This is a genomic window from Flavobacteriaceae bacterium HL-DH10 (genome assembly GCA_031826515.1).
In the GTDB taxonomy this organism is placed as follows: domain Bacteria; phylum Bacteroidota; class Bacteroidia; order Flavobacteriales; family Flavobacteriaceae; genus Thalassobellus; species Thalassobellus suaedae.
Map to the genome: position 1 here is coordinate 317,672 of CP134536.1, position 115,343 is coordinate 433,014.

Consider the following 115,343-nt stretch of genomic DNA (forward strand, 5'->3'; position numbering starts at 1 on the left):
TAGGTACTTTTATAAGTATCGCCTTTTTTGCAACAGCTATGAGATTATGTTATAAAACTGTAGCAGCTACTCAATTTACGCTTTATATGGCTATCTCAAATTCTGGTAGAGCTTATGGGTCTGGACTTGTTGGTACTTTAAAAGAAATTTTTAGTTGGGAACAGATTTTCATGTTAATTACTATTAGTCCATTAATAACCATATTAATAATTCAATTTATAAATTTTGTGAAACATAAAAATAAACTAGATAAGTTTAAAACATCAATATCATTAAAAATAAAAACTATTTAATCATGAAAAAATTAATAAAACTTTCAATTGCCCTGTCAATTCTTGTATTTACTTCTTGCAATAATAAAGTAGAAGAAAACATAAAAATGTACACTGAAACTTGGGATGAAATTATTAACTCAGGTAATCTAGAACTTATTAATGAAAATAATTTTACCGACGATGTTACATTAATTTATAGTCCAGATAACATTGTTGGTTTAGAGAGCTTCAAAGATTATTATTCCAATTTTGTGACTGGATTTTCAGATGTAGAATTCACCATGAAAAATGTTTTTGGACAAGATGATAATATTGTAAAACACTGGCATTACAAAGGAACTCATACTGGCGATTTTTTTGGTATTCCTGCTACTGGAAAAACTGTAAACATTGAAGGTGTTACACTTGTTAAAATGAATGCAGGCAAAATTGCTCAAGAACAAGATTTCATGGATAACATGCTGTTTTTACAACAATTAGGCATTATTTCTTCTCCTGAAAATATTGGTATTATTGACAATTTATATAAAGCTTTTGATGTTGGCGATATTCCTTCAGTTCTTGGTAGCTTAGATGCTAATGTAATCTGGAATGAAGCCGAAGGAAATGCTTATGCAGATGGCAACCCTTACATTGGACCCGATGCTGTTTTAAATGGTGTTTTTGCTCGTGTTGGTGGAGAATGGGATGGGTTTAAACTTGTTGATATTGAATTACACGATATGTCTAACAATCAAGTTCTAGCGACCCTACGCTACAATGGAACCTATAAAAAAACCAACAAGGCTATTGATGCACAAGTCGCACATCTTTGGACACTTAAAGATGGTAAAGTAATAGCTTTTCAACAATATGTAGATACGAAACAACTTAATGATGTAACAAAAAAGTAAAAGTATAAATGATAGAATTAAAATCTATCTAAATAGAATCTATAGATGTTTTAAGAGGATTGGTTATGATAATTATGACAACTATATAACTATTAATTTTTGGAGGCGATTGATATAATATGATTTTAACCAAAAAGGTATTTGATAATGCTAAACTTATAAATTATGGATACCCTTTATTTATTGTTTTTATCGTTTGAACAAGTGTCATAACGCTATTATATTTTCTTTGTAAAAAATACATGATTTATAAAGCAAATAATAAATACTAATGGTAGTTAAGTTACTTATAAAATAATATGACTCAAAAAGATGAAGGCTTAAAAAGAAGAATAGGTGTATTTGGCTTATCGGCAAATATTATAAATATTATAATTGGTGCTGGTATTTTTGCTCTACCTGCAATTATAGCAAGTAAAATGGGAGCTTCAAGTATTATAGCCTACATTTTTTGTGGTATTTTAATAGCACTCATTATGCTTTGTTTTGCAGAAGCTGGTAGCAAAGTAACAAACACAGGAGGTGCTTACACCTATATTGAAACTGCTTTTGGTGACTATGCAGGATTTATTGGTGGCATTTTCTCTACAGGAGCTATGTTATTTAGTGATGCTGCTGTATCTAACGCACTCATTAACTTAATAGCTTCTGCTTATCCAATTTTTGAAAATGAATATATTCGATTTTTATCGATATTTATCTTGTTTTTTGGATTGGTTTATATTAATGTAATCGGAATAAAACAAGGTATAGGCCTAGTAAAATTTAATACTGTCGCAAAATTAACACCTTTATTATTACTTATTATTGTTGGTTGGAAAGCTGTATCCATCAATAATTTACAAATAGACATAATACCTAGTATTAGTAGAATAGGAGAAACATCCCTTATTTTATTTTTCGCATTTATAGGAGGTGAAACAGGACTAATAGTTGGAGGTGAAGTCATAAATCCCAAGCGCACCATTCCTAAAGCTATTTTTATAAGTATAACGGCAGTAGTAATTATCTATATTTTAATTCAAACCATTTCTCAAGGGATTTTAGGAAGTAATCTACCCGATTTTAAAGCCTCTCCATTAGCCGAAACTGCTAAAGTCGTTTTTGGTCCATTCGGATTTGTTTTATTAATTGTTGGTGCCGCCATTTCCATGTTTGGAACCGTGAGTGGCTCTATACTTAATAGTCCTCGAGTACTATATGCACTTGCAAGAGATAAAGTTATACCAATAAAAGCTTTATCTAAAATCCATAAATCATTTGCTACACCTTATGTTTCAATTATTACCTATGCTAGTATTAGCTTTATTTTATCAGTAATTGGTAGTTTTGAAAAATTAGCAGTAATTGCAAGCAGCTCAATGTTAATACTTTATTTTGGCGTAGCGCTATCCGTTATAAAACTACGTAAATCACAAAAAACACAACCTGGTGAATTTAAAATCCCTGGTGGTCTCTTAGTTCCCGTAATTTCAATTGCTATTATACTATATTTTCTTTCTAACTTATCTATTCAAGAGATGACCGCTACTCTTGTTTTTATTGGAATACTATCGCTTATCTATATTTTAATTAAAATGATTAAAAAGAATGTACCCAATAATAGGAATAGCTGATAAAAAAAAGGTACTAGGTTTAATTCTATAAAATTAATTATTGTGTTTAATTTAAAATAATACTTCGATAACAATGATTTTTACAGAGTCTTTCCCTTAACGTAAATTGTAAAATGTTTTATCTTAGCACTTAAGTTAATGCAACCTCTAATTAATGAACATTTTTAAAATTATAATCATAATCATTTTTCTTTTTGGACCTAGCTTGAAAAGTGCTTCACAAGAATTTGGTTTTAAAGAAGTTCAACTTACCAATAGCGCTTCAGATAATAAATATGCTAGCTATAATAAAAGTGGCTCCTCTATAATTTTTGAATCCAATAGAGATGGGCATTGGCAAATTTACATGATGAGTAGTAAGGGCGAAAATGTTTCTAGACTAGTTAATAGCACCTATAATGATAGACGTCCTACTTGGCATCCTTATAAAAACATTATCTTATTTGAGTCTGATAGAACAGGGATTTTTGAACTATATAAACTAGAATTAGAATCACATAAAATTTCAAGAATTAACATCCCAGTTTATGGAAACAAAACTCGTGCTGAATATGCTCCAAATGGTGTTCAAATTCTTTTTAACCTAGAAGATGTAGCTGGTGATTTTGATGTCTACCTTGTATCTCATAAAGGTAAAAAACCAAAAAAAATAATTGACGATAAATTCAATAATATGTATCCTCATTTTTCTGGAAGAGGTGATAATATTTTGTATTATTCCAATAAAAATAATGAAGGCGATTCTGATGTTATATACACCTATAACATAATAACTAAAGAACGCTATAGACTTACTTATTTTAAAAATAATAGTAGCTACGGAAAATACTCAAACAATAGAAGACGAATTGTCTATTCTGCTTTAGTTGAAAGCGAAGCATCAGAAATTTACATCATGCAAAATGATGGTAGAAATAAAAAGAGAATTACTTTTAATGATGAAGAAGACATACAACCAAGTTGGTCTCCACATGATATTAATTTACTAATTTCAGGTGTCAGAAATGGGAATTATCAAATTTGTAAGATCCTTTTAAAAGAGCCCCTAGAAGAAGAAAACTAAATATTACACTACTCTCGAAGTGTCCCATTAAAAACACTCACTTTAGAATTAAATGGATTCCCAGACGCTCGTCGTAATAAAACCACTTGGCCGCAATGCCATAAAGCATCTGAAATGGGACCGTTTATAATATTCCAAAAAGGCACTTCAGTATCTTCAAGTTTAAACGACTTTTCTGCACTCCTTAAAACATCTGAAACCATTTTAAAATTGAGTAGTGTTTGTTTGCGTTTATCTTTAAAATTAAGTTCAGAAACATTAGTATCCTTATTGTTGCTTAACACACTATTTCTAATAAACTTAGACAAGCCATAAATGTGCTCAATTGTTTCTGCAGATGTTCTTCCTGATTCACTTGGTTTATATTCAAGATCTTCAATACGCAAACCTTCTGTTGCCCAATAATATCTAAAACCTAATCCATCAATCATTCTAGCTACAACACTATTAGCAGTGTAACTCTCTGTATATTTTGGTATTTCAAAATAAGGTAATTTTTCTTCCATAGCATTTTGAGCATTTAAACTTAAAATAAATAAAAACATTAGGGTATTGATAAGACTTCTCATGACACTCATTTAAAATTCCAACAAAAAACTATTCCTTGTTAAGCTGTTGCTTGTATAATTCGATATTTTCTTTAATATCGTCATCTAAATCTGGTTCTTGTATATCTGTGTATTGACTTAATGTATCGTAAATAGTTTTTGCAACCAAATAGCGCGCTGTTGGTTTATCATCAGCAGGTATAGTATACCATGGCGCATGAGGCTTTGAAGTTCTGTTTATAGCATCTTCATAACACGATTGATATGTATCCCAGAGCTTGCGTTCTTTTAAATCGTCAGGGGAGAATTTCCAATTTTTTTCTTGTTTTTCTAAACGACGAAGTAATCTGTACTTTTGTTCTTCTTTAGATAAATTTAAAAAGAATTTTAAGATTATTGTGCCACTTTCGGTAATGTGTTTTTCAAAATTATTTATTTGCTCAAAACGTGTATTCCAAAAAACTTCATTTATATCGTCAACAGAATTTACTGTTGGTATATTTTCACCCATTATATATCCAGGATGAACCCGAGTTACTAACACATTTTCATAGTGCGTTCTATTAAAAACGGCAAACTTTCCTCGTGAAGGTAATACGATATAATGTCGCCATAAATAATCATGTTTTAACTCTAACTCTGTTGGTACTTTAAAACTGTGTACTTCAACTCCTCTTGCGTTAAATTCTTTAAACACTTCGCGTATCAAACTATCTTTTCCTGAGGTATCCATACCTTGTAAGCAAATTAATACAGCATATTTATTATGCGCATACATGGTATCTTGCAATTTTCCTAACTTTTTCCTAACGCTTTTAAGTTCTTTTTTTGCTCCTTTAATAACAACTTTTGTCGCAGCATTTTTTAGGGTTATGTTTGAAGTTACTTTGTAAGTATCTGCTAATTTTTCTTTCATCTCTAAAGCTTCTTAGAATAATAATATTTTTATAAATATAAGTAAAACACTTAATTTCGACGAACTACACACTAATATATAATGTTTTTAATACTTTAGCCATTCCTATTTATGTTTTTTAAACCTCAAATTATTATGAAATACTACTACTTTTTTTTAATTTCAATAACATCTTTTACTATTAATGCGCAAACAAATTGTGATAATGCCAACTCATACCTTGTTAGTGCATATTCTCATGTTAAAGATGCTTATGATGCTAACAATATCAGCCACTTAAAATATTATGCTAACAGGTCGCTAGAGTCATTTAAGCTTTCTAAAAAAAACTTAAGTGATTGTAATTGCATAAAAGTATTAGAGCTTAGCAATAAAGCTATTGACTTATTAGCAAAAGTTGAAAGTGCTGAAACTTTTGAAGACGGTCGTTTTTATGTAAAACGCGCTAGAGATATAAGTAAAGAAAGTGTTATTGAAATTGATAAATGTTCTGCATCCACAACCATATATAATGACACTGATGAAAATGATGCACTTACTGATTTACAAAACGAACAACGAAAATTAAAACAACAACAAGAAGCTTTAAAACTTAAGGAAGCTGAGATAAAAAAGAAATTAGCAGCGCAAAGTGAAAAAGAATTAAAACTTAAAAAAGAGCAGCTTATCCTTTCTTATAAAAGTACAGTTGCTTTAAATATTAAAACATATAACGAAACTTTAAAAGCTTGTAATTGTAATTACAAAGCTATAAAAGCAGCAGATTCTTTAGAAGATTTAACTTTAGAAAATATGGATACTATACAAAAGCACTACATTAATGAATTAAAAGTACTTGCTTCAAATTATGTATCCCAACTTAATTCTTGCGACAATTAAAATATAGTTAAAATAATAAGCGTCATTCTAAATTTAGAATGACGCTTATTTATGTTATATTATTTCTAAATTTTATTTTGAAGCAAACAACTTAACATCTTGCTCACTAACTTCAGAGCCCCCTAAGATTATTAATCGTTCAATAACATTACGAAGTTCTCTAATATTACCTGTCCAATCATACTCTTGAAGCAATTTAATTGCCTTATCTGAAAACAACTTTTTCGCGGTTCCTTGTTCTGTTGCTATTTTTTCTGAAAAATGATTTACTAATAAAGGGATATCTTCTCTTCTCTCATTTAAAGCTGGCACTTTAACCAAAATTACGGCAAGTCTGTGATATAAATCCTCTCTAAATCTTCCTGCTTCAATTTCCTTTTTTAAATTCTTATTGGTTGCCGCAATAATACGTACATCTACTTTAATATCTTTATCGCTACCAACTCGCTGTATTCTACTTTCTTGTAATGCACGTAATACTTTTGCCTGTGCAGATAAACTCATGTCTCCTATTTCATCTAAAAAAATAGTACCGCCATTAGCTGCTTCAAATTTTCCTGCTCTATCCTTTGCTGCACTTGTAAAAGCGCCTTTTACATGACCGAATAATTCACTTTCTATTAATTCAGATGGAATAGCTGCACAATTAACCTCAATCATATTACCTTTTGCTCTGGCACTTTTTTCATGTAACCAATGTGCAACAAGCTCTTTTCCAGTTCCGTTAGGTCCTGTAATTAAAACACGTGCATCGGTTGGAGCCACCTTATCTATAATACTTTTTATTTGAGAAATGGCATCACTATTGCCAATCATCTCATATTTCTTACTTACTTTTTTCTTAAGAATTTTATTCTCTACAACTAATTCTTTCCTGTCTAAAGCATTACGAACGGTATTTAATAAACGGTTTAAATCTGGTGGTTTAGAAATATAATCAAAAGCTCCTAAACGCATAGTATTTACTGCTGTATCTAAATCGCCATGACCAGAAATCATAACCATTGGTATTTCTGGTTTTATTTTTTTTGTTGCTTCTAATACTTCAACACCATCCATTTTTGGCATTTTTATATCACAAAGTATTAAATCAAAATCTTCATTTTTTATTTTCTCCATACCAGATAAACCATCCTCTGCTTCATCTACTTGATAGGTATCATTTTCTTCTGAAAGGATTTTAACTAATACTCTTCTAATAGCAGCTTCGTCTTCTATGACTAATATTTTTTGCATATTTCTATTTTTTTATAATGTGTATATCACGTTGCGGAAACGGTATACTTACATTGTTTTCTCTGAATAATTTATCTATTTCAAAACGAATTTCACTTTTAGGAAAACGAACATTAAAACTATCATTTATAGTAAATACAATTTTAAAATTTAACGAGCTTTCTCCAAAATCTGTAAACAACACCGCTGGTTCTGGATATTTTAAAACATCTTTTTGTTTAGTTGCAGCTTGAAGTAACAATTTTTTTACCAATTGTACGTCGCTACCGTAAGCAACTCCCACATCGACACTTTCTCTGGTAGTGGTTCCATTTTGAGTCCAATTATAAAGACTATTAGTAAGATATAAATGATTCGGAATTATTAACACTTTATTATCTACAGTAGTTGCTCTCGTTGTTCTAAGTTTAATTTCTTCTACACGACCTACTTTCCCTTCTAACTCAATAATATCTCCAACATGTACCGTCTGATCTATTAATATAAAAATACCTGAAATAATATCTTGAAATAATGTTTGAAGTGCTAAACCAATTCCAATTAACAACGCTGCTGATGCTGCAAAAACAGCTGTTACATTAATCCCAATAGAATCAAATACAATAAGTACAACAATTATGTAAATTAACCATCTTGCAAAAGAAAAGACTGTATTAAATTTCGCCTTATCTGTTACTGGCATATTTCTAGTTATTAGCTTTTTTACCCATCTTAAAAGGTATGTTGTTGCTATAATTACAACTAAAACTAATAAAACATATTTTACTTTAAGCTCTATATCATGTACATCTTCTCCTGTTCCATAGGTGTAATCTATAATCTTAAATTCAAGAAACCCTGTAATCTTTTCCCAAATTGAACTATTAGTTATAACCTCCCCTACTTGCTCCACTTCTTTTTCAATTTTATGTGTTACTTTACTTTGCATACTAATACTTTATCCATTTTACAATTTCCTTATAACTTGGTTTTTTACCATACATTAAAATACCAACTCGGTAAATTTTTGCAGCAAACCAAACTGTAAACATAAATGTACCAATTAATATCAAAAATGATATTAACTGTTGCCACAAAGGTACACCAAACGGAATACGCATTAGCATAACCACAGGAGATGTTAGTGGTATAAACGAAAATACGGTAGAAACGGTACCATGCGGATCTTCAATAACTGTAAATATACCAATATAAACAGCCAACATGAGCGGCATTATAATTGGCAGCATAAATTGTTGTGTATCAGTTTCATTATCTACAGCAGCACCAATAGCAGCATAAAATGAGCTATATAAAAGATATCCTCCTATAAAAAATAAAATGAATGCTAAAATAAGATTAACAAGTGGTAAGTTATAAAAAGCTGTCATTATATTTTGAATTTCCGTATTTAACTCAGGATTCTCCATAACTTGTTGCATCATTTCTTGTTGAGGTGTTTGCATTTGCCCCATATCAATTCCAAAAAACAGTGATACAATCGTCAATAAAACACCTCCTAAAATTAACCAAATAACAAACTGTGTAAGTCCAGCTAACGAGGTTCCTATAATTTTACCAAGCATTAATTGTACTGGTTTTACTGAAGATATAATAACTTCTATAATTCTACTTGTTTTCTCTTCAATAACGCTACGCATTATCATATTGCCGTAAATAATGATAAACATAAAAAGCAAATAGCCTGCTGCAATACCAAAAGCTAGTTTTACAAAACTATCAACTTTAGATGTTTCTTCGCCTTCAAAGCTTTCTTGAGTAACATTTACATGCACCTTGGACGCATTTATAACTTCTAGATTAATTCCCTGATCTTGTAACTTAATATTAGTCAATTTACTTTCAAGCTTACTTTCAATATTTGAAATTATAGAAAGTGATGGTGATTCTTCAGAAAAAAACTTTATATGCGTTGAAACATCGTCAATTTCTACCAATTTATCAACATGTAATAACCCATAGGCTGATGTTTCTTTAGTAAGTGTTATAGCATCTTCTAAAGACATATTTTCTAAAACATTATAGGTTGTATTATCTGAATTTTCAAAAACATCATGTAAAAAACCAGACTCATCTAGAATTGTAATAGTCCTAATTTTATCATTATTCAATTGTGATAAATAAGTAACAACAGATATAAGAGCAATCATAATAATTGGACTTAAAAAAGTCATTACTATAAAAGCTTTATTTTTAACCTTTGTTAAATATTCTCGCTTTATAATTAATGGTAAATGATTCATAAAATAAATAATTTTTCAAAAACAACTATCCTCAAGCTTTATGCCTTTAAGGTTTTAAGTGGTTTCTTTTTGAACTTTAGTTAATACAATCCAAAATTCAGTATTTTTAGATTCCCGCTTTTGCGAGAATGATAATTTTAACGGAACCACGAGACTATGTCCCGAGGCATTCTTTTCAATTAATTATTCTTTACAGTTTGAATAAAAATATCGTTGACACTTGGAATGAGTTCTACAAAATGAGACACCTCGCCTTTAGATGTTAAATAGTTTAATAAATCGTTTGGTGTATGACTACCAGACAACTTAATGTTTAGTTTTAATTCGTTGTCTAAAGTTTTAAAATTAGCTGGATTTACCTCAAACTTTTCAGATAATTCATGTTTTAAAATACCGCTATCTCTAGTTTTTATACCAACTTCAAACGTATTAATTTTATATTGGCGTTTTATATCAATTAACTTACCTTCAATAAGTTTGTTAGATTTATTGATTAATGCAATATCATCACATAACTCTTCCACAGATTCCATTCTATGAGTTGAAAAAACAATAGTCGCTCCATTATCTCTTAAACGTAAAATTTCATCTTTAATTAAATTAGCATTTATAGGGTCGAAGCCCGAAAATGGTTCGTCAAAAATCAATAACTTTGGTTGATGCAATACGGTAACAATAAATTGAATTTTTTGAGCCATCCCTTTTGACAGTTCTTGAATTTTCTTGTTCCACCAATCTCCAATTTCTAAACGTTCAAACCAGTATTTTAAACGCGCTCTTGCTTCAGTTTTACTAAGCCCTTTTAATTGCGCTAAATACAAAGCTTGCTCGCCAACCTTCATTGATTTATACAAACCACGCTCTTCTGGCAAATAACCAATATCTCTTATATGTGCATCGTTAAGTAATTCACCGTCTAAAAGTACAGCTCCAGAATCTGGCATTGTTATTTGATTAACTATACGTATCAATGTTGTCTTACCCGCACCATTAGGTCCTAACAACCCAAATATACTACCTTTAGGAACTGATATTGATATATTATTAAGTGCTGTAAAGTCTCCAAATTTTTTAGAAACTTCTTTAACTTCTAATAAGTTACTCATTAGTTTTCTTATTGACTTGTTATCGGTAAATATATTAAATGTTAACCGAGGTATTTAATGCTTTTTTTAATAATTTATTTTTATAAAAACAGATTCTCGATATAAAACAAAACCCACCCTTAAAAAAAATTAAGGATGGGAAAAAAATTGCTATGAAAAAGAAAAATTATCACTAAAATAAATTAGTGATACATCAAATATAGTTTTTTTTTCGTTATTATTCATAAAATAAATAGAGAACTTATTTCATATGTGTAAAAAAAAATCCGCTAAATTGCGGATTCCTTTTTTTACTGAGACAGCTCCTTATTAAGAAAACATATCCTTTACTTTCTCAAAGAAAGATTTATCAGAACTTTCTGGTTTCGGATCAAAATGTTCGTCATCTTTCATCGTTTCAAAAAATTCTTTTTGTTGTTTATTTAACGTTTTTGGAGTCCATACATTTACATGCACTAAAAGATCGCCTTTACCATAACCGTTAATACTTGGAATTCCTTTTCCGCGTAAGCGCAAAATCTTACCAGATTGCACACCTGCTTCTACTTTTATACGTACTTTACCCGTTACGGTATCTATTTCTTTTGAAGTACCTAAAACAGCATCTGGATAACTTACATACAAATCGTAATGCAGATTATCACCTTCACGTTGTAATTTTTCATGTTCTACTTCTTCAATAGCCACTAATAAATCACCAGAAATGCCATTTCCAGGAGCCTCGTTTCCTTTACCAGAAACTTTAAGTTGCATCCCATCTACAACACCTGCTGGTATTTTTATAGATACTGTTTCTTCGGCTACTTTTAAACCTTGTGCATCTGCATCTGCAGGTTTTTTATCAATAGTTTGTCCTGCACCACCACACACATTACAAGGCGCTGATGTTTGCATTCTACCTAAAATAGTATTAGCTATACGCGTTACTTGTCCGCTACCATGACAAGTAGAACATGTTTTATAAGTAGTACCTGGAGCTTGAACTTTACGTTTAACTTTTATTTTCTTTTCTACACCATTAGCAATTTCTTCTAATGTTAATTTTACGCGAATACGAAGGTTACTTCCTTTAACACGACGTTGACCTCCGCCACCGCCAAAACCTGAGAAACCGCCGCCGCCAAAGCCGCCACCAAAAATATCTCCAAACTGACTGAATATGTCATCCATATTCATGCCACCACCGCCAAAGCCGCCGCCATTTTCGAACGCTTGATGTCCAAACTGGTCGTAACGAGCTTTCTTATCGCCATCACTTAAAACCTCATAGGCTTCAGCTGCTTCTTTAAATTTAGACTCGGCTTCTTTATTGTCCGGATTTTTATCAGGATGAAATTCTATCGCTTTTTTACGGTATGCTTTTTTTATTTCGGCTGTCGTAGCCCCTTTACTCACTCCTAATATTTCGTAATAATCTCTTTTAGCCATATTCCTGTCCTAAATCCTTTCCAATGGAAAGGACTTTTTTAAATTTATATTTAATTATTGCCCAATAACTACTTTAGGAAAACGAATTACTTTATCGCCCAGTTTATATCCTTTTTCAACAACATCGATAATTTTCCCTTTCATATCATCAGTAGGTGCAGGAATTTGTGTTATTGCTTCGTGATCGTCTGCATTAAATGCTTCTCCTTTTTCTACAGCAATCACTTTAAGTCCTTTTTGCTCTAAAGTGCTTACTAATTTATTGTAAATCAACAACACACCTTTTCGTAAAGCTTCGGCTTCTTTACCTTCATCAATATGATTTAAGGCACGTTCAAAATCGTCAAGAATTGGTAATAATGTTTTCATGACATCTTCACTCGCTGTCGAAAATAATTCAATACGTTCTCTAGAAGTACGCTTTTTATAATTTTCAAATTCAGCAAATAATCGTAAAAACTTATCCTTTTCTTGTTGAACCTCTGCTTGTAATTTCTCTTCTACAGTTTGATCTTCAACAACCTGTTCTTCAACATCTACAGTTTCTGTTTGTGTATTTTCAACCGCTTCTTGCTCTTTATCTTTTTTATCTTTTTTGGACATTGTAAATTTAAATTTTGTGCAATTCTAAAATTAATTGGCAAAAGTACTGCCATTCTTGTTAAAATGCCATAATGTCACGAAATAATTTTTTGTTTTTTTTATGCTAACAAATAACTAATTTCACAACTTAAACATTAAAAAATTATTATGAAAAAAAGTATTACTGCTATTTTTGCATTAGTTACATTATCAGTAACCTTAATGGCTTGTAAAAATAAAGCCAAAGAGGCAGAAACAAAAGACGCTGAAACTATTGCTATTACTAAAATTGCTTCGGAGAAATTCAATGTAAACACTTCAGAATCTACTATTGCTTGGAAAGGATTTAAGCCTACTGGCTCGCATACTGGAACTATTGCTATTAAAAACGGTATTTTAAACATCATCGAGGGTGAAATTAATAGTGGAACGTTTTTAATAGACATGAACTCTATTAAAGATGCAGATGCTAGTGCTAAATTAGAAGGTCATTTAAAAAGTGCTGACTTTTTTGATGTTGAAAAATATCCAACTGCTACTTTTGAAATTACTAGTATTAAAGATGTAGATGGTAAAACCATGCTTTCGGGGAACTTAACTCTTAAAGATGTAAAAAATAATGTAACATTCCCAGTAAGTATTACTAATGAAAATAACACTGTTACTCTAACAAGTGAAAGCTTTGTTATTGATAGAACAAAATGGAATGTACAATACGGGTCGAAGTCTATTTTTGATAATTTAGGAGATAAATTTATTAATGATGATATTGAATTACAAGTTACTGTAAAGGCTAGCAAGTCTTAATCAATAAAACTCAGATTATATTAAAGCCACTTTGTGAGAACAGGGTGGTTTTTTGTTTTAAATTTAATTAAACAACACCTGAATTAACCTCCAATTAATTCAAAATATAAGAAAATCAATATGCCTTGTCGCAGCTCCGACTCGCTTGTCAAAAAAATTAGGAGAATTTATAAAATATTATTTGTGTAGAAATTTTAATTGTAAACTATTTAAAGCTGGAATGCAACAACAAATCCTTCAAAGCAGGTTCTAAATGATGATATTTAAAATTAAATCCTTTATCTTCTATTTTTTTAGAACTGACGCGCTGGCTTTCAAACAATAACACGTGCATTTCGCCCAAAATAAATTGCATGAAAAATTTAGGAATATTAGGCAAAAACAAAGGCTTTTTTAAAACTTTTGCTATAGTTTTTGTTAACTCCTTATTACTAACAGGGTTTGGAGCTACACCATTATAAATGCCATTTAAGTTGTTTTGTAAAACAAATAAAAACATATGAGCCAAATCCTGAATATGGATCCATGATTGCCATTGCTTACCACTACCCAAAGCAGCCCCTAATCCAAATTTAATAGGTTTAACAATTTCTTGCAAAGCACCACCTTTATTTGACAATACTAAACCAATTCTAATTTTAGAAACCATAATGTTCAATTTAGAAAAAGCATCAACTTCCTGCTCCCAAACTTTAACAACACGACTTAAAAAAGAGGTTTCTACTATTTTAAAAGATTCATCATAATAATTAATTAAAGAATCTGGATACCCTCCAATAGCACTGGCTGAAATAATTTGCTTAATAGTATGAGATTCTCCTTTTAAGGCATTAACTAACAACTGAGTAGTTTCTTTTCTACTATTTAAAATTTTCTTTTTATGGATTGGTGTCCAACGTTTCGAAACCGTTGCCCCAACTAAATGAATAATAGCATCTACATTTTTAAAACAACCATCATCAATCTCTTGCAATTTTGGATCCCAATAAAAACCTTGGTAGTTTTCTGTTTGTTGAATTTTAGATTTACTGGTTGTTAAGTAATTAACTGCAATACCCTTTTTATGAAATAGTTTCACAATTTCCTGTCCTATAAGCCCCGTTGCTCCAGTTATTAAAACGCGCATTTTCTTTTTATTTTAAAGTTACAAAATGATAATGTAGTTTACTAACTATTTGTATTAGGTTTAACATAACAGTTATATTGTAAAATTAAAAATGCTAATTATGAAGCTTATTGAAAAAAAGTAATGTTATTTAGTAGTATCTACTATTTGGCCAACAAAAATTAAAGCCTTTTCGTAGCCCGAAGCATTTCACGCTTTCCTGGAGGACCAGGTAAACGTTCTACTTCAAAACCCACGGCTTGCATAGCACGACGTACGCTTCCTTTTGCAGAATAAGTTACTAAAACACCATGAAATTTTAAAGCATCATACATTTTTTTAAAAATGGCTTCTGTCCACAATTCTGGTTGTACGCGTGCTCCAAAAGCATCAAAATAAATAATGTTGTATGTATCTACTTCTTCAATTTCGTTGAAAAATTTATGCTGTTTTAATAAAGAAAAATTAGGTGTTATTATATTCCGCTCATTCCAAGAAACTTCATGAAGCTTTTTAAATAATACGTCTTTTTCTGTCGCTTGTAATTCTTTAGGATAATTTAACTGATTAATTTCTTCCATTAAAACAGGATAGCCTTCAACACCACAATAACCAATATTTAGTTTTAATTTTTCGGCTTCTAATAGAGTTATAAACGTATTTAAACCTGTGCCAAACCCTATTTCTAAAATAGATATAGATGGATGAGATTCTGAAATAATTTCAGAATGACAAAAATGATGCAAACCATGTTTTATAAAAACATGACAAGCTTCCTGAATGGCTCCGTGTTTAGAATGATATTGCTCATCCCATTCTGGTAAATGAATGGTTGATGAACCATCTCCTGTTATTACAATTTCTCTTTCCAAATTATTGTTTTAATAAAACACCATCTGCTTCAAAAGCATACGTTCTTTTAGGTTTTCTTATTGAATCTATAGCTTGTTTTGTTTTTCCCGCATCTTCAGCATAATGCCGTTGCTCATCAACAGAAACTTCTTCTACAAAAGCTTTTCCATTTACAATAACCTCTTGACCTGCGATGTCTTTTGGCATAAAAAACCCGTAGTCTTTAAACTTTACCATCACCTCATTTCCATCTTCTAAATTTAATCGCATCCAACAGCCTTTTGTTTGACAAACACTATTTACTTTAGCTATCATTTTAGAATTTATACTATCGCCAACAGCCATCGTTTTATAATGAGATGCCATAGAAGTAGTTGTCTTTGCATCGTCCGCAATAATTTTATTTCCGAATGATTTATATGGTATCTCTTCAGTTATATTAGTCATTTTTGATGGTTCTTCTTTTTTGTTTTTGCAAGCATTTAGCATTAAAGCACAAAAAATCACAAAGAGAATCGACTTCATTGTATAAATATTTTAATTTTAAACTATTTGTGTAAATATACCATTTTTTAAAAACGTTTTTACTTAAATTTGTAGCACAAAATAACGAGACATGAGTGCAATAATCAAGGACATAGAGATTATAAAATCTAAAACTACTAAAATTAACGAGGTTGATTTTAATGATTTGAAATTTGGAAATACGTTTTCAGACCACATGTTAGTATGTGACTTTAAAGACGGTAAATGGCAAGCACCAAAAGTGGTTCCTTACCAACCGATTACTTTAGACCCTTCTGCTAAGATTTTCCATTACGGACAATCTGTTTTTGAAGGTATGAAAGCTTATAAAGATGTTGATGAGAATGTCTTTTTATTTCGTCCGTTAGAAAACTTTAAGCGTTTAAATATATCTTCAAAGCGTTTGGCAATTCCTGAATTACCAGAAAGCTATTTTATGGAAGGTTTAAAAACATTGCTAGAAGTTGATAAAGATTGGATTCCTAAAAATGAAGGTAGCTCTTTATATATAAGACCTTTTATCTTTGCTTCGGGAAACGGATTTCATGCATCACCTGCTGATGAGTATAAATTTATAATTTGTACGGCTCCATCTGGCGCATATTTCTCTGGAAAAGTTAAAGTTTTAATTGAGCAAACATATTCACGTTCGGCAAATGGTGGTGTTGGTTTTGCTAAAGCTGGCGGTAACTATGCAGGACAATTTTACCCTACACAATTAGCTGTTGCAAAAGGATATCAGCAAGTTATCTGGACAGATGATAACACGCATGAATATATTGAAGAAGCGGGTGCTATGAATATTTTCGTTCGCATAAACGACACCCTTATTACAGGACCTACAAGTGATAGAATCTTAGATGGTATTACACGTAAAAGTATTATTGAAATAGCTAAAGCTGAAGGTATTCCTGTAGAAGTTAGAAAAATAACCGTTAGTGAAGTGGTAGAAGCTGCTAAAAATGGTAGTCTAAAAGAAATGTTTGGAGCAGGAACTGCTGCCGTTATTTCTCCAATTTCTGGTTTTGGTTATAACGATACGGATTATGATTTACCAGAATTAGAGGATACATTTGCTAGCTTTTTAAAGAAGACCATAACAGATATACAAACTAATAAAAGTGAAGATCCTTATGGATGGCGCGTTAAATTAGATTAACTCATTTATAAAACAAAAAAAGAGAAGCTATTAAGGCTTCTCTTTTTTTATTTATTCAATATAGCATCTATATTGGGTTTAAAATAATTAGGTCCTTTTAATACTTTTCCATCTTCTCTATAAATAGGTTGACCATCGTCACCTAATTTACTCATATTACTGCGTTGTATTTCTTCAAAAACTTCTTCTATTTTATGTTGCATACCATGCTCTATGATGGTACCGCATAAAATATAAAGCATATCCCCAAGAGCATCAGCTACTTCAACTAAGTCGTTATTATTAGCAGCCTCTAGGTATTCTTCATTTTCTTCTTTCATCAAATTAAATCGCAACGTGTTTTTGTCTTGACCTAAATCTGCCATTGGATTTTCCTTGTGACCAATTTTAAATGCGGTATGAAATGCTTTTACAGCTTCTATTTTATTTTTCATTAACAATACAATTTTGTTATTTCCTTGAAGAAGGAAATCTGTTTTTATTAAATTTGCATAAAAATAACTATATGTTTAGTAAAGGTCAAATCATTTTCGGTGTTTTATTTTTTATTGTCTTCGCTATTATAATTGGCTTTACTTACCGAAAGGATTTAAAACTACATAAAAAGTTTTATAAAGGTAGTTATTGGGTACTTTTAGCTTTTATTAGTTTTATAGGACTTATAGTGGCAATCAAGTTTTTATTTAAATAGCTCTCCATAATAACACTCTTGTTTTAAAATCTTAGAACCACAATTAAACACCTAAGAAAACGTTGTATAAATAAAAAGTAGAAATCTACGCAACCTTTTTACAATTATTGCATCTATTTAATAACTAAACTAAACGAAATGAATACTCTCTTAATTATATCCGTTCTCTTGGTTATTAATATTTTATTATTAATTTTTAGTGTAAATAAAAAAACAGAACCTTGATTAAGATTCTGCTTTTTTAAATAAGTCTTTATACTTTCTTTTAATTAACCTCTGGTAAGAAATTATAATTTTTACTGTAATCTAACATTTGTCCTGAAAATGTTTCAGGCTGATTCACTTTTACAGCAATAATTTCTGCTGCTTCATTTTTATCAGCTACTAAAATTGGATTTACAAAACCACTATAAGGTGCCGATGTAAATTGCTTATTTCGTTCTAAAACTTCTGCATGAATTTTTTGATCTACTTTTACACCATAGCCTTCTACTAAAGCTTCTACTGCTGCATAATCACCCTCAGATTTGATACGCTGTGCTTCACGTAATAATTGTCCGAAAAGCTCATGAAGTTTAGCATAATCATTAATATTGAAATATGTTTTTCCATTTCGTGTTATTTTTTCTATCACATTATCTTTTTGTCCTTTTTCAAAAGCCCAAGCAGAAATCCATTGTCTGTTACGCATGTGTGCTTCTTCAACATCATCGCCCAAATTCAACCTAATTAATTGCGTCATAAGTCCGTTTCTTATATAACCATTATAAGCAGTTTTTCCAACAGATTCCCAATTATCAACTAACCCTAAATCTTGAAGTTTAGAATCGTACAAATAATATAAAGCAACCAAATCTGCACGCCCTTCTTCTAAAGTAGAAGCATAATTTTTTAAGGTTACTTTAGTTTCTGCAACACCTGGATTTAATTGTCCAGAAGCATGACCAATAACTTCATGTAAAGCAGTATGTAACTTACCTGCTAAACGACCATATTTTTCATCTAACTCAAATTCTTCATCATCATTTACATACTCTTTTAAACGACCAGAATTACGAGCATTACTATATGCATTAGTAATGTTTCCTAATGACACCGATTTACTTCCTACAGCTGCACGAATCCAGTTTGCATTCGGCAAATTCACACCTATTGGTGTACTTGGAGACGAATCACCCGCTTCACCCGCAACATTTACGACTTTATATGTGACACCTACAACATTTTTCTTTTTGTGCGCCTCCATTAATGTCGATTTATCTTCAAACCATTGTGCATTATCTGACACAACTTTCATTTTTTGAGACATATCAAAATCGTTTATTTGAACTATGCTTTCATAAGATCCTCTATAACCTAGCGGATCGTTATAAACTTCAATAAAACTATTGATATAATCTATATTTCCAGCAGTTGCCCTTGTCCATGCTACATTATAGTCATCCCAAGTTTGTAAATCACCTGTTTTATAATAATCTATTAATAAACCAAGAGCATTAGCTTGCGCTTCATTTTCGGCAACACCTTTAGCTAATTCTAACCATTTAATAATTTCATCAATTGCAGTACCATAAAGCCCTCCAGATTTATAAACACGCTCTTTTAAAACACCGTTCTCTTTTATTAATTGAGAGTTTAACCCAAATGACAATGGTTTTTTTGGATTAGGAGACACCTTAGTTTTATAAAAACTTACAACATCGGCATTGGTAACATTAGGTCCATAAAAATTAACCGCAGAACGTGCTACATTATCAATACCTTTTGCTTGATTTACTTTTTTTGTATCTTCCTCGTTGAAAATAACATCAAAAGCTTCTCCTTCTAAAACAGTATGAGTATCGGCAAGTAACTGCTTTAAGTAATCTGAAGAAAATTCAGGTTTAATTTTATCATTAGAATAATGATGATGGATTCCATTACTAAACCATACACGCTTTAAATAAATTTCAAATGCCTTCCAATCTGTTAATGTTCTATCACCTGTATAATTTGTATAAATAGATTCTAGAGCTTTTCTTATTTTAAGATTATGACGGTAATTTTGATCCCACATAATATCTCTACCAGACAAACCTGCTTGTGTTAAATAATATACTAATGTTTGCTCTTTTAAGCTTAATTTTTCCCAATCTGGAATTTGATATCTTAATACTTTAATATCGGCAAATTGCTCAACATTATAATTGAATGCTGATTTTTCTTTAGTAATTTCTAATTCAGTTTGCTTTTCTTTTTTATCGTTTCCACAGGATAACAAAAAGGTTGTTAATAATACTACACCTAATACTGATTTTAGTTTCATAATGAAATGATATTTTAAATTATCGCGTAAAAATAAGAACAATTACTATAATTTAATTGTTATTTTTACAAAAATTAACGGTTTTTGTTAAATATTATTACACTTAATTTAACTCAATGTAATTACCTAATAATCAACTTTAAAAATCATTATCTTTGATTAGATTACAATTCACGAAAAATAAAATAAATGAAAGCTTTTAAGTATATCTTATTCCTATTACTCATAGCTATTATTGGTACATCTATATATATTGCTGTACAACCAAACTCATTTATAGTAACAAGAACCCGTACTATAAAAGCGCCTGTTTCTGTTATTTATAATAATGTGGTTGATTTAAAAAACTGGGGATCTTGGTCTCCTTGGATTGAAAAAGACCCCACTACCATTATTACACTAAGCGAGCAAACCAAAGGTGTAAATGGCACCTATAGCTGGACAAATAAAGAAGGAACTGGCTCTATAAAAACTACTGAAATTACTGCCAACAAATCGATAAAACAAAACATGCAGTTTGCAGAATTCCCTGCTTCTGAAATAGCTTGGAATTTCACTCCCAATACCGATGGCACAACTACTGTTACTTGGAATATAAGCAGTGAAAATTTACCATTTGGTTTTAAAGCGTATACTGCTTTTTTTGGTAGTATGGAAGAACACGTTGGTTCTGATTTTGAACGTGGTTTAGAAAAACTAGACCGTGTTATTATTAATAGTATGAAAGTCTATAGCATTAAAATAGATGGAATTACAGAATATGGTGGTGGATTTTTCATATATAAATCAACGTCTGTTGCAGCATCAAATATTAGTAAAATTATGACAAAACAATATGCAGATATTTTAAGTTATATGGCTAAGAATAATATTGTTGCAAATGGAAATCCTTTTACTATTTACAATGAAATTAATCCTGAAAACGGAAATGTAATTATGAGTAACGCCATACCAGTAATGAATAAAATTGATTTTACTAACTTTACTGAAAACAATGATATATTATGTGGATACACTCCTAAAACAAAAGTACTTAAAGCTACTTTAAAAGGAAATTACTCCAACCTTCCTGAAGCATGGAAAACAACAATGAACCATATCTCTCAAAACAATTTAATTCAATCTGATTTAAAACCTTTTGAAATTTATACTAACAATCCTGAAAACGTACCTAATCCAGCAAATTGGATAACTGAAATTTATATTCCGCTGAAAGATTAAATTTTTAATGAAACAACTCTTACTCATTTTTTTAGGAGGTTGGTTTGGTAGCGTAATAGCTTTTTTTACTTGAAATTTCAACTAAATTCGTTTAACATTAGATATAAAATATTAAAACGATTTCGAATCAAGTGGTTTTAAAACATTACATGAAACATCAAAGAAAAACATTAATTTTAAAAGCGATTAATAAACTCCCAGATAAATTGGGCTATCTTATTTATCATTTTTTACAGAAAAAATCATTTAAATCAATAGAATTAAATATTATTTCAAATAAAAATAGCATAGAAAAAATTAAATCTATTTTAACAAAAAAAAATATTGAGATTAAAAATAAAAATATAATTGAGATTGGATCTGGCTGGCTCCCTATTATGCCTTTTTTATTTAAATTAGAATTAAAAATTTCAAAAATTTCAACTTATGATATTAATAAACATTATAGTAATAAAAGGGTTAAATTAACATGTCAATATTTTAAAAATTTAAAATTTAAAACTCATAAATGTTTAAATATAAAATTACCTGATTTTATCGATTATTACCCAAGAACTAATATCATTAATACTAATATTGGAAATAATTTCAACCTAATTTATTCTCGTTTTGTACTTGAACATGTCACTCCTAATGACATATTAGAAATGCATAAAAAATTCTATTCAGAATCCAGAGATGATATAAAGATAATTCACTTAATATCTCCTTCTGATCATAGAGCTTACTCGGATAATTCTTTATCTATTTATGATTTTCTTCAATATTCTGATAATGATTGGAATAAAATCCAAACTAAATTTGATTATCATAATAGACTTAGACTCCCTGAATATCTTGATATTTTTAACAAAACAGGGTTTACAGTAAGCTACATAGAATATGATACAGCTGAATTTAATTCTGAAAAATATAAAAAATATAAAAAATTAAGAATTCATTCTGATTATAATAAGTTCAGTGAAAAGGAAATACTTGCAGGTTCAATAGTTGTTCTTTTAGAGAAAGAAATATCCTGTATCAAAAGCTAAAGTTAAAAAGGGTTATATTGCTTACTCAAAAGTAAATATATTCACTAAGTCACAAAATCTTGTTAATTTAGCTTTGTGAAACCAAAAGAAAAAAAAGCTTTAACTTCTCACGTGTTCTATAATCTTGACGGTATCCACACCTCACTAATCGTTACCAAAACCGTTAAACAAACAATATTTTATGCCCCTAGTAATTCATCTGCTCCATCCAATAAACCTATCAATTCTTCAGGTTTATGAATTAAAATAGGAATATGTTGCGAACAGATATAAAATTCGCTTTCCTTATGATAAAATTTGGTTACTGCTGTTTCAAATGACGTTTTTTCACAAACGATGCATGCTCTAGTTATACTCATAATATCCTCTTTTTAAACTAAAACAAATTTATTTTTTATTTTTTGTTTAAAAGCTAACATACATCATGCTTTAAGAAGAAATGTGATTACCTAATGCTTCCCAAAAGCCTTTACACCTGCCTCTACTCTAGTTTTTAAATAATTTTTACGAGGCACAATTGGGCAAGAATATTTATCGTTATAAGCACAATACGGATTATATGCTTTATTAAAATCGATTATTATGCTATCGCCTATAGGAATTCTGGCATCCAGATAACGTCCGCCACCATAACTTTCTAATCCGTTGGTTTCATCTAAAAAAGGAAGAAACAAGTAATCTTCATAACCTTCTTTTTGCATTAAATCTTTACCTTGATATATATTCAAATTAAATTGTTTCCCTTGTAATTCAAATGACAAAACACCATAAACACGTTCTTTTGAAACGCGACTAGTAGTTGTTCTCATATTAAACCATTTAGAATTGGGTGTGCGCTCTAATTTAGCCTTAACAACATAAGTAGAATCGAATTTAAAAAATTCTAAACCATCAAAAACCTTTCTATCTTTATCTTTTAAAGGCGATGTGGTGGCATCTTTATATTCGGCATTTAGCTCTTTTTGAAACTCGGTTTCCCCTTTTAAGGGTTTCTTATCTTGTGCGCAACTTAACGTTGTAACCAAAAATAATAGTATTAATAAATGTTTCATGTTTATACCTAAGTTTACCAATTACCACATGTAACACCCATATAATCAGTTATAAATGATACTAAATAGATAACAACGGGTGTTTCACTTTTAAAATATTTTCATTTCAAAAATACAACTTCCAATTATTTTATATAAGTTTGTACTCTAATAAAAAAATAAAAATGCGTCATAACGTCACAATTTGTAAAAAACAATTAACCTTTTCTAGAAATAGAAATCGGGCTTGTTATTTATTGTGGTGATATGTTTACATAATATTACAGTATTTAAAAAGTCCGACTTCACAGTCGGACTTTTTTTTGGTCCATTAACAACTTACAACCATAAAAATTGAAAATACAAACTTGAACAATCAGAACTAATGAAAACTTTATTCAACAACTACGTTAACACTTTTAGCGGACTTTCTAAAGAAGTTTGGTGGCTAGCATTAATAACCCTTATTAACAGAGCTGGTACGATGGTAATTCCTTTTTTATCACTTTACCTAACAAAAAGCTTACACTTTACATTAAGTGATGTTGGCTGGATTATGAGTGCTTTTGGTGTAGGTTCTGTCATTGGCTCATGGCTAGGTGGTAGACTAACCGATAAAATTGGCTATTATAAAGTTATGGTTTTTAGCTTAGTTACTACTGGTTTACTATTTATTGGTTTGCAATTTTTAACAACTTTTGCATCATTTTGCCTAGGTATCTTTTTGGTAATGCTGGTAGCAGATATGTTTAGACCGGCAATGTTTGTGGCATTAAGTGCTTACAGTAAACCTGAAAACAAAACACGCTCTGTAACATTAATTAGGCTTGCTATAAACCTTGGTTTTTCTGCAGGTCCTGCCATTGGTGGCATAATTATTACAACACTTAGCTATGGTGGGTTGTTTTGGGTAGACGGTATTACTTGTATTTTAGCAACCTTAGTTTTAATTAATGTTTTAAATCCTAAAAAAACAAAAACCTTAGATGAGGTTATAAATAAAAATCCGAAATCGGCGTATCATGATAAAGCCTTTATAATATTTTTATTTGCCATGATGCTTTTTGGGGTAGTATTCTTGCAATATTTCTCAACCATGCCACTCTACTATAAAGATGTTCACCATTTATCCGAATTAGACATAGGTATTCTTTTAGGCATGAATGGTTTTATCATTTTTGTATTAGAAATGCCTTTAATAAAATGGCTTGAAAACACCACTTTTACAAAATCTGGTTTAATGCTTTTTGGTGCGATTCTTACAGGTTTAAGTTTTATTATTTTAAACTTAACAAATTGGGTTGGCGTTTTAATTATTGGCATGCTATTAATGACTTTTGGTGAAATGATTGCTTTTCCATTTTCAAATGCTTTTGCAATGGATCGTGCTAAAAAGGGGAATCAAGGCGAATATATGGCACTATATTCCATAGCATTTTCTGTAGCTCATATTTTTGGGCACAATGCAGGTATGCAGATGACAGATAAATTTGGTTTTGATAGTACCTGGTACATCATAACTTTACTAGCTGCACTTTGTGTATTCTTATTGTTTATTTTAAAACTTTATTTGAATTCTAAAAAGAAAAAGAAACAAATAGACGGAGAAAAAGAAATTTTATGGATTTAATATCAAATAACTATTCCTTCTTTAAATATTGAAAAGTAACTAAATTTTACAAAATCTTGGGATTGCAACTCATTGTAGATGCCATTCCAAGATTCGTAAGATTTGAATATCCTTAATGAGACGTTACTTTTCTACTTAAAAAATAAAATTATTTTGAAGGTTTTAATTCTTTATAACGAATTACATGAGATAATACAATTTGTGTTTTAGTTTCGCCATAAATAATAAGTTGATCTATAAACGACTCTAAATGCTTTTGATCTCTTAAAACCACTTCCATAACAATGTTTTCATTTCCAGTTATTCTATAACAATTTAAAACTTCGTCATACGTTTTTACTTTATCTAAAAAGGGCTTTAATTTTCCAATAAAGGCACGTAATGTAATAATTGCTTTTAATTGATATCCCATATCTAATGGAGAAACAACGGTTTTATAACCTAATATAACACCAGCATCTTCCATCTTTTTTATGCGTTCTGAAACAGCAGGAGAACTAATTCCTACTTGACGTCCAATTTCGGCGTTAGATTGTCTTGCATTTTGCTGCAAACACCTTAAAATCTTCCAATTAAGTGTGTCTAAATTCATTTAAAAGAAATTTAACTATAAAAAATTAAAAACTAAAGTAAATATACAAATTTACTTTAAAATCTAAAGACGAATATGGATTCTAGTGAGTAATTTTGATTAAAATGCTAAGAATAAAAAGAAATGCTGTCTAATACCCCACTAAACCTATCGGAATTACCGATTTATAGAAAAGCTCAAGAAATTTTTGTGTTATCACAAAACATTTCCTTGTACTTAAATCATGATTTATGTGAGCTAAAAGAAGATGGCACAGAAGATACTAATATATATTTTTCAGGAGATATTGTTCAACAATCTGTATCCTTAGCCCCAGAAATTGAAAATGCAGAATTAGAACGTTTCTCAGATAGAAAACACAAACATATTGCTTCTCTAAAACGACTTACAAATATGCTCTATAAAAATTCATATCGATTAGAGCGTTCAAATAGTAACGGTAAAGATTTTTTACCTATTCTACGAAGTGAATTAAAAAAGTTTAAGCAATTACAACGGAGTTGGATGCTAACCTTATAATCATAATCAAAAAACACATCTTAGCAGATGTGTTTTTTTTTGTTAATAATAGCAATATAATATCATTAAAACCCTTAATAATATTAAACAAATATATTTGTAATAAAAATGTCATATACAAAAAGTTTAAGTTAGAATTGACATATGTCAATTCTAACTTAAATCCTTAAAAAAGTGAAAACTTTATATTATTCTTGAAAGTGTCTCTGGGCGCATATTAAGTAACGAAGCTAAATACTTTTTGGGTAAACGCTTAACAATTTCAGGGTTAGTAATATTAATAAAATACTCATATCTATCTTTTGCTGATGGAATTCTAGCCATAAAAGCACGATACTCTGCATGAATATAATATTGTTCCATTAAAATTCTATTTAAATACCCCATCTCTTTAAAGTTTTCTAAAGCAAAATGCATATGCTCATAACTTAAACTTTCTGTATAGGTATCTTCTAAACATTGTATATTTTCTAATGCTGGTTCATTCTTAAAATAACCCGATATAGAAGTTACAAATTCATTATCTACACTAACCCAAGTAGTAATTTCTTTTTCATTATAGTTAAAATAACCACGCACCAATCCTTTTCTAATTACAAAAAGCCTATCACAAACCTCACCACTTCTAACAATATAATCGCCTTTTTTATATTGCTTATATACCAAAACATTGGAAAAAAACTTATTAAGAGATTTAGATAATGGATAAATAGAGTTAAGCAAAACAATACTAAAAATATTGTTGTATTTAGTTGCAGGCATAAATTATCTTTTTGAAAACAATCAAATATATAATTTATGTAATTAAATAAATTAATATATTCTATACATTTCTTAAAAAAGTAAGATTCTGAGACTTAAAACACTATCATATATAAAAATTGCTATTACATATTTCTACGATACTGCCCTCCTACTTCAAACAATGCCGTTGTAATATCTCCTAAAGAACATACTTTACAAACCTCCATCAACGCTTCAAAAATATTTTCGTTGTGAATAGCACTTCGCTGAAGTTCCTTTAACAAGGCATCTGTATCATTTGCTTTATGAAGATTTTCTAAGGTTTTAATTTGAAATTGTTTCTCGTTTTCAGTTGCTCTAATAATTTCCACTGGAATTACTGTTGGAGATCCCTTACTACTTAAAAACGTATTTACACCTATTATTGGAAATTTACCATTATGTTTTAAAGTTTCATAATATAAACTCTCTTCTTGTATTTTAGAACGCTGATACATCGTTTCCATGGCCCCTAAAACACCTCCCCGTTCCGTAATTCTATCAAATTCTAAAAGCACTGCTTCTTCTACCAAATCGGTTAACTCTTCAATGATAAATGAACCTTGTATTGGGTTTTCATTTTTGGCTAAACCTAACTCTTTATTTATTATAAGTTGAATCGCCATAGCTCGACGTACACTTTCTTCTGTTGGTGTTGTAATAGCCTCATCATACGCATTGGTGTGTAATGAATTACAGTTATCGTAAATTGCATATAACGCTTGAAGGGTTGTTCTAATATCATTAAAATCAATTTCTTGAGCATGCAAACTACGTCCAGAAGTTTGAATATGATATTTTAGCATTTGAGCTCTGGCATTTGCACCATATTTATGTTTCATGGCTTTTGCCCAAATTTTTCGAGCTACACGACCAATAACAGCATATTCTGGATCGATACCGTTTGAAAAGAAAAAAGACAAGTTTGGACCAAACTTATTAATATCCATACCTCGACTTAAATAATATTCAACATAGGTAAATCCATTAGATAATGTTAATGCTAATTGCGTAATAGGATTTGCGCCTGCCTCAGCAATATGATATCCTGAAATAGATACCGAATAAAAATTACGTACATTATTTTCAATGAAATATTCTTGAACATCACCCATTAAACGCAATGCAAATTCCGTAGAAAAAATACAGGTATTTTGAGCTTGGTCTTCTTTTAAAATATCGGCTTGAACAGTTCCTCGAACTTGCGTAATTGTTTTAATTTTAATGGCTTCGTAAACAGCTTTAGGTAAAACTTGATCGCCCGTTACACCAAGAAGCATTAATCCTAAACCATTATTACTTTCTGGTAATTCGCCATGGTATTTAGGGCGCTCATTCCCTTTATAAATTTCAGTAATTTTTGCTTCTATTTCTTTTTCTAAACCTTGTTCTTTTATGTAAATTTCACATTGCTGGTCGATGGCTGCATTCATAAAAAAGGCTAACAACATAGGTGCTGGTCCATTAATAGTCATACTCACCGAGGTCATTTCATCGGCTAAATTAAATCCAGAATATAATTTTTTAGCATCATCTAAACAACATATAGAAACCCCCGCATTTCCTATTTTACCATAAATATCTGGTCGTAAATCGGGATCGCTTCCATATAAAGTGACACTATCAAAAGCTGTAGATAATCGTTTTGCAGGCAACCCTGCACTTACATAGTGAAATCGTTTGTTGGTTCGTTCAGGCCCACCTTCTCCTGCAAACATTCTTGCCGGATCTTCTCCCGTTCTCTTAAATGGATATAAACCAGATGTATATGGAAATTCTCCTGGCACGTTTTCTTGTAAGCACCATTTTAAAATATCGCCCCATGCTTGATATTTTGGCAAAGCGACTTTAGGTATTTGAGTATGCGATAACGATTCGGTATGTGTTTCTATTTTTATTTCTTTATCGCGGACTTTAAATGTATAAACAGGGTTTTTGTATTTGTTTACTTTACCTTCCCAACCTGTAGTTATCTCCCAATTATAAGGATCAAAATTTAGCTTAACGCGGTCAAATTCTGAAATAAGTAATTTGACAAAATCTTGATTATTATCCTGAACTTGTTTGAAAATTTCATCATTATTTAATCCATATTTATCTAAAAAAGACCTCTCGACTGCGCTCGATGCGACATTAAGAACTGAACAAATAGTTTTATAAATCCCATATAGTTTTTGAGCCACTTCAACTTGCTCAGTAACTTTAGTATCGTATGCTCGATTACTTTCTGCTATTTCAGACAAGTAGCGTGTTCTTGATGGTGGAATGACAAATATTTTCTCACTCATTTCATCTGAAATATGGAATGTTGATTTTAAATCAGCTTCCGTTTTTTCAACCAACTTATTCATAACAGCTTTATAGAGCGTATTCATTCCTGGGTCGTTAAATTGTGATGCTATTGTTCCGAAAACAGGCAAATCATCCTGTGGTGTGTCCCAAAGATTATTGTTACGCATATATTGTTTCTTTACATCTCGCAATGCATCCAGTGACCCCCGTTTATCGAATTTGTTAATAGCTACTAAATCGGCAAAATCAAGCATATCAATCTTTTCTAACTGTGTAGCTGCCCCAAATTCTGGAGTCATTACATAAAGCGACACATCACTATGTTCAATAATTTCGGTATCTGACTGACCAATACCTGAAGTTTCTAAAATAATTAAATCATATTCGGCTGCTTTCAAAACTTCAACTGCTTCATTAACATGTTTTGATAACGCTAAATTAGATTGTCGGGTTGCCAAACTACGCATATAAACCCGAGAATTATTAATAGCATTCATACGAATACGATCACCCAAAAGCGCTCCACCAGTTTTACGTTTAGAAGGATCTACAGAAACTATTCCAACTGTTTTTTCTGGAAAATCGATTAAGAAACGACGTACTAGCTCATCAACTAAACTCGACTTACCAGCACCACCTGTACCTGTAATTCCTAAAACAGGACAAGCCCCTATTAATTTCCCCAAAGGTGAAAAAATGTTTGAGAAAGCTTCGTTATTATTTTCTGCTAAAGAAATTAATCGTGCAATTGTATTTACATTTTTATTTTTAAGATTTTCTAAAACTCTATCATTTCCTAATTCTAACAACCAGGAAGCATCTTTGTTACATACTTCTAAAGTTTGAGTTTCTTTCTCTTTGGGAAGGGTTAAGGAAGCGCTTTCGGCTTTTTTTACTAAATCATTAATCATCCCTTGAAGCCCCATTTCTCGTCCATCGTCTGGCGAATAAATACGAGTAATGCCATAATTCATCAATTCTTTAATTTCAGAAGGCAAAATAACACCACCACCACCACCAAAAATCTTGATGTGTCCAGCGCCTTTTTCCTGTAATAAATCATACATGTATTTAAAATACTCCATATGCCCACCTTGGTAAGATGTTAAACAAATAGCGTTCACATCTTCTTGAATTGCTGTATTTACAACTTCTTCAACACTTCTATCATGCCCTAAATGAATGACCTCTACTCCTGTAGCTTGAATAATTCGACGCATAATATTTATCGACGCATCGTGTCCATCAAAAAGGGATGCTGCAGTTACAATACGTACTTTATTAATTGGCTTATATGGTGTTACTTGTATCATTCTTAAAGAAACTTATTTTTATCGTTGCTAATTTACGGAATATTCAAAAAATCCAACTATTTTCAAGAGATTATCTAAATTCATTATTGCAATCTGTTTTCTGTTAATTTTTAAAGTATTTTTAACCTCTAATTTGACTTAAAAGTAATGAACAAAATTACCATATTAATTCACTGTAACGATTTACCTGGCATTGTTGCATCTGTAACTAATTTTATTGCAGAAAAACAAGGCAACATCATATACTTAGATCAGCATGTTGATAGAGAACAAAATATTTTCTTCATGCGTCTAGAAAGTGAATTTATAGAAACAAGTTTTTCAACAGAAGATTTTAAAACAACTTTCAAAGAAGTATTAGCAGACAAATTTAAAATGAAATGGCGTATTTATTCTTCTAAAAAGAAACCAAAAATGGCGCTATTTGTTTCTAAATACGACCATTGTTTATACGATTTATTAGGACGTTATAACTCTGGAGAACTCAACTTAGAAATTCCGTTTATTGTTAGTAATCATGTCGATTTAAAACCAATTGCCGATAATTTTAAAATTCCTTTTCACCATATTCCTGTTACAAAAAATACAAAAACTGAAGCAGAAGAAAAACAACTCCAATTATTAGAATCTCATAACATAGATTTTATTGTTTTAGCACGTTATATGCAAATAGTATCAGGCAAACTAATAAATAAATATCCTAATAAAATCATTAATATACACCACTCCTTTTTACCTGCATTTGTAGGAGCAAAACCATATCATTCGGCTTATAAAAGAGGTGTGAAAATTATAGGAGCTACAAGTCATTATGTTACTGAAGAATTAGATGCCGGTCCTATTATCGAGCAAGATGTTGCACACGTATCACACACCTATACCATTGATGCTTTAATTGCTAAAGGACGTGACTTAGAAAAAATTGTACTTGCTAATGCTATTAAACTTCATGCGAATAGAAAAGTGATGGTTTATAATAATAAGACAGTTATTTTTTCATAAACATCAATTATTGATTCTTTAAAAAATTTAAATTTTCATTTATAAAATAGTGACTTATCAATTTTTATAGCGTCTAATAACTATACATTTTATTAGCTATATAGGCTAAAATATTATATTTACTCAAATTTTAAACCCAAAATCATGATTCGTAAACTTTTAGTAATTCTTTTAATTTTCAATCTAACTGCCTGTGCAGAACTTCAACAAGTGGTTAATCAATTACCACAAGGTACAGGAACAATTGGTAATGCTGATATTGCTTCAGGATTAAGACAAGCCTTAGACCTAGGAATAGATAAACAAGTAAGCAAGCTTACTCAAACCGATGGTTTTTTTAAGAATGATTTAGTCAAAATTTTATTACCAGAAGAATTACAAAAAGTAGACAAAGCCCTAAGAGATATTGGCTTAAGCAAATTAGCCGATGAAGGATTAAAAGTACTAAATAGAGCTGCAGAAGATGCTGTTAAAGAAGCAACACCTATATTTATTGATGCGGTAAAAGGGATTACATTTGCTGATGCTAAAAGCATTTTACTAGGTAATGATGATGCAGCTACTCAATACCTAATATCTAAAACCCAAACGGCACTTTACGATAAATTCAACCCCGTTATTAAAAATTCTTTTGATAAAGTTGGAGCAGATCAAATCTGGAACAACCTAATAAATAAATACAATGCCATTCCTTTTACAAATAATGTAAACCCAGATTTAACCGACTATGTAACCGGTGAAGCTTTAAAAGGCGTATACACGATGATTGCTGTTGAAGAAAAAGATATTAGGACTAAAGTTTCTTCTAGAACAACTAATTTATTAAAGAAAGTTTTTGCTTTACAAGATTAAAAACTAAAAAATACTGTTAAAATTAATCCGATAATTAAAAAATTATCGGTTTTTTTTTATTTCTGAATAAATATCGTATATTTAAATACCTATCATTCAGATTATAATGAATAAGAACGACATTATAAAAAAGAATCAAGATAAGCTTAACGCACGTTATAAAGAACTCGTTGAGCAAGCTTATAATTTTCGTCAAACAGATTCTGCTCTAAGTGACATCTCAGAATACAAAGCCATAAAACTTCTTAATAAACTTAATAGGTTAAAATACCTTTACCGAGAGCAACAACAAATAGCAGTTTAAGATTTTTTATCATTTCTTTAACTTTTGCCTTACATCCAAAGCTCAAAAAAGCTCGTACTTTATAAAAAAAGAAGTCATGAATACACACTTTTGTAGAGTTGGAAAAATTAAACCAAACGTAAAAAAATTAATTAGCCTAAAAGAATTTGAAAATATTATTGCAAACTTTGTTGAAGACGCTAGTAAAGTTGATCATTGTGAAGATTTAAACGCAACTGCTTAAAATACCTAAAGGCTTTTAATAACCGAGAGCCATACCAAGAAAACATTTCTCCATCAGCTAAAACAATTTTTGCGGTAGGATAATTTTCTTGAAATATTTTTTTATGCTTTTCTTTAAACGGAAAAGGCTCACTAGACAAAAGAACAACTTGTAACGTTTTGTTAACATGCTTCTTATCAAGATTAACTTCTGGGTAACGTTCGCTCACTTCATAAACATTTTCAAACTTATTAAGCCTGAGTAAATAATTTATAAAGGTGTTACTTCCTGCTACCATATAAGGCTTTTTCCAAATAAAATAAGCCGTTTTTAATGTTGGTTGGTCTTTAATAAAAACTTTGAAGTCAGCAACTTCTTCATTAATTCTAGCTATTATTTCTCCTGCCTCTTTATGTCTATCAAAAATATCTCCGTATTGTTTTATTAATTCCAAACTATCTTCTATTGTAAAAATATCAGACACATGCACATGACATATCAGTTCACAAGCCTCTACAATCTCTTTGGTGTTTTCTTCTTTATTACAAAGAATAATATCTGGAGATAATGATTTAATCTTTTTTAAATCGATTTGTTTTGTTCCGCCTACAACTGTAACCTCTTTTTTTATATTATGCGGATGCACACAAAACTTAGTAACACCAACCAAGGCTGATTTTAAACCTAAATCGCAAAGTAATTCTGTTTGACTTGGCACTAAAGATATAATGCGTTTAGGAATTTCTTTTAAATGAATAGTTCTATTGAGTTGATCTTCTATTTTCATTTAATTATCTCGAACTACGAGCAATGACTATTATTGATTTAAAATTAGCGCCATTTCTTTTTGAAGTTCTTCAGCTTTATTTGCAGCAGCTTGCGCAAAATCCTCTTGACTAGAAGCGTAAATTATACCGCGTGAAGAATTAATAAGTAAACCTACGCTATCATTCATGCCATATTTACAAACATCTTGTAAATTACCTCCTTGCGCTCCTACGCCTGGCACTAATAAAAAACTATCTGGAATAATTTGACGTATGTCTGCAAAATACTCAGCTTTTGTAGCTCCAACTACATACATTAAGTTTTCTGAGTTTTCCCATGTTTTTGATGTTTCTAAAACCTGTTTATAAAGTTCTTTTCCTTCAACAGTTTTTGTTTGAAAATCGAAAGCACCTGCATTAGATGTTAACGCCAACATAATAGTATGCTTATCTTCAAAAGCTAAAAAAGGTTCTACTGAATCTTTTCCCATATAAGGAGCCACAGTAACAGAATCAAACGCTAAATCTTCAAAAAAAGCCTTCGCATACATAGTACTTGTATTCCCTATATCACCACGTTTTGCATCAGCAATAGTAAATATTTCTGGATACTTTTCGTTTAAATAATTAATAGTCTTTTCTAAAGCCTTCCAACCTTTTAAACCATAAGCTTCATAAAATGCAGTATTAGGTTTATAAGCCACACACAAATAATGTGTAGCATCAATAATGGCTTTATTAAAAGCAAAAATAGGGTCTTCTTCTTTTAAAAGATGTTGTGGAATTTTATTTAAATCAACATCTAATCCAATACATAAAAAAGATTTCTTTTTGTTGATTTCTTGAACAAGCTGGTTTGTCGTCACTATAGTATGTTTTGTCATTCCTGAGCAGGCAGGAATTTATTTCTAATATAACTCAATTTAAGAGATTCCTGTCTTGGCAGGAATGACTATTAAATCACATCATCATTAGCTTTTAACTTCTCAGTATTTTCTGCTAATTGCAATTCATCTAATATTTTTTGAATATCACCATTTACAATATTACTTAAATCGTAAAGGGTTAATCCTATTCTATGATCGGTAACACGCCCTTGCGAATAATTATACGTTCTAATTTTAGCACTTCTATCTCCAGAACTCACCATGCTACCACGTTTGGCTGCATCTTCTTCATTCTTCTTAGCCAACTCCATTTCGTATAAACGCGAACGCAATACCTTAAAGGCTTTTTCTTTATTCTTATGTTGCGATTTTTGATCTTGACATTGTGCTACCAAACCAGTTGGTACGTGTGTTAAACGCACTGCTGAATAGGTTGTATTTACCGATTGTCCTCCAGGGCCAGAAGAACAGAAAAAATCTATTCGAACATCTTTTGGATTAATTTCAACATCAAACTCTTCAGCTTCAGGGAAAACCATAACTGTTGCAGCACTGGTATGCACACGCCCTTGTGTTTCGGTTTGAGGTACACGTTGTACACGGTGTACACCAGCTTCAAATTTTAATGTTCCATAAACATCTTCGCCTGTTACTTCAAACTGAATTTCTTTAAAACCACCATTGGTTCCTTCACTAAAATCGACTGTATCAACTTTCCAGCCTCTACTTTCACAATATTTAGAGTACATTCTAAACAAATCGCCTGCAAAAATACTTGCTTCATCTCCACCTGTTCCAGCACGAAGTTCAACCACAGCATTCTTAGAATCTTCAGGATCTTTTGGTATTAATAATACTTTTATTTCTTCTTCAAGTTTTGGAATTCCAGCTTTAGCTTCATCATATTGCATTTTAGCCATTTCAACCATTTCGGCATCACTACCATCTGAAATTATTTCTTCAGCTTCGGCTAAATTATTGGTAAATTCTAAATACTCTTCTCGCTTATCCATAAGAATTCGCAAGTCTTTATATTCTTTATTTAACTGAACATATCGTTTTTGATCGCTAATAATATCTGGTTGAATAATTAAATCACTAACCTCATCAAAACGTTGCTTTATTATTTGTAATTTCTCTAACATCTGCCTTTTTTAATTGGACACCAAAAATACGATAATTTATGAATTCTCAACATCTATAACACACTGTAATAATTGAATAATAAAGAATTTCTTAAAACTAACCAAACTCTAGCTATCCTTAAAGAAGTATTCTGCTTGTTTTTTTTAATTAAAACAAAAAAAAGGAAGCCAATGGCTTCCCTTTTCACTAAGTGATATTGCTATTAACCACATTTAGAAGAACCACAATCTTTACAAGTAAGGCAGCCCTCTTGATAAATTAAATTCTCAGATTTACAACTATCACACACCTGACCTTTAGCATGCGTTCCGTCGGCTACATAATGCTTTAAAGCTCGTCCTACTCCATTTTTCCATGTGTTAATAGATTCGCTATCTAATTGTAAGCTATTTATTAAATCGACAATTTTATCAATAGGCATACCATGACGTAAGGTACTCGATATTAGTTTCGCATAATTCCAAAACTCAGGATTAAATTTATAAGATAAGCCTTCAATAGTTGTTTTATAACCTCTTTTGTTTTTATACTGAAAATCGTAACGCGAATTACCATTCTCTTCTCTACTTTTTATAATAACACCTTTATTTACCCAACGCGGAATTAAAATACCGACTTCATCATCCGTTAGCCCTGTAAAAATCTCATAAGGTTTATCATCAATCAAACCAATAAAAGCAATCCATTTTTCTTTATTATTCTGAAAACGAACTACATCCGCTTCTAAAACTTCTGGACGTTTTATAGGAAATGCTGTTAATAATTCTTGACTATCCTCTTTCTCATCATTCGCTATTAAAACTCCAGATCGTGACCCGTCTCTGTAAACAGTGACACCTTTACAACCAACTTCCCAAGCTTTTAAATATAATTGCCCTACCAATTCCTCGGTTACATCATTTGGTAAATTAATAGTAACGCTTATGGAATGATCTACCCATTTTTGAATAGCACCTTGCATACTTACTTTACTTAACCAATCGACATCGTTAGATGTTGCTTTATAATAAGGCGACTTTTTAATTAAAGTATCTAACTCGTCTTGCTTGAATTTTTTAGACGTATCAATACCATTTACTTCCATCCATTGTTTGAATTTGTGATGAAATACAACATATTCTTCCCAAGAGTCACCTACCTCATCAACAAAATCAATTTGAGCATCTTTATCATTCGGATTCACCTTTCTTCGTCTTTTATAAACAGGCAAAAACACAGGCTCAATTCCTGAGGTTGTTTGTGTCATTAAGCTGGTTGTTCCTGTAGGTGCAATGGTTAATAAAGCAATATTACGTCTACCATATTCTAACATTTCATAATAGAGTTTATTATCAGCCTCTTTTAATCGATTTATAAACGGATTATTTTTTTCGCGTTCTGCATCAAAAATTTCAAATGCACCACGTTCTTTTGCTAAATGTACAGAACCTCTATAAGCTTCTATAGCAATAGTTTTATGTACTTCCAATGAAAATGCATTACCAGCTTCACTACCATATTGAATACCTAAGGCTGCTAACATATCGCCTTCAGCTGTTATACCAATACCTGTTCTACGTCCTTGTTCTGCTTTTCTTTTTATATTAATCCATAAATTACGCTCTAATGCTTTAACATCATCTAACTCGGGATCGGCATCAATTTTTTGTAAAATATTATCTATCTTTTCTAATTCTAAATCAATAATATCATCCATAATGCGCTGTGCAGCTGCAATATGTTTTTTGAAAAGCTCAAAATTAAAACTTGCCTTTTTTGTAAAAGGTTTATCGACATATGAAAATAAGTTGATTGCCAACAATCTACAAGAATCATAAGGGCACAATGGTATTTCACCACAAGGGTTTGTAGACACTGTTTTATAACCTAAATCGGCATAACAATCTGGTACAGACTCATTAATAATAGTATCCCAGAACAGCATACCTGGTTCGGCCGATTTCCAGGCATTGTGTACAATTTTTTTCCATAAATCATTAGCTACTATGGTTTTTGAAACCTTTGGGTTATCACTAAAAACAGGATATTTTTGAACATAATTGCTGTTATTTTTTACCGCTTTCATAAAGCCATCATCTATTTTTACAGATATATTCGCTCCCGTAACTTTTCCTTGCTCTAATTTGGCATTAATAAAATCTTCTGAATCTGGATGATTTACAGATACCGAAAGCATTAATGCGCCTCGCCTTCCATCTTGTGCGACTTCTCTTGTAGAGTTAGAATAACGTTCCATAAAAGGCACAATACCAGTAGATGTTAAAGCTGAATTTTTAACCGCAGAGCCTTTTGGGCGAATATGTGATAAATCATGACCAACACCACCACGACGTTTCATTAATTGTACTTGTTCTTGATCTATTTTCATAATGCCACCATAAGAATCTGAATCTCCAGAATTACCTATAACAAAACAATTTGAAAGTGATGCAATTTGATACGGATTACCAATACCTGCCATAGGACTTCCTTGTGGCACTATATATTTAAAATCTTTAATAAGATTAAAAATTTGTTTTTCAGATAGGGGATTTGAATATTTTTGCTCAACTCTTGCCAATTCTTTAGCAATACGGTGATGCATATCGTTTGGGGTTTGCTCATAAATATTTCCTTGAGAATCTTTTAAAGCATACTTATTTAGCCATACGCGAGCAGCTAGATCGTCGTTCTTGAAATATTCTAATGAGGCATTAAAAGCTTCATCTTGTGTAAAAGTTTTGGGAGGTTGTTTGGAAACATCTGTACTCATTGGTTGTATATATTTTAGGTTAAAAATTATAACCATAAAATAACAAAACCAGACAAACTTAAAACATGATAAAAGTCATAAAGTTTACAGATAAAAAACGTAAAGTACTAAAAAACAGAAGCATAAAATCTTATTAACATAAAAAAGTTAACAAATTTTTAAAATTAAAAAAAAGAATTACTTTTAAAAATCTACAGCAAAACCAACACCTAAAAACTGTTTCCACTGTACTTTTGCTCCAGCTTCATCCAATTCTCCTTCTATCTCTGATGGTTTTGTTGTTTTCACATCGTCATCATATCGAATATGCGACCCTAAAGTTGCTCTAATAAAACTATTCACTTTAAAATCGAAATCGATACTCCAATCTAAATCTAGATTACCAAAATTATTTATATAATCGGTATAAAGACTCACTTTATGCTTCAGGTTTACATTTTCAGCAACTTCCATTTCATAGCTATTAGTCATTAAAATACCAACTTCTTTCCTTGTACGTTCGCCTTCTCTAATAATATTCCCTTCATCATCATAAACAGCAGGTTCTACACCAAACGACCCAGCATTGGCTAAATCTTCATCCAAAACAAAGGTTTCTTTTAGTGTTACTGGTGAAAAATAAAAAGATAATTCATCAATATCTTTTCCATATTCCATACCCCCACCAAAAAACAAATATCCCGGAGCTAAAAATCTAGAAATTGGATTATCGGTATCTGGATACTTATACCCATTAGTCATTTGAGTTCTAAAATTAAGTCTCGCTGAATAAAACCAGTTTGAGGTGCCATTAGGTCTGTAACCAATATTTGAATTAATCTCAAATAAGTCATCAGTCTTTCTTAATTTTTTGCTTTCTTGTTTATTAATACCAAATCTAATAACCGCATTATTTTTCCATGAAAAGAATTTATCTGTATAATCAGCCTCAGTTAGAAATCCTACAAGTCCAGAAATAGAATTAGTTCCCCCAGAATTCCAGTTAGCAAAAGCAACTTCACTTAAATCAAATGTTGCTTTGTTTTTTTGCATCCATTGAGGGCCTTCATATTTTTCAGCTTTTGGTTTTTTTATGAATAATGAATCTGGTTGCGCACTAATAAATTGAAAAAATAAACAAACGAGGATTAAAAGAATGTTTTTCATGGTTAGGTTGTGATATTTTTAAGCTAAAATGTTTATCAAAAACTATTCCGTTTTAACGAAATAAATAAAATCTTAATAGCTAAACTCCCCAAACTCACTTTTTATTGTAAGCTTTTTTGTTTTTGAAGCTTCAACACGACCAATTATTTTAGCATCAACATTAAAAGATTTAGATATTGCAATAATATCCTCGGCTATTTCAGGCGTTACATATAACTCCATTCTATGTCCGCAATTAAAAACTTGATACATTTCTTTCCAATCGGTTTTACTTTGCTCTTGTATTAATTTAAACAAAGGCGGAATTGGGAACATATTATCTTTTACAATATGAAACTCATCCACAAAATGAAGTATTTTTGTTTGAGCACCACCAGAACAATGTACCATACCATGAACCGTATCGCTATTAAATTCTGATAAAATCTTCTTTATAATTGGGGCATAGGTTCGTGTTGGCGACAATACTAATTTACCAGCATCAATTGGCGAATTTCCAACTTTATCTGTTAATTTCATTGCTCCTGAATACACCAACTCATCTGGTACTGAAGCATCAAAACTTTCCGGATATTTTTCTGCTAAATACTTATGAAACACATCGTGACGTGCAGATGTTAATCCATTTGACCCCATTCCTCCGTTATACTCTTTTTCATAAGTTGCCTGTCCAAAAGATTCTAAACCAACAATTACATCACCTGCTTTAATATTAGCATTATCTATAACGTCTGTTCGTTTCATACGTGCTGTTACGGTAGAATCCACAATTATAGTTCTAACTAAATCACCCACATCGGCAGTTTCGCCACCTGTAGAATGAATGGTTACACCAAACGATTTTAAATCTTCAAGTAATTCTTCGGTTCCATTTATAATTGCTGAAAGCACTTCACCTGGAATTACGTTTTTATTTCTTCCTATAGTTGAAGACAACATGATATTATCGGTTGCACCAACACATAATAAATCGTCAATATTCATGATTAAAGCATCTTGCGCGATGCCTTTCCAAACTGAAATATCGCCAGTTTCTTTCCAATACATATATGCTAAAGACGATTTTGTCCCTGCGCCATCGGCATGCATGATTAAGCAATAATCTTCATCATTTGTTAAATAATCTGGAACTATTTTACAAAATGCTTTAGGAAACACTCCTTTATCTATATTTTTAATAGCATTGTGCACATCTTCTTTTGATGCTGAAACACCGCGTTGCGCGTAACGTTTTGAAACTTCTTGACTCATAATGTTATATTCTGGTGCAAATTTACCTTTTTGAATGAAAAAATCCTGCTTTTTTAAAGCAGGATTTCAAAATTTATAAACACTATCTTGTAAACAACAATTCTCTATACTTTGTTAATGGCCAAATATCATCATCAACAAGCAGTTCTAACTTATCGCAATGGTAACGAATATCGTCAAACAAAGGCTTCACTTTATTACAATAAGACATGGCTTTTTTCTCAATATCGTCAATAGCATTTGCTTTTCTACGGGCATTAATCATTTTAGTAACATTCGAATTAATACCTTCTATATGACTAGAGATTTCTTCTATTAAATTAATCTGCTCTTTTGAAACACTTCTAAATTTCTCTTCAAATATTTCTTTTAAGCCTTTTACATTTTCGATCAAAATATTTTGATATTTAACAGCCGTAGGTACAATATGGTTTCTAGCTATATCTCCTAACACCCTACCTTCTATTTGAATATGCATACAGTAAGCCTCCATTTCTATTTCATAACGAGCTTCCGATTCAATTTTACTCATAACTTGCATGTCTTCAAATAATGCAATAGATTTTTCAGAAATTTTTGCTTTTAAAGCTTCTGGTGTTGTTTTATTATTGCTTAAACCTCGTTTTTTAGCTTCTAACTCCCAAGCTTCACCATAACCATTACCTTCAAATAAAATATCTCTAGAAGATTTTATATATTCTCTTAATACATTAAAAACAGCTTCATCTTTCTTTAAATCCTTTTTATCTATTAAAGCATCGACCTCAACCTTGAAATCTTTTAATTGTTTGGCCACAATAGTATTTAAAACTGTCATTGGGTTACCGCAATTAGCAATAGACCCCACAGCTCTAAATTCAAATTTATTTCCTGTAAAAGCGAAAGGCGATGTTCTGTTTCTATCCGTATTATCTAATAAAACATCTGGTATTTTACCAACCACGTTTAATTTTAATTCTGTTTTTTCTTGTGGTGATAATTTTCCTTTGGTCACACCTTCTAACTCCTCTAAAACCTTTGTTAACTGTTCGCCTATAAATACCGAAATAATTGCTGGAGGAGCTTCATTAGCCCCTAATCTGTGATCGTTACTTGCTGATGCAATTGCCGCACGTAAGAGTTCTTCGTTTTCTCTAACTGCTTTTATAGTATTTATAAAAAAGGTAAGAAACTGCAAATTACTCATAGGCGTTTTTCCTGGTGCTAATAAATTGACACCTGTATCTGTGGACAAGGACCAATTATTATGCTTACCAGAACCATTCATACCTGCAAATGGTTTTTCATGAAATAGCACTTTAAAATTATGACGTGAAGCGACACGTCCCATAATATCCATCAATAAAGAATTATGATCTACAGCTAAATTTGCTTCTTCAAATATAGGTGCTAATTCAAACTGATTAGGAGCAACTTCATTATGTCTAGTCTTTACAGGAATTCCTAAAAGCATACATTCCGTTTCTAATTCGCGCATAAAATTAAATGCTCGCGTTGGAATAGCTCCAAAATAATGATCATCTAATTGCTGTCCTTTTGCCGATGAATGCCCAAGTAACGTTCTTCCTGTTAAAATAATATCTGGACGGCTAGCTGCCAACATTTTATCTACTAAAAAGTATTCTTGCTCCCAACCTAATGAAGAGGTTACCTTTTTTACGTTTTTATCAAAATATCGACACACCGCTGTTGCTGCATTATCTACAGCATGTAGCGCTCTAAGCAATGGCGTTTTATAATCTAATGCTTCGCCTGTATAAGCTATAAATATAGTAGGAATGCACAATGTTGTTCCATAAATAAATGCTGGAGACGTAGGATCCCAAGCCGTATAACCTCTAGCTTCAAAAGTATTTCGTATACCGCCACTAGGAAAACTAGATGCATCTGGTTCTTGCTGTACTAATTGGTCGCCTCCAAATCGTTCAATAGCCATACCACCCTCAATAGTTTCAAAAAAAGCATCATGCTTTTCGGCTGTTGTTCCGGTTAATGGTTGAAACCAATGTGTATAATGCGTCACGCCTTTTGACAATGCCCAGTCTTTCATTGAAGAAGAAACTTGATCGGCTATACTTCTATCTATTTTTTTACCATGACTAACAGCACTCATGACTCCATTAAAAGCATCTTTTGTTAAATACTGACGCATGGTATTTTCATTGAATACATTTTTACCAAATATTTCGGAACGACGCACATTTTCTTCTACTTGAACTGGCTTAATGGCTAACGACTCTTTTATCGCATGGAATCTTAATTTCGACATATCTCTTATTGATTAAGGCTTGTTTAATTTTCTTATATCCTTTTACAAAAATAAGTACCTAAATCAAAATACAACTAAAAACATTAAACTTTATTGTTAACAATATTTCAGTATTTATATAAAATAATACTCTTTTTTTAAAATAAACCTTAAAATAATAGGGTATAAATAAAAATAACAATGCTTTTTACTAAAAGCCCCCCATAAATTTAAAGTATCTATATAATAATAATATATTTGTCTAATTAACATTTAGTATCTTATTCATAAAATATTTATTATGGCAAAAATTAAATTAGAATACCTTTGGTTGGATGGTTATTTCCCAACTCAAAACTTGAGAAGCAAAACCAAAGTAGAAGAGCATGAAGACTTCAAAGGCACTTTAGAAGAAATAGGAAATTGGTCTTTTGACGGATCTTCAACTAGACAAGCTGAAGGTGGATCTTCAGATTGTTTATTAGTTCCTGTGGCTATTTACCCAGATCCAGATCGTATTAACGGGTATTTAGTAATGACTGAAGTTATGAACGCTGATGGAACTCCACACGTTTCTAACGGTAGAGCTACTATTGATGATGAAGATGATGATTTCTGGTTTGGTTTTGAACAAGAGTATTTTATTATGGATACTAAAACAGAACAACCATTAGGATTCCCTGTTGGCGGATATCCTGCACCTCAAGGTATGTACTACTGTTCTGTTGGTGGAAAAAACACTCACGGTAGAGATTTAGTAGAAGAGCATGCTGATTTATGTATTGAAGCAGGTTTAAACTTTGAAGGGATTAACCAAGAAGTTGCTTGTGGACAATGGGAATTCCAATTATTTGCTAAAGGCGCAAAATTAGCTGGTGATGAATTATGGATTGCTAGGTATTTATTAGACAGATTAACTGAAAAATATGGTTACTATATTGAGTACCATCCAAAACCTCTTGGAAAAGATATGGATTGGAATGGTTCTGGTATGCACGCCAACTTCTCTAACACAACATTAAGAACTTGTGGAGACAAAGAAGTTTACGCTACTATATGTGAAGCTTTCCGTCCAGTTGTAGATGAGCACATCGCTGTTTACGGAGAGTTTAACGACCAACGCTTAACTGGTTTACACGAAACAGCTGCTATTACAGATTTCTCTTGGGGAGTTTCAGATAGAGGAGCTTCAATACGTATTCCATTAATCGCTGTAGAAAAAGGATATAAAGGATGGTTAGAAGATAGACGTCCTGCTTCAAATGCAGATCCATACAAAATTGCTGCGGTAATTGTTAAAACTGTTAAATCTGCTAAGATTTAATAATTTTAGATTAACAGATTTGTTCATAATAAAAAAGGGTTTACATTTTTGTAGACCCTTTTTTATTTGCTCAAATTTCACTTTAGTTATATTTTGTTTTTTTGGGCGGGTTTTTAAGAAATATAAAAAACGCGCTATCCGCTACTAGTTTTGTAAAACCTTAAATGGAAGTTTTACAAAAGCTAACCACTACTATCGCTCCCGCAAGTATCAGCAAACACATAGACCTCATAACGTAAATGTTTGTCATTATCTATACCAGGAAAAAGTCATATAATTAAAAACATAACCACATAACAATCTGCTAATTAGCAATACAATTCAGGTTACCTGCTAAAATAGATTCCATAAAAAAAAGGATTCACGTTACGCAAACCCTTCATTTATATATTTCAATATCTTAGACTAAAACTTACCTTGCGTAAACACCAAAAACATAAACGCCCCATAAGCAAATACTAAAAAGAATCCTTTAACTTTGTTAATCTGTAATTTTTTAGGAATAAAAATCATTGGTAACAAAACAAATGCAAAACCAAGCATCCAAAATATATCACTAGATAATATTTGAGATTCTGTAACAGGTATAGGTTTTATTATAGATGTTAAACCTAAAACAGAACCAATATTAAAAATATTAGAACCTATTAAATTACCCAATGAAATCGCTTTTTCTTGTTTAGCCGCCGCAATAACAGATGCTGCTAATTCTGGTACACTTGTGCCTATCGCGATTAAAGAAACCCCTATTACAGCTTCACTAACACCTATTGAAACCGCAATATCTTTAGCCCCTTTTACCAGCCATTCACTCCCAAAATACAATGCAGCTGCACCTATTAATAACCAAAGACCTATTTTAAAATTAGAAACCACTGCTAAAGAATCGTCAACCTCTTCAACTACTGTATCTTTTCTGGCATTTCGTATTAAGACTATTAAAAATAAAATAAGACCAATAAACAAAACACCACCTTCAATAGCTGAAAGTACATTATCATTTTTAAGGAAAAAATAAAGCGCAATTGAAAACAGCATCATCACTGGCCAATTAAGTTTATAAAATGATTTATCAACAGCAATAGCACCAACCATAGCCGTAATACCCAAAACTAACCCTATGTTAGCTATGTTAGAGCCTACAACATTATTGATTGCAATAGCTGGCGAACCTGATAAAGCGGCTTGCAAACTTACTAATAGTTCTGGTGCAGAGGTAGCAAAAGACACTACCGTCATACCAATAACCATTTTTGAGATATTAAACTTAAATGATAATGCAACAGACGAACGCACTAAATACTCTCCTCCTACTACTAATAAAATAAAACCTAGAACAACCCAAACAATACTCATAAAAATATTTTTTGCGAAGATAAATGAAAGTGAAAAGTGAAAAGCGAAAAGCAAAAAGTTTTTTTCATAACTTAAAATATAGTTAAATAACTATTATTTTAGTTGTATAACTGCAAAAATAGTTATACGTTTACTTAAGAAAGATTAATCATAAAGACTCCCTCTCACTCGGAAATGAAAAAATAATATTCAATGGAAAAACTAACAAACAAAGAAGAAGAGATTATGCACATTTTATGGAAGCTTGAAAAAGCTTTTGTAAAAGATGTTCTAGCAGAAATAAAAGAAGACAAACCACATTACAACACCTTATCTACCATTATAAGAAATTTAGAAGAGAAAGGGTATGTTAGTTATAACGCTTACGGGAAAACCCACCAGTACTTCCCTATTGTAACTAAAGAAGAGTACAGAAAAGGCTTTATGAATGTCGCCATTAACAACTATTTTAATAATTCTTATAAAAACATGGTATCGTTTTTTGCCAAGGAAGAAAAAATTAGCGTTGAAGACCTTAAGGACATTATTGCTTTAATTGAAAAAAATAAATAGTTATGGAATATCTTTTAAAAGCTAGTGCCGTTATTGCTATTTTTTATCTGTGCTACAAACTGTTTCTACAACGTGATACATTTTTCCAATTTAATAGAGTGTTTCTATTAATAGGATTAATTACTGCATTTACTATTCCCTTTGTCGTTATTCCTATTTATATAGAATACACACCAATAGACCTATCTAATTTAACTATTGATACTTCTACAATAACAGAAAACGTTGAAGAACCTTTTAATTTTATAGACCTCATTCCTTTTATATATCTATTTGGTGTTATTGTATTTTCTATTCGTTTTATAATGCAATTAGTATCCTTGTCTCGTGTTATTATAAAAAATAAACGTGATAAGCAGAATCATTTTACAATTATAACAACTACTAATAACATTTTGCCTTTCTCTTACTTTAAATGGATTGTTTTTAACCCTACTCTATTTAACAAAGAAGAATTAAAGCAAATTTTAGCACATGAAATTGTACATGTTAAACAATATCATTCTATAGATAATATAGTAACACAACTCGCTTGTATTGTACTTTGGTTTAATCCTTTTATATGGCTCTACAATAAAGATTTAAAACAAAACTTAGAATTTATAGCCGATCAAAAAGTTCAACAAAAAACCGACTGTAAAAAAAGCTACCAATACACCTTACTAAAAACAAGTATGCCAACTCATCAATTGGCTTTAACCAATAATTTTTATAATTCATTAATCAAAAAACGAATCGTTATGTTACACAAACCAAAATCAAAGAAAATAAATCAATTAAAATATGCACTAGTTATTCCTCTGTTAGCAGTGTTTTTAATGAGTTTTAATACCGAGGAAGTTTATGTTAAAAAAGAAATAGCTCAAAAAAATCAAGAAGAAAAAATAGCAAACACATACATTATTAAAAAAAACACAACGGACACTGAATTGAAACAAATTAAATCAGCCATAATTAATAATGGTGGAGAATTTACATATACACATAAAAGAAATTCTAAAAGAGAAATTATCGATTTAAAATTTGAAATAAAAAATAAAGGAACAGGTAACTATACTAGCATGCCACTTTTCGAACTAGTTTATTTTGGAACATTTCATAATGGAGGAATTTTTATCTCTGGTGACAAAAAAGGAGTAAAAAAAATGATAGAAGAAAAAAGAAAGGAAGAAACAAAGAAAACATCTCCGTGGAAAGTATCTGAAGAACGCAATAATACTGTTTTTCTTTCAGCAGACACATTATACGTTAATGACAAACCAAATACATTAGAAAAATTAGCTAATGATTTTAAAAAAGACCCTATATTCATTCTTAACGGAAAAGAAATTACTAAAAAAGAATTTGTAAAAATTAATGAATTGAATATAAACTCTATTACTGTATTGAAAAATGAATCAGCCACTAAAGTTTACGGTGAAAAAGGTAAAAATGGAGTAATTATGATTGATATGAAAAGTGAGAACTCAAAACTCGCAACTTTAAAACTTAAAAGCAATGCCTTGTATATTATTGATGGAAAAGAAAGTTCTGCTAAAGATTTAGAAAATATTCATCCTGACGATATTGAATCTATTGATGTCTTTAAAGATGAAAAAGCTACAGAAAAATACGGTGACAAAGGAAAAAATGGGGTTGTAGAAATCACTACTAAAAGTGATAAATGGAAAACGAAATTTATAGAAGGGAAACCATTTAATAAAGTAACAGTAACTGGATATGGCAAACCATCTGATTCTATCAACGGTAATCACAACATAAGAGTAAGAGCTACATCTTCAACAAAGGACAAAGCACCTTTAATTATTGTTGATGGTAAAATAACTCCTAACAAAAAACTAGAAGAAATTGACGAAAGCAATATAGAATATATTAACGTATTAAAAGACAAAAAAGCTACAGAAAAATATGGTAGAAAAGGAAAAAACGGGGTTATAGAAATTACTACTAAAAAGTAAATTCAACACCACATAAAATATAATTTTAAGACACTCATTCCTGAGTGTCTTTTTTTATGAACTCATTTTAAAAAAGATAAAAACACAAAAAACAGTACTTTTTTAAACAAAAGCCCCCTTGGTTTTCGAAATCACCCCTAAAAAACCCCTTGAATTATTTAAATATGAAACAACAAACACAACAAACAGTTTCAAATAAAAACATTTACAAAGCGAGTCACTCAAATACCGAAACCAATTTGATTTTTTTACTTACACTTTCGTATTCAAATGCATCGATTTCATTAAAAATGCTTGGAAGGAAGATTCCTAATTATATATATTGAAAATACAATCAATTAACGGAGTCTAATATTAACCTTTTAAACCAAAAATTATGATAACACTTGCCAAACTTGTAGTCGGTATAATAATCCTTATTTTATCGATTATTTAATCCCTATACAAATGGTAGAACTTAGTCTAGAATAAGTTTTACTATTTTTGTTTTCTAACAAGGATTATAAACACATGAAAAAACAAGTTTTCAAGTATTTAGCAAAAGTTAACAAAATACTACTACCTAGTTACTCTAAAAAAAAATTAGACATAACAAAAGCGACCAAACTACAAATGGCTATTATTGGCTGGAGGTGGTTTGTTACTAAAAATGCTTTAGATTAATTTTTTGTAAAGCAACTAATTTTTCACTTTAAATACTTTTTCTAGTATCGTATCCATCAAACACCATTTTGTAATGGACGACTGTAATAAGTTGGCTCCAACAAATGCTGTAAACCAAAGCCAATTTATGTTTACATAAATTGCTAATAGTAGACTTATTAAAATAAATGTTCCCGCAATACCTCTTACAATTCTATTTTTCATCTGTTTTTTATTATTCAATTATTTTATATATATTTTTCTATAGGTAGCACAATGGCTCTTACTGGATTGTTGGTTTCTAAATTTTCATTAAAAACTTTAATTAAATCAAATAAAGAATCAATATTTTCTTCATCTGTAAAAGAGAAAAACAAACTTGATTCGGTACCTCCTTTTAAAGATGAAAACCAATTAGATGTCATTAATACGGATGATACACTATTATAACCATCAATATCTGAACTACTAAAACTTTCAATATTTGCTTTTTTAAAAAGCTTCAAAACATCTTTCTGAAACTCTTGTACCGCTGTAACCATTACTAATTTCATGTGTCTTTATTATTTATTTTTATTGGTCACATGTAGCTTCCATAATAGTAATTCTCTTGGGTATCGAACTCTCGTTATGGAAGTTTCATGTGTCTTTATTATTTTTTTTATTGGTCACATGTAGCTTTCATAATAGTAATTCTCTTGGGTATCGAACTCTCGTTATGGAAGTTTCATGTGTTTATAATTATTATTTATAATTCTTCTTCTCAATCATATAATACACCAATGGTACCACCAATAAAGTTAACACCGTAGAAACGATTGTACCTCCCATTAACGAAATGGCTAAACCTTGAAAAATAGGATCAAATAAAATAACAAAAGCTCCAATAACAACGGTTCCTGCGGTTAGCAAAATAGGCGTTGTACGCACTGCACCTGCTTCAATAGCAGCTTGTTTTAATGGAATACCATCTGCCAAACGCAGATTAATAAAATCGATTAACAATACCGAATTACGTACCATAATACCTGCTAATGCAATCATTCCGATAAATGAAGTTGCTGTAAAAAAAGCACCCATAAGCCAATGACCTAAAATAATTCCAATTAATGATAATGGTATAGCAACCATCATAACCACAGGTGCTTTAAAATTTTGAAACCAGCCTACAATTAAAATATAAATTAAGATAATAGCGCCTAAAAAGGCGATTCCTAAATCTCTAAACACTTCTAAAGTAATTTGCCATTCGCCATCCCATTTTACGGTATAATCATCTTCGTAGTCTGGCTGACCTAAATATATTTCATTTAATTTATAGCCTTCTGGAAGGTTTATTTCTTTCAATTTTTCTTCCATTCCTAAAATAGCGTAAGCAGGACTTTCTAGTTCTCCAGCCATATCTGCCATGACATAAACCACACGTTTTTGGTTCTTTCTATAAATACTTTTTGCACTAACCACTTGTTTAATATCAACTAAATCGGCAATAGGCATCATGTTACCTTGCTTCGATTTCACTTTTAATTGCGAAATATCATTTATAGTAGATTTCTCTTTCTCATCTAAAGCCAATATTAACCCCACTTGATTTGAAGCATCTTCATCATACAAATTCGTAATGGTTCTGTTAGACATTGCCATATTCATAGTATATGCAATCTGTTGTGGCGCTACACCATAAAGCATCGCTTTTTCTTTATTAATATCAAACTGATACTCAATTTGATCATCTTCAACCATCCAATCAATATCTACAACATCATCTGTGTTTTTTAAAATATTTTTAATACTATTAGCTATGTCTATTTGCTTGTTATAATCTGGTCCATAAACCTCAGCTACTATGGTTGACAAAACTGGTGGTCCTGGTGGCACTTCTACCAATTTTACATTCGCATGATATTTTGATGCAATTTTTTGAATTTCTGGACGAAATAATCTCGCAATATCATGACTTTGGGCACTACGTGCTCCTTTATCAATTAAATTTACTTGAATATCTGCCATATTACTACCACCACGTAAATCGTAATGACGCACCAAACCATTAAACGTTATAGGTGCCGATGTACCAATATAATTCTGATAATTCACCACTTCTGGTCGTGTAGATAAATATTGTGCAATTTCCTGAGCAACAACTGCTGTACGTTCTAGAGTTGTGCCTTCTGGCATATCTATGACCACTTGAAATTCATTTTTATTATCAAATGGCAACATTTTTACAGCAACCGATTTAGTAAAAAACAACGCCATAGACCCCATTAACAAGGCAAAAGTTAATCCTAAAAATAACCATCTTTTTGTTTTATTTTCTATTAAAGGGCGTTCAAATTTGTTATATATTTTATAAATATAAGTCTCCTCTAAAGGTTTTTCTGATTTCTCTTTTGCGCCTTTTTTATCTTTTTCTCTTAAGAAAATATAACCTAAATAAGGCGTTATAGTTAAAGCTACAAACAACGACAAAATCATAGCAATAGAAGCTCCAATAGGCATTGGCGCCATATAAGGTCCCATTAAACCCGATACAAAAGCCATAGGCAATACAGAGGCTATTACTGTAAATGTTGCTAAAATAGTTGGATTACCAACTTCATTAATAGCATATAATGCCGCTTGTTTAAATGGCAAACGTTTCATTTTAAAATGCCTATGCATGTTTTCGGCAATAATAATTGAATCATCAACCACAATACCAGTTACAAAAACCAATGCAAAAAGCGTAATTCTGTTAAGCGTATAATCTAGCATATAATAACTCAACAAGGTTAAAGCAAAGGTAATTGGCACCGACAAAAATACAACCAATCCACCACGCCAACCCATTGCTAACATAACCACAAAAGTTACCGCAATAATAGAACCTATAAGGTGTAACAATAATTCGGATACTTTATGTGATGCCGTTTCACCATAATTTCTGGTGATTTCTACATGCACATCGTCAGGAATTAGATTTTTACGTAAATGGGCTACCTTATCAATAATTACATCTGATATTTTCATAGCATCAGCACCTTTTCTTTTGGCAACAGATATAGTAACTGCAGGATATTCAGATTGATATTCTCCACCTTTACTACTCGCTTGCCCAAAGCCTAAACTCACATAATTTTGTGGTATTTCTGGTCCATCAATAATTGTGGCAATTTGTTTTAAATATATAGGTTGATTTTGTTGTACGCCAACCACTAAATTTTCAATATCTGTAACAGATTCTAAAAACTTCCCTGTATTTACTAAAAACTCTGTGTCATTTTTATCAAAACTTCCCGAATTTAATTGCGCATTATTAGCATTTATCATTTCAGAAACCATCAAAAAATCTAATCCGCTAGCAGCTAATTTATCTTTATCTAAAACCACACGTAATTGTCGGTTTCTACCACCTATTTTATGTGTAATGGCGACATCATTTACCTTCTTAATCTCATTTTCTAGCTCCTGCGCCATTTGCCCTAATTGGAAATCGTCGTAATTCTCACTCCATAAGGTCAACCCCAACATAGGCACATCATCAATAGCACGTGTTTTTACCAACGGAAATGTTACGCCCTTTGGCATTTCATCCATATGCTTATTAATTTCGTTGTATAATTTCACAAACGAACGCTCAATATCTTCACCAACATAAAACTGAACAATAACCATTCCTTGCTCCTTCATAGATGTTGAATACACATACTCAACTCCTTTTATGTTTGAAATTAATTGTTCTAAGGGTTTAATAACACGCGATTCTACTTCAGTAGGGCTTGCTCCTGGATAGCCTACAAAAATATCGGCAATAGGCACATCAATTTGTGGTTCTTCTTCTCGCGGAATTAAAAACGAACTATATACCCCAATAACCATAAAAACGATCATTAAAAGCACTGTAAGTTTAGAACTTATAAAGACCTTGGCAATTTTTCCAGCTAAACCTTCTTTCATTTATATAAATATTTTAGGGCGTTTTAACAGGCTATCCGCTACAATCTTTTTTTGCCATATATGGCAGCAAAAAAAGGATTTCCACTTCTATCCTTAACGCGGTAATTCTTTACTATTATTTTACTTTATTAATACCTACAAGGTTTTTAAAATCTTGTAAGACACCGATAACTGCAACTGCTTACTGAGTACTTATTTTCACCCCATTAAATAGTTTTCCTTCAGAAGAAACTATATAAGTTTCACCAGAACTTAAACCAGATAACACTTCTACCTGCTCTCCAACCATTCTGCCTAAACGTAACCAACGTAATAATGCTGTATTACTCTGACTTACTGTATAAACACCAGACAACTGTCCTTTTGTTATAATAGCATCTGCAGGTATTAAAACCATTCCAGAAGTCGTTTTTCTTTCCACAGGAAACTGTACACTAGCAAACATCCCCGATAAAATATGAACATCGGTTTTTTCTAAATCTATTTTCACCAAATATTGTCCGCCAGTATGTTTTGCAGAAGTACTGACTTCGCTTACGGTTCCTTTTAAAGTTTCACTAATAGATTTCACCAATACATCAACAGTAGTTCCTTTTTTAATTTCTGAAATTTCAGTTTCTGGCACCATAGCCATCACTTCAAAATCTCCTGGAGATTCTACACTTATTAATGGCATGCCTGGGTTAGCCATATCGCCAGCTTCTATATTTTTACTTGTAACAACACCACTAAACGGTGCTTTAATGTTACTATATGCAAACTGTGCATTAACTTCGTTTTTCATTTGGTTGGCTGCTTCTAAACGTGCTTTTGCCATTTCATAATTAACCGTTATATCATCTAGCTCTTTTTGAGAGGCGCTGTTATCTGCAAACAAATTTTTAAAACGATTATAATCTTTTTCTGCATTATTAAAAGCAGCTTTAGCTTCTATAATACCTGCAGTTACTTGTGCTTGTTTGGCTTGTAAATCGGCACTATTAATAGAAATCAACAATTGTCCTTCACGTACTTTGTCTCCAACATTTACATGTACTTTATTAACAGCTCCCATCATTCTGGTGCTTAAATCGGCACTGTTTTTTGCTTGAATTTTTCCACTTACAGACAAAAACGGACTACTACCATTAGATTCAACCTGATTAATGGTCACTTTTATTGCAGACGAATTAGCTGCAACTGCTTTTTTATCATCGCTACCACAACTGGTAATAAATAAAGATGCTGTAGCTAGAGTCAATAGATATATGTATTTTTTCATTTTTATTAATTTAATATTTTAAGTTATTGTTGCACTTCGACTGCGCTCAGTGTGACATTATAATATCAGTTTTTGACCGATTACAGTAAACTCTTTTTATTCTTTAGTTAAAAATTGCAAATACGCTTGCGCATAATTGTATTCAAAAATAGTTTGATAATATTCTAATTGTTTTTGAGCGTATTGTGTTTCAACCAATAATAAATCAGATGTTTTTTCTAAACCCTCTTTAAATCTATTCGTTCTTATTCTTAAAGCTTCTTCCGATTGTTGTAAAGCCAAAGTTGTTAAATGCAACTTATTTTCAGCATCAATTAGCATGCGCTTTGCTTTATTAAGTTCTAAATTACTTTTCGAAACATATTGCTTGTATTCTAACTTTGATTTTTCAAATTCGGCTTTACTTTTTTGAGCTTTACCGAAACGTTTAGAACCTTGAAAAATATTCCAGCTTAATTGGGCCCCGAATAAATAACCATTAGCGTCACCTTTAAAAACCTGATCGCTAAATAATTGATAATTTCCAAAAGCATTTAATGTTGGTAAAAAAGCCATTTTATCAGACTTATTCATCGCTTCATAAGCCTTTGAAGCTAATTGCATGGCTTTTATATCTGAACGATTTTCTGAAACCATTTTATCTTCTAGCTTAAAACCTGAAACTGATAAACTGTCTATTGGTTTATAAATAACATAGCTTTCATCATTCATTAAAAAAGACAAATAATTTGACGCATTTTTTACATTGCTTTTCGCTGTTTGTAATTGGTTTTGAACTTCAGTTACTCGTACCTCAACATTCAACACATCGGCACGTTGTAAATACCCCTGCTTAAAACTATTATCTGCTAATTTTTTATTTGCATTTGCAGCCTCTAATGCTTTCTCTAAAACATCGACTGCTTTATATGCTAATTGCAATTGCATGTAAGCCTTATCAACCTCAAACACTAAATAATCTGTTGTTCTTTGGGTTTTTAAAGACAAGGCATCCATTTTAGATTTAGCTGCTTTACGTTGATAAAAGCCATCCAGATTAATTAAGGGTTGCTGTATTTCTATTTTTGTAGCGTAATTTTCAATTTGTGAAGGATTATTAAGCAAGGCAGGATTAAAATCGTTTTGCGTTAAAATCTCTTGATTTAATTTAGAACCAAAAGCCATTAACGGGTTTGTTGTTGCTATTCCTGTATGACTAGCTGTTATATTGGGTAAAAATACAGCATTGGTTTGCCTATAATCTGCTCGCGCTTTTTTAAACTCTTGTTCTGAAATTTTAATAGTAGTATTATTATCTGAAACTTTAGATAAGACTTCGGCTTTAGCAATTGATACCAAATTTTGGGCTTCAATTGAAAAAGAGCCTAACAAGAATATGGTAGCAAATAGGTTAATTATCTTTTTCATTAATTTTTATTTATGATGCAAAAATATGTTAGCAATAAGTAAACGGCAGTAACAAAGGTTACAAATAATAATATTAATAGCTTTCACTTTTAAAATGAGGTTTTCATTAAACTCTAGTTATAAAAAAAGGCGTTTATAATTAATTATAAACGCCTTTTACTAACACCAACCAAAAAACTGACAAATCAATACATCAGTTAACTTTTCGAGTTCCTCCATGATAACTTTATACTCTTTATATAATTTTATGTGTAGATGAGATGCTACAACATAACCAAAGATATTAGCTTCTAAAATGACAATTTTAGACATTTTTCATGATTTGATTTTGTGAAATTAGTTTAAAAATTAAAGTTCCAAAATGATATTTATCACTTTGGCTATCTGTGAAATACCAAAATCATAATTATATTACATTAAGATTTAATAAAAAACATCTACTATTATAATGCTTTTATTTAAGGCAAATATTATCTGATGTCTGTTCGAGTGATTTTCGATACTAATGTCACTCATTTGCAATCGTGACATTCGCTCGAATTGATAAATTTTAATCAAAATTCAGAACGAGTTATATCAAACAACATCTATTTTTCCATATAATTTTGCCACTGGATTAAAATGTACTTATCCATATTATTTTCGGTTCTTTTTAAAAACCCATATTCATAGACAAACAAATAAACATCTCCTTTGGTGTTTTTCCAGTAATGAGTAAAATAGTTAGGGTTAAATCCTTCTGAATTAAGTTGGTTTGTTCTAATTGTAGCTTTACCAGCTTTATTGAAATTTTTCAATAATCTTCGGTTTAATTTCAACTGATTGTCTACCTTATTATAAAATCGTTCAGGCTGTTGCTATGCCTTTTGGTATTGATAGGTACTTTTACATTGAGGGTCACAAAATTTCTTATCAATTCTACCCTCTAATTCTTTACTACAATACTGACATTCTTTATAAATTCTCATAATTCTCAAATTAGTCGTATTCTATACGCATCCTATTCGTATAAGATACGGATAATTCATTTATATCTAGTATTTTGCCTTAAAAATTTATGCAATTAAATAAGAGCATCACCATAAAACACTTACTTATTGACAATAAAAAATGTATTGGATTACATTTTTATGCCAACAAAATATTAAATGCACTCATAAAAGAACTTAAAGGTGTCGCTTGGAATGAAGAATTCAATATGTATTATATACCAAATAACAAGCAAAATTTAGATAACATATATAATCTTTTTAGAGGTGTTGCTTGGATAAATTCTAAATACTTTTTTCAGCATTCAAGATCTAAAGAACTATCAGAAACATTTGATATTTCTTGGTATAGAAAAAGATTAAAACATAGTAACTTTAAACTCTGTCCAGAATCTTATCTTCAAAAACTTGAATTAAAAAAATATGCGAATAGTACTGTAAAATCTTATGTTTCCTGTTTTGAGGATTTTATTAATTATTATCATGACAAAATAATAGATAACCTAAATGAAAATGATATACGTTATTATCTTCAATGGCTTGTACAAAATAATCGTTCGAACGCCTACATTAATCAGGCTGTAAATAGCATTAAATTTTACTATGAAATAGTACTTAGAATGCCTAATAGGTTTTATAATATAGAACGTCCTAGAAAAGAGAAAAAATTGCCTATAGTTTTATCGAAAGAAAATGTAAAAAAAATTATCGAGCACACTAATAACATAAAGCATCGATGCATTGTAAGTCTATTATATTCAGCTGGTTTAAGGCGAAGTGAACTTCTAAACTTAAAATTAACCGATATTGATAGCTCCAGAATGCTAATCCATATAAAGGATGGAAAAGGGAATAAGGATCGTTATACATTATTGTCTAAAAACACATTAAACGATTTAAGAAGAACTGAGTTAAAAAACAAGCAATATTAGGCTAATTTAGAAACAAAGTTTTCATCATAAGGTCTTCCAGATTTTGCAATAGCAAATGCCTGCTTTAATAACTTATTTGCTACAGCAATTAATGCTAATTTTTTGCTTTTTCCTTTATTAACTAATCTTTCATAAATTTCTCTACAAGCCTTGTTATGCTTACAGGCTGAAAAAGCGCATAGAAACAGTAGATTTCTCAGCTTCTTGTTACCAACCTTGCTTATTCTACTTCGACCTCTTACGCTACTACCGGATAATCTTATAGTTGGAGTAATCCCATCATAACTGCATAGCTGCGATGCTGTCTCAAACTTCTTAAAGCCATCAGTTACTACTATTAAAAACAAGGCAGTCTTTACTCCCATACCTGGGATACTGTTTAATAATGTTAATTGATATTGTTGGTCTTGTTTCACTAAAGCTAATAGGCGTTCCTCGATCGCGGCAATCTCCTTTTTTAAATGCTTTACATGACGCTTTAATGAACGATATACAAACTTTGAAGGTATTCCTAAAGTTTCTTCCCCATGAAGTTTATTCTTTGATGCCGTACTCTGTTTTATGTAACTATCTAGTAATCTAAAGAGCTGCAAGCATTCGCTCTGGACTTCATTTAAAGCTGTGTAAAGAGGAACATCATTCATTTGTCCATACTCACAAATAGCTTTAGCATCACTCTTATCTGTCTTTACTTTGGCCAACTTCATCTGGATAAAGCGTTTTACTGACAGCGGATTCACAACAGATACACGAACTCCTGACTTGAATAAAAACTGAGCTAAACGGTAATGATAATAGCCTGTTGCTTCCATGACTACTAATGCGCCTTTTGACACATAATTTAAAAAGCTTTTAAATCCTCTCTCATCATTTTTAAACTGGGTGTGACCTGTTTGGGAACCATAAACATCAAAGACATCTTTACTAATGTCTAATCCATAAATTTCACTATATTTATTCATAAGAACTGTATTTGGAAAGAACGAGCTACTGACGTTTCAACAACTTGAAATCGAGATCTAAGGTCTCACAGAACTGAACGAAATCTTAGTAGTAAAAGAGAGAGGGTTATCAATGTTGTCGAAGTCTAGGCTTCACCGTATATACTAATCTTATTTCTCTCTTTTGTTCATTCTATTAGTTATCTAATTTAATGAATAACAAACTTAAGCCGTGTATAATTAATGGCTAGTTCTCGCTTACTTACGAAAATCCTCGCGGATTTTCTATTCCGTTTATATTTGCTAAATTAGATGCTTAAACACGCCACTAATCATACACATCAACGTTGGCATTAATTATGACCCGTCCTGAATAAAGGCTACATAATTTTAAACATTATACACAAAAACAACAGAAGTAATATGACGAAAAAAAAGATTTTAATTCTATTACTACTAGTTTCAGTAATGTCAGCTTGTATTAGGAAAGAAAATGATAAAAGGACTGAGTTTTTCCCAAAAGCTGAACTTAAAGCAGTAAAAGTTCCAAATCCTGAGAATTTATGGGTTTTTATACTTGCAGGCCAATCAAATATGGCTGGCCGTGGACTTGTTGAGCCACAAGACACTGTTCCAAACGAAAAAATATATACCATTAATAAGAATGGGGATTTAATCATTGCTAAAGAACCACTTCATTTTTATGAAACATCAATAAAAATGACTGGCTTAGATTGTGGACTTTCATTTGGAAAATCTTTAATAAAGCAAATCCCCGACAGTATTTCAGTTTTATTAATTCCAACTGCAGTTGGTGGAAGTTCAATTTCCCAATGGTTAGGTGATTCAATTCATAGAGATGTCAAACTCTTAACAAATTTCAAAGAAAAAGCTAAAATTGGAATGAATTACGGACAAATAAAAGGAATCCTTTGGCATCAAGGAGAAAGTGATGCCAAACCAGAGAATATATCATACTATAATAACAGACTCTCTAAATTAATTAATGAATTCAGAAAAATTATTAGAAATGAAAAATTACCTGTTCTAATAGGAGAACTAGGCAGTTATTCAAATAATAATGATTTATGGTTAAATATTAATGAACAAATTAAAGCGTACGCTCTAACTGATTCTAACGCAACGAATATTTATACATATGACTTAAAAGAAAGAGGTGATAAAGTACACTTTGATTCAGAAGGACAAAGAATTATGGGGCAAAGATTTGCTAATGAATTTATTAAAATACTAAAATAGCCAGTCCATAATACTTAGAAAGAAATATAGTTCCAGAACAACAAACTCACTGCATCGTTTTTATAAGTACAAAAACATTATAAAAGATGTAGAGGTTTCTAAATCTAATCAGGTTTGGGTGTCTGACATTACTTATATAAGAACCGTAAAAGGATTTTGTTACCTAGCTTTGATAACAGATATGTATTCAAGGAAAATTGTGGGGTATGACCTTAGTGATAGTCTGGAACTAAACGGATGCGTGAGAGCTCTTAACAAGGCTATATATCAAGCTAAAAGCTTCAAAGGACTCATACACCATTCTGACAGAGGTATCCAATATTGTAGCAATGTATATACACAAATCCTGAAAAGAAATAAGATAGATATCAGTATGACTGAAGAAAACCAATATTATGAAAATACCCTAGCAGAAAGGGTTAACGGGATTCTTAAAGATGAATTTTATCTCGACCAAACCTTTACAAATATAGATCACGCGAAAAGAGCCACAAAAAATGCGATTAATTTATACAACGAAATAAGATTACACTTATCTTTAGATTTTAAAACACCGAATATGGTATATAAATTATCAGCCTAAATTCAATTTTAACCTGTAGCCATATTTCAGGACAAGACATTTTAAATAATAAGCAACGCCTTTAATATGAATATCGATGAAAAAAAATTATTTAACTATTTTACTGTTCGTTTTTACACTGAGAGTTGGTTACGCACAGGTAATCAAGACGAAACTTATAGACCAAGGTGGCAGTGGCAATTATCCGTCCATTGCCGTGACAGAACAGTCACTTCCTGATTTTGTGGTCTATAGACCTAAAAATATACAGAAGGCGGCTAAGCAACAAGGCAAATTGCCCATACTCGTATGGGCGAATGGCGGATGTATGAATTCGTCGATCCATCAAGAGCGCTTATTATCAGAGATAGCCTCTCATGGCTACATCATAGTTGCTATTGGAACTTTGCAAATGACTGTGGAAGAGCGGGTACACGAGTCCACTCCTGATGATGAACTGCTGAAAGCGCTGGACTGGATAGCGAAACAGGCCAGAACCCAAGGCAGTGACTATTACGACAAGGTAGATCTGGACAAAATAGCAGCAGGTGGACATTCGTGTGGCGGGGCACAAACCCTGCGAATTGCTTACGATCCACGGATTAAAACCTATTTGATTTTGAATGCTGGTATGGGTAACATGACCATGGCTGGTGCGAGTTCAGAATCATTGCCTATGTTACACGCCCCAATTATCTATATGATAGGAGGTAAGACTGACATTGCTTACGAAAACGCCGTTTTAGATTACGATCGAATCAGTCATGTGCCCGTCGTATTTGCTGACCATACTACCGCTGGTCACGGGGCAACTTTCTCGGAAGAGTATGGAGGCTCTTTTGCTCAAATGACGATCGATTGGCTGGATTGGCAGTTTAAAAACAAAGACAATTTTCATGTTTTCTTAAATAATAATTTGTCGGATTATCCAGGGTGGACCATGAAAGCAAAGGGTTTTGAGACTGAAACTGGAAATATGACCTCTTTGGAGTTTACTCCGCCTGCATTAGAATTTGTTTGCGAATTGCAAGTGACCATTGACGAGCCTATGTCATTAGGAGCTACACCTCATGGAGACAAGATCATCATTCCGATTACCGGAGGTATCTTTAGTGGTCCTAAGATGAAAGGCGTGGTATTAAACGGAGGTGCTGATTATCAATATCGAAACCAAGACCTTAATCGCACGGAATTGAATGCCATTTACAACATCAAGACAGATGACGGAGTATTGATTCATGTACGTAACACGGGATTGATACATGAACCCTCAGAGGAAAGTTCTGAAGCGTTCTATTTCAGAGCCGCTCCAAAATTTGAAGCCCCCATAGATTCAAAATATGCCTGGCTCAATAATGCTATCTATGTTTGTAAACCGGAAGGCAAAGACGGGTACATATCCATACAAGTGTGGAAAGTGCAGTAAATGGGCAGAACAGTCAATTCAAACCGATTTCGATAAAAACTAACTATCAAATATTAACAAAATGAAGACGATAAAATTTTTTGTGTCCCTACTATGTTTAAGCCTTATGGTTTCTTGTATGGAGCAAACTGTGGATACAGTAGAGGTTACTGGTGGTTCCGTTCAAGGATTGAAAGAAAACGGGCTTACTGTATTTAAAGGAATTCCTTTTGCCAAACCACCAGTAGGCGACTTACGTTGGAAAGCCCCAGCACCTGTAGAGTACTGGGAAGGCATAAAAGAGACCAAAGAATTTGGTCCCTCTCCCTACCAACATGGCGAACCACCTGCGGGTAAGAGCGAAGACTGTCTTTATCTGAATGTATGGACACCAGCTCAATCGACCAATGAAAAACTTCCTGTGTTAGTTTGGATATATGGAGGTGGATTTAGCTTTGGATCTGCGGCAGAGCCCGTATGTACCGGTGAGCATTTGGCTCAAAAAGGGGTTATCGTGGTGAGTATTGCCTACAGAGTAGGGAAACTTGGCTTCCTGGCGCACCCGGAGTTGAGCGCCGAAAACCCACAAAAGGTTTCTGGTAATTATGGATTGCTTGACCAGATTGCAGGTTTGCAATGGGTACAAGATAACATTACCGGTTTTGGAGGTGATCCGGAAAAGGTTACCATTTTCGGAGAATCTGCTGGAGGGATTTCGGTCAGCATGTTGTGTGCTTCACCATTAGCCAAAGGCTTGTTCCATGGTGCCATTTCTCAAAGTGGGGGTTCCTTCGGTCCAACCAGAGAGACCACATATCCTGGTGAAAACATGAAGACATTACAAAAGGCTGAAGAAAGTGGAAAAGACTTTTTAGAAGAGGCGAACGTATCTTCCATAGCAGAATTGCGTAAGCTTAAAGTGGAAGAGCTGCCAATAAAACCAGGCATGGGCGGCGCATGGCCTAACGTAGACGGATATGTGATACCCGGTGACCAATACCAGTTGTATCAGGAAGGCAAGTATAATGATGTCGATGTACTGGTAGGTTATAATTCTGACGAGTGTGCATTCTTCCTAACTGCTAAAACCCCCGAAGAGCATATCGCCAGAGTTCAACAACGCTATGGTCAGTTTGCAGACACGTTGCTTTCGGTCTTTCCTGTAGGAGAAAATTCAGTGCCTAAATCAGCTCGTGATCTCACCAGTGCTGCTGCTTTTGGGTGGCATTCTTGGACATGGGCCCGTCTTCAAGCAAAAACAGGAAATTCAAACGTGTTCCTCTATTATTTTGATCAGCACCAAGACTTCCCTAAGGATTCACCAAGGTATGGGTATGGCTCACCACACGGAAGTGAAATTCCCTATGTTTTCATGACACTGGATAAGGAAAACCCTCAAACTGCAAAGGCTGATATAGCCCTTTCTGAAACCATGAGTAGTTACTGGGTCAACTTCACTAAGTATGGTCATCCCAACGCTGAAGGTTTACCCGATTGGCCAAAGTTTACCATGGAAAATCAGCGACTTATGTATCTCAATGAAGAGCCTCATGCATCCGATGTTCCAGATGAAAACGCAATGAAAGTTTTGGATTCATACTTTCAATGGAGATTTACTGAAGAAGGACAAGGTTGGGCAAGACAATAACAAATTATACAAATATCTTGGCGCGCTGTACCTTATAGATTATAGTACGCCAAGATAATTATCAGTTTTAATGTAAAAAATTATAGGTTAACATTATCCTTGATGAACTACTCATCAAATATTTTTTCCATTTCAGCATCTAACTCATCTGCAGTGATTTTTTTTGCTAATATCCCCCCTTCATTATCTAATAAATAAGTTGCTGATAAAACCTGTTTACCAAACCTTTTTAGATTTAATTAGAAAAGAAAAAACCATAAACAAAAGATTAAAAGAATTTAGAGATAAATTATTACTTGATATAATAGAAGAAGATAACCATCTTTTAAACAAGAAATCCTGTCTACTAAAAGAAGAAATTGATAAACTTCCTTTAAGATGTAAATAAATTTTTATGCTTTTCAAACTTAAAGACTTGAAATACAATCAAATAACAGACAAGTTAAACATTTCAAAAAACACAGTTGAAAACCAAATAGGTAAAGCCTATAAAATTCTCCGAAGAAAATTAAAAGATGTTTTTAATCTGTTTTTTAGTGTTCTAAATAGTAGAAAAATTAAAAAATCGTTGTATAGCTACATTCATTTTTAAATCACCATTAAGATTTAGTATAATTTCTCCAAATTACAAATAGCTTAGGTTTTTTACTTTCAACAAGCACTTAAAACCTCTATCAAAAGAGATTACAGTTAAATTTACTTTAATTCTTTAACCTTTATTCGTTTGTTCCAAAAAATGGCGAGGTGTTTTTCCAAATTCAGCATGAAAACACTTTGAAAAATAGGAGTGATTAGAAAAACCAACCATATACATCACTTCTGCAACTGTAAAGTTTTTATTTGATAAATAAGTTGCCGCCTTTTTTATTCTTATAGAACGAATGTATTCTACTGTTGAAAAGCCTGTTAGTTGTTTTATTTTTCGATAAAGTTGTTTCGAAGGAATATCAGCCAATTCACATAACATTTTAACGTTTAATTCTGGATCATCAATATTGTCTTCAATAATTTTAGTGATTTTTCCCAATAACTGTTCATCCTTTGAGATTATTTGAGGTCTTATAGGTGATGCTAATTTTTCAATTCGTACTTTCTTTTCAAAAATTATTCTGTTTTCTAATAATTGATTGACTCGCGAATATAAGATAGAGGCATCAAATGGTTTCGTTATAAAAGCATCAATATTAAGCTCAATACTTTTTAGTTCGGTTTCTTTATCATCCTTAGCTGTAAGAAAAATGGTAGGTATGGTTGATGTTGGTATGTGCTTTTTTAGCCGTTTAGCCATTTCCAATCCATCCATAACAGGCATCATAACATCCGAAATAATAATATCAGGTTTTAAATCCATACAAGTTTTTAAGCCTGTTTTTCCATTGTTGGCAATTATACATCTAAACTCCTGAATAAACGTATTGTATATAAATTCGGCAATAGCCAAATTATCTTCAACTATCACAATTAATGGCTTTTCCCCTTTTCCTTCATCTAATTTGTGAATTATTGAATTTACTTTTTCCTCAGAAGAAATGATTGGCAGAGTAATGGTAAAGGTCGTTCCTTCATTAACATCTGAAATAACAGCAACGCTTCCTCCATGAAGTTCTACGTAGTTTTTTACAAGAAACAACCCTATACCTGTTCCTTCTTGTTTCTTTGTATTATTTGATGATTGGTAAAAACGCTGAAAAATATAAGGCAAATCCTTGGCAGGAATTCCGTATCCAGTATCTGACACCTTAATTTCAACATAATTATTTTTTTCATCCACTTCTATAGTACTGATTATACGATCGCCCGCAGAAGAAAATTTACAGGCATTTGAAAACAAGTTGTTAAAAACAGATTCCATTTTTACCGTATCAATATTAATGGAAACCAAATCAATATTAGAATTGAATATAAACTCAATTTGTTTTGATTTCATCACTTCTTCATGTGCCGAAAAAATGGTTCGGAGAAAGCTTACTAATTCAACTTTTGAAAGAAGCAAACCAATATTTACTTTGCTATCATCGCGGTAATAGGCTATTGCTTGATGTATCAATGCGTTAAGCTTCAATGCATTTTGGTGGGTCATTACCAAAGCACTTCTATCCTTTTCATTTTTTGTACTTTCAATTAACCTACTGAGTGGAGCTATAATTAAACTCAAAGGGGTTTTAAACTCATGTGCTACATCGGAAAAGAAAGCTATTTTATGTTTAGACTGCTCTAGTGTTTTTTCCTTTTCAATCTGCTCGTACTTCATTCTGTTTTTGGAGGTTATAAAAAAGTAAACCCATAAAAAAAATAAAATTATAAATAGCGTGTAAAATGCTTTCGCTAAATGTGTTGTGTACCATGGAGGAGTAATAATAATCAAAAAACTCTTCATTACATTTGCAGGAACACCTTTAGGGCTCATTTTACTAATTGAAATGTTGTAGCGCCCCGGTTTAAGTTTATTTAGTTGAATACTGTTTTCTCCGGATGCAATTGAATTCCAGACTTCTTCATCATTAACTTTATAAATAAATGCTGCACGATTCTCCTCAGAATAAACCAAATTAGAAAACTCAATTTTAATATTGTTTTGATTATAGGGTAGTTTCAGCTCTTCAATATATGAGATGGTGGGTGAATTGGTTTGATTAACATAAGGTTGATTGTTAATTTGAATTGAACTAATGACAATTTTATTCGAAATGATAGGAGTTGGTTTATTTGGGTCTGAAATCCCAATAAAATCATTACCTCCAAGGAGTACTTTATTTTCCTCTTTATCAAAATGAATAGCGGTAAAAGTTTTATTAATAACAGGGATATAATCCGATGAAAGGTTTACTTTGTCTATAATCCAAATACCATTTGTTGTAGATACCCATATTGAATTATTTACTTCAGTCATTGCCAAGACTTCGGTTTTATCAACTCCATCAAAATTGATAATTTTCACCGTTTTACTCGATGGATTAATTCTTGCTATCCCTTGAGAAAAACCAGCCCATATATAACCTTTACTCCCTATTAGCATATAATTTGGAATGATTCCATTTGTATAATGTTTAATTGGAAAATGCTGGATATTCTCCGTTACACTATTAATAACATCGATTCCTGTATTATGGATCAGCGCCCAAATATTGTCATCATTATCAGAAACAATGAAAGCGACATTATTTCCTGACAACCCATTTGTCGTTGAGTAATTCAAATCAGCCTCCGCTGAATATTTATTTGATGACAATTTTTGTTTGTCAATTACAAATATTCCTCCATTAAAAGTTGCAATCCATAGCCTGTTTTGTAAGTCATGTATTAGATCGTAAACCCAATTTGAATTTTGTTTTCTATCTGCAAAGTTGACATAAAACCTAGTAAAACTCTTTGAATCACGATTAAATCTATTAAGACCATAATCTGTAGCAACCCAAAGCGTATGATCTTTGTCCTCAAAAACATCTCTAATATGATTATGAGAAATGTAATTTTGACTTCCACCCATTTTAAAGGTACTGGTATGTTGACTACCTTCTATATTATCTTGGCACATGGTCAAACCATTAGTACCTCCTAGCCAATAATTGTTATAGCTATCTTTATATATGGAATGAAACTGGTTTCCATCACTCGTTCCTGTAATTTCGTAGATTGGTATAATGTTCATATGACTGTATTTAGGAGAGAACGAAAATCCATTATCAGTTCCTAGCCATATATTTTCAGATTTATCTTTATAAACCGACCAAATAACGTTGTTCACCAATGATTTTGGATTTCGCGAATCGTGAAAAATAAACTGGGGGCCGCTTTCATTATAGATACAAAGACCATTATCGGTTCCCATAACAACGTTATTGTTATAATCTAGTGCCATTGATTTTACCACATTAAACTCGCCTATGTATTCGAAAATTTTAGTAGCTGGTGTATATTTTATAAGACTCCCTCCTCGACCAATCCAAACACATTTTCTTAAAGGGTCTTTTAATAAATTATGTATTAGAAAGCTTCCTCCTACTTTCGATGAATCTAATGGTTCGTACTTTTTATTCAACAAACTAACCCTTCCAAATTTTCCGTTTGCACCGAGGTATACATAATTTTCAAATTCAGCTAACGCATAGGTCATTTGAAATTTAATACCCAACTTAGAATCTAATAAATATTCTTTAATTTCTTTGGTTGAAAGGTTATAAATAAATAAGCCTTCGGTACATCCAATCCAAATATCATCACCAATTTGTAAAAGCGAACGAACATCCTGCTTAAATTCCCCAAGAAATGGTTCGAATTCATCAAGGACAATGTTAAAGAGTAAAAGACCTGTTTCTGATCCTAATAATAAATAATTATTGGAAATTTGTATAGCACAATTAATTAGACTTTTTGCACTAGTTAAGCCTTTAGAATGCGGGTAGGTGTTATATCCATCAAAACTAAATAAACCTCCATTAGTCCCAACCCATATAAGTCCTTGCGGGTCCTCAAGAAAGCAACGAACAGAATTCGCTTCAATACTAGGCTTATAATTATCAAACATATGATAGCTATTTGTCTGACCTATTGAAATCAGTGTAAAAACCGTAAAAAGAAAACCCAAAAACGTTCGTAGCATACTATTCATTTAATATTGAGGCGTAATATTAATACTTTGTGTAATTATCATAACAAGCAAAGTTAAATCTAAATCACGATGGAATCAAGTTACATAAATTTCAATTGTAACCATGAATTTAATAAAGTTATAACAAATATAAAGCTAAGTTTCTCATGTATTAAGCAGATATTTAGTGTTATATCTGCTTTGTTTTGTGTGAATTTGCAATATAATATCTGCTAGTCGATTATTATTTACGTCTAAAATATATTCTATTCTGTCCATTCTGTACTTGAAATTTATTTAAAACTGAAATAAATTTGTATTAAGAGCTATTCAGTTTTATAATGTTCAATATGATATTTATTAATTCAAACTATCGAGAGTTTATTACAATCTACTATTCAATGAAAAATCTATCTCTAAAGTCATTAATCATTTTAATCTTCTTCTCAGTTTTTTTGCATGCGCAAACTCCACCTCTTATACCAGAAGGATGGTCTGATGGATATGTCTATGATAATGGTATTCGCGTGCATTATTATCATGCAATACCTGCGCCCGATAAGCCCGTAATGATTATGGTTCATGGTGTAACAGACAACGGGCTTTGTTGGACAACATTAACTCAAGAGTTACAAAAGGAATATAATGTTTATATGCTAGATGCTCGTGGTCATGGCTTGTCTGATCCGTTTACCAATACCGATGATGGCGAAACGCTTGTAAAAGATGTGGTAGGATTTGTAGAGGCAATGAGCATTGAGGATCCAATTCTTGTAGGTCACTCGATGGGAGCAGCAACAGTAATGCGTATTGGTGCCGAATATCCTGATCTTACACAGTCGATTATTATGTTAGACCCTTTCCTAGCATCCTTAAACCCTCGACCACAAAATCAAAAGGCGAAACAACCTGAACAAAACAACAGGAAGCCTGAAACGAAAGCTACAAAACCACAAAAAAGACTTTCTATAAATATGTTTGCCCCCCCTGAAACTCTGGTAAAGCAAAACAACTATAGCTTTGATGAGTTGGTTGAAAAAGGCCATAACGACTTTCCGAAGTGGAATAGTGTTGATATACAATGTTGGGCTTTATCAAAAAAACAATACCATGGACCATATAACGATAATGCATGGAAAGCAATGCATGGAACAATGAATATTGGTGATGCTTTATCAAAAATTACTGTCCCTGCACTTGTATTGAAAGCTGATACGTCTCCCGACAGTCGAAAAATAAATGAAGAAGCAGTAAAAGGATTAAAAGGTATAAAATTGATTCATATTGATGGTGCCGGACATAATCTGCATCATGATGAGTTAGACCGAACCGTGATGGAGATTCAAATATTCTTACAAACAATTAAATAAAAAAATATGAACTCTAATATTCCAAAACTGCTTTTGATAATGATTATGTTTTTAGTAAGCACTTTAGGTCATAGTCAACCTAATTCAAATTCACTCAAAGCAGAATACAAAACAATAACAGTTACAAAAGATATTCCCTATCGTGAGGGAAATAGTGATGCATGGAAACTTGACTTGGCAATGCCTCAAAATTTTGGAGCAACAATACGTCCGGCACTTGTGATTATTCATGGTGGTGGATGGGCTGGCGGATCGAAATCGGTAGATGTATATCAAAAAATGATGGTTGATTATGCCCAGAAGGGATATGTCACCATTAATGTAGAATATCGACTTACTGGTGAAGCAGGATTTCCTGCTTGTATCGAAGATGTAAAATGTGCAGTTCGCTGGTTGCGAGCTCATGCTAAAGAGTTAAGCATTGATCCTGATCGAATCGGTGCCTATGGTCACTCAGCAGGAGCACACTTAGCATTAATGCTAGGTATGGTTCCAAAATCTGCAGGTCTTGAAGGTGATGGAGGTTGGGATGAACATTCAAGTGTAATAAATGTGGTTGGTGCAGGATCTCCTCCAACAGAATTAGGGAGAGATGTTCCAATGGCCAAAAAAGAATGGTGGCCAATTGGTTACATAGCAAAAATTGGTACTCCATTGTTTCTTATTCAAGGAACAAACGATCGCATTGTACGACCTGAATTAACTCGTGATTTTGTTGAAAAAATGAAAGTCGTAGGAGCAAATATTGAGTACCTTGAATGTGAGGGACAACATGGTGTTGCTTATAACGAAAATTTAAGTATTACAGAACCCGCATTGGAAACATTTTTTGCTAAACATTTGAATCCTTAAATTTATACAATTCGGATTTAAATTTATAGATTGAAATTCTAAAATATGAATAAAAAAATTAAATTAATGAATAAAGTATTCCTAGTCATATTATTAGTTGTTACAGGTATCAATCTTTTTGCACAAGATTTTGGTCGCAGAAAAAATATTAATGATGACTGGTCTTTTAATCTGGGAGATGTTCAATATGGTGGACGTGAGAAAATGGATTGTAGCGAATGGGCTACTGTCGATCTGCCACATGACTGGACTGTAAAGCAAAGTGCCAGTTCTGAACTGTCAAGCTGCACAGGCTATCTACCTGGAGGCATTGCTTGGTACCGTAAAAACATCGAAGTCCCAAATACGGAACAAGGAAACAAAGTTTACATTTATTTTGAAGGTGTTTACAACAATAGCGAAGTTTTTATTAATGGAAAATGGGTAGGCAAACGTCCCAACGGATATATTTCGTTTATATACGATTTAACTCCATATATTAAATGGGGAGAATCAAACTCAATTGCTGTACGGGTTGATCACAGCGATGACGCTGATTCACGTTGGTACACTGGTTCAGGAATTTACCGTGACGTGTATCTTGTTTATGCAAACCCAATTCATATTAATTTGTGGGGAGTAGCCTATCAGGCTGAAATCGAAAATAATTCAGCAATAATAACAGTAAATACGACCATCAAAAACACAACCGAGGAGTCAAATCTTAAAATTAAGCACGAACTATATGATGTCGCTGGGCAGCGTGTCGCTTCCTCTTCAAAGGATGGTAGTGCGGTAGCAAAAGGAGTAACACAATTTAACCAAACTTTGAAATTGAAATCTCCTGAGTTATGGAGCATTAATTCACCATATTTATACACACTAAAAACCCTAGTTTACAAAGGATCTGAACTTGTTGATGAAAATAGCATTCATGCAGGTTTTCGAAAAATAGAGTTCGACCCTAATACCGGTTTCTCATTAAATGGTGTCAATACCAAACTAAAAGGCGTATGCCTTCATCATGATGCTGGAGTTTTAGGTGCAGCAGCAACGAAATCAGTTTGGCGTACACGATTAAAAACACTTAAGACTTTAGGTGTTAATGCCATTAGAACAAGTCATAATCCACAAGCTCCTTATATGTATGAATTGTGCGACGAATTGGGTTTTGTGATGATGGACGAAGCCTTCGACGAATGGGAATATCCTAAAAAAAAATGGATTGAAGGATGGAATCGTGGAGAACCAGGTCATCAGGGAACTTCGCAATACTTCAGGGAATGGAGCGTCCGCGACGTACGAGACCAAATCATGCGCGACAGAAAACACCCGTCGGTAATCATGTGGAGTATTGGAAATGAAGTAGATTATCCGAACGATCCATATACACACCCGATTCTTGCTGAAGAAGGCATAAGTCAACAATCTGTAAAAGCCTATCTTGAAGATCATCCAAGTGCCGAGCGTCTGGGAGATATTGCAAAAGAATTAGTTGCTGCTGTTAAAGAAGCTGACAATTCACGTCCGGTAACTGCTGCTTTAGCAGGTGCAGTAATGTCAAACTATACTGACTATCCTTTTGTTCTTGACATTGTTGGCTATAACTATACTGAATACAAATATGACAGTGACCATGAGTTGTACCCCGAAAGAGTACTTTACGGAAGCGAAAACAGACACGATTTGGGAGCTTGGAAATCAGTAAAAGATAAAGAGTTTATATTTGGCCAGTTTCTTTGGACTGGAGTTGATTATTTAGGTGAAGCACATGCTTGGCCATCAAGAGGATTTACGTCAGGTTTACTTGATCTGGCTGGAAACATAAAGCCCCGTGGATATTTCCGTCAATCATTATGGAGCAAGGAACCAATGGTTTACATTGGAACCACCAAAAAAACTGAAAACCCTAACAGAAGGCGTAGGGGGAATCAACTCTCAACCGATGCCCCAAAAATATGGAATTATGAATCAGGATCTAAAATCCAAGTATTATGCTACACCAATTGTGATGAGGCAGAACTTTACTTAAATGCGAAACTCGTTGGCGAACGTAAGTCTTACGATATCGAAACTGGCGTAATAGCTTGGGATGTTGATTATCAAGAAGGTGAACTAAAAGTTTTAGCATTCAAAAACGGAGAAGAAATGGCTACAGACAACATAGTCACGAATACCTTAGCTTCTACTATTAATACTAAAGTAATAACACCAACTGATAACGAACTGATTAGACAAATAAAAGTTGAAATACTTGACACCAATGGCAATCCGTCAATCCTGGCAGATAATGAAATAACTTGTCGTGTTAACGGAGGTGAATTACTAGGAATGGAGAATGCTTCAACCAATGTTGCCGAAAACTATCTTGATAGTAAACATCGTTGTATCAATGGCAAGCTGTTAATATATGTCAAAAAAGAGGAAAACAATACTCCCATATCAGTAAGCTTATCTTCTCCATTATTAAAATCGGTTGAGCTAAAAATTGATTAGTAATACTATAGGCTATCGTGAAAACCATGTGCAAATAAACCTATATCCTGAATACTAAAAAAGAATATATATGAATTTTAAAAAATGTAAAAACTTGTTGTTAATTATTGTTTTGTTGGTCACATCAATATTTATAAACGCACAACCACAACGACCTAAAACAGTAAAATTAGGAGATTTTGATGCTCATGATCCTGTAATGATTAAACAAGATAGTACTTTCTATCTATTTCTTACAGGTGGCGGTATGTCCAAAAGTACCGATTTAGAAAACTGGACAAATTTAAAACGAGTTCCTAGTAAATTGGAATGGGTTACCGATGATATAATCTCTGGATACAGAGGTGGGTTTTGGGCTCCTGATATTCAGTTTCTCAATGACACTTATTATTTATATTATTCGCCATCAGCATTTGCTAAAAACACTTCTGCAATTGGCGTAATGACTAATAAAACCCTAAATCAAGATTCTCCTGATTACAAATGGGAAGATCAGGGAAAGATACTACAATCTATTCCTGGTCGTGATTTCTGGAATGCCATCGATGCAAATGTATACTTCGAAAGAGCTTGGGGAGGAAAGAGTACCGGATGGTTAAGTTTTGGATCATTCTGGGGAGGTATTAAGTTAGTAAAACTTGATTCCACCATGACCGCTTTAGCTGAACCACAGGAGTGGTATACCATTGCTAAGCAAGAACGTACGTTTGGAATGCCTGATACCGACCCAGGAGATGGCACCATTGAAGCACCATTTATTTACCGCAGACATCAATATTACTATTTATTTGTTTCTGTTGGCTACTGCTGCAGAGGATTGGACAGTACCTACGAAACCATAGTTGGAAGATCGCGCGATATTCGCGGCCCATATTTCGATAAAGATGGGGTTCCCATGTATGCTGGCGGAGGTACTTACGTTGCAGGTCCCAACGAGGACTATGCCGGAATTGGTCACTGTGCTGTTTACGATTTCGATGGTAAGACCTGGTTTATTTCTCATGGTTACGATAAAAAAGATCGTGGACGATCAAAACTTGTTGTAAAAGAAATAACCTGGGATAGAGCCGAATGGCCAACAGTCGTTTTTAAGAAAAAGGCTGACGTGAAGGTAAATCCAAATAAAGAAATTGAAGAATAAGGTTATCTATAAAAACACCACAGCATGAAAAAAATGGATTGGCAGGAGTATTTCTTGCCTTAAGCCAACTTAGCTTAGGACGAGTTATAAAAACTGAAGTGATTGATGAACTTTAGAAGCACTCTAAAACTTGAAGCCCGATAACTTAGAAATACGCCTAGTTAAACAATACTATTTTTATTTGTAACGCCGAACCTTAAAAGGATTAAATATTAATACAGATTTGAAAAGTATTGCAGTTTAACTAAAAAAACTAATTGTTTCAATCTATTGCAAAAAATAGGAAAAGACGGCTTTATATTTTTAACTATGAAAATTTTAAGCTTTTGACTAACTAAATTAAATCTAATAAAATGAATAAGTTGTTTAAAACTGTATTATTAACTTTTATTTCGGTTTGTTTAAATACACATCAGGTATTTTCGAGTGATTGGGTGAACTTTAACAAAGATTGGAAATTCACTAAAGGAAATCCGGAAAATGCAAATTCGGAAAGTTTTGACGACTCATCGTGGGAAAATGTAAAAATCCCACACGACTGGGCAATAGCTGGTCCTTTCGATCCCGATGGTAATGGAGGCACCGGAAAATTGCCATGGCAAGGCGAAGGTTGGTATCGTAAAACCTTCGAAGTAAATGCCGAAGATCAGGGAAAAGTTGTTTATGTGAAATTCGACGGCATCATGTCGTCTCCTAAAATTTATGTGAACGGAAAACTTGCAGGAAAATGGGATTATGGTTACAGTACTTTCTACCTTAATATTTCTGACTTTGTAAATTTCGGAGAAGAAAATACCATCGCAGTTTATGTTGATACTCGAAATCACGGAAGCCGCTGGTATCCGGGTGCAGGTATGTACAGAAAGGTGGAAATGATGGTATGTAACAAGGTGCATAAAGAAATTTGGGGGTCCTACATTACAACACCCGTTGTTAAAGAAGCTTACGCCGAAATGCGTGTATTAACCAACATTAAAAACCTTGAGAATGAAGATAAAAAAGTTACCGTACTTACAACAGTCATCAGTCCTGAAGGAAAAGAAATTGAACATTTCAGGACTCGGGAAAGAATAGTTTCTCCAAATGGATCACGAGAATTTGATTCCTGGATGACCATCACTCGACCCAATTTATGGGATCTTGAGAACCCGATATTGTATACACTAAGAACCGATGTATTAATCGATGGTGAGCTTGTAAACTCTGATGAAACTCCATTTGGTTTCAGATCATTTGAATTTACTGCCAACGATGGTTTTTTTCTGAATGACAAACATGTACAAATAAAAGGGGTAAACCTACATCACGACAACGGTCCCCTTGGTGCAGTTTTCAATAAACGAGCAATGGAACGCAAACTCGAAATTATGAAAGAAATGGGGTGTAACGCCATTCGAAATAGTCATAATATATGTGCTCCCGAATTGATTGAACTATGCGACAAAATGGGCCTGCTAGTATTTAATGAAGCATTTGATAAATACGACAACAAAGCCGATATAACGCCTGAAACCAATTTCTACGAATTTGGCGAACGAATCATTAAAAACTTCGTTATGCGCGACCGCAATAACCCCTCGGTAATTATTTGGAGTATTGGAAACGAAATGGGCGATATTCAGGGTAATGCCAATTATGGATTACAAAGGTTGGCTGCAATGGTTGGTTTTGTGAAACGTTTCGACATCACTCGCCCTGTAACAATGGTTTGCGATCAAAATCAAAATGCCCACTGGCGACATTTCGATTATTACGATATCCATGCATACAACTACAGTCAGCGCTGGTTGCCGGCTCGCACAATGGCACCTGATAAAAGTGTAATCATTAGCGAATCGGCATCAACCGTTAGTACTCGCGGATATTACGATTTAAATATTCCTAAAGATTTCTTTGAACCAATAAAACAACGAAGCAGTAGCGATTATCATAGCAATATCCCTAAATCTGAAGATTCTAAAAAAGTACCTGTAAGACGAAACAGAAATGTAACAGCTGATAATGCTTATTTTGTTAACAATGGAAGAGAAGCACGAAGAACACAAGTAAGCTCATACGATGTCGAAGCTCCTTGGTGGGCCGAAGTTTTAGATGATGACTTTTTGTGGCAGGAAAACGACAGCTATATAGCTGGAGAATTTGTTTGGACAGGCTTCGATTATTTGGGTGAACCAACACCTATTAATTCTGCACGCAGTTCTTACTTTGGAATCGTTGACCTTTGTGGAATGCCAAAAGACCGCTTTTATCTTTACCAGAGTTATTGGCGCCCCGATTACGACATGGTTCACATTCTACCGCATTGGAATTGGAAAGGAAATGAAGGAGACACTATTCCTGTATTTATATATACCAATGGCGACGAAGCTGAATTGTTCTTAAACGGAAAATCGCTGGGAAAACAAGCAAAAAAAACACAATCGTTAACTTCTAAAGAACGTTACCGCTTAATGTGGATGAATGTTTTGTATGAATCAGGAGAATTAAAAGCAGTGGCTTACAAAGAGGGAAAAGTGATTGGTGAAAAAATTATCAATACTGCAGGTGAACCTTATGCAGTAAAATTAACCCCCGACCGAAGCATAATTGATGCTGATGGTGAGGATTTAAGTTTCGTTATGGTAGAAGCCTACGATAAAGATGGAAACCTTTGCCCATTGGCCGAAAATAAAATTGACTTTGAAGTTACAGGAGCAGGAGAAATTGTAGCCGTTGGAAATGGAAATCCTCAATCCCTTGAACCTTACATTACCAACTATCGAAAGCTTTTTTATGGTAAAGCAATGTTGATCATCAGATCAAAAGAGAATGTTGAAGGAAAAGTAAATGTACTAGCAACTTCAGACGGACTGAAAAAGGCTAAAGTTGAATTAAAAACAGAATTGTAAAATTAAAAGTAAGCTAAATAAAAAATAAAATTCTTTCATTATGAAAACCTCAAATTTCAAAATCCCTAAAATAATTCTTGCTGTGCTTACCATTTTATTTATGGGTGGAATATGTGCTTCAGCACAAACGAACAATATTAAAAACGACAGTTTTTGGAATACTCAAAACGGGGACCCCATTTACAGCCAGGGTGGCGGTATTTTTCAATTTCCACATCCCGAAACTGGAGAAATAAAATACTTTTGGTATGGTGTACATTACAAAGAGGCCGAGCTTTACCGAGAAGATTATTCTACAACACAACCTCGTAATTCTTTCGAAGGTGTGACCTGCTACTCCTCTACCGATTTAGTTAATTGGAAAGCCGAAGGTCATGTATTAAAAAAAGAAGAAGTCTTTGATGGCTCACAACGAAGTTGGGGATGGCTGGGTCGTATGGGAGTCGCATATGTAAAAGAAACTAATCAATACGTATTGATAATTCAATACAACTCAAGTGTGCTTTTTGCTGTTGCAGATTCACCTTTGGGACCATTCAAGAAGCAACACCGAAAAGACATGACAAGTTGGATTGGAACTCCAAACACAGGAGACCAAACCGTATTTACCGATACCGATACCGAAAAATCTTATTTGGTTTATAGCTATGGAAAAGGACGAAATAAAATTTACATTTCCGAGATAGGAATAAAAAACGACTCCATAACTTTATTAGACTACAAACAGGTTTTTAAAGGGGCTGGTCGTGAAGGAAACTGTATGTTTAAATACAAAGGCAAGTATTATATTGCAGCTTCACAGTTATATGGATGGGATGGATCATTGGCTTACTACTTAGTATCCGACGATATTATGGGACCTTATCTCCCTACCAACGATATGCAGGTAATTCCAGGTGTAGAAGATGATTATGCCCACATTTCACAAACCGGATTTTTTGTCACAGTTAGAGGAAGCAAAGAAGAAACTGTAGTTTTCTGTGGTGATCGTTGGGCCGATTTTGCCGGAAATGGTTTAGGCTATAACCAATGGTGCCCGCTATCGTTCAATGGCGATGTGCCTTATTTTAACTCGCTCAATTCATGGAATCTTGATGCCGAAACCGGTGAATGGGAAGTGGCAGACGACAACAACTGGGTAAACAACGCCAGCTTCGAAGCCGACAGAAAAGAAATGCCAAGTTCCAAAAAACCCGTACAAACCCGATTAAGAGGTTGGGAAACCACAATCATACAAGGTACCGAAGTTTCACTAGAGCCAAATTCGCCAAAACTAAATCATGCAAATACCGAAGAAGAACGTAAAGTAGTAATTGGCGAAAGAAGTTTGAATATGAGCGATCAGGTTGACTTTACGCGTCAGGTGCACCAGGTTATCTCTTCATCTCCGCACGTAGAATTTCCAAATGCTACTTATACTCTTACTGCAAAAATTAAAAACAGTGGCAATTTCAATAAGCTTGAAATGTATGCTAAATCGGGTAAAAAGCATTTCAAGATAACTGTTAAAGAAGAAAATGATAACTGGGCAACCATTACTCTCGAAGGAATTAAAGTTAAAGATAACGAGGTTGAAATTGGTTTTCTTGCCGATGGAAAAGCTCGCGCTTTCTGCCTAGTTGATGATGTTACTTTATTAAAAGCAAATTAATTATTAACAATAAATCGTAATCTTATACAAAGACTCTAAATATTAGGAAGTAAAATAGCAATATCAGAAAAAATTATAACCAAACTGAACGTATTAAAGATGAATTCAAATACTGGTATTATTAATGTAATATTGATTGTACTCATTGGTTTTACCTTTCACCTGAATACAAATGCACAACCTACACGCTATAATTTCAATCCCGATTGGAAATTGTATGTTGGCGATATAAACGGAGCAGAAAAAAACCAAGTTTTGATGATTCCGAGTGGAAAGAAATTACTCTTCCATATGCATGGAATCAGGAGGAAGCCTTTATAAAAGAATATTGTTGATCTGTCAACAGGCATTGTCTGGTACCGGAAGACTGGACTTGCAACAAAAAACTAGACAATTAGTTAAATGACTAAGCTACTCATTTATGGTTATATATGTCTAGTTCAAATTCTATTTAAACGTCAAACGAAACTATAAGTTTTTTATCAATTATAATTTTTGTGAAACTCAGGATATATTTTCATATGCTCATTGGTGGAACCATCTCTATTAAAAAGATTTCCCCAATGTGGAGAGGTTGCTTCCCATATAAATGTCCCTAAACCTAATCCATTCGGCAGATTCTTCACGATGTCGTTGACTTCTTTTTTATGCTCTTTGTATTCTACAATAACGATTGGCTTTTTGTAGCGATTAGCCAATTCAATCATGTTCGATTCCATATTATCTAAATTGCCATGCCATTCAGGATAATAAGATTGACCTATTATATCGAATTTTACATCGCGACTAATAATTTTATCAAAGAACTTAACAGAGTTGCTTAAATCGTGTGCTTTAGCAATATGAACCATTAAATTAATGCTTGGATCAACGGATCGAACAGCAGCACTTGCACAACGTAATAGAACACAAAACGACTCAGCCGATTTTTCGGTTATTTTTCCACTTGGCCACAACATGCCATTATGGATTTCATTACCAATTTGAATCATTTCAGGCCGTACCCCTTCATCAATAAACCTTTGCACTGTTTCCTGAGTGTAACTATAGATTTTTCCTTCTAATGCTGAGCCATGTAAATTAGACCATGCTGCTGGGGTGAATTGTTTTGCAGGATCGGCCCATGTATCACTATAATGAAAGTCCAATAGAAAATTCAAACCTACAGCTTTAATGCGTTTGGCCATTGCTAAAGTACTATCTATACCGCAATAGCCCTCTTTAGAATAACCATTCTCTGCAGTCGGGTCAACAAACAAACGTAATCGAATCCAATTAAACTTGTTGTCTTTTAGAATTCCCATAACATCCTTCTGAATGCCATTGTCTGAATACTTCTTTCCTCTGGCTTTTTCTTGTGGAACAAATGAAATATCAGCACCAATAATTGGCTTTTCAATATTTAATTTTCTATCAAAGGGAGGAGCGACAACTGGCTGAGTTTTTTGCTTTGAATAGTTGCTTCTAATCTCTTTGTAGATTGCAAATATTTCGGTCGAAGCTTTTCCTTCACGATTGAAAAGAGCTCTACCTGGTTCCCATGCCATTGTACCATAACCTAAGCCATTTGGTACCGAACGCACAATGTCGTTAATAACTTTAATGTTATTCTTACCTGCACTATATTCACAAACACTAACTGGCTTATTGTAAGTAGCAGCAAGATCGTAAAGGTTTATTTTTAAATCGTTGTAAGTTCCGTGCCATTTTTCATAATACGACAAACCAACAATGTCGAATTCAGCTCCATATTTATTCATTTTATCAAGAAATTCACGGCAAAGTTTATTTTGACCACCTAAAGCAAGATGTACCATTAATTGTGCTCCTGGCAATATTTCACGAACGGCTTTCTGACCTGCAATGTAGAGGCCCATCAATGACTCCCAATCTTCTTCGGTTGCATTGTCCATCACCTTAGCATCAGGCCAAACCATTCCATGACTTATTTCATTACCAACCTGCACAATGTCAGGAGCTACATTAGCTTTTACAAATTTATTTAAAGCGTCTTTGGTATGTTCATATAATTGGTTTTCGAGTGCTTCTTCTGTTAGTCCTTCCCAAGCCAAAGGTTTGAATTGCTTATCTGGATCGGCCCAAGTATCACTATAGTGAAAATCAAGCGTGAATTTCATCCCAGCAGCTTTTATACGCTTAGCCATGGCGATGGTATGGTCGAGATCACAAAAACCACCTTTTGAATAGCCGTTTTCAGCTTCAGGATTAACAAATATTCGGAGTCGAATATTATCAAAGTTATTTTCTGCCATAATTAAACAGATATCCTTTTTAACATTATTAGAATCATAATATGCAGCTCCTCTTGCTTCCATTTGAGGGATAAAGGAAATGTCGGCTCCAATACTAAAAGGAGAAGGTTTAGTAGCGCAACTGCTATTTAATAAAACAACCAACAAAAAAAATAAAAGGACAAGTACATTTGTTGGCTGAATTAAATACGACTTAGTTTTCATAATATAAGATTAGTAATTAGTTATTTAAAAGTTACAATGTTTACATAAAAGTATTTATGCGAATTTTAACATGAAGTTGCTTAAGTTTAATGATATTTGTTCTTTCTATGGTAGGTTCTTTTTTTGAATGGTCCATATATCTGATTTAGCCAATTGACAAGGAGAACCTGAAAATAACTTTGCTGCTTCCTGATCACCTTTTAACTGCCATAAATACCAAGCTGTTGCAACACGTGCAAATTCTCCGCCATAAGGTTGCATGTAAGTTCCTGCATGTCCGACATCCATATTAGCCACAAAAACTGGTACGTGGTTTATACGTTTATAATCATCCATACCATTTTTGTAAGCAATGTCTTTTTCTCCACCTAACAAATATAAAGTTGGAGTGTGAATTTTATCGAGCTGTGATTTTAATAGGGTCGGCATTCCTGGAATTCCAATTCCTGGAGGAGGTAGTATTCCACTGTTACATACAATCACGGTTTTGATACGAGGATCATCGGCTACAGCCAGTGTTTGCAAACCTCCGCATGACATACCACTTACAGCAATATTGTCGACATCTAACTTTTTGTAGTAAGGACTTCCTTTATCATTATTTTGGGCAATTGCCCAATTAATGGCATCCAACATTTGAGATGGCTGTGATTTCCCTTGTCCTTTTTCGCCTTCCTGCGGCATTGGACCAATTGCAATTACTAAGAAACCATGAGAAGCCACTTCATTTAAAAAATTTAAATGTTCCCATGGTGAATTGGCACATGCTCCATTTCCCCAAGCTATAATTGGCAATCTATTTTCACCTTTAAATACCTTTAAATTTTGAGGTCTGAACAACGTATGTGTTACAAGAGAAGGATCACTTTCCATAATTGCTTTAAATTCACCTGTTCCGCCATCTTCAATTAACCTGAAAGATTTCTCTTGAGAAAGAGCATAATTAATCGATATACATATTATTAAAAAAGTTATAATTGATTTTTTCATAAATACAGTTTAATTAGAATTTGCAGAGTAGAACAAAATTAATGTATTAACAGTTTTTGGATAATCTATATTGGACAGTTTAAAAAATAAAATGGACATGGACTGGACTTGCAACAAAAACAGGACAATTAGTTGAATAACTAAGCTGCTAGTTTAAGGTAATACATCTCTAATTCAATTCCCTTATAGTTTTACTTACTAAAAAGGGATGTCTTCTATTATTATTTTTCCAAGTTTCTATCCATCCAAAGATCAATAACTCCGCTTCTAATCTTAACTTATAATTTTGACCCGTCCTGAAATAAGGCTACATAATTTTAAACATTATGTACAAAAACGACAAAGTAATCAGACGGTATTCAGAACCTTTTAAACTGAAAATTTTAGACGAAATCACAACCGGCAAACTAAACAAAAACCAATTGGGGAAACTCTATTCTATTGCACCAACAACCGTAAATGAATGGATCAGGAAGTACAACCGTAAAGACCTCATGAACACCAGAGTAAAAGTGGAAACAAAAGACGAAATATCTAGAATTAAAGCACTTCAAAAGGAAATTGAACAGCTTAAAAAACTACTCTTAAAAAAGGATCTGGATGCCTTGGTATTGGATTCTTATCTGGAAGTAGCTGCAGAAGATCTGGGCTACAAATCTGTTGCTGAACTAAAAAAAAGCTAAGTATAAAGCCTTAATAAAGGCTAAGCAAAAAGCTAAGGGATTTGCTTCTTTATCTACTATAACCCATTGTTTTGGGCTTAAACGCAATGCATACTATAAGTATAAAAACAGAGCTGATAAGCGTTTAAAACTAGAACAGCCGATTATTGAGATTATAATGAAAAGACGCAAATCCCTGCCTAGAGAAGGCGTGCGTAAACTGGTTAAATCATTAGATGATGAGTTTACCAAAGCTAACCTTAAAGTCGGTAGAGATACACTGTTTAATGTCCTTAGAAAACATCAAATGCTTACACTTAGAAAGAAATATAGTTCCAGAACAACAAACTCACTGCATCGTTTTTATAAGTACAAAAACATTATAAAAGATGTAGAGGTTTCTAAATCTAATCAGGTTTGGGTGTCTGACATTACTTATATAAGAACCGTAAAAGGATTTTGTTACCTAGCTTTAATAACAGATATGTATTCAAGGAAAATTGTGGGGTATGACCTTAGTGATAGTCTGGAACTAAACGGATGCGTGAGAGCTCTTAACAAGGCTATATATCAAGCTAAAAGCTTCAAAGGACTCATACACCATTCTGACAGAGGTATCCAATATTGTAGCAATGTATATACACAAATCCTGAAAAGAAATAAGATAGATATCAGTATGACTGAAGAAAACCATTGTTATGAAAATGCCCTAGCAGAAAGGGTTAACGGGATTCTTAAAGATGAATTTTATCTCGACCAAACCTTTACAAATATAGATCACGCGAAAAGAGCCACAAAAAATGCGATTAATTTATACAACGAAATAAGATTACACTTATCTTTAGATTTTAAAACACCGAATATGGTATATAAATTATCAGCCTAAATTCAATTTTAACCTGTAGCCATATTTCAGGACAAAACATTTTAAATAATCATATAAAACTTTTAATTGTGTCAATTAAAAAACCTTATTAAATATATGTTTTTAGGCTTTCATGCATAAAAAGAGTTATAATACTAAATATAATTTAATATTTTGTTGTTTTATTTGACAGATTATCATACAATCGGTTGCGATATTTGCTTTTTTTGATTATGTTTATTCAAGATTACAATTATGTACAATTCTTCAATATAAAATCGATATTATGAAACAAATATTCTCGTGTTGTCTTTTAGTTGTCTTTTTATTGTCATGTAACAAGAAACAAGAGTACCATTTAGATATTCAATATGCTAATAGTTTGGTTGCAACACCAGTGGCTTTAAATATCCCAGATTTTGCTAATGAATCTTTATTTACTTTATATAATGAAAAGGAGAAAATACCTTATCAAATTGATAGTGCCAACAATAAAATCTGGTTTGTACATCAACCCGCCAGATCTATCAATTACTTTATTGAGAAAAGGCAAGGTAATAGGGTTCCTGATAATATAATGAAGTTAAGAAAAAAGGAAGGTAGTCTCCAGTTACTCTTAGCAGACAATCCTGTTATACAGTATAGATACGAGATGCATTATCCGCCAACGGGCGTAGATTCTATATTTAGAAAATCGGGATATCTACACCCTGTTTTAACCCCCAAGGGCGATACGTTATCGCGAATTAATCCTCCAGATCATAATCACCATTACGGTATTTGGGGGCCATGGACACATACGCAAATTGATACTACTCGTGTTGATTTTTGGAATCTTGTGGAAGCACAAGGAACCGTACTTTTTAAAGAGTTTAAATCAACTACAACTGGATCGGTGTTTAATGGCTTTAATGCGATTCAAGAGCATATAGACTTAAAAACTAAAAAGGCTCCTCAAATAGCTCTAAATGAAAGTTTAGAAGTTCGAGTTTGGGATCTCGGTAGACCAGACCGTTACATGTTTGATTATAGCTCATCTTTTAGTTCACCATTAGAAAATGGTATTCTTTTTGAGGCATATAGATATGGTGGAGGTATAGGGATGCGTTTTAATGAACATTGGAAAAAGGATAATTGTCAAGTATTAACATCTGAAGGAAAAACCCGTTTAGATGCCGATGGGTCTAATGCTCGTTGGGCTATTGTAAGTAGTCAAGACAGCAAGGGTGAAGGCGTTAATGGTATTTTATTTATGAGTTACCCAGAAAATAGAATGCACCCTGAACCAATGCGTGTATGGCCTATAGATGCCAATGAAGGTCGGGGCGATATGTTTTTTGAGTTTTGTCCCATCCGTCATCAAGAATGGAAAATAGACCCAAATCAAACCTACAGTCTTAAATACCGTATGGTGGTGTTTGATGGAAAGTTAACAGCAAAAGAGGCTGAAGCTTATTGGCAGGCATTCGCCAAACCCTAAGTAAAAAAAGCATTTAATAACAATATTCAAAAATCAACAACAAATGAATAGAAGAAAATTTATTAATCAAACAGCATTAGGAACCGTTGCCATGGTAGGGTTCCCTTCCATAGTGCCGGCACATGTTTTAGGGAAAAATGCTCCTAGTAACAAAATCAATATCGGGCAAATTGGTTGTGGCCGTATTGCACGTTCACATGATATATATGATACAATTCGTTTTGATGAGGCAAGATTCGTAGCTGTTTGTGATGTAGATTCTAAACGGGTGTTAGATGCTAAGAATTTAGTTGATGGTTTTTACAAGAAAAAGACAGGGAAAGATAATTATATGGATACCAGAGTGTATGAGGATTATCGAGAAATGCTATTAAATAAGGATATTGATGCTGTTGTAATAAGCACACCAGACCATTGGCATTCTCAACCTGCTATGGAAGCGGCTTTGGCTGGAAAAGATATTTATTTACAAAAACCAACGTCTTTAACTGTAAAGGAAGGACAACAGCTGCGTGATGTTGTAAAAAAGACCGGCTCTATTTTACAAGTAGGTACACAACAGCGAGCCATGCCCCAGTTTCGCTATGCTGCAGAATTAGTGCGAAATGGGCGCATAGGAAATCTACATACGGTTAAGATTGGTCTTCCGGGTGACCCTGCAGGTCCAGAAGCGCCTGAAATGCCTATTCCATCAAACTTAAATTTTGATATGTGGCTAGGATCTACACCAAACGTGCCATATACAGAAATAGGAGTTCATCCTCAAGACGGGTATAACAGACCAGGCTGGTTACGTCAAAGAAATTACGGAGCAGGTATGATTACTGGCTGGGGACAACATCATTATGATTCTGCTGCCTGGGGAATGAATACAGAGCTTTCTGGACCGATTTCGGTTGAGGCTTTGGCTGAGTTTCCAAAGTCAGGATTGTGGAACGTTCACGGAGATTTCTTTGTGAAGCATGAATATGATAATGGTATAGAAGTATATACCAGTGGAGGTTACACCAATGGGATTAAATATATTGGAGAAGATGGATGGATTTTTGTGTCCCGAGGGGCATATACAGCTTCAGCGACCGACCCTGTTGATAAGGAAAAAAGTGCTACAGCTTTGAATGCTTCCAATCCAAAAATATTAGAATCTGTAATTGGAGAGAGCGAAATACATCTAGAGAAAATAGACGATCAACATGGTAATTGGTTAGACTGTATAAAAACCAGAAAACAGCCCATTTCTTCAATAGAAAAAGGACATAAAGCTTGTGCTATTTGTTTGATAAGTGATATTGCAATGCAGCTTGACAGAAAATTACAGTGGGATCCCGAAAATGAAGTATTTATTAATGATAATGATGCAAATACCATGTTACGCAGAGAGCAGCGAAAACCTTATGGTACCGATTATGTGAAACTATAAATTGACAAAAAGTGTTGAAAAGAAGAGATTGAAAAGAACCATAAGCCATCATTCTAAATTTATTTCAGAATCGAGTATTATTGACCATGTAGTTGTTATGAAAACCTGAAATAAATTCAGGTTGACGAAAATCTTGCTTTTTAAATAGCTTTGATATTATTCTATTATAAACAATAAAGATGAAATACCAAGTATTAATAGTGTTGTTGTATTTAAGTATGTCCTGTACCAAAAAGAAGCCGTTAGAAAAAGTGGTTCAAGAGAACGTTCACAAAAAGGTTAAGTTAATGACACTGGATCCCGGACATTTTCATGCAGCGTTAGTTCAAAAAACCATGTACGCCCAAGTAGATCCAAAAATTTATGTTTTTGCACCAGAAGGGGCTGAAGTGCAGTATTTTTTAAATAAGATAGAAGCTTATAATTCTAGCGAAGTGGCGCCTACAAAATGGACTGTAGAAACATCTTTAAGCGATAATTACTTAAAAAAAATGCTGGATGAAAAGCCTGGGAATGTCATGGTAGTAGCAGGGAAAAACTCTAAAAAAATAGATTATATCCTAGCCGCGGTAAAAGCAGGATTAAATGTATATGCCGATAAACCTTTGGTGATAAATCCTGAAGGGTTTAATAAACTTAAAGAAGCGTTTAAGATTGCTAAGGAAAAAGGGGTGTTAATTTATGATATTATGACTGAACGCTTTGAGTCTACTACTGTACTCCAAAAGCTGTTTTCAAAAGAGTTTTCGGTTTTTGGTTCGTTAGTAGAAGGCACAGTTGCAGATCCAGCTATTAGCAAAGAAAGCATACATCATTTTTTTAAATATGTTTCTAGTAAACCCTTGGTGCGCCCTGCTTGGTTTTTCGATGTTAATGAAGAAGGTGAGGGTATCGTAGATGTCACTACACATTTGGTGGATTTAGTGCAATGGGAAGCGTTCTCAAATCAAATTATCGATACTTCTAATATAGAAATGTTACATGCTAAACGGTGGGCTACCGTTTTAAGTAAAGAAGCGTTTCAAAAGGTTACAGGACAGGAAGGTTTTCCTGATTACCTTAAAAAAGACGTTAAAGATGGAAAATTACATGTGTACTGTAATGGCGAAATGATTTATAAAATTAACGGTAAGCACGCAAAAGTTTCTGTGATTTGGAACTATCAGGCGCCAGAAGGCACGGGAGACACACATTACAGTATAATGAGAGGAACAAAAAGCAACCTTATTATTAAACAAGGAAAGGAAGAAAATTTTAAACCAACCCTATATATAGAAACCAAAAATGGGGAAGATTTTGAAACTGTTCTAAATGACGCTTTAAAAAACAAAATCGCAAAAGAATTTCCGGGAATAACCGCTGAAAAGATTTCCAATACCCAATGGAGAATTAAAATACCCGATTCATTTAAAATAGGTCATGAAGCACATTTTGCACAGGTTACTGAAAATTACCTAAAATATTTAGAATCAGGCAAGCTTCCGGAATGGGAAGTACCTAATATGATAGCCAAATATTACACAAATATTGAGGCCTATAAAATGGCAGCCCAAAACTGACCCGTCCTGAAATAAGGCTACATAACTTTAAACATTATGTATAGAAATGACAAAGTAATCAGACGGTATTCAGAACCTTTTAAACTGAAAATTCTAGATGAAATCACAACCGAAAAACTAAATTATCATTCAAAGGCGGAATGAAAATCACAGCAGGCTTTTTAGCTTGTTTGCAGAATCGAATATAAAAATGGAACTTAATGCGAAATTAGAATCGCTGATTAAAAGCAAAAAACATGGATAGCAAAATTACGGAAGACTTCTCTTTAGGGCTTTTTATTTGGCAAGCTTTACTTCTTGTTTCAATTGGACTTTGGATTTATTGCTTAATTGACGTTTTAAAAAATAAGTTCGAGAAAAATGATAAGATTATTTGGGTTTTAGTAGTCATACTTCTTCCGATTTTAGGTTCAATCTTGTATTTATTTATCGGAAAGAGCAAAAAATTAAAATTAAACTGACAAAAGCTCTAAAAACCAACACCTGCTATAATGCATTGCTTCAGGTTTAAGTAGGTAAGCTTGTACTAACAGTTAATTTTAGATTACGTAAATGTATATTTGGTTCATTTTGAAATAATTTATTTTAAATGTTTGCTAATACTGAATAAAAGGCGTTTTAATACTCTTTATTTAGTATTAGCAAAATATTTTACTTGATAGCAATAACAGCACTTGATGGACCAGTTAACGGTATGACACCAGTTTCATTAAACCCTGCTTCTTTTGCCCATTGATCAAAGTTAGAGGCTGTAAAATCAAAACCTTGATCTGTTTCGATAGCCATGTTTAGTGACATCAATAATCCGAAAACATTCTTGTTTCTTTCATCATCAATAATATTTTCGATAACAATAAGTGCTCCTCCTTCAGGTAAGGCATCATAAGCTTTTTTTATTAACATTACTTTGTCTTCAGAACCCCAGTCATGAAGAATATTCCCCATTGTAATGACGTCTGCCTTTGGTAAATCATCAACAAAAAAATCTCCTGAAACAATCTCTATTCTATCACTTAATCCTAAAGCATCCACATTTTCCTTTGCAATTGGACCAACTGGGGGAAGGTCAAAAGAAATACATTTCATGTGGCTGTTATTTTTTGCAATATGTATCGAAAGATTAGCACCTGAGCCCCCAACATCACAAAGGGTATTATATTTCGAAAAATCAAAATCATGAGCTAGTTTCATAAAGTTCCCAGATTGAACACCTCCCATCCCATGTATAAACTCCCTTAGCCTATCTTCATTTGCGTAAATAGCTTCAAATAGGGGTTTACCTGCATTTTTAGTCTCATTCTGTGGTTTGCCAGTTTTTAGACACTCTTCTAAGTCATTCCAGAAAGGATACAACCTATTGTTTGACATTTCTAAAATTCCTCCTATGTAACTTAGTTTATTTTTATCTAAAAACAGATCTGAATCGTCTGAATTACTATATAAGGCATTCTCTTTTAATCCAGAACGCTGCAAAAATCCTAATGCCACTAAAGCGTCAAGAAAGTCAAATAGCGATCTTTCATTTAACCCTAATTTATTTTGAATGTCTTCTCCTGATAATGCTCCATTGGCAAGATGAGTAAACAGCTCCATGTTGACAGCTGAGAGTAGCGTTTTTGAGGCAAAAAACCCCATTCCAATTTGCATTATTTTAGAAGGATTAATTTGATTTGTGTTAGTGGTGTCCATGATACGCGGTTCTTTTTGGTTAATATGTTATATAATTTACTGTTAACAGTTTTGACAAGGATTACTGTGGAAAGAAAATCGACAGATTTTCGAAAACGTAACAAGCTGATGCTTTTTGTTTCTTTGGTTCCTCAAAGCCAATCAACAAGATTTGGCAACCTAGTAAATATAGAAAAAAAATTGTGCTTTATATCAAGTCGCATTATTTTTAGCATCCATGAAAAAGCTAAAAACCTAGTATCTTTAAAAGTTAATCAAAACAATTAAGATATGACATTTAAACAAACCACCCAACCAAAGTTATACATTGGCATTTACATGCACTAACGAAATCTCAAGTCCTTAAAACTTCAAGAAATTACACTTAAATTTAAAACCTTATTAATAAAAGTTAGCTTAAGCTATACAAATACTTTATCTACAATTAAGAAATAACAGAATTTCTATGCTCTACTCCCCAATCGACCATTGCATCTAAAACATTAATAATTTTTTCGCCTGTTGCCGTTAAAGTATATTCAATTAACACAGGAGTCGTATCAAATACTGTACGCTTTACAACACCGTTTAACTCCAAATCCTTCAACTCCTTAGACAACATCCTAGGGGTTATTTTATCTATGTTCTCTTGAATATCTTTATATCTCCTCTTTCCATAAAGTAGAGAAGCAATAATGGGTAATTTCCATTTACCACTTACTACGTTTAAGGTATCGTTAATTGCCAATACATATTGTCGTGGACATTTCTTAAGTTCTGCTATATCATCATTCATAATACCTAACTATACTTTTGTATAGTAATACTTTTTTACTACTTACTATATTTTGTATATCAAAGATAATATATTTGCAGTATTATTAACAATAAAAAGTTTTAAATATGATTTTAGTAACTGGAGCAACAGGTGAATTTGGTAGAAAAGCAATAGATTTTCTACTTAACAACGGAGTAAACCCATCAGAAATATCTGCATTAGTAAGAAATGAAAACAAAGCAGTTGACTTAAAGGAAAAAGGTATAGAAATAAGAATTGGAAATTATAATGATTACAACGCTTTGATAAAAGAATTTAATGGAGTTGATAAATTATTATTTATATCAGGAAGTGAAATTGAAACTCGTGAAATTCAACACAAAAATATTGTAACCGCTGCTAAGGAAGCAGATGTAAGACATTTAGTTTATACATCTTTTATAAGAAATACAGAAGTAAAAAACTCTGCTATTGACTTTTTGCAAAACACACACCTTAAAACAGAAAATTGGATTAAAGAAAGTGGCATACCTTATACCATTTTACAAAACGCATTATATCTTGATTTATTACCAATGTTTGTAGGTGACGTAATTCAAAATGAAGTGATAGTGCAACCAGCAAAAAATGGTAAATCAAGTGCTGTATTGAGATCTGAATTAGCTGAAGTCGCAGCAAATGTATTAACTACAGAAGGACACAAAAACAAAGTGTATCCACTAACAAATCCCGTAACCAATACCTATGAGGATGTGGCAAAATACATTTCAGAAGTTACAGGAAAAAAAGTCACCTATCAATCTCCTACCCCTGATGAATTTAAAACCACTTTAAAAGAATCAGGTGTTCCAGACGAGTATATCGGAATCTTTGCTGCGTTTTCTGTCGCTCAAGCCAATGGCGAATTAGAATTACAAAATAACTCTTTAGAAAATCTTTTGGGGAGAAAACCGACCACTTATAAAGAGCTTATTAGTCAAATTTACAAATAAATTGACAGAAAAAAATTTCATTATTCTGTTTATTCCAATGCTCTAAAAAAGTATGTCCAATACAAATTTTAGTACGTTTCTTTAAATGAACTAGCTACACATATAGAGGAAACCCATTTTTAGTTAGTTTTTCAGTAACAATAAGTTTAATAGAAGCTTTCAAATTATGTGCATTTTACGTGCGTTATTAATACCATTTCAGTACTAATTAGTATAAAAAGCAAGTGTTTTGAAATAAATAAAAAGTATTAAAACAAAAAAACCCTAGATAACTAGGGTTTTAGCGATGTGACCTCGACTGGATTCAAACCAGTAACCTCTTGAGCCGTAATCAAGTGCGCTATTCAGTTGCGCCACGAGGCCATTTTTGTGGGTGCAAATATAGTATTTTTATTAAAACTTCACCAAATAATTAAATCAATTTTTAAATTGTTATTTTTGATATATGAATTACGATATATTACTACAAAAATTCGGTAGCACTTTAGACGAAAATTTAATTAATGAAATTTTCGAAAAAGGCATATTCAAAAACTTCAAAAAGAACGAAATTATAATTGATATCAATCAACCTTTAAATTTCATTCCTCTTTTATTAAATGGTGATATTAAAATTCTAAGAGAAGATAGTGAAGGCAATGAATTACTTATTTACTTTTTAGAAGCGGGTGAAACTTGTACCATGTCACTTACGTGCTGCATGGATACTTCAAAAAGTAAAATTAGAGCTGTTGCTGAAAAGGATACGAGCCTCATCATGATTCCTGTTGATCAAATGCATCAATGGTTTCAAAATAACGAAAGCTGGAGAAATTTCATATTAAGAAGTTATCAAACTCGTTTTGATGAAATGTTAGAAGCTATAGACAATATTGCTTTTATGAAAATGGATGAACGTCTATACAAATACCTAAGTAATAAAGCGGTTCTTAATGCTTCAAAAACATTATTAGTTAAGCATCAAGATATTGCCGAAGATATGCATACGTCTCGCGTTGTGATATCTAGAATTCTTAAACAACTAGAAAACGAAAATAAAATAAAACTAGGCAGAAATAAAATAGAAATCCTATCCGTTTAAGTAACAATTGTTACATAAGAGAGGTGTGGTTGAGTTTACTTTTGCTTATTCAATAAAATCTAACCATGGAATATATTTTAAATCCTTGGCCTTGGTATATATCTGGGCCTCTTATTTCGCTTATTATGGCATTGTTACTTTACTTTGGAAAAACATTCGGCATGTCATCCAATTTAAAAACGATGTGTACCATTGTTGGGGCAGGAAAGTTTTCTGATTTTTTTAAATTTAATTGGAAAGAGCAGTCATGGAATTTAGTAGTTGTATTAGGCGCTATTATTGGAGGGTACATTGCAACTCATTATTTATCTAATGATAGTATTACAGATTTAAACCCGACAACTATTGCAGAACTGCAAAACATGGGATTTAAAAACTCTGGTGCATCCTTAGTACCAAATGAAATATTTAGTTTAGAATCATTAGCTTCTCCAAAAAAACTAGTCATATTGGTGATTGGAGGATTTTTAGTTGGTTTTGGAACACGTTACGCAAATGGATGTACTTCGGGGCACGCCATTGCTGGATTAAGTAGTTTACAAAAACCATCATTAATTGCAGTAATTGGTTTCTTTATAGGAGGATTAATTATGGCCAATTTTATTTTACCCCTAATATTTTAATTATGAAACATTTAAAATTTTTATTAGTAGGTATTATATTCGGAATTGTTTTAGTAAAATCTGAAGCCGTATCATGGTATCGCATATATGAAATGTTTAGATTTCAATCATTTCACATGTATGGAATTATTGGTACTGCAATAGCATCTGGTATTTTGTTTTTACAAATCTCAAAGAAAGGTCATTTTAAAAGTATTATAGGAGCTGATATCTTTGTTCCAAAAAAAGAAAAAGGCTTTACTCAATATATAATTGGTGGTATTATTTTTGGATTAGGCTGGGCGCTTATTGGTGCTTGTCCAGGCCCCATGTACATATTATTAGGTTCTGGTGTGTCTAGCATGCTCATTGTAATTGCAGCAGCTATTATAGGAACCTTCATTTACGGCGTTTTAAAACACAAACTCCCCCATTAACATGGAAAACACACAACTTCTAGGATATATTGGTGCTTTAGTAGTTGGGTTAGTTTTAGGACTTATTGGAGGCGGTGGTTCTATATTAACAGTTCCATTGTTAGTATACCTTCTTGGATACAATCCAGTTGTAGCAACAGCATACTCATTATTTGTTGTTGGAGCCTCATCCATGGTAGGCACGTACCAAAAACACAAAAAAGGACTAGTCGATTTCAAAACAGGATTCGCTTTTTCTTTCCCTTCATTTATGGCGGTTTATTTATCAAGGCGATATTTAGTTCCTAGCATTCCAGACACCATAATATCTTTTGGAAATTATTCGCTTACTAAAGATATGGCTATCATGGTTTTTTTCGCAATCATCATGCTTTTGGCTTCAATTTCGATGATAAAAAAAAGAAAAGAATCAGAACAAAACTCAACCAAACAGCCTTACTACAAAACGTTTATACAAGGTATAATAATAGGAACTATTACAGGTCTAGTTGGTGCTGGTGGAGGTTTTTTATATGTTCCTGCTTTGGTGTTTTGGGCTAATATTCCAATGAAAAAAGCCGTAGGAACATCACTTATAATAGTGACAATAAATTCCTTAATAGGCTTTTTAGGCGATGTTCAAACCTTAGACATTGAGTGGATCTTCTTATTATCATTCACACTAATAGCTGTCATAGGAATAGTATTAGGCGTCTTTTTTTCAAAATTTATAACTGGAGAAAAACTAAAAAAAAGCTTTGGAGTTTTCACATTACTCATAGCTATATATATTATTTATAAAGAAATTAACTAATTTGAATGTGACAAAAGTCACAAAATTTACCATTCAGGATTAGTACATTTGAAATCATCATAGAAATGAAAATAGAACAAATTTATACAGGCTGTTTAGCGCAAGGAGCGTATTACATTGAATCTAATGGCGAAGTAGCGATTATAGATCCATTGCGAGAAACACAACAATATGTAGATAAAGCTAATAAAGAACACGCTAAAATTAAATACATTTTTGAAACGCATTTTCATGCCGATTTTGTTTCAGGTCATATCGATCTAGCAAAAAAAACGGGAGCGACTATTGTTTTTGGACCTGGTGCAGAAACAAACTACGAAGCTTATTTTGCAAAAGATAATGAAGAATTCAAAATTGGTAATATTATCATTAAAGTCCTTCATACACCTGGACATACACTAGAATCTTCTACTTTTTTACTCATTGATGAAAATGGCAATAAGCATGCGATTTTTTCTGGCGACACTCTTTTTTTAGGTGATGTTGGGAGACCAGATTTAGCCATTAAATCTGACCTTAATAAAGAAGATTTAGCAGGTATGTTATTTGATTCTTTACGTAATAAGGTAATGACCTTACCTGATGATGTTATAGTATATCCAGCTCATGGTGCTGGGTCTGCCTGTGGTAAAAACTTAAGCAAAGAAACGGTTGGTGTTTTAGGAGATCAGAAAAAGACAAACTATGCGTTACGAGCTGATATGACTCGTGATGAATTTATAAAAGAAGTCTTAGAAGGTATGCCTCCTCCCCCGCAATACTTTGCTAAAAATGCTATGATGAATAAATCTGGCTATGATGCATTTGAAACTATTTTAAAAAAAGGAGATAATGCATTAAATCCTGAAGAATTTGAAGCTATTGCAAATCAAGAAATCGCCTTAGTTTTAGATGTTAGAAAAGAAGAAGATTTTATAAAAAGTCATATACCAAACTCTATTTTTATTGGTATTTATGGTGCTTTTGCGCCTTGGGTAGGCGCTTTAATCACCGATTTAAAACAGCCTATCTTATTAGTATCTCCTGAAGGAAAAGAAAAAGAAACGATCACACGATTGTCTCGTGTTGGTTATGATAATACTTTAGGATACTTAAAAGGCGGTATAAATGCTTGGAAAGACGCTGGAAAAGATATTGAAACGCTTGAATCTATTTCTGCTAAAGAATTTTCTAATCGTTTTAAAAATGAAGCAATTAATACACTTGATGTTAGAAAAGATGGTGAATACAAATCTGAACATGTAGTAGGTGATAAAGTGCAACACTTCGCTTTAGACTATATTAACGATAACATGCACACTATTGATAAAAACAAAACATATTATTTGCATTGTGCAGGTGGATACCGCTCTGTTATTGCTGCATCTATTTTAAAAGCGAGAGGTTTTAATAATTTAGTAGATATATCTGGTGGATTTGTCGCTATTAAAAACACAGATACACCAACCTCTAATTATGTTTGCCCTACAACATTGTAACAACTTTATTAAAATGATAAACAGATGAAAAAAAACATGGGAACCACAGACAAAGCTATAAGAGTTATTATAGCTATAGGAATTGCACTTCTTTATTACTTTGATATTATTCAAGGTACTTTAGCTTATATTTTAATGGCATTGGCTATTATATTTTTACTAACAAGTTTTATTGGTTTTTGCCCGTTGTATAAACCTTTCGGAATCAATACTTGTAGAACAAAAAAATGAACTCATAAAAACATTCATAACTAAATTTTCGATATCCAAGGAAATGATTAAATGAATGCTACATGTGACCGATAAAAAACAATAATTATAAACACATGAAAACAACTTTTGAAATACAGAATTTTAAATGTAATGGATGTGCAACTACCATTCTTAATAAATTAACTAATATTGATGGTATTGATAAAGTTTCGGTTGAAACAGAAATTAGTACAGTAACTTTCTTTTACAAAAACGACTCTAATATTCTAGAAGCTAAAAATTTATTAAATAAAATAGGATATCCTGTTGTTGGAGAAAGGAATGCTTTAACAACAAAAGCAAAATCTTTTGTGAGTTGTACTATTGGAAAAATGACTAAATAATTTCTGCACTTAAACCTGCATCTAGTAACATGGTGCAACGCGGTTCTAAATCGTCGTATAAACCTGTTTTAACCGTACATTTCCCTTTGTAATGAACAAGAATAGCACATTGTTCTGCTTGTTCTGAAGTATGCTCGCATGCATAGATAAGCGTTTCTATAACATGATCGAACGTATTAACATCATCGTTGTGCAAAACGATTTCGTTTTGAGCTAAAACCTCTTCTTTGAGTAGTAATTCTTCTGATGTTTTTTCTCTTGTACTCATAATAATTTTAATCTTTTGAGGATTAATGATACTACTAATTTAAAAATTTTAACGATACCCAATTGTTTCTTTCTAATTTTTCTTGAAAATTTAACATATATTTTTCACATTCATTTTTAATGATTGGTATATCATCATTATAAAAACCACTTAAAAATAACATGCCATTTTCGTTTAAACAAGTAGCATAGGTTTTCATGTCTTGTAAAAGAATATTACGATTAATATTAGCTATAATTACATCGTATTTCTTTCCTTCTAAAACACTAGCATCGCCTTCTATAACTGTGATGTGATTACTCTTATTACGTTCTACATTTTCTAAACTATTTAAATAACACCAATTATCATAATCTACCGCATCAATAGGTTTCGCTCCTTTTATTTCTGCTAATATGGCTAAAACACCTGTACCACAACCCATATCTAAAACCGATTTATCTTTTAAATCATTCTTTAAAATATGCTGAATCATCATATGCGTGGTTTCATGATGTCCTGTACCAAAACTCATTTTTGGCTCTATAACAATATCATATTGAGTATTTGGTTTTTCATGAAAAGGTGCACGTACAGAACACATATCATCAACTACAATGGGATTAAAATTCTTTTCCCATTCTTCATTCCAATTGGTTTGTTCTATGTCTTCAAACGTATAGGTAATTTCAAACTCGTCTGAATTTAAAATTTGAATATCATCAAGAATATTTTCGTTCCATTCATCTTTTTGAATGTATGCGGTAACGCCATCTTCATTTTCAACAAAACTTTCAAAACCTGCATAACCTAATTCTGCAATTAAAATTTCGACTGCCGGTTGAAGTGGTTGTACTTTAAAATAATAACCTATATAAATAGTATTTGACATAGCTGGTTTTATTAATAGTCTTAGATGATAAGCCTGCGTTAGCGATTGTAATGAAAATCCTTTTTGTGAGGTACGAATAAAAAGATTGTATTGAAAAGCGCGACCCCGATGTTTATCGGGGTAACGCCCAAAATATTATTAGATTATTATTTACTTAAAATGCGTTTACTATAGCAAAAAAGTCGTCTGCATTAAGTGCAGCACCACCAATTAAACCACCATCTACATCTGGTTTAGAGAAAATTTCTTTGGCATTTCCTGGTTTACAACTTCCTCCATAAAGAATAGACACACTGTTAGCAACATCGCTACCATATTTAGTGGCTAATGTTTTTCTAATAAATGCATGCATATCTTGAGCTTGTTCTGGACTTGCTGTTTCGCCTGTACCAATTGCCCAAACTGGTTCGTATGCTAACACTATGTTTTTAAAAGCATCGGCATTTAAATGAAATAAGGCATTGCTTATTTGACTTTCTACAACGGCTTCTTGATTGTCTGATTTTCTATCAGCCAGTACTTCACCAAAACAAAAAATAACACGTAAATCATGAGCTAATGCGGTATCTACTTTTTTAGCCAAAGACTCATCTGTTTCATTAAAATATTCACGACGCTCACTATGTCCTAAAATAACCGTTTTAATGCCTACGCTTTTAAGCATGCTTGCGCTAATTTCTCCAGTATAAGCACCGCTTTCTGCAAAATGCATGTTTTGTGCAATAACCTCGATACTTGAAGTTTTTAATGTTTCGTATGCAAGGTATAAGTTGGTAAACGTTGGTGCGACCATAACTTCTGCATTTGATGTTTTTTCTTTAGCTTGTAAATCGTTTAATAATGATGCTGTTTGCACTAAATCATTATTCATTTTCCAGTTTCCGGCTACAATATTTTTTCTCATAATGTTGTGTTAACCTCTTAAAAAGAGAGGAGTATATTTATTTAAAATTTGTTGTTCCTTATTTTGATATGCAAAAATAGTTATTTTTTTAATGCTTCTATTAACTTATTATCATCAGCTTCAATAACATTAAATACAACGATTTCGCCAGCTTTATTTATTAGCATATATCTAGGAATCCAGCTTATATTTACAAAATCTGCAAAATCACATTTTTTTCCAGAAGGCATATAATAATGATCGCCTTCTACATGATACTTTTTGATGCCTTTTCTCCAAGCTTCCTTGCCTCTATCTAACGACAAAAACACATAAGCAACATCTGGATAATTTGCTTGTAACACTTTTACTTTTTTCATCCCTTTAAGACAATCGCTACACCAAGACGCCCAAATATCAATAAGAATGGTTTTGTCTTTATGAGTTTCTAAAATATCTTTAAAAGCAATTGAATTACCATCTAAAGTTACGAATGTATCGTTTAAAGCTTCTTGAGAAAACTTTGTTGGAGCATCTTTTGATTTACAGCTTAAAACAGTTAAAAATATAACGAATAGGACTATTATTTTTTTCATGAATTTTTTGTAATGAGATTTCCGACTGTACGGAAATGCAAAATTATTCTAGTTTAACTTTTGGATCTAACCAAACATAAACTAAGTCAACAAAAATATTTATAATTACAAACATGGTTGCTATTATTAAAACAGCCCCCATTATTACGGGTAAATCTAATGTATTTAAGGCGTTAACTATTTCTTTTCCTAAGCCATTCCATCCAAAAATATATTCTACAAAAACAGCGCCAGCTAGCATAGAAGCAAACCATCCCGAAATGGCTGTAACAACAGGATTTAAAGCATTTTTAACGGCATGCCTTTTTATAATTTGAAATTCGCTCAACCCTTTTGCTCTGGCCGTTCTTATATAATCTTGATTAAAAACTTCTAATAACGAATTACGCATGAGTTGAATAACAACCGCTAAGGGACGAATACCTAAAACCACAGCTGGTAATATTAAGTTTTTCCATTTAATATGCATGGCTTCTCCAAAATCGTCTAATTCATAAAGGCTTCCTGTCATTTCTAAATGTGTGTATTCATGCAAGATGAATCCAAAAAACCAAGCAAATAAAATGGCACTAAAAAAGGATGGCACACTCATACCAAACGTACTTAAAATTTGTATCACTTTATCGAGCCATTTATCTTTGTAAAGTGCTGAAATAATACCCAAAAAGACTCCTAAAAGTATGGCTATGATAATGGCTGAAACTGCTAATACAAATGTGTTAGGCAAGGTTTCTGCTAAAACCTGACTTACCTTTTTACCTTGTTTTGTAAACGACTCGCGTAAGTATGGAAATTTTAAAACAGTTGTTGTATTCCCTATAGAAACTAATTTTATAGCTTGATACTTATTTTCTTTTAAAAACGTATAATTACCAGCATCTTTTGAGTGAAATGAAATAGGTGACAAATCATTTATATAATATAAATACTGTGTTCTAATGGGTTTGTCGAATCCGTATTTATGCTTTACAAGTGCTAATTGTTCACTATCTTCATTTTGCCCCAGCATCATTTGAGCTGGATCTCCTGGAAGAACATTGAATAATAAAAATATAACGGTTACTACCCCAAATAATGTGAGTAAGGCGTAAATGATTTTATTTAGAAGGTAATTTATCAAATAGTTTATTTGTTGATACGTTTATTTGTTTAGCTGGAAACTATAACTTAAAACTAAAGTTCCAAGTCATCAATATCATTCCAATGTACTTTTTGCTTAACGGTTCCTTTATCCAATTCTAAAATCCCAGGGTTTGAACGCACAACGGTTTTCAGGGCTTTTTCATCACATAAATACCATTCGAAGTCGATATTATAAGCTTCATTAATACGTTGCTTAGCATCTTCACCCGATGCTGTTAAACCTATAATTTTATAATTATTTTTAATAGCATCTTTTTGTAATGCTCTTAACTTTAAAGCGCCTTCACGTTCAATATGTTCTAAACTATAAGAAACGACAACTATAAGATTTTCTTCAGATAAAAACTGTTCGGTAAAATCCTCACCTTCATTATTTTCTATTGAAAAATCATAAATTGGCGGATGATAGCCTTCATCGATAACCTTTGTATCAACACCAATAAAATCACCTTCTACTGAAGGATATGATCCATTTGTAGTAAATATTTTTTCTTCACCATCTACTTTAAATTTCCAATAATATTCTACAATAGGTTTCGCTGCATCTTCTGGAATACTCATACCTTCTTTAATATTAGCTCCTATTTTATAAGCTCTAAAATCGATAGTTGGTAAATGCATCAAAACATGGTAACCAAACCACAAACTAATAATGAAACTAAGCAACGCCAAAACTGTTGTTGGAAGTTTACTAAATAAGGGCTTGATATGTTTCTGTCCAAAAAACAAGATGAGTATAAAAAACAATAGAACAACATCCTTTGTAAAACTTTGCCATGGTGTTAACTTTAAAAAATCGCCAAAGCAACCACAGTCTTTAACTTTATCGAAATAAGCTGCATAAAAGGTTAAAAATGTAAAAAAGACAATCATTCCTAACAAGCTCCAAACGGTAAATTTGGGTTTATAGCCAATAAGTAAAAAGGCGCCTAAAACTACTTCAAAAACTACGACTAAAACAGAAATCATTAAAGCATAAGGCTCTAAAAAAGGAATATTTAATACATCTTGACTAAAATATTCTTGAAGTTTATATGAAAACCCCAATGGGTCATTCAGTTTTATAAATCCAGAAAAAATAAACAGAACGCCGACTAAAATTCTTGATATGTTTACGATGTATTTCATATTTTTTTGTTATTCCTGGGAAGGCAGGAATCTTTTAATTGAAACTTAATTTTTATAATGTGGATTCCTGCCTACACAGGAATGACAGCTATTTTTCGTTTAAATGAATTAAAGCAAAAATGGCATAATTAATCATATCTTGATAATTAGCATCAATACCTTCACTTACAAGTGTTTTTCCTTTATTATCTTCAATTTGTTTTACACGTAGTAATTTTTGCAAAATTAAATCGGTTAAACTACTTACTCGCATATCTCTCCAAGCCTCACCATAATCATGGTTTTTATCTTCCATCAATTGTTTGGTAATAGCTATATGCTTTTCATACAATTCTTTAGCTTCTTCTGTTGATAAATCAGGTTGATCTACAACGCCTTTTTCTAATTGAATTAAAGCCATTATGCAATAATTTATAATACCAATAAACTCGCTTGCTTCTCCTTCATCTATCTTTCTAACATCATTTTGTTGCAAACTTCTAATACGTTGTGCTTTTATAAAAATTTGGTCGGTAAGTGATGGTAAACGTAGTATTCTCCATGCACTACCGTAATCACTCATTTTTTTAACAAACAAACTTTTACAGGTATCTATAACGGCATCGTATTGTTTTGAAGTATCTTGCATAAATAAATTGAATTTTGTGTAAATTTCGCATAAATAATTAGAAAGTTCAAAGTTTCATCTACAAACTTTTAAGTTTAGTTTTTAAATGTTGCCACGAATTCACAAATATTTATTTTTACATCATTTTTAAAAGTTTCAAATACATTAATATTAAAAAAATCATTCGTGTATTTGTAGCTAAAACTTAGTATATGACTATAAATTGCAAAGGAAAACTTATAGATTTATCATCACCAAAAGTGATGGGTATTCTAAACATTACACCCGACTCTTTTTTTGATGGTGGTATCCATAAAAACGAAAAAGAAATACTACTTCATGTTGAAAAAATGTTGAATGAAGGGGCTACTTTTATCGATATTGGCGCATACAGTTCTAAACCAAATGCAGACCATGTTAGTGAAGCTGAAGAATTAAGCAGAATACGTCCTATTGTAAATTTAATTTTAAAAGAATTTCCTGAAACACTCATCTCTATTGATACCTTTAGAAGCCATGTTGCAAAACAATGTATTGAAGCAGGAGCTTGCATGATTAACGATATTTCTGCTGGAAATTTAGATGACAATATGTTGCGAACTATAGCAGACCTGCAAGTGCCTTATATTATGATGCACATGCGTGGTACGCCACAAAACATGCAGCAACAAACTAGTTATGATAACCTAGTAAAAGATATACTATTCTATTTTTCTGAAAGACTATCAGTAGCTAGAGCATTAGGGATTATTGATATTATTATAGATCCTGGTTTTGGATTTGCAAAAACTTTAGAACAGAATTATGAACTACTAAACAAACTGGAACTTTTTAACATGATTGAAAAGCCTTTACTTGTAGGTGTTTCTAGAAAATCTATGATATACAAGAAGTTAAAAACTACTGCTAATGAAGCCTTAAACGGCACCTCTATTTTAAATACCATTGCATTGCAAAAAGGAGCTTCTATTTTACGCGTGCATGATGTAAAAGAAGCTATAGAATGTATTAAATTAGTAGAATCTTTAAGTCGTTAATAAAAAAAATGAGATATTATTTATTACTGTTCACTGCACTTTTTATTTTTTCATGTGGAAAAGAAAAAGTAATTCAATTGCCTGAAATAAGTCACTCCGATATTTCTGAAATAAACGATGTTTCTGCTGCCTATTTGTTTTATGATGAAACTAAAAAAGATAGTGTTGAACTCAACAGAAAAAACCTAATTAGCACAACCAATTGGTTGGTGAACGTTGATAAACGTTTAACACTAAAGCAAGTGATTCCTCATATTCAATTTTTACAAGAGAAAAAGAAAAACTCAAGTCATAAAAATAAAGATGCTAAAAACTATTATACTTGTAATGATACGAGTAAAAAAAATTTAGGCTTTATTGAGTTTACAAACACAAAGTATTTAAATGGTAAAGCTTCAGAATATTTATATAAAGTTTCAGAAGCTGTAGAATTTGATTTAAATATTACAAATATTGATTTCAAGCCTAATAATGAAGTTAGAATAACCTTTTCTAAATCTCCTGATTTAAAAATTAAAACAGATAAAGAACATTTTATAAACCTAATTGAAAAAAATAACACATTTATTAAATCTACGGTATATCTAAACTTCAATAAATCTCTTTTGTTTAAAGACTACATATATATAAAATCTAAACTAATGGATCTAAATTTAAAGAACATTCAAATTGATGTAAAAGAATTCATTTATTAATTAACCATATTTCACTAAATTTACAAAAACCCCTTACCATTGGAAATTTTTAATGACCTTTTAAAATTTGAATTTATAGATTATGTAGATGTTTTTCTAGTAGCACTTCTACTCTACTACATCTACAAACTGGTTAAAGGCACCGTAGCCATCAACATTTTTATAGGTATTATTATTATTTACCTAGTTTGGAAACTCACAGAATTCCTAAACATGGAGCTTCTTACAGGTATTTTTGGTGGTTTTATGAAAGTAGGTATCATCGCCTTAATAGTTGTTTTTCAGCCAGAAATTAGGAAGTTTTTACTTATGGTTGGTTCTACCAATTTTAATAGACGTCGTAAATTTTTAAAGCAACTTAAATTTTTAAAAACCGAAACTAGTGATAAAACTGATGTTGATGCTATTATTTCTGCTTGTAATAAAATGTCGATGTCTAAAACTGGTGCTTTAATTGTTTTTGAACGTAATAATAATTTGGATTTTTTATCTGAATCTGGTGATGAAATGAATATCAAAGTCACCCAGCCTATTATCGAAAGCATCTTTTTTAAAAACAGTCCATTACACGATGGCGCTATTATAATAAATGATAATATTGTAAAAGCAACTCGTGTTATTCTACCTGTAAATAATGAAAAAAACATTCCACAACGTTTTGGTTTACGCCATAGAGCCGCTATTGGTGTTACCGAAAAAACAGATGCCTTAGCACTAGTTGTTAGTGAAGAAACAGGACATATTTCTTATTTTAAAGATGGAGAATTTGTGGTTTTTGAAGACACAAACGACCTTAATGCCATGATTAAAAAAGATTTAACTTAAATAACTTCTTCTTGTAAAAACTGTACTTCATACAGATTTTTGTAATAACCATCTTTCTTTTTAAGTAATTCTTCGTGAGTTCCCTGTTCTACAATATCTCCAGAATCCATTACTATAATTTTATCAGCCTTTTTTATTGTCGCCAATCGATGCGCAATAACAATAGACGTTCTTCCCTTGGTTATTTTATCGGTAGCATTTTGAATAAGTTGTTCAGAGTATGAATCTACCGAAGACGTCGCCTCATCAAGCACCAAAATACTCGGATTTGTAACATATGCACGTAAGAAAGAAATAAGCTGTCGTTGTCCGGAAGACAACATCACACCGCGTTCTTTTACATTATAATGATAACCATTTGGCAAACTCATAATAAAATCATGTATGCCAATATCTTTAGCTGCTTGTTGCACTTGCGCTTCAGTTATTTCAGGATGATTAAGTGTAATGTTATTCAAAATAGTATCGGCAAACAAAAAGACATCTTGTAAAACCACAGCAATTTGTGTGCGTAAAGACGACAAAGTAACATCTTTAATGTCAATACCATCAACCGAAATCACACCATCTTTAATTTCATAAAAACGATTTAATAAATTAATAATAGTCGATTTTCCAGCACCTGTAGCACCAACAATAGCAACGGTATCTCCTGCGTTTACTTCAAACGAAATCCCTTTTAAAACTTCTTCATCGTCTACATAACTAAAATAGACTTTATCAAACTTTATATCACCTTTAAAACCCTCAGCTACATAAGTTCCTGTATCATCTATTTGCGAAGTGGTATCTATAACTTTAAACACTCTGTTTGCAGCCACCATACCCATTTGAAGCGTATTAAACTTATCGGCTATTTGCCTTAATGGTCTAAACAACATTGGGATAAACATAATAAAAGCAATTAAATCACCTTGAGAAACCGCACCATCTAAAACCACATTTAAACCGCCATACCAAGCGACTAAACCAATACTAATTGACGACACTAAATCGGCTAAAGGGAAGAAAATAGAGTTATACCAAACCGTTTTTAACCAGCCTTTTTTATGACGCTCGTTTATAGTTTTAAATTTTTTATATTCGATAGTTTCACGCGTAAACAGCTGTAAAATTTTCATTCCCGTAATACGCTCTTGCACAAAAGAATTTAAATTAGAGACTTCATTTCTTACCTCTTCAAAAGCCCGTTTCATATACTTCTGAAAAATCCGTGTTGCATATAATAACAAGGGAAGCATGAGAAATACAATTAAGCTTAATCGCCAATTGATATAAATCATTACTCCGAATACAACAACCATGGCTAACAAATCTCTAACAATCATGAATAAACCTTGTCCAAAAATATCGGCAATACGTTCCATGTCGGTTACAGCTCTGGTAATTAAAACCCCAACCGAAGAATTGTCGTAATACTTCATTTTAAAACGCAATAAATGATTGAACAGTTTGACACGCACATCCATAACCAAATTTTGCCCCAACCAAGCTGCATAATAAATAAACAACAATTGAAACACGGTTTGCAGAATTAAAACCACAAACATTAAAACAACATAAAACAGAAAATCCGTTGATATTTTAGTTTCAATACTTTCGTCTATAGCATATTTTGTAATATAAGGTGTTGCCGAACTAAAAATAGCCAATAAAACCACCAGAATAAGAAGTCCGAAAAACACACCTTTATAAGGCTTAATGTATTGAAAAAGACGCTTAAACAATTTAACATCTAATATGCTTTCCTTCTCTTTTGTCATTATATTTTTATAGTCTTTGGGTATTCAACTTCAGTTAAATATAAAGCATGTGCTGGCACTGAAAATCCAGCTTCACTCCTGTTTTTAGATTTGATAATAGCATGCAAATCATTCACTTCTATTTTACCTAAACCAATATTAATCATCGTTCCCACAATGGCCCGCACCATATTACGCAAAAACCGATTTGCTTGAATTGTAAATTGAAGTTCATCACCAACTAAAACCCACTCCGCTTTCATAATATCACAAAAATATGTTTTAACATCGGTATTACTTTTCGAAAAGCATTGAAAATCTTTATACTGAAATAAAATTTTAGCAGCTGCTTTCATTTTATCAACGTCTAAATTCTGCTTTACGTAAAGTACATTATCAACAGAAAACACATTCTTCTTTAAGGTTACCCGGTATAAATACGTTCTACTCATAGCGTCAAATCGCGTATGGGCATCATCTTTCACTTTAAATACATCGTGAATAGCAATATCTTTTGGTAAAAAAGAATTCAGTTTAAAAACTAATTGAGTGGCATCAAAATCACCATCATAATCAAAATGCGCAAACATTTGTTTAGCGTGCACGCCTGTATCTGTGCGACCTGCTCCCATGATAGAAATAGGTGCTTTCAATAACACAGACAATGCTTTTTCTAAAACCTCTTGTACAGAAATAGCATCGGGTTGATTTTGCCAACCATGATACGCACTACCATTATAAGAAAGTTCTATAAAATATCGCAAAAGCTCTATTAATTTTGTGAAAGCACAAAGATAGATAGTTTTGTGCTTCCTATAAAGCCACTCATCTTAATTATATATTAAAAAATTAATGAGGTTACTTAGAGTGATTCCGATTTTTTTCGGAATCGTATTGAGAAGTTGGGCGTTACACTTTATTTTTTGTTTTGTCATTCCTGCGCATCCCGATAATTATCGGGAAGGAATCTGTAAGCTCCCCCAAAAACCGAACTGTTTAAAAGTGTAAAATAATTATTAATTTTAAACAGTATTATGAGAAAAAGTAAATTTAGTCCGCAACAGATAGCAAAGATTTTAAAGGAGTTTGACACAGGCAAGAGTGTTGAACAGATTACGCGAGAACATGGCGTTAGTTCCTCTGCATTTTATAAATGGCGAGAACGATATGCTGGCATGAATGGCAAAGAGTTAAAACGGATCAAGGAGCTGGAAGACGAAAACCGTAAACTAAAACAGATGTATGCCACTTTAGCATTAGACCATCAAATGGCCAAAGAGATCATTGAAAAAAAGTTTTGAAGCCCTGCCTTAAACGCAGTATAAGTAAAGAACTTGCTCGTTACGGCATCAGTAGGGCGTGCCGTGTTTTGAATATGAGTAAAAGTGTTTATTATTACCAACCTTTAGCCAAAGATGATTCTGAGATTGAAAAAGCTTTACAAGAAAAGGCTGTCCAACGACCTGAAGAGGGGTTTTGGAAAGCTTATGGTCGTTTGCGTGAAGAAGGTGAATTGTGGAATCATAAACGTGTCTATCGTGTTTATAAAGCATTAGGTCTTCCTTTAAGGCGAAAAGTCAAGAAACGCTTACCAGCAAGAATACTCGAACCCTTAGAAATACCTGTAGAACAAAATCACACATGGAGCATGGATTTTGTAACCGACGTGTTGGAGAATAAAAGACGATTTAGAGCCTTTAATATCATTGATGATTATAATAGGGAGGCATTGCACATAGAAATAGACTTTTCATTAACGAGCAACCGCATTGTATGGGTGCTCAATCATTTGATAAATCGAAAAGGCAAACCAAAAAAAATAAGAATGGATAATGGTCCTGAATTTATAGCTAAGATTACATATGGATGGAGTACCATGCATAATATTGAATTTAAGTACATACAACCAGGTAAGCCTACTCAAAATGCTTTTATAGAACGATTCAATGGATCTTATCGAAGAGGGGTTCTTAATAAATATATCTTTGAGAACATAGACCAAGTCAGAGAACAAACACAAATATGGATGAAAGATTATAATCATCACAGGCCACATGATAGCTTAGGAAAAATATCACCAATAAAATATGCAAAACTTAATTCCAACAAGGCTAATAATATTAAACTTAAAAAGGATAACTTTATAGAAGTTTTGGAAAATTAAACAGTTCTAAATAGGGGAAGCCTACAAATCCATAATAAAGTTATAAACTTATTTTTATCTTAAAAGAAAACAATAGGATGAGTTTATCCTGAGCCCAGTCGAAGGACTGCAATCCCTAATACACCTGTTTGATGTTTTTTTTAGCGTATTTTAGGTGTTTTTTTTGGAGTGGTTCGTTTAACGGTTACGTATAATATTAGTGGCGCGTTTAAGCACTAATTTAGTAAATAGAAACTTGCCAGCGGAAAATCCGTAGGATTTTCCAAGTAGACAAGAACCAAGCAATTATTTTTACACGGTGTTACCTGCTGGCTTTTTTTTTCATACTTTCTTGAAAAATTTCTCAAACCAAATTTTAGTAATCTCTGAAGATGTACAAATTTCCTTATTACGTACTTCCTCTAGCTCTTCTACCTCTCTTTCTATTAACTGTTCTGTATGATTTTAATAACTCAATATTTTTTTCAAGCAATAAAGTTTCAACTAATCTATCATTGGATAAAGCTTTCTCTTTTAAATTTGAAAAATACTTTGTAATTAGTGTAAATCTATTGTCTATTAGTAAGTTTACATATTCAACTTTATAACTATCACTCCATCTCTTACTACGCCAAATTTCATTTAGCTCTAATTCCTTACTTATATCTTTAATTAAAGTAATAACATCTGACAACATTTCTTCCAGTTTTTCTATCTCTCGGATGTTTTGGTGCTCTTCATACTTTATACAGTCATAATTATATTCTATTTCAATTAGATCATAGATTGCCATCAATTCTAAAACGATGTTTTTAATAAGTCTATAGTTTTCTTTTAATACAATTGTTGTAGAACCTTCAATAAGATTGTCGATTGTGTTTAAAACTTCTTTACAATTTTTTAATTCAAGCTGAATTTTTTCTGTGTCAGAATTAATTTTAGGCTCAATTCTTTCTAATGTGTTTTTTAAAGATTTTATCTCATCTTTATCATTTGATGCTTTAATTTTATTTAGATAGAATTTTCTTAAATCCTCTAAATGTGCAATCCTACCTTTGCTAAATGTAAATTTGTTTTCGCAAAAAATTACTCGTTCTAATTCCAAATAGTCATATTCAATGCCTAGTTTAATAATCATATTTTTAATCGTATTAATATGATTATCTGAAATTGAGTCTGAATTTGAAATAATTCTATCGGACAGTAAATATTTAATTAGTGAAATCATTGAATATTTATTAATTAAACTCTCTTTTATTCTAAAATGGCATTGTTTCAAATAAAATTTGTCCGTTTTTTTCTGTAACCATCAAAGTTAATCTTGCGTATTTATGTCTTTCGTCATAAAAATTGTATGCTAATGTATTTTGTCCGTCATTCCAATTAGTTTTTTCAATTTTCAATGTCCATATTCCGATTGAATTCTGTTTTGCACATTTTAACATACTCTTAAAGAAGCTATAAAATCTTGTCTTGTTAGGCATTCCTGTTTTTACTTTTTTAGAAAGCAAGTAAGGAATAAATTGCTTTGAATTGTCATTCAAGCAGCAATTAATTAGTTCGTTCTTTATAACTTGTATTTCCATTACTAAATTGAAATTAAGATTTACTATATTATTTTTGACCGCTTCAACTACACAGTTTTCAGCTTGCAGGTAACGACTTGATATCAAATCGTTTTAATGTTTTATATCTAATGTTAAACGAAGTTATCATTTTTTTCTGACAATGTCAAGAAGAACTCTTAACCGAAACATTATCACATTTAAAACAATTATATATAACTTTACCAACATACATTACTGTTACCATTCATGAAAAAAATATTACTCCTCTCAGACACGCATAGCTATATTGATAATGATATTTTAAAATATGTCAAACAAGCAGATGAAGTATGGCATGCTGGAGATATTGGCGATTTAAAAGTAACCGATGCTATTAAAAAACTTAAACCCTTACGCGGTGTTTATGGTAATATTGATGACGCTACGGTTCGGTTAGAATTCCCAGAACACAATCGGTTTATGTGTGAAGATGTTGATGTTTGGATAACGCACATTGGTGGTTATCCCCCAAAATACAACGGCAGGGTATATGAAACTATGAAACAAAATCCGCCAAGACTGTTTATATGCGGACATTCGCATATTTTGAAAGTGATGCCCGATAAAAGATTACATGTGTTACATATGAATCCTGGTGCGGTTGGTAAACACGGATTTCATAAAACCAGAACCATGTTACGTTTTACTATTGATGGTAAAAAAATTGATAATTTGGAGGTTATTGAATTTCCTGTGAGGCATCCACAAAACGGCCCTTCCTAATTACTTTACAACATTTATTAGTTAATATAAGTTATACATACAAAGACTTAATATTCATATTTTTAAACAATTTTAATACAAGAACGATGTCATTCCGAACGAAGTACGAGGAGGAATCCCATCCTTATGAGATATCTCGTCGCTCATACTTCGCTCTGTCGACATGACAAAACACTATTTATCATTGAAATTTACTTAGAACTTACCTTAGTTACCAACTTTAGCAAACTTGCCCGTTAGGAATTGAAGCATTTGTTGAAGCTCTCCCGATTTTCCATTGGGAAGCGACTGCTGAAAGCCCGACCCTTGTGGTAACGCCAAAAACCCTGAAAAAGCACCAAGATATTGCTTGATAAACCGTAGTTTTGCAACGATTTAAAAACAATAAACAAATTATTTATGAGTCAAGTAAAAGAAAATGATACGGTAAAAGTTCATTACACAGGAAAATTAAGCAATGGTCAAGTTTTTGATAGCTCACTAGAAAGAGAGCCTTTAGAAATAACGCTAGGTCAAGGTGCTCTTATTCCTGGTTTTGAAAAAGGTATTATTGATATGAAATTGAATGAGAAAAAAACCATCAATATTCCTGTAGAGGAAGCTTATGGCGATGTGCGTCAAGAGTTGTTTTACGAAGTAAAAAAAGAACAACTTCCTCAAGATATGGCTCCTGAAATAGGTATGGGTCTAGCATCTAAAGATCAAGAAGGAAGAGAAACACAATTTCGTGTCGCTGAAGTTAACGAAGATCATATTATTGTTGATGCTAATCATCCATTAGCAGGACAAGAATTAATATTTGATTTAGAGCTTGTTGATATAAAATAAAAAGCAAGCCCATCCTAAATCCTTACCATATGGGAAGGACTTCCTTACTCTAATGAGTAATACTACTAAATAATTACGCATTAATATAAGGCATGAGTATTTCCATCCTTTGGAAAGATTAAGGAAGGCCTCTAATAAAAAAACCCAAAGTTTTCACTTTGGGTTTTTTTCGCACTAATACTACTAAGATGTTAGGTTTATCGTAATCGATCTACAGATTTTACAAGATCTTCATCCTTCTTAATGGCTTTATTGGCTAAAACCAAAAACACGATAGAAATAATAGGAAGAAACATCCCAATACCTTTCTCAGAAACCGCCGTCTCTCCAGATACATTTAGAGATTGATATACAAAAAATCCTAGTAAAAAAAAGTTTAATATGATATTAAGACGTCCCAATATAAATTGAGACTTCCTGTTTTTGTATCTAAATATAGAAATGATTGATAATAATGCCGATGATAAAAAAGCAGCAAACACATAAACAATATCATTAGCAAATACTTTAACTTGGTCTGATGTAGACCATAAATCAAACACAAAGATTAATCCCACAGAAACTCCTGCAGCTATTAATAGATATATAGTTTGAATACGTTGTAACATAAAAATTTAAAAACTAGATGGCAAAAATAGTAGTTTCTTTTATAAAATTACTGCTAAAAATTAAAATAAAGTTGTATAATTGCATTATTAATTCTCAATAACCGCATTAACAGGTTGTTAATTCTTCAGAATAAAAATCATTTTTTTCAGAATAATTCAAATTTATACTCAAAATAAATATCACATATAAGCATCAATGTTTGAAATTTCACAATTAAAAGAAAAGAAACTCGCTGAACTACAGGAGATTGCTAGCAAATTGAACGTTCCAAAATACCGTTCATTAAAAAAATTAGATTTAGTTTACCAAATACTCGACAAACAAGCAGCAGATCCTAAAGCGATTACTGCAGTTGTTGAACCTAATAAAACAACAGATAACACACCTGAAAAACCACAGGCTAAAAAACCTAGGCAACGTGTTCAGAAGCCCGTTAAAAATACCCCTAAACAACCTGCTGAAAAAACTTTAGAGTTACCTTTAGAAGAATCAAAAATAGCTGAGAATAAAACAACAGCTAAAACTTCAGAAAATCCTAAAAAGCCTACACCTAAAAATAAAGAGGAACAAAAAACAGAAGGCAGACCAAATCCTAGACCTCAAAACGAAAGAAAAAGCGATACTCAACAGAAACCAAATCCTAGGCCTCAGCAAAAAAGAGAACCTATTCAAAAAAGTCAAAACAAAAATCAGAAAAACGGCAACGTTCATACAAATAATGGCAATAAAGATAGTAGAAACCGCTATCGTGAACCAGATTTTGAATTTGATGCTATTATTGAAAGTGAAGGCGTTTTAGATATTATGCAAGATGGGTATGGTTTTTTACGCTCATCAGATTACAACTATTTATCATCACCAGATGATATTTATGTATCACAATCACAAATTCGTTTATTCGGTTTAAAAACTGGAGATACTGTTTTAGGACATGTAAGACCTCCAAAAGAAGGAGAAAAATATTTCCCTTTAATTAAGGTTAGTAAAATAAACGGTCAAAACCCAAATGTAGTAAGAGACCGCGTAGCATTCGAGCATTTAACACCGTTATTTCCGCAAGAAAAATTCAATCTTGCAGAAAAACAAGCAACGATTTCTACAAGAATCATGGATTTATTTGCGCCTATTGGAAAAGGACAACGTGGTATGATTGTATCGCAACCTAAAACTGGTAAAACCATGTTATTGAAGGATGTGGCTAATGCTATTGCTGCAAACCACCCAGAGGTTTATCAAATGATATTATTAATTGATGAACGTCCAGAAGAGGTTACAGATATGCAACGTAATGTACGTGGCGAAGTTATTGCTTCAACTTTTGATAAAGAAGCTCATGAACACGTAAAAATTGCTAATATTGTTCTTGAAAAAGCAAAACGTTTAGTTGAATGTGGACATGATGTTGTGATTCTTTTAGATTCTATTACTAGACTTGCTAGAGCATATAATACTGTGCAACCAGCATCAGGTAAAATATTAAGTGGTGGTGTAGATGCTAATGCACTTCACAAACCAAAACGCTTCTTTGGAGCTGCTCGTAATATTGAAAATGGAGGATCTTTAACTATTATTGCAACGGCGCTTACAGAAACAGGTTCTAAAATGGATGAAGTAATTTTTGAAGAATTCAAAGGAACTGGTAATATGGAACTACAATTAGATAGAAAAATATCTAACCGTAGAATTTTCCCTGCTATCGATTTAACTTCTTCAAGTACACGTCGTGATGATATTTTACTAGATTCTAATACTATTCAACGTATGTGGGTAATGCGTAAATATCTTGCCGATATGAACCCTGTTGAAGCTATGGAATTTATAAACGAACGTTTTAAACAAACCAGAAATAACGAAGAATTTTTAATATCCATGAATGGATAACAAAAAAGAAACCTAGATAGCATTTCTAAGTTTCTTATATAATCGTATTCCCTTAAAAAAGGAATCTAAACTAAACATTAAACTAACGACCAAGCCTCAGCAATTTTTTGCTGAGGCTTTTTTTTAGTAACTAGTTTTAACTCGAAGCTTCCACTAGACAAAAGCTAACCTCTGCAAATGCAATACATTTATGATTTCATTAATTTAAAATATTAGCCAATGAATTATAGCTAATGCAAATACCAAACTACTAACAAACAAAAACGACCACTTTAAAAGTGGTCGTTTTTGTAAACTCTAAATTGTGAAAAATTAATAGTTATTTAAAAGATCTCTATATTCTTTTAAATCGGCTATATTCATTTTATTATTAAGGTTCTTTAAAAGAGAAATTAAATATTTAAGACTCTCTACTGGATTTGTATCAGCTTCTGTAACTACACCTTCCTCATCTAAAGGTTCATCATCAAGAATAGGAATAAGAAACGACTCGTTAGCTTCAATATGCTCATAAGTAAGTCTTAGTACTTTTACTACTAAAGGTATTTGTGCTTCCAAAGCATATACTCTTAATGCTTTTATATCTTCAATTAATGCATCTGTATTAATACCTGTTTCATCAAGGTTTTCCAGAATTTTGTCGATTAATTTAATTGCTTTTTTATTTTCCAAAAGGGTAAGATTATATAATTAATTAACTTTTTAATAATTGCAAATTTAATTTTTTAGAAATCAAAAACGGTTATTTTTCTATGTTTTTGTTTGTTAAAATTTAATCATTTCAATAATTCTATTAAATGACATTCTAAAAAATTAAAGTATATAAAAAAAGCCTCTCATTTCTGAGAAGCTTTTAAATATTTTTTGAAGCTTTAAAGTATGTTATAAAGCAGCTACATGTTTAGCTAAACCCGACTTTAGGTTTGCAGCTTTGTTAGCATGAATAACGTTTTTCTTAGCCAATCTATCTAACATAGAAACTACAGAAGGAAATAATACCTCAGCTTCTTTCTTATCTGTTAACTCACGTAATTTCTTAATAGCATTACGAGTTGTTTTATGTTGATATTTGTTAACTAAACGTTTCGCTTCGTTACTTCTAATTCTTTTTAATGCTGACTTGTGATTTGCCATTTTATTCTGTTCTTTCTTTATTAAAAAATTGTAGCCCGTAGGGGAATCGAACCCCTCTTACCAGGATGAAAACCTGGCGTCCTAGCCGATAGACGAACGGGCCATTTGTTTAAGAGTGCGCAAAGATAAATTTAATTTGCAAAACTGCAACTTAATTTTAAAAATTTACAACACTTTTTTTCAAATAACTTACAATGTCTCCATTGCGGATGCAAAAATACAACTATTTTTAAATGTTGCAACACTAATGTAATTTTTTTTAAAAAAATTTACATTAGTATGCTTTCGCAAACAATACTCTACTTTTAGATGGGTTTCCAGAGTACACACAAACACCTTCTTCTGCCTTCATTTCTAAAGGAATACATCTTATAGTTGCTTTAGTTAGCTCTTTTATTTTTTCTTC

At 32.3% G+C, this 115,343-nt stretch carries 106 protein-coding genes and 2 tRNA genes (2 of these 108 running past the window's edge); 53 read left to right on the plus strand and 55 right to left on the minus strand.

The window, feature by feature from the left end; translation table 11 throughout:
* The 4 genes from RHP49_01295 to RHP49_01310 all read left to right on the plus strand — a co-directional run.
* Window positions 1-293 carry the final stretch of an MFS transporter gene (locus RHP49_01295; GenBank protein ID WNH12900.1) on the plus strand. The gene continues 1,060 nt to the left of window position 1, outside the view, so the window shows 293 of its 1,353 coding nt (coding positions 1,061-1,353); its start codon lies beyond the left edge, outside the window; its stop codon occupies window positions 291-293.
* 2 nt (window positions 294-295) lie between these two features.
* Window positions 296-1,168: an ester cyclase gene (locus RHP49_01300; GenBank protein ID WNH12901.1), complete on the plus strand. Its 873-nt coding sequence runs from the start codon at window positions 296-298 to the stop codon at window positions 1,166-1,168.
* A gap of 299 nt (window positions 1,169-1,467) precedes the next feature.
* Window positions 1,468-2,784: an APC family permease gene (locus tag RHP49_01305; GenBank protein WNH12902.1), complete on the plus strand. Its 1,317-nt coding sequence runs from the start codon at window positions 1,468-1,470 to the stop codon at window positions 2,782-2,784.
* 154 nt (window positions 2,785-2,938) lie between these two features.
* Window positions 2,939-3,847 (plus strand): hypothetical protein, encoded by a 909-nt coding sequence (locus tag RHP49_01310; protein ID WNH12903.1) that lies wholly within the window; start codon window positions 2,939-2,941, stop codon window positions 3,845-3,847.
* Window positions 3,848-3,855: 8 nt separating this feature from the next.
* Here the strand turns inward: RHP49_01310 and RHP49_01315 are convergent, their stop codons facing one another.
* Window positions 3,856-4,416, minus strand: coding sequence for a hypothetical protein (locus RHP49_01315; GenBank protein WNH12904.1), 561 nt, complete (start codon window positions 4,414-4,416; stop codon window positions 3,856-3,858).
* Between the two features lie 28 nt (window positions 4,417-4,444).
* The gene (locus RHP49_01320; protein WNH12905.1) at window positions 4,445-5,311 is read right to left on the minus strand and encodes a polyphosphate kinase 2 family protein; all 867 of its coding nucleotides are present in this window, start codon (window positions 5,309-5,311) and stop codon (window positions 4,445-4,447) included.
* A gap of 135 nt (window positions 5,312-5,446) precedes the next feature.
* Between RHP49_01320 and RHP49_01325 the strand changes: the two genes are divergently transcribed.
* On the plus strand, window positions 5,447-6,190 hold the full coding sequence (locus RHP49_01325; protein ID WNH12906.1) for a hypothetical protein: 744 nt from the start codon (window positions 5,447-5,449) through the stop codon (window positions 6,188-6,190).
* A gap of 72 nt (window positions 6,191-6,262) precedes the next feature.
* On the opposite strand, the gene RHP49_01330 is transcribed toward RHP49_01325, so the two are convergent.
* The 6 genes from RHP49_01330 to RHP49_01355 all read right to left on the minus strand — a co-directional run bounded on the left by RHP49_01330 (window position 6,263) and on the right by RHP49_01355 (window position 12,806).
* Window positions 6,263-7,426 (minus strand): sigma-54 dependent transcriptional regulator, encoded by a 1,164-nt coding sequence (locus RHP49_01330; protein WNH12907.1) that lies wholly within the window; start codon window positions 7,424-7,426, stop codon window positions 6,263-6,265.
* 4 nt (window positions 7,427-7,430) lie between these two features.
* Window positions 7,431-8,354 carry a mechanosensitive ion channel gene (locus tag RHP49_01335; protein WNH12908.1) on the minus strand — a complete coding sequence of 308 codons (924 nt, stop codon included), beginning with the start codon at window positions 8,352-8,354 and terminating at the stop codon, window positions 7,431-7,433.
* A 1-nt stretch (window position 8,355) separates the two neighbouring features.
* Window positions 8,356-9,669: an ABC transporter permease gene (locus RHP49_01340; protein WNH12909.1), complete on the minus strand. Its 1,314-nt coding sequence runs from the start codon at window positions 9,667-9,669 to the stop codon at window positions 8,356-8,358.
* A gap of 179 nt (window positions 9,670-9,848) precedes the next feature.
* Window positions 9,849-10,775, minus strand: coding sequence for an ABC transporter ATP-binding protein (locus RHP49_01345; protein WNH12910.1), 927 nt, complete (start codon window positions 10,773-10,775; stop codon window positions 9,849-9,851).
* A gap of 309 nt (window positions 10,776-11,084) precedes the next feature.
* On the minus strand, window positions 11,085-12,203 hold the full coding sequence (gene dnaJ / locus RHP49_01350) for a molecular chaperone DnaJ (GenBank protein ID WNH12911.1): 1,119 nt from the start codon (window positions 12,201-12,203) through the stop codon (window positions 11,085-11,087).
* A gap of 54 nt (window positions 12,204-12,257) precedes the next feature.
* A complete protein-coding gene (locus RHP49_01355; protein ID WNH12912.1) occupies window positions 12,258-12,806 on the minus strand; it encodes a nucleotide exchange factor GrpE in 549 nt (182 codons plus the stop codon).
* A 147-nt stretch (window positions 12,807-12,953) separates the two neighbouring features.
* On the opposite strand from RHP49_01355, the gene RHP49_01360 reads away from it, so the two are divergent.
* Window positions 12,954-13,592 carry a YceI family protein gene (locus tag RHP49_01360; protein WNH12913.1) on the plus strand — a complete coding sequence of 213 codons (639 nt, stop codon included), beginning with the start codon at window positions 12,954-12,956 and terminating at the stop codon, window positions 13,590-13,592.
* 205 nt (window positions 13,593-13,797) lie between these two features.
* Here the strand turns inward: RHP49_01360 and RHP49_01365 are convergent, their stop codons facing one another.
* The 3 genes from RHP49_01365 to RHP49_01375 all read right to left on the minus strand — a co-directional run bounded on the left by RHP49_01365 (window position 13,798) and on the right by RHP49_01375 (window position 16,074).
* On the minus strand, window positions 13,798-14,718 hold the full coding sequence (locus RHP49_01365; GenBank protein WNH12914.1) for a TIGR01777 family oxidoreductase: 921 nt from the start codon (window positions 14,716-14,718) through the stop codon (window positions 13,798-13,800).
* Window positions 14,719-14,879: 161 nt separating this feature from the next.
* Entirely contained in the window at window positions 14,880-15,569 is a 690-nt protein-coding gene (mnmD, locus tag RHP49_01370) for a tRNA (5-methylaminomethyl-2-thiouridine)(34)-methyltransferase MnmD (protein ID WNH12915.1), read from the minus strand.
* Window position 15,570: 1 nt separating this feature from the next.
* Window positions 15,571-16,074 (minus strand): DUF4920 domain-containing protein, encoded by a 504-nt coding sequence (locus tag RHP49_01375; protein ID WNH12916.1) that lies wholly within the window; start codon window positions 16,072-16,074, stop codon window positions 15,571-15,573.
* Window positions 16,075-16,165: 91 nt separating this feature from the next.
* Here RHP49_01375 and RHP49_01380 point away from each other — a divergent pair, with 91 nt between their 5' ends.
* Window positions 16,166-17,233, plus strand: coding sequence for a branched-chain amino acid aminotransferase (locus RHP49_01380; protein WNH12917.1), 1,068 nt, complete (start codon window positions 16,166-16,168; stop codon window positions 17,231-17,233).
* 47 nt (window positions 17,234-17,280) lie between these two features.
* Here RHP49_01380 and RHP49_01385 read toward each other — a convergent pair whose 3' ends face one another.
* Complete coding sequence (locus tag RHP49_01385) at window positions 17,281-17,667, minus strand: nucleoside triphosphate pyrophosphohydrolase family protein (protein ID WNH12918.1); 387 nt, start codon at window positions 17,665-17,667, stop codon at window positions 17,281-17,283.
* A 71-nt stretch (window positions 17,668-17,738) separates the two neighbouring features.
* Here RHP49_01385 and RHP49_01390 point away from each other — a divergent pair, with 71 nt between their 5' ends.
* Entirely contained in the window at window positions 17,739-17,924 is a 186-nt protein-coding gene (locus RHP49_01390) for a hypothetical protein (GenBank protein ID WNH12919.1), read from the plus strand.
* Between the two features lie 265 nt (window positions 17,925-18,189).
* Here the strand turns inward: RHP49_01390 and RHP49_01395 are convergent, their stop codons facing one another.
* Window positions 18,190-20,229: a dihydrofolate reductase gene (locus RHP49_01395; GenBank protein WNH12920.1), complete on the minus strand. Its 2,040-nt coding sequence runs from the start codon at window positions 20,227-20,229 to the stop codon at window positions 18,190-18,192.
* Window positions 20,230-20,418: 189 nt separating this feature from the next.
* Here RHP49_01395 and RHP49_01400 point away from each other — a divergent pair, with 189 nt between their 5' ends.
* Window positions 20,419-21,450, plus strand: a complete 1,032-nt coding sequence (locus tag RHP49_01400) for an SRPBCC family protein (GenBank protein WNH12921.1) — start codon at window positions 20,419-20,421, stop codon at window positions 21,448-21,450.
* 149 nt (window positions 21,451-21,599) lie between these two features.
* On the plus strand, window positions 21,600-22,481 hold the full coding sequence (locus RHP49_01405) for a hypothetical protein (protein ID WNH12922.1): 882 nt from the start codon (window positions 21,600-21,602) through the stop codon (window positions 22,479-22,481).
* A gap of 179 nt (window positions 22,482-22,660) precedes the next feature.
* On the opposite strand, the gene RHP49_01410 is transcribed toward RHP49_01405, so the two are convergent.
* Together RHP49_01410 and RHP49_01415 are read right to left on the minus strand one after the other, a co-directional pair.
* The gene (locus RHP49_01410) at window positions 22,661-22,840 is read right to left on the minus strand and encodes a hypothetical protein (protein WNH12923.1); all 180 of its coding nucleotides are present in this window, start codon (window positions 22,838-22,840) and stop codon (window positions 22,661-22,663) included.
* 90 nt (window positions 22,841-22,930) lie between these two features.
* Window positions 22,931-23,533: a DUF1684 domain-containing protein gene (locus tag RHP49_01415; protein ID WNH12924.1), complete on the minus strand. Its 603-nt coding sequence runs from the start codon at window positions 23,531-23,533 to the stop codon at window positions 22,931-22,933.
* A 364-nt stretch (window positions 23,534-23,897) separates the two neighbouring features.
* On the opposite strand from RHP49_01415, the gene RHP49_01420 reads away from it, so the two are divergent.
* The gene (locus RHP49_01420; GenBank protein WNH12925.1) at window positions 23,898-25,142 is read left to right on the plus strand and encodes an MFS transporter; all 1,245 of its coding nucleotides are present in this window, start codon (window positions 23,898-23,900) and stop codon (window positions 25,140-25,142) included.
* 148 nt (window positions 25,143-25,290) lie between these two features.
* Here the strand turns inward: RHP49_01420 and RHP49_01425 are convergent, their stop codons facing one another.
* Window positions 25,291-25,734 (minus strand): Lrp/AsnC family transcriptional regulator, encoded by a 444-nt coding sequence (locus RHP49_01425; protein WNH12926.1) that lies wholly within the window; start codon window positions 25,732-25,734, stop codon window positions 25,291-25,293.
* Window positions 25,735-25,857: 123 nt separating this feature from the next.
* Here RHP49_01425 and RHP49_01430 point away from each other — a divergent pair, with 123 nt between their 5' ends.
* On the plus strand, window positions 25,858-26,253 hold the full coding sequence (locus RHP49_01430; GenBank protein WNH12927.1) for a hypothetical protein: 396 nt from the start codon (window positions 25,858-25,860) through the stop codon (window positions 26,251-26,253).
* A gap of 183 nt (window positions 26,254-26,436) precedes the next feature.
* On the opposite strand, the gene RHP49_01435 is transcribed toward RHP49_01430, so the two are convergent.
* Together RHP49_01435 and RHP49_01440 are read right to left on the minus strand one after the other, a co-directional pair.
* Window positions 26,437-27,015 (minus strand): Crp/Fnr family transcriptional regulator, encoded by a 579-nt coding sequence (locus RHP49_01435; protein ID WNH12928.1) that lies wholly within the window; start codon window positions 27,013-27,015, stop codon window positions 26,437-26,439.
* A gap of 125 nt (window positions 27,016-27,140) precedes the next feature.
* Entirely contained in the window at window positions 27,141-30,641 is a 3,501-nt protein-coding gene (locus RHP49_01440; protein ID WNH12929.1) for a methylmalonyl-CoA mutase family protein, read from the minus strand.
* 147 nt (window positions 30,642-30,788) lie between these two features.
* Here RHP49_01440 and purU point away from each other — a divergent pair, with 147 nt between their 5' ends.
* The 3 genes from purU (at window position 30,789) to RHP49_01455 (ending at window position 32,799) form a co-directional block, all read left to right on the plus strand.
* Entirely contained in the window at window positions 30,789-31,643 is an 855-nt protein-coding gene (gene purU / locus RHP49_01445) for a formyltetrahydrofolate deformylase (GenBank protein WNH12930.1), read from the plus strand.
* A gap of 144 nt (window positions 31,644-31,787) precedes the next feature.
* A complete protein-coding gene (locus tag RHP49_01450) occupies window positions 31,788-32,495 on the plus strand; it encodes a DUF4197 domain-containing protein (protein ID WNH12931.1) in 708 nt (235 codons plus the stop codon).
* Between the two features lie 106 nt (window positions 32,496-32,601).
* Window positions 32,602-32,799 carry a Lacal_2735 family protein gene (locus RHP49_01455; GenBank protein ID WNH12932.1) on the plus strand — a complete coding sequence of 66 codons (198 nt, stop codon included), beginning with the start codon at window positions 32,602-32,604 and terminating at the stop codon, window positions 32,797-32,799.
* 179 nt (window positions 32,800-32,978) lie between these two features.
* On the opposite strand, the gene RHP49_01460 is transcribed toward RHP49_01455, so the two are convergent.
* The 7 genes from RHP49_01460 to RHP49_01490 all read right to left on the minus strand — a co-directional run bounded on the left by RHP49_01460 (window position 32,979) and on the right by RHP49_01490 (window position 43,219).
* Window positions 32,979-33,788, minus strand: coding sequence for a helical backbone metal receptor (locus RHP49_01460; GenBank protein WNH12933.1), 810 nt, complete (start codon window positions 33,786-33,788; stop codon window positions 32,979-32,981).
* A gap of 30 nt (window positions 33,789-33,818) precedes the next feature.
* The gene (gene pyrF, locus RHP49_01465; GenBank protein WNH12934.1) at window positions 33,819-34,634 is read right to left on the minus strand and encodes an orotidine-5'-phosphate decarboxylase; all 816 of its coding nucleotides are present in this window, start codon (window positions 34,632-34,634) and stop codon (window positions 33,819-33,821) included.
* Between the two features lie 89 nt (window positions 34,635-34,723).
* Window positions 34,724-35,800 carry a peptide chain release factor 1 gene (prfA, locus tag RHP49_01470; protein WNH12935.1) on the minus strand — a complete coding sequence of 359 codons (1,077 nt, stop codon included), beginning with the start codon at window positions 35,798-35,800 and terminating at the stop codon, window positions 34,724-34,726.
* Between the two features lie 203 nt (window positions 35,801-36,003).
* Window positions 36,004-38,553 carry an adenosylcobalamin-dependent ribonucleoside-diphosphate reductase gene (locus RHP49_01475; GenBank protein ID WNH12936.1) on the minus strand — a complete coding sequence of 850 codons (2,550 nt, stop codon included), beginning with the start codon at window positions 38,551-38,553 and terminating at the stop codon, window positions 36,004-36,006.
* 183 nt (window positions 38,554-38,736) lie between these two features.
* Window positions 38,737-39,699 carry a DUF3078 domain-containing protein gene (locus RHP49_01480; GenBank protein ID WNH12937.1) on the minus strand — a complete coding sequence of 321 codons (963 nt, stop codon included), beginning with the start codon at window positions 39,697-39,699 and terminating at the stop codon, window positions 38,737-38,739.
* A 72-nt stretch (window positions 39,700-39,771) separates the two neighbouring features.
* Window positions 39,772-40,950, minus strand: coding sequence for an AIR synthase-related protein (locus RHP49_01485; protein ID WNH12938.1), 1,179 nt, complete (start codon window positions 40,948-40,950; stop codon window positions 39,772-39,774).
* An 82-nt stretch (window positions 40,951-41,032) separates the two neighbouring features.
* Window positions 41,033-43,219, minus strand: coding sequence for a glutamine synthetase III (locus tag RHP49_01490; protein ID WNH12939.1), 2,187 nt, complete (start codon window positions 43,217-43,219; stop codon window positions 41,033-41,035).
* A 280-nt stretch (window positions 43,220-43,499) separates the two neighbouring features.
* Here RHP49_01490 and RHP49_01495 point away from each other — a divergent pair, with 280 nt between their 5' ends.
* On the plus strand, window positions 43,500-44,522 hold the full coding sequence (locus RHP49_01495) for a glutamine synthetase beta-grasp domain-containing protein (protein ID WNH12940.1): 1,023 nt from the start codon (window positions 43,500-43,502) through the stop codon (window positions 44,520-44,522).
* Between the two features lie 405 nt (window positions 44,523-44,927).
* Here RHP49_01495 and RHP49_01500 read toward each other — a convergent pair whose 3' ends face one another.
* Window positions 44,928-45,878, minus strand: coding sequence for a calcium/sodium antiporter (locus RHP49_01500; protein WNH12941.1), 951 nt, complete (start codon window positions 45,876-45,878; stop codon window positions 44,928-44,930).
* 192 nt (window positions 45,879-46,070) lie between these two features.
* Between RHP49_01500 and RHP49_01505 the strand changes: the two genes are divergently transcribed.
* From RHP49_01505 to RHP49_01515, 3 genes are all read left to right on the plus strand, one after another.
* Window positions 46,071-46,430, plus strand: a complete 360-nt coding sequence (locus RHP49_01505) for a BlaI/MecI/CopY family transcriptional regulator (GenBank protein WNH12942.1) — start codon at window positions 46,071-46,073, stop codon at window positions 46,428-46,430.
* Between the two features lie 2 nt (window positions 46,431-46,432).
* Window positions 46,433-48,388: a M56 family metallopeptidase gene (locus RHP49_01510; protein WNH12943.1), complete on the plus strand. Its 1,956-nt coding sequence runs from the start codon at window positions 46,433-46,435 to the stop codon at window positions 48,386-48,388.
* Window positions 48,389-48,898: 510 nt separating this feature from the next.
* On the plus strand, window positions 48,899-49,051 hold the full coding sequence (locus RHP49_01515) for an SsrA-binding protein (protein ID WNH12944.1): 153 nt from the start codon (window positions 48,899-48,901) through the stop codon (window positions 49,049-49,051).
* Window positions 49,052-49,066: 15 nt separating this feature from the next.
* Here the strand turns inward: RHP49_01515 and RHP49_01520 are convergent, their stop codons facing one another.
* The 6 genes from RHP49_01520 to RHP49_01545 all read right to left on the minus strand — a co-directional run bounded on the left by RHP49_01520 (window position 49,067) and on the right by RHP49_01545 (window position 56,434).
* Window positions 49,067-49,255 carry a DUF2892 domain-containing protein gene (locus tag RHP49_01520; GenBank protein ID WNH12945.1) on the minus strand — a complete coding sequence of 63 codons (189 nt, stop codon included), beginning with the start codon at window positions 49,253-49,255 and terminating at the stop codon, window positions 49,067-49,069.
* A gap of 23 nt (window positions 49,256-49,278) precedes the next feature.
* Window positions 49,279-49,584 (minus strand): hypothetical protein, encoded by a 306-nt coding sequence (locus RHP49_01525; GenBank protein ID WNH12946.1) that lies wholly within the window; start codon window positions 49,582-49,584, stop codon window positions 49,279-49,281.
* A gap of 190 nt (window positions 49,585-49,774) precedes the next feature.
* Window positions 49,775-52,969 (minus strand): efflux RND transporter permease subunit, encoded by a 3,195-nt coding sequence (locus RHP49_01530; GenBank protein WNH12947.1) that lies wholly within the window; start codon window positions 52,967-52,969, stop codon window positions 49,775-49,777.
* A 181-nt stretch (window positions 52,970-53,150) separates the two neighbouring features.
* Window positions 53,151-54,230 carry an efflux RND transporter periplasmic adaptor subunit gene (locus RHP49_01535; protein ID WNH12948.1) on the minus strand — a complete coding sequence of 360 codons (1,080 nt, stop codon included), beginning with the start codon at window positions 54,228-54,230 and terminating at the stop codon, window positions 53,151-53,153.
* A 96-nt stretch (window positions 54,231-54,326) separates the two neighbouring features.
* On the minus strand, window positions 54,327-55,637 hold the full coding sequence (locus tag RHP49_01540) for a TolC family protein (GenBank protein ID WNH12949.1): 1,311 nt from the start codon (window positions 55,635-55,637) through the stop codon (window positions 54,327-54,329).
* A gap of 587 nt (window positions 55,638-56,224) precedes the next feature.
* A complete protein-coding gene (locus RHP49_01545) occupies window positions 56,225-56,434 on the minus strand; it encodes a hypothetical protein (protein ID WNH12950.1) in 210 nt (69 codons plus the stop codon).
* 260 nt (window positions 56,435-56,694) lie between these two features.
* Here RHP49_01545 and RHP49_01550 point away from each other — a divergent pair, with 260 nt between their 5' ends.
* Window positions 56,695-57,558 carry a phage integrase N-terminal SAM-like domain-containing protein gene (locus RHP49_01550; protein WNH12951.1) on the plus strand — a complete coding sequence of 288 codons (864 nt, stop codon included), beginning with the start codon at window positions 56,695-56,697 and terminating at the stop codon, window positions 57,556-57,558.
* Here RHP49_01550 and RHP49_01555 read toward each other — a convergent pair.
* Window positions 57,555-58,520: an IS110 family transposase gene (locus RHP49_01555; protein WNH12952.1), complete on the minus strand. Its 966-nt coding sequence runs from the start codon at window positions 58,518-58,520 to the stop codon at window positions 57,555-57,557. The two genes, RHP49_01550 and RHP49_01555, sit on opposite strands and share 4 nt — an antisense overlap.
* Window positions 58,521-58,922: 402 nt before the next feature.
* On the opposite strand from RHP49_01555, the gene RHP49_01560 reads away from it, so the two are divergent.
* The 5 genes from RHP49_01560 (at window position 58,923) to RHP49_01580 (ending at window position 63,762) form a co-directional block, all read left to right on the plus strand.
* Window positions 58,923-59,759 carry a sialate O-acetylesterase gene (locus RHP49_01560; GenBank protein ID WNH12953.1) on the plus strand — a complete coding sequence of 279 codons (837 nt, stop codon included), beginning with the start codon at window positions 58,923-58,925 and terminating at the stop codon, window positions 59,757-59,759.
* 10 nt (window positions 59,760-59,769) lie between these two features.
* On the plus strand, window positions 59,770-60,342 hold the full coding sequence (locus tag RHP49_01565; GenBank protein ID WNH14362.1) for an IS3 family transposase: 573 nt from the start codon (window positions 59,770-59,772) through the stop codon (window positions 60,340-60,342).
* A 76-nt stretch (window positions 60,343-60,418) separates the two neighbouring features.
* A complete protein-coding gene (locus RHP49_01570; GenBank protein ID WNH12954.1) occupies window positions 60,419-61,747 on the plus strand; it encodes a DUF3237 family protein in 1,329 nt (442 codons plus the stop codon).
* A 61-nt stretch (window positions 61,748-61,808) separates the two neighbouring features.
* The gene (locus tag RHP49_01575; protein ID WNH12955.1) at window positions 61,809-63,374 is read left to right on the plus strand and encodes a carboxylesterase family protein; all 1,566 of its coding nucleotides are present in this window, start codon (window positions 61,809-61,811) and stop codon (window positions 63,372-63,374) included.
* A 199-nt stretch (window positions 63,375-63,573) separates the two neighbouring features.
* Window positions 63,574-63,762, plus strand: a complete 189-nt coding sequence (locus RHP49_01580) for a hypothetical protein (GenBank protein ID WNH12956.1) — start codon at window positions 63,574-63,576, stop codon at window positions 63,760-63,762.
* Window positions 63,763-64,083: 321 nt separating this feature from the next.
* Here RHP49_01580 and RHP49_01585 read toward each other — a convergent pair whose 3' ends face one another.
* The gene (locus tag RHP49_01585) at window positions 64,084-67,899 is read right to left on the minus strand and encodes an ATP-binding protein (GenBank protein WNH12957.1); all 3,816 of its coding nucleotides are present in this window, start codon (window positions 67,897-67,899) and stop codon (window positions 64,084-64,086) included.
* Window positions 67,900-68,363: 464 nt separating this feature from the next.
* Here RHP49_01585 and RHP49_01590 point away from each other — a divergent pair, with 464 nt between their 5' ends.
* From RHP49_01590 to RHP49_01620, 7 genes are all read left to right on the plus strand, one after another.
* On the plus strand, window positions 68,364-69,332 hold the full coding sequence (locus RHP49_01590; GenBank protein WNH12958.1) for an alpha/beta hydrolase: 969 nt from the start codon (window positions 68,364-68,366) through the stop codon (window positions 69,330-69,332).
* A 6-nt stretch (window positions 69,333-69,338) separates the two neighbouring features.
* Window positions 69,339-70,184, plus strand: a complete 846-nt coding sequence (locus RHP49_01595) for an alpha/beta hydrolase (GenBank protein ID WNH12959.1) — start codon at window positions 69,339-69,341, stop codon at window positions 70,182-70,184.
* Window positions 70,185-70,250: 66 nt separating this feature from the next.
* Window positions 70,251-72,659: a glycoside hydrolase family 2 TIM barrel-domain containing protein gene (locus RHP49_01600; protein ID WNH12960.1), complete on the plus strand. Its 2,409-nt coding sequence runs from the start codon at window positions 70,251-70,253 to the stop codon at window positions 72,657-72,659.
* A gap of 70 nt (window positions 72,660-72,729) precedes the next feature.
* A complete protein-coding gene (locus RHP49_01605; GenBank protein WNH12961.1) occupies window positions 72,730-73,800 on the plus strand; it encodes a family 43 glycosylhydrolase in 1,071 nt (356 codons plus the stop codon).
* Window positions 73,801-74,153: 353 nt separating this feature from the next.
* On the plus strand, window positions 74,154-76,688 hold the full coding sequence (locus tag RHP49_01610; GenBank protein WNH12962.1) for a glycoside hydrolase family 2 TIM barrel-domain containing protein: 2,535 nt from the start codon (window positions 74,154-74,156) through the stop codon (window positions 76,686-76,688).
* 40 nt (window positions 76,689-76,728) lie between these two features.
* Window positions 76,729-78,339 (plus strand): family 43 glycosylhydrolase, encoded by a 1,611-nt coding sequence (locus tag RHP49_01615; GenBank protein WNH12963.1) that lies wholly within the window; start codon window positions 76,729-76,731, stop codon window positions 78,337-78,339.
* A gap of 99 nt (window positions 78,340-78,438) precedes the next feature.
* Window positions 78,439-78,660 carry a hypothetical protein gene (locus RHP49_01620; GenBank protein ID WNH12964.1) on the plus strand — a complete coding sequence of 74 codons (222 nt, stop codon included), beginning with the start codon at window positions 78,439-78,441 and terminating at the stop codon, window positions 78,658-78,660.
* A gap of 161 nt (window positions 78,661-78,821) precedes the next feature.
* Here RHP49_01620 and RHP49_01625 read toward each other — a convergent pair whose 3' ends face one another.
* Both RHP49_01625 and RHP49_01630 read right to left on the minus strand, forming a co-directional pair.
* A complete protein-coding gene (locus RHP49_01625) occupies window positions 78,822-80,816 on the minus strand; it encodes a glycosyl hydrolase 53 family protein (GenBank protein WNH12965.1) in 1,995 nt (664 codons plus the stop codon).
* Between the two features lie 105 nt (window positions 80,817-80,921).
* Window positions 80,922-81,806, minus strand: a complete 885-nt coding sequence (locus RHP49_01630; GenBank protein WNH12966.1) for a hypothetical protein — start codon at window positions 81,804-81,806, stop codon at window positions 80,922-80,924.
* 326 nt (window positions 81,807-82,132) lie between these two features.
* On the opposite strand from RHP49_01630, the gene RHP49_01635 reads away from it, so the two are divergent.
* The 6 genes from RHP49_01635 (at window position 82,133) to RHP49_01660 (ending at window position 88,253) form a co-directional block, all read left to right on the plus strand.
* Window positions 82,133-82,489, plus strand: coding sequence for a transposase (locus RHP49_01635; GenBank protein WNH12967.1), 357 nt, complete (start codon window positions 82,133-82,135; stop codon window positions 82,487-82,489).
* A gap of 58 nt (window positions 82,490-82,547) precedes the next feature.
* On the plus strand, window positions 82,548-83,354 hold the full coding sequence (locus RHP49_01640) for an IS3 family transposase (protein ID WNH14363.1): 807 nt from the start codon (window positions 82,548-82,550) through the stop codon (window positions 83,352-83,354).
* A 265-nt stretch (window positions 83,355-83,619) separates the two neighbouring features.
* Window positions 83,620-84,813: a PmoA family protein gene (locus RHP49_01645; GenBank protein ID WNH12968.1), complete on the plus strand. Its 1,194-nt coding sequence runs from the start codon at window positions 83,620-83,622 to the stop codon at window positions 84,811-84,813.
* Between the two features lie 43 nt (window positions 84,814-84,856).
* Entirely contained in the window at window positions 84,857-86,233 is a 1,377-nt protein-coding gene (locus RHP49_01650) for a Gfo/Idh/MocA family oxidoreductase (GenBank protein WNH12969.1), read from the plus strand.
* A 179-nt stretch (window positions 86,234-86,412) separates the two neighbouring features.
* The gene (locus tag RHP49_01655; GenBank protein ID WNH12970.1) at window positions 86,413-87,792 is read left to right on the plus strand and encodes a putative oxidoreductase C-terminal domain-containing protein; all 1,380 of its coding nucleotides are present in this window, start codon (window positions 86,413-86,415) and stop codon (window positions 87,790-87,792) included.
* Between the two features lie 236 nt (window positions 87,793-88,028).
* Entirely contained in the window at window positions 88,029-88,253 is a 225-nt protein-coding gene (locus RHP49_01660) for a PLD nuclease N-terminal domain-containing protein (GenBank protein WNH12971.1), read from the plus strand.
* Window positions 88,254-88,443: 190 nt separating this feature from the next.
* Here RHP49_01660 and RHP49_01665 read toward each other — a convergent pair whose 3' ends face one another.
* The gene (locus tag RHP49_01665; protein WNH12972.1) at window positions 88,444-89,481 is read right to left on the minus strand and encodes a methyltransferase; all 1,038 of its coding nucleotides are present in this window, start codon (window positions 89,479-89,481) and stop codon (window positions 88,444-88,446) included.
* Window positions 89,482-89,905: 424 nt separating this feature from the next.
* Complete coding sequence (locus RHP49_01670) at window positions 89,906-90,208, minus strand: helix-turn-helix domain-containing protein (protein WNH12973.1); 303 nt, start codon at window positions 90,206-90,208, stop codon at window positions 89,906-89,908.
* Between the two features lie 155 nt (window positions 90,209-90,363).
* Between RHP49_01670 and RHP49_01675 the strand changes: the two genes are divergently transcribed.
* Entirely contained in the window at window positions 90,364-91,230 is an 867-nt protein-coding gene (locus RHP49_01675; protein WNH12974.1) for an SDR family oxidoreductase, read from the plus strand.
* A gap of 289 nt (window positions 91,231-91,519) precedes the next feature.
* Here the strand turns inward: RHP49_01675 and RHP49_01680 are convergent.
* Window positions 91,520-91,593 (minus strand) — tRNA-Arg (locus RHP49_01680).
* A gap of 82 nt (window positions 91,594-91,675) precedes the next feature.
* On the opposite strand from RHP49_01680, the gene RHP49_01685 reads away from it, so the two are divergent.
* The 7 genes from RHP49_01685 (at window position 91,676) to RHP49_01715 (ending at window position 96,217) form a co-directional block, all read left to right on the plus strand.
* The gene (locus tag RHP49_01685; protein WNH12975.1) at window positions 91,676-92,311 is read left to right on the plus strand and encodes a Crp/Fnr family transcriptional regulator; all 636 of its coding nucleotides are present in this window, start codon (window positions 91,676-91,678) and stop codon (window positions 92,309-92,311) included.
* A gap of 65 nt (window positions 92,312-92,376) precedes the next feature.
* Entirely contained in the window at window positions 92,377-92,934 is a 558-nt protein-coding gene (locus tag RHP49_01690; GenBank protein ID WNH12976.1) for a YeeE/YedE thiosulfate transporter family protein, read from the plus strand.
* 2 nt (window positions 92,935-92,936) lie between these two features.
* The gene (locus tag RHP49_01695; protein ID WNH12977.1) at window positions 92,937-93,350 is read left to right on the plus strand and encodes a YeeE/YedE thiosulfate transporter family protein; all 414 of its coding nucleotides are present in this window, start codon (window positions 92,937-92,939) and stop codon (window positions 93,348-93,350) included.
* Between the two features lies 1 nt (window position 93,351).
* The gene (locus RHP49_01700; GenBank protein ID WNH12978.1) at window positions 93,352-94,143 is read left to right on the plus strand and encodes a sulfite exporter TauE/SafE family protein; all 792 of its coding nucleotides are present in this window, start codon (window positions 93,352-93,354) and stop codon (window positions 94,141-94,143) included.
* Between the two features lie 65 nt (window positions 94,144-94,208).
* Window positions 94,209-95,621, plus strand: coding sequence for an MBL fold metallo-hydrolase (locus tag RHP49_01705; GenBank protein ID WNH12979.1), 1,413 nt, complete (start codon window positions 94,209-94,211; stop codon window positions 95,619-95,621).
* Window positions 95,622-95,645: 24 nt separating this feature from the next.
* The gene (locus RHP49_01710) at window positions 95,646-95,852 is read left to right on the plus strand and encodes a DUF2892 domain-containing protein (GenBank protein WNH12980.1); all 207 of its coding nucleotides are present in this window, start codon (window positions 95,646-95,648) and stop codon (window positions 95,850-95,852) included.
* A 95-nt stretch (window positions 95,853-95,947) separates the two neighbouring features.
* Complete coding sequence (locus tag RHP49_01715; GenBank protein ID WNH12981.1) at window positions 95,948-96,217, plus strand: heavy-metal-associated domain-containing protein; 270 nt, start codon at window positions 95,948-95,950, stop codon at window positions 96,215-96,217.
* Here RHP49_01715 and RHP49_01720 read toward each other — a convergent pair.
* From RHP49_01720 to RHP49_01750, 7 genes are all read right to left on the minus strand, one after another.
* The gene (locus tag RHP49_01720; protein WNH12982.1) at window positions 96,210-96,485 is read right to left on the minus strand and encodes an ATP-dependent Clp protease adaptor ClpS; all 276 of its coding nucleotides are present in this window, start codon (window positions 96,483-96,485) and stop codon (window positions 96,210-96,212) included. The genes RHP49_01715 and RHP49_01720 overlap by 8 nt on opposite strands.
* A gap of 34 nt (window positions 96,486-96,519) precedes the next feature.
* Window positions 96,520-97,356 carry a 50S ribosomal protein L11 methyltransferase gene (gene prmA, locus RHP49_01725; GenBank protein ID WNH12983.1) on the minus strand — a complete coding sequence of 279 codons (837 nt, stop codon included), beginning with the start codon at window positions 97,354-97,356 and terminating at the stop codon, window positions 96,520-96,522.
* A gap of 154 nt (window positions 97,357-97,510) precedes the next feature.
* On the minus strand, window positions 97,511-98,260 hold the full coding sequence (tpiA, locus tag RHP49_01730; GenBank protein ID WNH12984.1) for a triose-phosphate isomerase: 750 nt from the start codon (window positions 98,258-98,260) through the stop codon (window positions 97,511-97,513).
* Window positions 98,261-98,340: 80 nt separating this feature from the next.
* Window positions 98,341-98,835 (minus strand): TlpA disulfide reductase family protein, encoded by a 495-nt coding sequence (locus RHP49_01735; protein WNH12985.1) that lies wholly within the window; start codon window positions 98,833-98,835, stop codon window positions 98,341-98,343.
* A 43-nt stretch (window positions 98,836-98,878) separates the two neighbouring features.
* Window positions 98,879-99,955 carry an ABC transporter permease gene (locus tag RHP49_01740; GenBank protein WNH12986.1) on the minus strand — a complete coding sequence of 359 codons (1,077 nt, stop codon included), beginning with the start codon at window positions 99,953-99,955 and terminating at the stop codon, window positions 98,879-98,881.
* Between the two features lie 53 nt (window positions 99,956-100,008).
* A complete protein-coding gene (locus RHP49_01745) occupies window positions 100,009-101,106 on the minus strand; it encodes a DoxX family membrane protein (GenBank protein ID WNH12987.1) in 1,098 nt (365 codons plus the stop codon).
* Window positions 101,107-101,194: 88 nt separating this feature from the next.
* Complete coding sequence (locus tag RHP49_01750) at window positions 101,195-101,734, minus strand: DUF1599 domain-containing protein (protein WNH12988.1); 540 nt, start codon at window positions 101,732-101,734, stop codon at window positions 101,195-101,197.
* A gap of 191 nt (window positions 101,735-101,925) precedes the next feature.
* Between RHP49_01750 and folP the strand changes: the two genes are divergently transcribed.
* Genes folP through cdaA form a run of 3 tightly spaced genes read left to right on the plus strand, consistent with a single transcriptional unit; the run spans window position 101,926 to window position 104,270 of the window.
* Window positions 101,926-102,750, plus strand: coding sequence for a dihydropteroate synthase (gene folP / locus RHP49_01755; protein WNH12989.1), 825 nt, complete (start codon window positions 101,926-101,928; stop codon window positions 102,748-102,750).
* A gap of 8 nt (window positions 102,751-102,758) precedes the next feature.
* Complete coding sequence (locus RHP49_01760) at window positions 102,759-103,445, plus strand: hypothetical protein (GenBank protein WNH12990.1); 687 nt, start codon at window positions 102,759-102,761, stop codon at window positions 103,443-103,445.
* 39 nt (window positions 103,446-103,484) lie between these two features.
* The gene (cdaA, locus tag RHP49_01765; protein ID WNH12991.1) at window positions 103,485-104,270 is read left to right on the plus strand and encodes a diadenylate cyclase CdaA; all 786 of its coding nucleotides are present in this window, start codon (window positions 103,485-103,487) and stop codon (window positions 104,268-104,270) included.
* Here the strand turns inward: cdaA and RHP49_01770 are convergent.
* Window positions 104,267-106,033: an ABC transporter ATP-binding protein gene (locus RHP49_01770; protein WNH12992.1), complete on the minus strand. Its 1,767-nt coding sequence runs from the start codon at window positions 106,031-106,033 to the stop codon at window positions 104,267-104,269. The two genes, cdaA and RHP49_01770, sit on opposite strands and share 4 nt — an antisense overlap.
* Window positions 106,033-106,776, minus strand: coding sequence for a tRNA pseudouridine(38-40) synthase TruA (gene truA, locus RHP49_01775; protein ID WNH12993.1), 744 nt, complete (start codon window positions 106,774-106,776; stop codon window positions 106,033-106,035). Before truA ends, RHP49_01770 begins: the two co-directional genes overlap by 1 nt.
* A 270-nt stretch (window positions 106,777-107,046) precedes the next feature.
* Between truA and RHP49_01780 the strand changes: the two genes are divergently transcribed.
* Window positions 107,047-108,176, plus strand: a protein-coding gene (locus RHP49_01780; GenBank protein ID WNH12994.1) for an IS3 family transposase whose coding sequence is annotated in 2 segments (ribosomal slippage) — window positions 107,047-107,308 and window positions 107,308-108,176 — 1,131 coding nt in all. Because the reading frame shifts where the segments join, the coding sequence is not laid out codon by codon here.
* A 388-nt stretch (window positions 108,177-108,564) separates the two neighbouring features.
* Here the strand turns inward: RHP49_01780 and RHP49_01785 are convergent.
* On the minus strand, window positions 108,565-109,383 hold the full coding sequence (locus tag RHP49_01785; GenBank protein WNH12995.1) for a hypothetical protein: 819 nt from the start codon (window positions 109,381-109,383) through the stop codon (window positions 108,565-108,567).
* Window positions 109,384-109,414: 31 nt separating this feature from the next.
* Window positions 109,415-109,741, minus strand: coding sequence for a hypothetical protein (locus RHP49_01790; protein ID WNH12996.1), 327 nt, complete (start codon window positions 109,739-109,741; stop codon window positions 109,415-109,417).
* A 228-nt stretch (window positions 109,742-109,969) separates the two neighbouring features.
* On the opposite strand from RHP49_01790, the gene RHP49_01795 reads away from it, so the two are divergent.
* Together RHP49_01795 and RHP49_01800 are read left to right on the plus strand one after the other, a co-directional pair.
* Entirely contained in the window at window positions 109,970-110,485 is a 516-nt protein-coding gene (locus tag RHP49_01795; protein WNH12997.1) for a metallophosphoesterase family protein, read from the plus strand.
* A gap of 399 nt (window positions 110,486-110,884) precedes the next feature.
* Complete coding sequence (locus RHP49_01800; protein ID WNH12998.1) at window positions 110,885-111,313, plus strand: peptidylprolyl isomerase; 429 nt, start codon at window positions 110,885-110,887, stop codon at window positions 111,311-111,313.
* 197 nt (window positions 111,314-111,510) lie between these two features.
* Here the strand turns inward: RHP49_01800 and RHP49_01805 are convergent, their stop codons facing one another.
* A complete protein-coding gene (locus tag RHP49_01805) occupies window positions 111,511-111,921 on the minus strand; it encodes a DUF4293 domain-containing protein (protein ID WNH12999.1) in 411 nt (136 codons plus the stop codon).
* A 196-nt stretch (window positions 111,922-112,117) separates the two neighbouring features.
* Between RHP49_01805 and rho the strand changes: the two genes are divergently transcribed.
* The gene (gene rho, locus RHP49_01810) at window positions 112,118-113,803 is read left to right on the plus strand and encodes a transcription termination factor Rho (protein WNH13000.1); all 1,686 of its coding nucleotides are present in this window, start codon (window positions 112,118-112,120) and stop codon (window positions 113,801-113,803) included.
* Between the two features lie 312 nt (window positions 113,804-114,115).
* Here the strand turns inward: rho and RHP49_01815 are convergent, their stop codons facing one another.
* The 4 genes from RHP49_01815 to proS all read right to left on the minus strand — a co-directional run.
* A complete protein-coding gene (locus RHP49_01815) occupies window positions 114,116-114,475 on the minus strand; it encodes a hypothetical protein (GenBank protein WNH13001.1) in 360 nt (119 codons plus the stop codon).
* Window positions 114,476-114,685: 210 nt separating this feature from the next.
* A complete protein-coding gene (gene rpsT / locus RHP49_01820) occupies window positions 114,686-114,937 on the minus strand; it encodes a 30S ribosomal protein S20 (protein WNH13002.1) in 252 nt (83 codons plus the stop codon).
* 31 nt (window positions 114,938-114,968) lie between these two features.
* A tRNA-Glu gene (locus RHP49_01825) sits at window positions 114,969-115,040 on the minus strand.
* A 171-nt stretch (window positions 115,041-115,211) separates the two neighbouring features.
* A protein-coding gene (proS, locus tag RHP49_01830) for a proline--tRNA ligase (GenBank protein WNH13003.1) crosses the window boundary here: on the minus strand, window positions 115,212-115,343 show its final stretch. It continues 1,347 nt past the right edge of the window; 132 of the gene's 1,479 nt are visible here — the last part of the coding sequence; the start codon falls outside the window, past its right edge; the stop codon is at window positions 115,212-115,214.

Bases quoted from the DNA above. Each gene is read 5' to 3' on its own strand.
- RHP49_01300 (WNH12901.1), top strand. From the start codon at position 296: ATGAAAAAATTAATAAAACTTTCAATTGCCCTGTCAATTCTTGTATTT.
- RHP49_01305 (WNH12902.1), top strand. From the start codon at position 1,468: ATGACTCAAAAAGATGAAGGCTTAAAAAGAAGAATAGGTGTATTTGGC.
- RHP49_01310 (WNH12903.1), top strand. From the start codon at position 2,939: ATGAACATTTTTAAAATTATAATCATAATCATTTTTCTTTTTGGACCT.
- RHP49_01315 (WNH12904.1), bottom strand. From the start codon at position 4,416: ATGAGAAGTCTTATCAATACCCTAATGTTTTTATTTATTTTAAGTTTA.
- RHP49_01320 (WNH12905.1), bottom strand. From the start codon at position 5,311: ATGAAAGAAAAATTAGCAGATACTTACAAAGTAACTTCAAACATAACC.
- RHP49_01325 (WNH12906.1), top strand. From the start codon at position 5,447: ATGAAATACTACTACTTTTTTTTAATTTCAATAACATCTTTTACTATT.
- RHP49_01330 (WNH12907.1), bottom strand. From the start codon at position 7,426: ATGCAAAAAATATTAGTCATAGAAGACGAAGCTGCTATTAGAAGAGTA.
- RHP49_01335 (WNH12908.1), bottom strand. From the start codon at position 8,354: ATGCAAAGTAAAGTAACACATAAAATTGAAAAAGAAGTGGAGCAAGTA.
- RHP49_01340 (WNH12909.1), bottom strand. From the start codon at position 9,669: ATGAATCATTTACCATTAATTATAAAGCGAGAATATTTAACAAAGGTT.
- RHP49_01345 (WNH12910.1), bottom strand. From the start codon at position 10,775: ATGAGTAACTTATTAGAAGTTAAAGAAGTTTCTAAAAAATTTGGAGAC.
- dnaJ (WNH12911.1), bottom strand. From the start codon at position 12,203: ATGGCTAAAAGAGATTATTACGAAATATTAGGAGTGAGTAAAGGGGCT.
- RHP49_01355 (WNH12912.1), bottom strand. From the start codon at position 12,806: ATGTCCAAAAAAGATAAAAAAGATAAAGAGCAAGAAGCGGTTGAAAAT.
- RHP49_01360 (WNH12913.1), top strand. From the start codon at position 12,954: ATGAAAAAAAGTATTACTGCTATTTTTGCATTAGTTACATTATCAGTA.
- RHP49_01365 (WNH12914.1), bottom strand. From the start codon at position 14,718: ATGCGCGTTTTAATAACTGGAGCAACGGGGCTTATAGGACAGGAAATT.
- RHP49_01375 (WNH12916.1), bottom strand. From the start codon at position 16,074: ATGAAGTCGATTCTCTTTGTGATTTTTTGTGCTTTAATGCTAAATGCT.
- RHP49_01380 (WNH12917.1), top strand. From the start codon at position 16,166: ATGAGTGCAATAATCAAGGACATAGAGATTATAAAATCTAAAACTACT.
- RHP49_01385 (WNH12918.1), bottom strand. From the start codon at position 17,667: ATGAAAAATAAAATAGAAGCTGTAAAAGCATTTCATACCGCATTTAAA.
- RHP49_01390 (WNH12919.1), top strand. From the start codon at position 17,739: ATGTTTAGTAAAGGTCAAATCATTTTCGGTGTTTTATTTTTTATTGTC.
- RHP49_01395 (WNH12920.1), bottom strand. From the start codon at position 20,229: ATGAAACTAAAATCAGTATTAGGTGTAGTATTATTAACAACCTTTTTG.
- RHP49_01400 (WNH12921.1), top strand. From the start codon at position 20,419: ATGAAAGCTTTTAAGTATATCTTATTCCTATTACTCATAGCTATTATT.
- RHP49_01405 (WNH12922.1), top strand. From the start codon at position 21,600: ATGAAACATCAAAGAAAAACATTAATTTTAAAAGCGATTAATAAACTC.
- RHP49_01410 (WNH12923.1), bottom strand. From the start codon at position 22,840: ATGAGTATAACTAGAGCATGCATCGTTTGTGAAAAAACGTCATTTGAA.
- RHP49_01415 (WNH12924.1), bottom strand. From the start codon at position 23,533: ATGAAACATTTATTAATACTATTATTTTTGGTTACAACGTTAAGTTGC.
- RHP49_01420 (WNH12925.1), top strand. From the start codon at position 23,898: ATGAAAACTTTATTCAACAACTACGTTAACACTTTTAGCGGACTTTCT.
- RHP49_01425 (WNH12926.1), bottom strand. From the start codon at position 25,734: ATGAATTTAGACACACTTAATTGGAAGATTTTAAGGTGTTTGCAGCAA.
- RHP49_01430 (WNH12927.1), top strand. From the start codon at position 25,858: ATGCTGTCTAATACCCCACTAAACCTATCGGAATTACCGATTTATAGA.
- RHP49_01435 (WNH12928.1), bottom strand. From the start codon at position 27,015: ATGCCTGCAACTAAATACAACAATATTTTTAGTATTGTTTTGCTTAAC.
- RHP49_01440 (WNH12929.1), bottom strand. From the start codon at position 30,641: ATGATACAAGTAACACCATATAAGCCAATTAATAAAGTACGTATTGTA.
- purU (WNH12930.1), top strand. From the start codon at position 30,789: ATGAACAAAATTACCATATTAATTCACTGTAACGATTTACCTGGCATT.
- RHP49_01450 (WNH12931.1), top strand. From the start codon at position 31,788: ATGATTCGTAAACTTTTAGTAATTCTTTTAATTTTCAATCTAACTGCC.
- RHP49_01455 (WNH12932.1), top strand. From the start codon at position 32,602: ATGAATAAGAACGACATTATAAAAAAGAATCAAGATAAGCTTAACGCA.
- RHP49_01460 (WNH12933.1), bottom strand. From the start codon at position 33,788: ATGAAAATAGAAGATCAACTCAATAGAACTATTCATTTAAAAGAAATT.
- prfA (WNH12935.1), bottom strand. From the start codon at position 35,800: ATGTTAGAGAAATTACAAATAATAAAGCAACGTTTTGATGAGGTTAGT.
- RHP49_01475 (WNH12936.1), bottom strand. From the start codon at position 38,553: ATGAGTACAGATGTTTCCAAACAACCTCCCAAAACTTTTACACAAGAT.
- RHP49_01480 (WNH12937.1), bottom strand. From the start codon at position 39,699: ATGAAAAACATTCTTTTAATCCTCGTTTGTTTATTTTTTCAATTTATT.
- RHP49_01485 (WNH12938.1), bottom strand. From the start codon at position 40,950: ATGAGTCAAGAAGTTTCAAAACGTTACGCGCAACGCGGTGTTTCAGCA.
- RHP49_01490 (WNH12939.1), bottom strand. From the start codon at position 43,219: ATGTCGAAATTAAGATTCCATGCGATAAAAGAGTCGTTAGCCATTAAG.
- RHP49_01495 (WNH12940.1), top strand. From the start codon at position 43,500: ATGGCAAAAATTAAATTAGAATACCTTTGGTTGGATGGTTATTTCCCA.
- RHP49_01500 (WNH12941.1), bottom strand. From the start codon at position 45,878: ATGAGTATTGTTTGGGTTGTTCTAGGTTTTATTTTATTAGTAGTAGGA.
- RHP49_01505 (WNH12942.1), top strand. From the start codon at position 46,071: ATGGAAAAACTAACAAACAAAGAAGAAGAGATTATGCACATTTTATGG.
- RHP49_01510 (WNH12943.1), top strand. From the start codon at position 46,433: ATGGAATATCTTTTAAAAGCTAGTGCCGTTATTGCTATTTTTTATCTG.
- RHP49_01515 (WNH12944.1), top strand. From the start codon at position 48,899: ATGAAAAAACAAGTTTTCAAGTATTTAGCAAAAGTTAACAAAATACTA.
- RHP49_01520 (WNH12945.1), bottom strand. From the start codon at position 49,255: ATGAAAAATAGAATTGTAAGAGGTATTGCGGGAACATTTATTTTAATA.
- RHP49_01525 (WNH12946.1), bottom strand. From the start codon at position 49,584: ATGAAATTAGTAATGGTTACAGCGGTACAAGAGTTTCAGAAAGATGTT.
- RHP49_01530 (WNH12947.1), bottom strand. From the start codon at position 52,969: ATGAAAGAAGGTTTAGCTGGAAAAATTGCCAAGGTCTTTATAAGTTCT.
- RHP49_01535 (WNH12948.1), bottom strand. From the start codon at position 54,230: ATGAAAAAATACATATATCTATTGACTCTAGCTACAGCATCTTTATTT.
- RHP49_01540 (WNH12949.1), bottom strand. From the start codon at position 55,637: ATGAAAAAGATAATTAACCTATTTGCTACCATATTCTTGTTAGGCTCT.
- RHP49_01550 (WNH12951.1), top strand. From the start codon at position 56,695: ATGCAATTAAATAAGAGCATCACCATAAAACACTTACTTATTGACAAT.
- RHP49_01555 (WNH12952.1), bottom strand. From the start codon at position 58,520: ATGAATAAATATAGTGAAATTTATGGATTAGACATTAGTAAAGATGTC.
- RHP49_01560 (WNH12953.1), top strand. From the start codon at position 58,923: ATGACGAAAAAAAAGATTTTAATTCTATTACTACTAGTTTCAGTAATG.
- RHP49_01570 (WNH12954.1), top strand. From the start codon at position 60,419: ATGAAAAAAAATTATTTAACTATTTTACTGTTCGTTTTTACACTGAGA.
- RHP49_01575 (WNH12955.1), top strand. From the start codon at position 61,809: ATGAAGACGATAAAATTTTTTGTGTCCCTACTATGTTTAAGCCTTATG.
- RHP49_01585 (WNH12957.1), bottom strand. From the start codon at position 67,899: ATGTTTGATAATTATAAGCCTAGTATTGAAGCGAATTCTGTTCGTTGC.
- RHP49_01590 (WNH12958.1), top strand. From the start codon at position 68,364: ATGAAAAATCTATCTCTAAAGTCATTAATCATTTTAATCTTCTTCTCA.
- RHP49_01595 (WNH12959.1), top strand. From the start codon at position 69,339: ATGAACTCTAATATTCCAAAACTGCTTTTGATAATGATTATGTTTTTA.
- RHP49_01600 (WNH12960.1), top strand. From the start codon at position 70,251: ATGAATAAAGTATTCCTAGTCATATTATTAGTTGTTACAGGTATCAAT.
- RHP49_01605 (WNH12961.1), top strand. From the start codon at position 72,730: ATGAATTTTAAAAAATGTAAAAACTTGTTGTTAATTATTGTTTTGTTG.
- RHP49_01610 (WNH12962.1), top strand. From the start codon at position 74,154: ATGAATAAGTTGTTTAAAACTGTATTATTAACTTTTATTTCGGTTTGT.
- RHP49_01615 (WNH12963.1), top strand. From the start codon at position 76,729: ATGAAAACCTCAAATTTCAAAATCCCTAAAATAATTCTTGCTGTGCTT.
- RHP49_01620 (WNH12964.1), top strand. From the start codon at position 78,439: ATGAATTCAAATACTGGTATTATTAATGTAATATTGATTGTACTCATT.
- RHP49_01625 (WNH12965.1), bottom strand. From the start codon at position 80,816: ATGAAAACTAAGTCGTATTTAATTCAGCCAACAAATGTACTTGTCCTT.
- RHP49_01630 (WNH12966.1), bottom strand. From the start codon at position 81,806: ATGAAAAAATCAATTATAACTTTTTTAATAATATGTATATCGATTAAT.
- RHP49_01635 (WNH12967.1), top strand. From the start codon at position 82,133: ATGTACAAAAACGACAAAGTAATCAGACGGTATTCAGAACCTTTTAAA.
- RHP49_01645 (WNH12968.1), top strand. From the start codon at position 83,620: ATGAAACAAATATTCTCGTGTTGTCTTTTAGTTGTCTTTTTATTGTCA.
- RHP49_01650 (WNH12969.1), top strand. From the start codon at position 84,857: ATGAATAGAAGAAAATTTATTAATCAAACAGCATTAGGAACCGTTGCC.
- RHP49_01655 (WNH12970.1), top strand. From the start codon at position 86,413: ATGAAATACCAAGTATTAATAGTGTTGTTGTATTTAAGTATGTCCTGT.
- RHP49_01660 (WNH12971.1), top strand. From the start codon at position 88,029: ATGGATAGCAAAATTACGGAAGACTTCTCTTTAGGGCTTTTTATTTGG.
- RHP49_01665 (WNH12972.1), bottom strand. From the start codon at position 89,481: ATGGACACCACTAACACAAATCAAATTAATCCTTCTAAAATAATGCAA.
- RHP49_01675 (WNH12974.1), top strand. From the start codon at position 90,364: ATGATTTTAGTAACTGGAGCAACAGGTGAATTTGGTAGAAAAGCAATA.
- RHP49_01685 (WNH12975.1), top strand. From the start codon at position 91,676: ATGAATTACGATATATTACTACAAAAATTCGGTAGCACTTTAGACGAA.
- RHP49_01690 (WNH12976.1), top strand. From the start codon at position 92,377: ATGGAATATATTTTAAATCCTTGGCCTTGGTATATATCTGGGCCTCTT.
- RHP49_01695 (WNH12977.1), top strand. From the start codon at position 92,937: ATGAAACATTTAAAATTTTTATTAGTAGGTATTATATTCGGAATTGTT.
- RHP49_01700 (WNH12978.1), top strand. From the start codon at position 93,352: ATGGAAAACACACAACTTCTAGGATATATTGGTGCTTTAGTAGTTGGG.
- RHP49_01705 (WNH12979.1), top strand. From the start codon at position 94,209: ATGAAAATAGAACAAATTTATACAGGCTGTTTAGCGCAAGGAGCGTAT.
- RHP49_01710 (WNH12980.1), top strand. From the start codon at position 95,646: ATGAAAAAAAACATGGGAACCACAGACAAAGCTATAAGAGTTATTATA.
- RHP49_01715 (WNH12981.1), top strand. From the start codon at position 95,948: ATGAAAACAACTTTTGAAATACAGAATTTTAAATGTAATGGATGTGCA.
- RHP49_01720 (WNH12982.1), bottom strand. From the start codon at position 96,485: ATGAGTACAAGAGAAAAAACATCAGAAGAATTACTACTCAAAGAAGAG.
- prmA (WNH12983.1), bottom strand. From the start codon at position 97,356: ATGTCAAATACTATTTATATAGGTTATTATTTTAAAGTACAACCACTT.
- tpiA (WNH12984.1), bottom strand. From the start codon at position 98,260: ATGAGAAAAAATATTGTAGCCGGAAACTGGAAAATGAATAATGATTTA.
- RHP49_01735 (WNH12985.1), bottom strand. From the start codon at position 98,835: ATGAAAAAAATAATAGTCCTATTCGTTATATTTTTAACTGTTTTAAGC.
- RHP49_01745 (WNH12987.1), bottom strand. From the start codon at position 101,106: ATGAAATACATCGTAAACATATCAAGAATTTTAGTCGGCGTTCTGTTT.
- RHP49_01750 (WNH12988.1), bottom strand. From the start codon at position 101,734: ATGCAAGATACTTCAAAACAATACGATGCCGTTATAGATACCTGTAAA.
- folP (WNH12989.1), top strand. From the start codon at position 101,926: ATGACTATAAATTGCAAAGGAAAACTTATAGATTTATCATCACCAAAA.
- RHP49_01760 (WNH12990.1), top strand. From the start codon at position 102,759: ATGAGATATTATTTATTACTGTTCACTGCACTTTTTATTTTTTCATGT.
- RHP49_01770 (WNH12992.1), bottom strand. From the start codon at position 106,033: ATGACAAAAGAGAAGGAAAGCATATTAGATGTTAAATTGTTTAAGCGT.
- RHP49_01785 (WNH12995.1), bottom strand. From the start codon at position 109,383: ATGATTTCACTAATTAAATATTTACTGTCCGATAGAATTATTTCAAAT.
- RHP49_01790 (WNH12996.1), bottom strand. From the start codon at position 109,741: ATGGAAATACAAGTTATAAAGAACGAACTAATTAATTGCTGCTTGAAT.
- RHP49_01795 (WNH12997.1), top strand. From the start codon at position 109,970: ATGAAAAAAATATTACTCCTCTCAGACACGCATAGCTATATTGATAAT.
- RHP49_01800 (WNH12998.1), top strand. From the start codon at position 110,885: ATGAGTCAAGTAAAAGAAAATGATACGGTAAAAGTTCATTACACAGGA.
- RHP49_01805 (WNH12999.1), bottom strand. From the start codon at position 111,921: ATGTTACAACGTATTCAAACTATATATCTATTAATAGCTGCAGGAGTT.
- rho (WNH13000.1), top strand. From the start codon at position 112,118: ATGTTTGAAATTTCACAATTAAAAGAAAAGAAACTCGCTGAACTACAG.
- rpsT (WNH13002.1), bottom strand. From the start codon at position 114,937: ATGGCAAATCACAAGTCAGCATTAAAAAGAATTAGAAGTAACGAAGCG.